Source organism: Olsenella uli, from assembly GCF_901212655.1.
Lineage (GTDB): Bacteria > Actinomycetota > Coriobacteriia > Coriobacteriales > Atopobiaceae > Parolsenella > Parolsenella uli_A.
Genome location: NZ_CAAKON010000002.1, coordinates 22 through 103740, shown reverse-complemented (window position 1 = coordinate 103740; position 103719 = coordinate 22). Strand labels below are relative to the sequence as shown.

General features: G+C 63.9%; 95 protein-coding genes, 2 tRNA genes and 1 riboswitch. Of the genes, 79 read left to right on the top strand and 18 right to left on the bottom strand.

What is annotated here, in order from left to right:
• Positions 1 to 69 precede the first annotated feature (69 nt).
• The 4 genes from EFAMC2_RS00595 to EFAMC2_RS00580 form a co-directional block, all read right to left on the bottom strand.
• On the bottom strand, positions 70 to 324 hold the full coding sequence (locus EFAMC2_RS00595) for a hypothetical protein (RefSeq protein WP_154025956.1): 255 nt from the start codon (positions 322 to 324) through the stop codon (positions 70 to 72).
• A gap of 84 nt (positions 325 to 408) precedes the next feature.
• Positions 409 to 1617 (bottom strand): ABC transporter permease, encoded by a 1209-nt coding sequence (locus tag EFAMC2_RS00590; RefSeq protein ID WP_154025954.1) that lies wholly within the window; start codon positions 1615 to 1617, stop codon positions 409 to 411.
• A complete protein-coding gene (locus EFAMC2_RS00585; protein WP_154025952.1) occupies positions 1614 to 2420 on the bottom strand; it encodes an ABC transporter ATP-binding protein in 807 nt (268 codons plus the stop codon). Before EFAMC2_RS00585 ends, EFAMC2_RS00590 begins: the two co-directional genes overlap by 4 nt.
• 1 nt (position 2421) lies before the next feature.
• Positions 2422 to 3561 carry an efflux RND transporter periplasmic adaptor subunit gene (locus tag EFAMC2_RS00580; RefSeq protein ID WP_154025949.1) on the bottom strand — a complete coding sequence of 380 codons (1140 nt, stop codon included), beginning with the start codon at positions 3559 to 3561 and terminating at the stop codon, positions 2422 to 2424.
• Positions 3562 to 3710: 149 nt separating this feature from the next.
• Here EFAMC2_RS00580 and EFAMC2_RS00575 point away from each other — a divergent pair, with 149 nt between their 5' ends.
• Complete coding sequence (locus EFAMC2_RS00575) at positions 3711 to 4406, top strand: response regulator transcription factor (protein WP_154025947.1); 696 nt, start codon at positions 3711 to 3713, stop codon at positions 4404 to 4406.
• 56 nt (positions 4407 to 4462) lie between these two features.
• Positions 4463 to 5692 carry a sensor histidine kinase gene (locus EFAMC2_RS00570; protein ID WP_261979951.1) on the top strand — a complete coding sequence of 410 codons (1230 nt, stop codon included), beginning with the start codon at positions 4463 to 4465 and terminating at the stop codon, positions 5690 to 5692.
• Positions 5693 to 6075: 383 nt separating this feature from the next.
• On the opposite strand, the gene EFAMC2_RS00565 is transcribed toward EFAMC2_RS00570, so the two are convergent.
• On the bottom strand, positions 6076 to 7215 hold the full coding sequence (locus tag EFAMC2_RS00565) for a sensor histidine kinase (RefSeq protein WP_154025943.1): 1140 nt from the start codon (positions 7213 to 7215) through the stop codon (positions 6076 to 6078).
• Positions 7212 to 7886: a response regulator transcription factor gene (locus EFAMC2_RS00560; protein ID WP_187325053.1), complete on the bottom strand. Its 675-nt coding sequence runs from the start codon at positions 7884 to 7886 to the stop codon at positions 7212 to 7214. Before EFAMC2_RS00560 ends, EFAMC2_RS00565 begins: the two co-directional genes overlap by 4 nt.
• Before the next feature lie 112 nt (positions 7887 to 7998).
• Here EFAMC2_RS00560 and EFAMC2_RS10480 point away from each other — a divergent pair, with 112 nt between their 5' ends.
• The 3 genes from EFAMC2_RS10480 to EFAMC2_RS00550 are packed head-to-tail and all read left to right on the top strand — an operon-like array spanning position 7999 to position 10021.
• A complete protein-coding gene (locus tag EFAMC2_RS10480) occupies positions 7999 to 8124 on the top strand; it encodes a CD1871A family CXXC motif-containing protein (protein ID WP_154025972.1) in 126 nt (41 codons plus the stop codon).
• A complete protein-coding gene (locus EFAMC2_RS00555; protein WP_410054794.1) occupies positions 8117 to 9019 on the top strand; it encodes a 4Fe-4S binding protein in 903 nt (300 codons plus the stop codon). The genes EFAMC2_RS10480 and EFAMC2_RS00555 overlap by 8 nt, the downstream gene beginning before the upstream one ends.
• Before the next feature lie 30 nt (positions 9020 to 9049).
• Positions 9050 to 10021 carry a TlpA family protein disulfide reductase gene (locus EFAMC2_RS00550; protein WP_154025937.1) on the top strand — a complete coding sequence of 324 codons (972 nt, stop codon included), beginning with the start codon at positions 9050 to 9052 and terminating at the stop codon, positions 10019 to 10021.
• Between the two features lie 426 nt (positions 10022 to 10447).
• Here the strand turns inward: EFAMC2_RS00550 and EFAMC2_RS00545 are convergent, their stop codons facing one another.
• Together EFAMC2_RS00545 and EFAMC2_RS00540 are read right to left on the bottom strand one after the other, a co-directional pair.
• Positions 10448 to 11101 (bottom strand): TetR family transcriptional regulator, encoded by a 654-nt coding sequence (locus tag EFAMC2_RS00545; protein WP_154025935.1) that lies wholly within the window; start codon positions 11099 to 11101, stop codon positions 10448 to 10450.
• 110 nt (positions 11102 to 11211) lie between these two features.
• The gene (locus EFAMC2_RS00540) at positions 11212 to 11691 is read right to left on the bottom strand and encodes a 23S rRNA (pseudouridine(1915)-N(3))-methyltransferase RlmH (RefSeq protein WP_154025933.1); all 480 of its coding nucleotides are present in this window, start codon (positions 11689 to 11691) and stop codon (positions 11212 to 11214) included.
• 361 nt (positions 11692 to 12052) lie between these two features.
• Between EFAMC2_RS00540 and EFAMC2_RS00535 the strand changes: the two genes are divergently transcribed.
• The 14 genes from EFAMC2_RS00535 to rpoD all read left to right on the top strand — a co-directional run bounded on the left by EFAMC2_RS00535 (position 12053) and on the right by rpoD (position 31014).
• Entirely contained in the window at positions 12053 to 13105 is a 1053-nt protein-coding gene (locus tag EFAMC2_RS00535) for an RluA family pseudouridine synthase (RefSeq protein WP_154025931.1), read from the top strand.
• Positions 13106 to 13159: 54 nt separating this feature from the next.
• Positions 13160 to 14467, top strand: a complete 1308-nt coding sequence (locus EFAMC2_RS00530) for a glycosyltransferase family 2 protein (protein WP_154025929.1) — start codon at positions 13160 to 13162, stop codon at positions 14465 to 14467.
• A gap of 74 nt (positions 14468 to 14541) precedes the next feature.
• Positions 14542 to 16053 (top strand): IMP dehydrogenase, encoded by a 1512-nt coding sequence (locus EFAMC2_RS00525; RefSeq protein ID WP_154025927.1) that lies wholly within the window; start codon positions 14542 to 14544, stop codon positions 16051 to 16053.
• Positions 16054 to 16121: 68 nt separating this feature from the next.
• Positions 16122 to 18689 carry a leucine--tRNA ligase gene (gene leuS, locus EFAMC2_RS00520; protein ID WP_154025925.1) on the top strand — a complete coding sequence of 856 codons (2568 nt, stop codon included), beginning with the start codon at positions 16122 to 16124 and terminating at the stop codon, positions 18687 to 18689.
• 14 nt (positions 18690 to 18703) lie between these two features.
• Positions 18704 to 19213 carry a PASTA domain-containing protein gene (locus EFAMC2_RS00515; RefSeq protein ID WP_154025923.1) on the top strand — a complete coding sequence of 170 codons (510 nt, stop codon included), beginning with the start codon at positions 18704 to 18706 and terminating at the stop codon, positions 19211 to 19213.
• A 184-nt stretch (positions 19214 to 19397) separates the two neighbouring features.
• A complete protein-coding gene (gene rimP, locus EFAMC2_RS00510; protein ID WP_154025921.1) occupies positions 19398 to 19892 on the top strand; it encodes a ribosome maturation factor RimP in 495 nt (164 codons plus the stop codon).
• Positions 19893 to 19926: 34 nt separating this feature from the next.
• Complete coding sequence (gene nusA, locus EFAMC2_RS00505; protein WP_154025919.1) at positions 19927 to 21189, top strand: transcription termination factor NusA; 1263 nt, start codon at positions 19927 to 19929, stop codon at positions 21187 to 21189.
• A 54-nt stretch (positions 21190 to 21243) separates the two neighbouring features.
• Positions 21244 to 23898 (top strand): translation initiation factor IF-2, encoded by a 2655-nt coding sequence (gene infB, locus EFAMC2_RS00500; RefSeq protein WP_154025917.1) that lies wholly within the window; start codon positions 21244 to 21246, stop codon positions 23896 to 23898.
• 75 nt (positions 23899 to 23973) lie between these two features.
• Positions 23974 to 24423, top strand: coding sequence for a 30S ribosome-binding factor RbfA (rbfA, locus tag EFAMC2_RS00495; protein ID WP_154025915.1), 450 nt, complete (start codon positions 23974 to 23976; stop codon positions 24421 to 24423).
• A gap of 2 nt (positions 24424 to 24425) precedes the next feature.
• Entirely contained in the window at positions 24426 to 25469 is a 1044-nt protein-coding gene (locus EFAMC2_RS00490; RefSeq protein WP_154025913.1) for a DHH family phosphoesterase, read from the top strand.
• A complete protein-coding gene (gene truB / locus EFAMC2_RS00485; protein ID WP_154025911.1) occupies positions 25470 to 26411 on the top strand; it encodes a tRNA pseudouridine(55) synthase TruB in 942 nt (313 codons plus the stop codon).
• Positions 26408 to 27529 (top strand): riboflavin biosynthesis protein RibF, encoded by a 1122-nt coding sequence (gene ribF / locus EFAMC2_RS00480; RefSeq protein WP_154025909.1) that lies wholly within the window; start codon positions 26408 to 26410, stop codon positions 27527 to 27529. The genes truB and ribF overlap by 4 nt, the downstream gene beginning before the upstream one ends.
• Complete coding sequence (gene dnaG, locus EFAMC2_RS00475; protein WP_154025907.1) at positions 27526 to 29586, top strand: DNA primase; 2061 nt, start codon at positions 27526 to 27528, stop codon at positions 29584 to 29586. Before ribF ends, dnaG begins: the two co-directional genes overlap by 4 nt.
• 90 nt (positions 29587 to 29676) lie before the next feature.
• Positions 29677 to 31014, top strand: a complete 1338-nt coding sequence (rpoD, locus tag EFAMC2_RS00470; RefSeq protein WP_261979949.1) for an RNA polymerase sigma factor RpoD — start codon at positions 29677 to 29679, stop codon at positions 31012 to 31014.
• Positions 31015 to 31370: 356 nt separating this feature from the next.
• Here the strand turns inward: rpoD and EFAMC2_RS00465 are convergent, their stop codons facing one another.
• The 4 genes from EFAMC2_RS00465 to EFAMC2_RS00450 all read right to left on the bottom strand — a co-directional run bounded on the left by EFAMC2_RS00465 (position 31371) and on the right by EFAMC2_RS00450 (position 33667).
• Positions 31371 to 32387 (bottom strand): hypothetical protein, encoded by a 1017-nt coding sequence (locus tag EFAMC2_RS00465; RefSeq protein ID WP_154025903.1) that lies wholly within the window; start codon positions 32385 to 32387, stop codon positions 31371 to 31373.
• Between the two features lie 208 nt (positions 32388 to 32595).
• The gene (locus EFAMC2_RS00460) at positions 32596 to 32973 is read right to left on the bottom strand and encodes a hypothetical protein (protein WP_154025901.1); all 378 of its coding nucleotides are present in this window, start codon (positions 32971 to 32973) and stop codon (positions 32596 to 32598) included.
• 512 nt (positions 32974 to 33485) lie between these two features.
• Positions 33486 to 33560, bottom strand: a tRNA-Asn gene (locus EFAMC2_RS00455).
• A 32-nt stretch (positions 33561 to 33592) separates the two neighbouring features.
• Positions 33593 to 33667: transfer RNA gene (locus tag EFAMC2_RS00450), tRNA-Asn, on the bottom strand.
• Between the two features lie 145 nt (positions 33668 to 33812).
• Between EFAMC2_RS00450 and EFAMC2_RS00445 the strand changes: the two genes are divergently transcribed.
• The 21 genes from EFAMC2_RS00445 (at position 33813) to holA (ending at position 52274) form a co-directional block, all read left to right on the top strand.
• Positions 33813 to 34619: an ABC transporter permease gene (locus tag EFAMC2_RS00445; protein WP_154025899.1), complete on the top strand. Its 807-nt coding sequence runs from the start codon at positions 33813 to 33815 to the stop codon at positions 34617 to 34619.
• Positions 34620 to 35083: 464 nt separating this feature from the next.
• Positions 35084 to 35206: a hypothetical protein gene (locus EFAMC2_RS10210; RefSeq protein ID WP_261979948.1), complete on the top strand. Its 123-nt coding sequence runs from the start codon at positions 35084 to 35086 to the stop codon at positions 35204 to 35206.
• Positions 35196 to 35588, top strand: coding sequence for a hypothetical protein (locus tag EFAMC2_RS00440; RefSeq protein WP_154025897.1), 393 nt, complete (start codon positions 35196 to 35198; stop codon positions 35586 to 35588). Before EFAMC2_RS10210 ends, EFAMC2_RS00440 begins: the two co-directional genes overlap by 11 nt.
• 38 nt (positions 35589 to 35626) lie before the next feature.
• Positions 35627 to 36007 (top strand): hypothetical protein, encoded by a 381-nt coding sequence (locus tag EFAMC2_RS00435; protein WP_222838488.1) that lies wholly within the window; start codon positions 35627 to 35629, stop codon positions 36005 to 36007.
• A gap of 192 nt (positions 36008 to 36199) precedes the next feature.
• Positions 36200 to 36541 carry a P27 family phage terminase small subunit gene (locus EFAMC2_RS00430; RefSeq protein WP_154025892.1) on the top strand — a complete coding sequence of 114 codons (342 nt, stop codon included), beginning with the start codon at positions 36200 to 36202 and terminating at the stop codon, positions 36539 to 36541.
• A gap of 321 nt (positions 36542 to 36862) precedes the next feature.
• On the top strand, positions 36863 to 37048 hold the full coding sequence (locus EFAMC2_RS00425; protein WP_154025890.1) for a hypothetical protein: 186 nt from the start codon (positions 36863 to 36865) through the stop codon (positions 37046 to 37048).
• Positions 37049 to 37297: 249 nt separating this feature from the next.
• Positions 37298 to 38209 carry an ABC transporter ATP-binding protein gene (locus EFAMC2_RS00420; protein WP_366936382.1) on the top strand — a complete coding sequence of 304 codons (912 nt, stop codon included), beginning with the start codon at positions 37298 to 37300 and terminating at the stop codon, positions 38207 to 38209.
• Between the two features lie 16 nt (positions 38210 to 38225).
• The gene (locus EFAMC2_RS00415; RefSeq protein ID WP_154025888.1) at positions 38226 to 39410 is read left to right on the top strand and encodes a glycosyltransferase family 2 protein; all 1185 of its coding nucleotides are present in this window, start codon (positions 38226 to 38228) and stop codon (positions 39408 to 39410) included.
• Positions 39411 to 39781: 371 nt separating this feature from the next.
• The gene (gene pyrR, locus EFAMC2_RS00410) at positions 39782 to 40366 is read left to right on the top strand and encodes a bifunctional pyr operon transcriptional regulator/uracil phosphoribosyltransferase PyrR (protein ID WP_154025886.1); all 585 of its coding nucleotides are present in this window, start codon (positions 39782 to 39784) and stop codon (positions 40364 to 40366) included.
• Entirely contained in the window at positions 40367 to 41299 is a 933-nt protein-coding gene (locus EFAMC2_RS00405) for an aspartate carbamoyltransferase catalytic subunit (RefSeq protein WP_154025884.1), read from the top strand.
• Positions 41286 to 42575, top strand: a complete 1290-nt coding sequence (locus EFAMC2_RS00400; RefSeq protein WP_154025882.1) for a dihydroorotase — start codon at positions 41286 to 41288, stop codon at positions 42573 to 42575. The genes EFAMC2_RS00405 and EFAMC2_RS00400 overlap by 14 nt, the downstream gene beginning before the upstream one ends.
• A gap of 75 nt (positions 42576 to 42650) precedes the next feature.
• The gene (locus EFAMC2_RS00395; protein WP_261979947.1) at positions 42651 to 43448 is read left to right on the top strand and encodes a dihydroorotate dehydrogenase electron transfer subunit; all 798 of its coding nucleotides are present in this window, start codon (positions 42651 to 42653) and stop codon (positions 43446 to 43448) included.
• On the top strand, positions 43445 to 44368 hold the full coding sequence (locus EFAMC2_RS00390) for a dihydroorotate dehydrogenase (protein ID WP_154025880.1): 924 nt from the start codon (positions 43445 to 43447) through the stop codon (positions 44366 to 44368). The genes EFAMC2_RS00395 and EFAMC2_RS00390 overlap by 4 nt, the downstream gene beginning before the upstream one ends.
• Positions 44369 to 44374: 6 nt before the next feature.
• Positions 44375 to 45106 (top strand): orotidine-5'-phosphate decarboxylase, encoded by a 732-nt coding sequence (pyrF, locus tag EFAMC2_RS00385; RefSeq protein ID WP_154025878.1) that lies wholly within the window; start codon positions 44375 to 44377, stop codon positions 45104 to 45106.
• A 216-nt stretch (positions 45107 to 45322) separates the two neighbouring features.
• Positions 45323 to 45631 carry an integration host factor, actinobacterial type gene (gene mihF, locus EFAMC2_RS00380; RefSeq protein ID WP_154025876.1) on the top strand — a complete coding sequence of 103 codons (309 nt, stop codon included), beginning with the start codon at positions 45323 to 45325 and terminating at the stop codon, positions 45629 to 45631.
• Complete coding sequence (gmk, locus tag EFAMC2_RS00375) at positions 45631 to 46197, top strand: guanylate kinase (RefSeq protein ID WP_154025874.1); 567 nt, start codon at positions 45631 to 45633, stop codon at positions 46195 to 46197. Before mihF ends, gmk begins: the two co-directional genes overlap by 1 nt.
• A 12-nt stretch (positions 46198 to 46209) precedes the next feature.
• Positions 46210 to 46497 carry a DNA-directed RNA polymerase subunit omega gene (locus EFAMC2_RS00370; protein ID WP_154025872.1) on the top strand — a complete coding sequence of 96 codons (288 nt, stop codon included), beginning with the start codon at positions 46210 to 46212 and terminating at the stop codon, positions 46495 to 46497.
• Between the two features lie 4 nt (positions 46498 to 46501).
• Positions 46502 to 47752, top strand: coding sequence for a tRNA uracil 4-sulfurtransferase ThiI (thiI, locus tag EFAMC2_RS00365; RefSeq protein ID WP_154025966.1), 1251 nt, complete (start codon positions 46502 to 46504; stop codon positions 47750 to 47752).
• A 367-nt stretch (positions 47753 to 48119) separates the two neighbouring features.
• Positions 48120 to 48812: a ComEA family DNA-binding protein gene (locus EFAMC2_RS00360; RefSeq protein WP_261979946.1), complete on the top strand. Its 693-nt coding sequence runs from the start codon at positions 48120 to 48122 to the stop codon at positions 48810 to 48812.
• Positions 48805 to 51153, top strand: a complete 2349-nt coding sequence (locus EFAMC2_RS00355; protein WP_154025868.1) for a ComEC/Rec2 family competence protein — start codon at positions 48805 to 48807, stop codon at positions 51151 to 51153. The genes EFAMC2_RS00360 and EFAMC2_RS00355 overlap by 8 nt, the downstream gene beginning before the upstream one ends.
• A gap of 128 nt (positions 51154 to 51281) precedes the next feature.
• On the top strand, positions 51282 to 52274 hold the full coding sequence (holA, locus tag EFAMC2_RS00350; protein ID WP_154025866.1) for a DNA polymerase III subunit delta: 993 nt from the start codon (positions 51282 to 51284) through the stop codon (positions 52272 to 52274).
• A 157-nt stretch (positions 52275 to 52431) separates the two neighbouring features.
• On the opposite strand, the gene rpsT is transcribed toward holA, so the two are convergent.
• Positions 52432 to 52695, bottom strand: coding sequence for a 30S ribosomal protein S20 (gene rpsT, locus EFAMC2_RS00345; protein WP_154025864.1), 264 nt, complete (start codon positions 52693 to 52695; stop codon positions 52432 to 52434).
• A 220-nt stretch (positions 52696 to 52915) separates the two neighbouring features.
• Between rpsT and lepA the strand changes: the two genes are divergently transcribed.
• From lepA to thiD, 5 genes are all read left to right on the top strand, one after another.
• Complete coding sequence (gene lepA / locus EFAMC2_RS00340) at positions 52916 to 54724, top strand: translation elongation factor 4 (RefSeq protein ID WP_154025862.1); 1809 nt, start codon at positions 52916 to 52918, stop codon at positions 54722 to 54724.
• A 47-nt stretch (positions 54725 to 54771) separates the two neighbouring features.
• Positions 54772 to 55890, top strand: coding sequence for a tRNA dihydrouridine synthase (locus tag EFAMC2_RS00335; RefSeq protein ID WP_261979945.1), 1119 nt, complete (start codon positions 54772 to 54774; stop codon positions 55888 to 55890).
• Positions 55887 to 57086, top strand: a complete 1200-nt coding sequence (hemW, locus tag EFAMC2_RS00330; RefSeq protein ID WP_154025858.1) for a radical SAM family heme chaperone HemW — start codon at positions 55887 to 55889, stop codon at positions 57084 to 57086. Before EFAMC2_RS00335 ends, hemW begins: the two co-directional genes overlap by 4 nt.
• Before the next feature lie 74 nt (positions 57087 to 57160).
• A riboswitch (TPP riboswitch) is annotated at positions 57161 to 57285 on the top strand.
• The gene (gene thiC / locus EFAMC2_RS00325; RefSeq protein WP_154025856.1) at positions 57276 to 58649 is read left to right on the top strand and encodes a phosphomethylpyrimidine synthase ThiC; all 1374 of its coding nucleotides are present in this window, start codon (positions 57276 to 57278) and stop codon (positions 58647 to 58649) included. (Overlaps the previous riboswitch by 10 nt.)
• Complete coding sequence (thiD, locus tag EFAMC2_RS00320) at positions 58646 to 59515, top strand: bifunctional hydroxymethylpyrimidine kinase/phosphomethylpyrimidine kinase (protein ID WP_261979944.1); 870 nt, start codon at positions 58646 to 58648, stop codon at positions 59513 to 59515. The genes thiC and thiD overlap by 4 nt, the downstream gene beginning before the upstream one ends.
• Before the next feature lie 214 nt (positions 59516 to 59729).
• Here the strand turns inward: thiD and ettA are convergent, their stop codons facing one another.
• On the bottom strand, positions 59730 to 61454 hold the full coding sequence (gene ettA, locus EFAMC2_RS00315; RefSeq protein ID WP_154025854.1) for an energy-dependent translational throttle protein EttA: 1725 nt from the start codon (positions 61452 to 61454) through the stop codon (positions 59730 to 59732).
• 214 nt (positions 61455 to 61668) lie between these two features.
• Between ettA and EFAMC2_RS00310 the strand changes: the two genes are divergently transcribed.
• The 9 genes from EFAMC2_RS00310 to EFAMC2_RS00270 all read left to right on the top strand — a co-directional run bounded on the left by EFAMC2_RS00310 (position 61669) and on the right by EFAMC2_RS00270 (position 70495).
• Complete coding sequence (locus tag EFAMC2_RS00310; RefSeq protein WP_154025852.1) at positions 61669 to 62808, top strand: DnaJ domain-containing protein; 1140 nt, start codon at positions 61669 to 61671, stop codon at positions 62806 to 62808.
• Between the two features lie 48 nt (positions 62809 to 62856).
• The gene (gene dnaJ / locus EFAMC2_RS00305; protein ID WP_154025850.1) at positions 62857 to 64080 is read left to right on the top strand and encodes a molecular chaperone DnaJ; all 1224 of its coding nucleotides are present in this window, start codon (positions 62857 to 62859) and stop codon (positions 64078 to 64080) included.
• A complete protein-coding gene (locus tag EFAMC2_RS00300; RefSeq protein ID WP_154025848.1) occupies positions 64077 to 65354 on the top strand; it encodes a MiaB/RimO family radical SAM methylthiotransferase in 1278 nt (425 codons plus the stop codon). The genes dnaJ and EFAMC2_RS00300 overlap by 4 nt, the downstream gene beginning before the upstream one ends.
• A gap of 111 nt (positions 65355 to 65465) precedes the next feature.
• Complete coding sequence (locus tag EFAMC2_RS00295; RefSeq protein WP_154025846.1) at positions 65466 to 66434, top strand: PhoH family protein; 969 nt, start codon at positions 65466 to 65468, stop codon at positions 66432 to 66434.
• Entirely contained in the window at positions 66431 to 66970 is a 540-nt protein-coding gene (gene ybeY / locus EFAMC2_RS00290) for an rRNA maturation RNase YbeY (protein WP_154025844.1), read from the top strand. Before EFAMC2_RS00295 ends, ybeY begins: the two co-directional genes overlap by 4 nt.
• The gene (locus EFAMC2_RS00285; protein ID WP_154025842.1) at positions 66967 to 67350 is read left to right on the top strand and encodes a diacylglycerol kinase family protein; all 384 of its coding nucleotides are present in this window, start codon (positions 66967 to 66969) and stop codon (positions 67348 to 67350) included. The genes ybeY and EFAMC2_RS00285 overlap by 4 nt, the downstream gene beginning before the upstream one ends.
• A gap of 54 nt (positions 67351 to 67404) precedes the next feature.
• Positions 67405 to 68325 (top strand): GTPase Era, encoded by a 921-nt coding sequence (gene era / locus EFAMC2_RS00280; protein WP_154025840.1) that lies wholly within the window; start codon positions 67405 to 67407, stop codon positions 68323 to 68325.
• 105 nt (positions 68326 to 68430) lie between these two features.
• Positions 68431 to 69180, top strand: a complete 750-nt coding sequence (recO, locus tag EFAMC2_RS00275) for a DNA repair protein RecO (RefSeq protein WP_154025838.1) — start codon at positions 68431 to 68433, stop codon at positions 69178 to 69180.
• Positions 69181 to 69337: 157 nt separating this feature from the next.
• Positions 69338 to 70495: a putative manganese transporter gene (locus tag EFAMC2_RS00270; RefSeq protein WP_154025835.1), complete on the top strand. Its 1158-nt coding sequence runs from the start codon at positions 69338 to 69340 to the stop codon at positions 70493 to 70495.
• 113 nt (positions 70496 to 70608) lie between these two features.
• Here the strand turns inward: EFAMC2_RS00270 and citC are convergent, their stop codons facing one another.
• Positions 70609 to 71679, bottom strand: coding sequence for a [citrate (pro-3S)-lyase] ligase (gene citC / locus EFAMC2_RS00265; protein WP_154025833.1), 1071 nt, complete (start codon positions 71677 to 71679; stop codon positions 70609 to 70611).
• Between the two features lie 236 nt (positions 71680 to 71915).
• Here citC and citD point away from each other — a divergent pair, with 236 nt between their 5' ends.
• From citD to citF, 3 genes are read left to right on the top strand one after another with little or no spacing between them, the layout of a single operon-like run.
• Positions 71916 to 72224: a citrate lyase acyl carrier protein gene (gene citD / locus EFAMC2_RS00260; protein WP_154025831.1), complete on the top strand. Its 309-nt coding sequence runs from the start codon at positions 71916 to 71918 to the stop codon at positions 72222 to 72224.
• Positions 72224 to 73138: an aldolase/citrate lyase family protein gene (locus EFAMC2_RS00255; RefSeq protein WP_154025829.1), complete on the top strand. Its 915-nt coding sequence runs from the start codon at positions 72224 to 72226 to the stop codon at positions 73136 to 73138. Before citD ends, EFAMC2_RS00255 begins: the two co-directional genes overlap by 1 nt.
• Positions 73135 to 74691 carry a citrate lyase subunit alpha gene (citF, locus tag EFAMC2_RS00250; RefSeq protein ID WP_154025827.1) on the top strand — a complete coding sequence of 519 codons (1557 nt, stop codon included), beginning with the start codon at positions 73135 to 73137 and terminating at the stop codon, positions 74689 to 74691. Before EFAMC2_RS00255 ends, citF begins: the two co-directional genes overlap by 4 nt.
• 261 nt (positions 74692 to 74952) lie before the next feature.
• Here citF and EFAMC2_RS00245 read toward each other — a convergent pair whose 3' ends face one another.
• Positions 74953 to 75738, bottom strand: a complete 786-nt coding sequence (locus tag EFAMC2_RS00245; RefSeq protein ID WP_154025824.1) for an SDR family NAD(P)-dependent oxidoreductase — start codon at positions 75736 to 75738, stop codon at positions 74953 to 74955.
• A 351-nt stretch (positions 75739 to 76089) separates the two neighbouring features.
• On the opposite strand from EFAMC2_RS00245, the gene rpsO reads away from it, so the two are divergent.
• From rpsO to hflX, 16 genes are all read left to right on the top strand, one after another.
• On the top strand, positions 76090 to 76368 hold the full coding sequence (gene rpsO, locus EFAMC2_RS00240) for a 30S ribosomal protein S15 (protein ID WP_154025822.1): 279 nt from the start codon (positions 76090 to 76092) through the stop codon (positions 76366 to 76368).
• A 188-nt stretch (positions 76369 to 76556) separates the two neighbouring features.
• Positions 76557 to 78830, top strand: coding sequence for a polyribonucleotide nucleotidyltransferase (locus tag EFAMC2_RS00235; RefSeq protein WP_154025820.1), 2274 nt, complete (start codon positions 76557 to 76559; stop codon positions 78828 to 78830).
• A gap of 148 nt (positions 78831 to 78978) precedes the next feature.
• Positions 78979 to 80637, top strand: coding sequence for a ribonuclease J (locus EFAMC2_RS00230; protein ID WP_154025818.1), 1659 nt, complete (start codon positions 78979 to 78981; stop codon positions 80635 to 80637).
• Between the two features lie 6 nt (positions 80638 to 80643).
• Positions 80644 to 83394, top strand: coding sequence for an FtsK/SpoIIIE family DNA translocase (locus EFAMC2_RS00225; protein WP_261979940.1), 2751 nt, complete (start codon positions 80644 to 80646; stop codon positions 83392 to 83394).
• 6 nt (positions 83395 to 83400) lie between these two features.
• Positions 83401 to 85059 carry a RodZ domain-containing protein gene (locus tag EFAMC2_RS00220; protein ID WP_154025816.1) on the top strand — a complete coding sequence of 553 codons (1659 nt, stop codon included), beginning with the start codon at positions 83401 to 83403 and terminating at the stop codon, positions 85057 to 85059.
• Positions 85060 to 85146: 87 nt separating this feature from the next.
• Complete coding sequence (locus EFAMC2_RS00215; protein WP_154025814.1) at positions 85147 to 85644, top strand: YajQ family cyclic di-GMP-binding protein; 498 nt, start codon at positions 85147 to 85149, stop codon at positions 85642 to 85644.
• Positions 85645 to 85732: 88 nt separating this feature from the next.
• On the top strand, positions 85733 to 87121 hold the full coding sequence (gene rimO, locus EFAMC2_RS00210; RefSeq protein WP_154025811.1) for a 30S ribosomal protein S12 methylthiotransferase RimO: 1389 nt from the start codon (positions 85733 to 85735) through the stop codon (positions 87119 to 87121).
• Positions 87121 to 88254, top strand: coding sequence for a CDP-diacylglycerol--glycerol-3-phosphate 3-phosphatidyltransferase (gene pgsA / locus EFAMC2_RS10425; RefSeq protein WP_154025809.1), 1134 nt, complete (start codon positions 87121 to 87123; stop codon positions 88252 to 88254). The genes rimO and pgsA overlap by 1 nt, the downstream gene beginning before the upstream one ends.
• Positions 88255 to 88587: 333 nt before the next feature.
• On the top strand, positions 88588 to 89676 hold the full coding sequence (gene recA / locus EFAMC2_RS00200) for a recombinase RecA (RefSeq protein ID WP_154025807.1): 1089 nt from the start codon (positions 88588 to 88590) through the stop codon (positions 89674 to 89676).
• Between the two features lie 109 nt (positions 89677 to 89785).
• Positions 89786 to 90367 carry a regulatory protein RecX gene (locus EFAMC2_RS00195; protein ID WP_261979939.1) on the top strand — a complete coding sequence of 194 codons (582 nt, stop codon included), beginning with the start codon at positions 89786 to 89788 and terminating at the stop codon, positions 90365 to 90367.
• Positions 90368 to 90634: 267 nt separating this feature from the next.
• On the top strand, positions 90635 to 92230 hold the full coding sequence (gene rny / locus EFAMC2_RS00190) for a ribonuclease Y (RefSeq protein ID WP_154025803.1): 1596 nt from the start codon (positions 90635 to 90637) through the stop codon (positions 92228 to 92230).
• A gap of 4 nt (positions 92231 to 92234) precedes the next feature.
• Positions 92235 to 93344 carry an ATP-binding protein gene (locus tag EFAMC2_RS00185; protein WP_261979937.1) on the top strand — a complete coding sequence of 370 codons (1110 nt, stop codon included), beginning with the start codon at positions 92235 to 92237 and terminating at the stop codon, positions 93342 to 93344.
• Positions 93345 to 93434: 90 nt separating this feature from the next.
• Positions 93435 to 93752 (top strand): stage V sporulation protein S, encoded by a 318-nt coding sequence (locus tag EFAMC2_RS00180; RefSeq protein ID WP_154025801.1) that lies wholly within the window; start codon positions 93435 to 93437, stop codon positions 93750 to 93752.
• Complete coding sequence (miaB, locus tag EFAMC2_RS00175) at positions 93752 to 95116, top strand: tRNA (N6-isopentenyl adenosine(37)-C2)-methylthiotransferase MiaB (RefSeq protein WP_154025799.1); 1365 nt, start codon at positions 93752 to 93754, stop codon at positions 95114 to 95116. The genes EFAMC2_RS00180 and miaB overlap by 1 nt, the downstream gene beginning before the upstream one ends.
• A gap of 47 nt (positions 95117 to 95163) precedes the next feature.
• Complete coding sequence (gene miaA / locus EFAMC2_RS00170) at positions 95164 to 96105, top strand: tRNA (adenosine(37)-N6)-dimethylallyltransferase MiaA (protein WP_154025797.1); 942 nt, start codon at positions 95164 to 95166, stop codon at positions 96103 to 96105.
• 47 nt (positions 96106 to 96152) lie between these two features.
• Entirely contained in the window at positions 96153 to 97445 is a 1293-nt protein-coding gene (gene hflX / locus EFAMC2_RS00165) for a GTPase HflX (RefSeq protein WP_154025795.1), read from the top strand.
• Between the two features lie 189 nt (positions 97446 to 97634).
• On the opposite strand, the gene EFAMC2_RS00160 is transcribed toward hflX, so the two are convergent.
• Together EFAMC2_RS00160 and lexA are read right to left on the bottom strand one after the other, a co-directional pair.
• Complete coding sequence (locus tag EFAMC2_RS00160) at positions 97635 to 98453, bottom strand: heparan-alpha-glucosaminide N-acetyltransferase (protein ID WP_154025793.1); 819 nt, start codon at positions 98451 to 98453, stop codon at positions 97635 to 97637.
• Between the two features lie 5 nt (positions 98454 to 98458).
• The gene (gene lexA / locus EFAMC2_RS00155) at positions 98459 to 99109 is read right to left on the bottom strand and encodes a transcriptional repressor LexA (protein ID WP_154025791.1); all 651 of its coding nucleotides are present in this window, start codon (positions 99107 to 99109) and stop codon (positions 98459 to 98461) included.
• A 188-nt stretch (positions 99110 to 99297) separates the two neighbouring features.
• Here lexA and EFAMC2_RS00150 point away from each other — a divergent pair, with 188 nt between their 5' ends.
• The 6 genes from EFAMC2_RS00150 to EFAMC2_RS00125 all read left to right on the top strand — a co-directional run bounded on the left by EFAMC2_RS00150 (position 99298) and on the right by EFAMC2_RS00125 (position 103594).
• Positions 99298 to 99741, top strand: coding sequence for a LysM peptidoglycan-binding domain-containing protein (locus tag EFAMC2_RS00150; protein ID WP_187325051.1), 444 nt, complete (start codon positions 99298 to 99300; stop codon positions 99739 to 99741).
• Positions 99742 to 99851: 110 nt separating this feature from the next.
• The gene (nrdR, locus tag EFAMC2_RS00145) at positions 99852 to 100304 is read left to right on the top strand and encodes a transcriptional regulator NrdR (protein ID WP_154025787.1); all 453 of its coding nucleotides are present in this window, start codon (positions 99852 to 99854) and stop codon (positions 100302 to 100304) included.
• A complete protein-coding gene (gene dut, locus EFAMC2_RS00140) occupies positions 100297 to 100746 on the top strand; it encodes a dUTP diphosphatase (protein WP_154025785.1) in 450 nt (149 codons plus the stop codon). Before nrdR ends, dut begins: the two co-directional genes overlap by 8 nt.
• 348 nt (positions 100747 to 101094) lie before the next feature.
• The gene (locus EFAMC2_RS00135) at positions 101095 to 102036 is read left to right on the top strand and encodes an NAD(P)/FAD-dependent oxidoreductase (RefSeq protein WP_154025781.1); all 942 of its coding nucleotides are present in this window, start codon (positions 101095 to 101097) and stop codon (positions 102034 to 102036) included.
• 524 nt (positions 102037 to 102560) lie between these two features.
• Positions 102561 to 102845 (top strand): type II toxin-antitoxin system RelE family toxin, encoded by a 285-nt coding sequence (locus tag EFAMC2_RS00130; RefSeq protein ID WP_154025779.1) that lies wholly within the window; start codon positions 102561 to 102563, stop codon positions 102843 to 102845.
• Positions 102846 to 103015: 170 nt separating this feature from the next.
• Positions 103016 to 103594: a hypothetical protein gene (locus tag EFAMC2_RS00125; protein ID WP_187325050.1), complete on the top strand. Its 579-nt coding sequence runs from the start codon at positions 103016 to 103018 to the stop codon at positions 103592 to 103594.
• The last annotated feature ends 125 nt before the right edge of the window (positions 103595 to 103719 follow it).

The following is a 103719-nucleotide window of genomic DNA, read 5'->3' as shown; positions in this document are numbered from 1 at the left end:
CCCGCGGCAATCGCCGCGGGCACCCCTCGTCATGGACAGTCTCTTTTCAGCGGTCCCGTGCCGTCACCCCTAGCTCGAGAACGTCACCTCCCCGCCGCCCTGGAGCTGGTCCTCGGGCACCTGCTTGGCGTCGGGCGGGATTTGCCCGGAGTCTGGGCCGCCGCCGACGGACTGGGTGTCGGTCACCTGGTCGCCGCCCGATCCCGCAGCGCCCCGGCTGGTGATGAGCCATCCCGCGGCGACACCCCCGGCGACGAGCGCCAGGGCGAGCAGCGCCGCGACCGCGATTCTCTTTGCGTTGAACTTTCTCGTCTTCTCTTCCATTGCCTTTCCTCTCTCGTGAGTTCTTGTCCGAACTGTCCCGTCTATGTCATCCGGCCCCGCGGCCGGCTCGTCTTCCCGGCCGCGCTACCCGTGCCTGAGCGCCTCCACCGGCGAGAGCCTGGCGGCCCGCCAGGCCGGGTAGAGCCCGAAGACCACCCCGACCGCGGCCGACACCGCCACGGTGCTGCCGGCCACCGCCGCGGGCACCTGCGGCGTGATCGCCCCGGAGCCCGCCATCTGGGCCGCCATGCCGGCGAACCCCCAGGCGGCGGCGTAGCCCGCGGCCATGCCCGCCGCCCCGCCGGCGAGGCACACGAGCACCGCCTCGAGCAGGAACTGCGCCACAATGTCCGACCTCCTCGCGCCGAGAGCGCGGCGCAGGCCTATCTCGCGGGTGCGCTCCGTCACGCTCGTGAGCATCATGTTCATGATCCCGATGCCGCCCACGAGCAGCGACACCCCCGCGACGCAGGTGAGCAGCAGCTGGAAGGAGCCCATGACGGCGTCGGACTGCTCCATGGCCGCCTTCATCGGCCACACCGAGGCCCTGCCCGACCCTCCCTTGCGCGCCTCGATGGCGGACGCGGCCTCGCGGGCGAGCCCGTCGACGTCCTCGCCCTCCCGCGCGAAGGCGAGGACGGAGGTGTAGAGGTCGGCGCCGTCGGGCGATCCCACGCGCTGGCGCAGGGTGCGCAGCGGCATGATCGCCGACGAGAGCCCCGAGGCCGCGCCGGCGTCGGCGAGGACGCCCACCACCTCGAAGGGCGTGCCCGCGATGGTGACGCGGCGTCCCACGGCCGCCGCCGGGTCGGCAGACTCGCCCTCCAGCTGTCTGAGCATGCCGTCGGTGAGCACCACGACGCGCGACGCGGACTCGCCGTCCGCCGCGTCGAGGAGCCTGCCCGCGGCGAGCCTGGCCGAGGCGGCCTCGAACCAGTCGGGGGAGACGCCGAGCACGCCCATGTCCTTCACGGCCTCGGTGCCCCACGTCGCAGAGGCCGTCGTGGAGACCGAGCCCGAGAGGATTTCGAAGCCCGGCACCGCCGCCCTGAGGGCAGCCACGTCGGCCTCGGTGAGCCCCAGGGCGTCGGCGCCCGCGTAGGTGATCGATGCCGCGCGCGCCTGCGCGAGGCCGAGCCGCTCGGCCATCGCGGAGCGCACGCCCGTGACGAGCGCCGTCATGGCGATGACCGCGGCGATGCCGATCACCACGCCGAGGGCCGTGAGCGCGGTGCGGCCCCGGTTGTGGGCGAGCGCGCGCACCGACTCGCGGCAGACGTCCGCAGGCCTCATCGCGGGCCCCCTTCCGTCGGCGAGGGCAGCGCCCGAAGCGGCTCCCTGCCATCCGCGCGGCTGTCCGCGCCCCTGAGCCCCTCGGAGAGCAGGCCGTCGCGCAGGGTGAGGGCCCGCCCGGCCCGCGCCGCCACGCCCGCGTCGTGCGTGATGAGCACGACGGTGCGGCCGGCGGCGGAGAGCGCCTGGAACGTGCGCATGACGGCGTCTCCCGTGGCCGAGTCGAGGTTGCCCGTCGGCTCGTCGGCGAGCACGATCGCCGGGTCGGCCACGAGGGCCCGCGCGATGGCGACGCGCTGCATCTGGCCGCCCGAGAGCTCGCGGGCGAGATGCCCGGCGTAGCCCTCAGGCAGGCCCGCCGCCGCAATCGCGGCCATCGCCCGCTCCCGCCGCTCCCGCCGGGGCGCCCCGGCGTAGGCGAGCGGCAGGCAGACGTTGTCGAGGACGGTCTCGCGCGGCAGGAGGTTGAAGCTCTGGAACACGAAGCCGATGCGCCCGGCGCGCACCCAGGCGAGTTCCGCGTCCGTGAGCGACGACACGTCCGCACCCTCCAGCAGGTAGGTCCCCGCGTCCGTGCGGTCGAGCAGACCGAGCACGTTCATGAGGGTGGACTTGCCCGAGCCCGAGGGCCCCATGATCGCCACGAACTCACCGGGCATGACCCTGAGGTCCACGCCGCGCAGCGCCCGGACGGGGCCGGCGGCGCTCGCGTAGGAGCGCGTCAGGCCGCGTGCCTCGATGGCCGGGACGGCCCCCGGTGCGGGGAGGTGCGCCGCGGCGGGCGCGTCGCTCGGGCGCGCCACCTCACTCGCCTCCCTTCGCTGCCGACGTGACCACCTGGTCGCCCTCCGTCAGGTCGCCCTCGACGGCCGCGCCGTCGTCGGTCTTCAGGAGCACCTTGACCCTGCGGGTCTCGGTCCTGCCCTCGGCGCCGTCCTTGCCCGGCACCCACACTTCGACGGTCGAGTTCCCGTCCGCGTCGGTCCCGACCGCGCCGGCGGGGACGACGAGCGCGTCCTCAAGCGTCTGGACGGCGATGTCGGCGCTCGCGCTCATGCCGGGCTTGAGGCGCGGGTCGGGAGCGTCGACGAGCAGCCCCACGTCGTAGGTGACGACCGAGCCCGAGTCCTTGCCCGCCGTCGCCTGCGTCGCCACGTCCGTCACCGTGCCCTCGAGCTTGAGCCCGTCGACGGCGGGGAACGTCACCTCCGCCTTCTGGCCCACGGCCACCTTCGGCACGTCCACCTCGTTGACGGCGAGGGCGACCCTGAGCTTGGTGAGGTCGCCGATCTCGGCGAGGGCCGTGCCGGACTGCGCCTGCACGGAGGTCCCGGGGGAGGCGGCGAGCGACATCACGGTGCCGGCGGCCGGCGCGCGCACCGTGCGGGCGTCGGCCTTGGCCCGCGCCGCCTCGAGCGCCTGCTCTGCGGCCGTCGTCTGGGCGTCCGCCTTCTCGCTGGCGGCGCGCGCCTGGTTGAGCGCGGCGGCGGACTCGTCGGTCCCGTCCTTGGCCGCGGCCTTGGCGCGCTTGAGGTCGCCCGCCGCGGCGCGCTGGTCGGCCTGGGCCGAGGCGAGCGCCGCCTGCGCGGCGTCGACGTCCTGGTCCAGCTGCGGGTTCGCGATGGTGAGCAGGACGTCGCCGGTGGAGACCTGCTGGCCCTCGGTCACCTTCACCTCGGCGACCGTCCCGTCCACGGGCGCCGTCACCGCCGCCGAGGACGCGGCGGCGAGCTTGCCGGCGCCCGTGACCGTCTCGGTGAGCGAGCCCCTCCTCGCCGCCTTCGTGTCGGGCGCCGCGCTGGCATCGCTTGCTGGGAACAGCAGCGTGGCGGACAGCCACGCCGAGGCGCCGACGACGGCCGCGGCCAGCGCGAGCGACGCCGCGACGCGCGCGGCCCGATGCCCGCGCGCCGCCGCCCCTCCCTTCCGAATCGTGTGCTCCATGTGCCGCGCCTTCCTTTCCTCTCGGCCTCGGTTGACGGCGGCCACTATGGGCGGGCAAGCTGAGACGAACCTTTGAGGGGCGTCTCAGCCCCGTCTCAGCGAGCCCGCGTAGCATCGCGGGCGCGCGGTTCCAAGCGGAAGGGGGAGGCATGAGGTTTCTCGTGGTCGAGGACGCGTGGCGGCTCGCCGAGGCGGTCGCCGAGATACTCAGGGGCGAGGGTTGGTCGGCCGACGTGGCCACGGACGGCGGGCGCGGCGCTGAGCTCGCCGCCGCGGGCGCCTACGACTGCGTGCTGCTCGACCTCATGCTGCCCGTCATGGGCGGCCTTGACGTGCTGCGCGGCATGCGGGAGGCCGGCGTCGCGACCCCGGTGATTCTTGTCACCGCCCGCGACGCGGTGCCCGACCGGGTGGCCGGGCTCGACGCCGGAGCCGACGACTACCTCGTGAAGCCCTTCCACGCCGAGGAGCTGCTCGCCCGCGTCCGGGCCGTCTGCCGCCGGCCCCGGGCCATCGAGGAGGCGGGGCCGCTGCGCGCCCTCGGCCTCGAGCTCGACGAGGGTTCGCTCGAGCTGCGCGCGGCGGGGGGCACCGCCGTCGCGCTCAGGGCGCGCGAGTGCCAGCTGCTCGCCGAGCTCATGGCGAGGCCCGGGCGCGTCGTCGCCAAGCGCGACCTCATCGACCGCGTCTGGGGGCCGGGGACGGCCGGCGGAGGCAACCGCCTCGAGGTGCTCGTGCACGACCTGCGCCTGCGCCTCGCCGAGGCGGGGGCCGCAGCGGAGGTCGCCACCGTGCGCGGCGCTGGCTACGCCCTGCGGGAGGCTCCGGCCGGGGGCGCGCGGTGAGGGCGCGGGAGGGACGGCGCGCCCTTCCTCCCGAGCTCGCGCGCCTGCGCCGCCGGATGGCCCTCGCGTCCTCGGCCCTCATGGCCCTCGTGCTCGCCGCGTCGTTGGCCGGCGCGTGGCTCTGGTCGGCGCGCGGGTATGCCTCGGAGGCCGACGTGGCGCTCCAGCAGGCCGCGGGCGAGTCCCCGCTCGCCGGGGACGGGGCGGCCGCCGTGGCGGTGGCGTGCCCCTACCCGGTCGTGCGCCTCTCGCTGGCGGGCGGCTCGGCTGCCGACGCGACGGGGGCCCTTTCCGGCGCGGACGCCGCCGCCCTGGCCGCCGCCGTGCCGGAAGGGGCCGGCTCGGGCTCCGTCTCCGCCCTGGGGCGGGAGTGGCGCTTCGAGCGCCTGGACACCGGCTCCGTCGCGGGCGGGTCCGGCGCCGAGTCCTTCTCCGCCGGGGACGGCGCGGGCGGCACCGTCCTGCTCGTCGACGTGACCCAGGCCTCCTCCGCGCTGCGTTCGCTCGGCCTCGCGCTCGCCGCGGCATGGCTCGCGGGGTCCGCGCTCGCCGCCGCCGCGTGCCGTGTGCTCGCCTCGCGGGCCCTCGTCCCGGCGGCCGAGGCCTGGGAGCGCCAGGAGCGCTTCGTGGCCGACGCCTCCCACGAGCTCAAGACGCCGCTCGCCTCTATGTCGGCCACGCTCGACGCCCTCGTCGCGAGCCCCGGCCGCACCGTGGGCGAGCAGGCGCGCTGGACGGGCTACCTGAGGCAGGACATCGACGAGATGGACGCGCTCGTGCGCGGCCTGGTCGAGGTCGCCCGGGGGCCGGCGGCCTCCGGGGGTGCGGGGCCGTGCGACGTGGCGGGGGTCGCGGAGGGCCTCGTCGGTCGCCTCTCCGCCCGTGCGGCTGTCCGAGGCGTCTCTCTCGCCTCCGCGGTGGCGCCCGGCACCATGGCCGCCTGCGGGGAGGGCGACCTGTCCGCCGTCCTGGGCGAGCTCGTGGCGAACGCGGTCAAGTACGCCGACGAGGGCAGCTCGGTCGCCGTCTCCGCCGCCCGCCGCGGGCGGCGCGTCGCGGTCTCGGTGTCCAACACCGGCCCCGGGATCGCTCCGGCCGACGTGCCCCGCGTCTTCGACCGCCTCTGGCGCGGCGACGCCGCCCGCACGCGCGGCTCGGGCGCGGAGGGCTACGGCCTCGGCCTCTCCATCGTCCGACGCCGCGCCGAGGCCCTCGGCGGCTCCGTCTCCTGCAAGAGCGACCCCGGCCGCCTCACCACCTTCACGCTGGAGCTCCCCGCGGGATAGGGGTGTGCGGGCCCTTCTTTGTCTGAGGCATCACTGACTATCTGGTCATTACAAATAGCTATTTCTAAGTCAATATACTGCTAGCTACTACTCAGTACCGACGTTGGGGGGGGGTTAATGGCACCAAGGGTGACAAACAACAGTGAGAAGCTTGCACGAGTAATCAAGGAGCGTCGAACCGCCATGTGGCTAACCCTTGAGGAAGCTGCAAGTCGTGCTGGAATCGGCGTTAAGACAACGCGCGGGAGTATCGCCATCTCCGCCGCTGACCACGGTGGTTCCCTTCATGAAGATGGTCGGCGAGGAAACCGTGGTCAGGGGCTGGAAGTACTACTGAGACGAGAGCTGGCAGGGCGCATCCGCCGTCCCGCGGTGCGGCGTTTTTAGCTGAGTGTGTGTGCGGGAAGGGTCACGAGCATCGTCGTTCCTCTCTCCGAGCTTTCTTCGACCCCTGCAGTGCCACCGTGAAGCGCGGCGATCTCCCAGACAAGTGCTAGCCCGAGTCCTGCGCCGCCGTATGCCCTGCTTCGGGATTTGTCGAGACGAAAAAACGGCTGAAAGATGCTCTCTCGGTGGTGCTTGGGTATTCCCGGGCCCTGATCCTTGATTCGCAGGAACACGTGGCTATCGGTAGCGCAGATACAGACGTTGACAGTCGAGCCGGGGTGACTGTAGCGGATGGCGTTTTCGACCAGGTTAAACACCAGCCGATAGAGGAGTGTGTCGTTTCCGATCGCCAAAGCGTCTCCGGCGCAATCGAGGGTTACGCCCTTATTCTCGGCAAGCGGCGCAAGATCAGCGAGGACTTCTTCGGACAAGGGGCCAAGTTCAACGGCATCCTCGCAAGGAACGCCGCGGAGCTCACTCATCTCGAGCAAGACTTTGGTCATTCGTGACATGCGCTCGGTTTGTTCTTGTAGCAGGCCGAGCAGCTCTGCCGTATCGGGTTGCGATGCGGGGTGCTCGGAGACGAACAGTTCAATCTGCGCTTGCATAAGGGCAAGCGGGGTTCGCAGCTCGTGTGCGGCGTTGCCGGTAAACTGTTGCTGTGCAGAGAACCCCTCGCCAAGGCGGGTGATCATGTCGTTGAAAGAGACGCTGCATCGTTGAAGTTCGGCGGGAACATCTTCGTTGAGTTTGATTTCTCTTAGGTTGTCAGGCTGTACGCGCTCTACCTGAGCGGCAAAAGCCCGTAGAGGTTTGAGCGCACGACCGCTCACAAAGTATGCTAGCACGCCACCAAGCAGCGTGACTCCAGCCGTGATACACCAGGCTGTCGCGCCAAAAGATTCTTGTGCGTTGTTTACGACGACCGTGACCTCGTCATCGAGAGCCACTTTTGTTGGGTCAAACGCCTGGGGCGTATCTTCGTCGGCTGTGCTTAGAGCCGAGATGCCACTGGCAATGGCGTCCATGTAGCGCATGCCCGTATAGCCGACCAGGAAGTTCGTCAGAGCGCATGCCATACACGTTAGCAGTGCCGTCATGATTGTTATGCGCCATTGCAGCGAAAGCTGTTTCATTCGCCGTCCTCCATGACGTAGCCCTCTCCAATCCGATTGCGAATCGGGTCGTATCCCAAAGTGCTGCGCAGCTTTTTTCGGAGTGACGAGATATGAACCCGGGTTGCGTTGCTAAAGCTGTTTACAGTGCTATCCCAAACGTGCTCGATAAGCTCCTCTTGGCTTACCGGGCGCCCTTGGTTAAGCATCAGATATTCCAGGATTCCCGTTTCTTTGCGTGTCAAAGACAGGGCACCGCTTTCTACGGAAGCGATGCGGGCTTTGGTGTCAAAGCTGAGTTTTCCACAGGTTAATACTATGTCGTTTTGCGCAAAGCGCCTGAGAGTAAGGCTGCGAATCCTCGCCGCAAGCTCATCCAGATGAAACGGCTTGGTAAGGTAATCGTTGGCACCGGCATCGAGCCCGGCGACTTTGTCGGATACCTCGCCGTATGCGGACAGGATCAGCACCTTGGTCTCACGGTCGGTTTTCCGAAGCTCCTTGAGTATGGTCATACCGTCGATACGGGGAAGGTCGAGGTCGAGCACCACGAGGTCAAAGACTTCAACGCCTAGTAGGTCGAGCGCCTCCCGTCCATCGTGACAGCAGTCGACGCTGTATGCCAGGTTTCGCAAACTGCGCGCGATTGTGTCACACAGCGCCTGCTCGTCCTCGACGATCAAAATACGCATAACAGTCTCCTTGTACATTTCAGATCGCGCTTAACACGGATTTTATAGTCGATATGGTCCAATGGGTCGCGCAACGAAAGGAGTGGTCAGGTTGTTCAAATCGGTAAAACCCATGGTGCAGGTCGCTTTGTTGATCGCAGGAATTGCCATGGTGTGCTTTGGCGTTGTGCGTGGCGAGGCGGATGCCGTGTTTGCCAAGGCGATTAGGCTGTGCTTGGAGTGTGTCGGAATTGGCTAAAAGAATAAACACTGTGTCGCAAGCTTTGGTTCGATTTCGCGGATTCATTCAAGCGGCATCGACGCTTATCGCCAACATTCACCTGCCTAACTTCGCCAAGGGCGCAATTTATCAGGGCGCAGGAAAAACGGTCTGTGTACCCGGACTTAACTGCTATTCGTGCCCTGCGGCAACGGGCGCGTGTCCCATCGGATCGTTCCAGTCGGTGGTGGGCTCATCTAGGTTCAACTTCTCCTACTACGTTACCGGTACACTCATTTTGCTTGGCGTGCTGGTGGGACGATTTGTATGCGGGTTTTTGTGCCCGTTTGGCTGGCTGCAGGAGCTACTTCACAAGATCCCCGGCAAAAAGATTTCGACGAGAAGGCTCAAGGCGCTTACGTATGTCAAATACATTGTGCTTATGTTTGCCGTGGTATTGCTGCCTGTGCTGGTGGTCAACGATCTGGGGATGGGCGATCCGTTCTTTTGCAAGTACATCTGTCCACAGGGTGTGCTCGAGGGCGCCATTCCGCTTGCCATTTCCAATGCCGGCATTCGATCTGCGCTGGGACAGCTCTTTACCTGGAAACTTTTTGTTCTCATTCTTGTGGTGGTGCTGAGCATTTTGTTCTATCGCCCCTTCTGCAAATGGATTTGCCCGCTCGGCGCATTCTACGCACTCATGAATAAGGTGTCCTTACTGGGAATACGGATCGACGCATGTAAATGTGTCTCGTGTGGCAAGTGCTCAAAGGTTTGCCAGATGGACGTTGATGTGACCCGTACACCCAATAGTGCCGAATGTATCCGATGCGGAAAGTGCATTGGGGCTTGTCCCGTTGATGCCATCAGCTATCGCTATGGCTTGGATGCGTCGGCAGATAAGCTCCCCCCGACCGCTGATGAAAAGTAAAACAGGCTTCGACAAAACGGAGGAATGACCATGAAGCTTTCTAAGATTGCGGCCCTGTTTATGGTGCCGGTGTTGGCCTTGTGCCTCGTGGCATGTTCGGCACCCGGCAGCAACGCCGGCGAATCGACCGGCTCCGATTCTGAGATTGCGGAGCTCATTGCGCAAGAGCCGGCCAATGCCGACGAGGCCGCCGAACTATATACGAAACTTATGCAGAAGGAGAACGACATCCTTTCGGGCGACAACACGCTGTGGGATAAGGTATTCAATGCAGCAAATAAGGACTCGACAATGATCGAGGACGGCAGCAATTACGGTGATTTCCTGCTCAAGACCATCGATGGCGCCAAGGACGAGTTTACGGCAGATGAGCTCAAGACGCTCAAGGCCGGTGCGCAGCAAATCAAAGAGATCGAAGAGAAGCTGGAAAGCCTGGAAAAGAAGTTTCCCGGCTGCGGCACCACGCCCGGTGCGGGCGAGAGCGTTGATGCTTCGGCCGCGGGCATGACGACTGATGGCGATACCTCTAGCGAGGCGGCGAAATTTCCCAGCTTTACGGGTAAGGACCTTGACGGCAACGAGGTGAACAGTGACGAGTTGTTCTCCAAGAACAAGGTTACCGTCATGAACTTCTGGTTCACCACTTGTAAACCGTGCGTGGGCGAGCTGGGCGATCTTGAGGATCTAAATAAGGAGCTTGCCGAGAAGGGCGGCCAGGTCGTAGGGGTCAATTCCTTTACGCTCGATGGAAACAAGGACGAGGTTGCAGATGCTAAAGACGTGCTGAGCAAAAAGGGGGTGACGTATAAGAACATCTGGTTCAAGCCGGACAGCGAGGCTGGCAAGTTTACGTCAAATCTGTTCTCGTTCCCGACAACCTACGTTATCGATCAGAACGGCAACATCGTGGGAGATCCGATCGTGGGCGGCATCAGCTCTGCCGAGCAGCGCGAGGCGCTCAACAAGCAAATCGAGCAGGCGCTCGCGAAGAGCGGACAGTAAGTCCGAATGTAACAAAGGGACTGTCCCTTTGCCTCATTGGGGAAGGGGACAGTCCCTCTCTTGCGCCTAGCTCGTTTTGCCCATCATCGTGATACGGGTGCTTGGATGGGTATAGTCGTCAAACTCGTCCTTGGAATCCGTGTCAAACGAGCAATACGCTTAGATGGGGTCGTCGCTTGTTCAGACCCGCTGCAGGATTAATGGATGCGTGCTGGGTATAAGCAAGCCCAATGAGGACGCAAGAGTAGGGGCTTTGCCGTGTGCACGTCAATTCGATTCAACGGCGCGCATGGTGCCCGGCGCCCTGCGCCCCACCTTGCTTCGCGACGAGGATGCGCTTGTGCTCGGGCTTGGTTCGTGACAAAGTGTCCGAGTCGATTTGTCTCGGGCCGTCTTGTCATTCTCGAAGGGATTGCACGCGATGACCTAAGTATTCAACCTATCAAGTTCATGTTGCAGGCACATCTCGGTAAACTCGCGCATCTCGGCGGGGAAGTCAGGGGTCTTGTAGGGGACGCCCAGCTCGGCTAGGGCCTCGCGCACCTGCGAGAGGGTGCAGCAGTTTGCAAGCAGGCCTATGGCGTGGTAGTGCAGCGTGTTCATGAGGTACTCGACGCGCTCGGCGGGGATACCCGTGGCTGCTGAGAGTCGCGGCCTCAAGACATCCATCTGCTCGAAGTAGCTGCGCTTAAATGCAACGAGGCGCTCAAGGGATACGTTCGTCTCGATGATTGTGAACAGGAGGTCGTGAACGCGGAACCACTCCCTGTTGGGATCCATCACGCCTGCCCATGTGACGGCTGCCTCGTGCGGCTCGAAGCTCAGGCCTTCGGGGAAGGCAACGAGCAGGTCGTGGTAGTACGCGTCACGTTCGTCCTCGGCTAAGGCGAGGAAGATCTCCTCCTTGGTTGTAACGTACTTGTAGAGGTTGGCACGCGACCAACTGAGTTGTTCGGCGATGGTGGTGAGCGTGATTTCGTGGTAGGGGCGGGTGGCGAAGAGGTCGGCGGCGGCGCGCTTGATCTCGCGCATGCGCTCTTGCTTTTGCTCGGCGCTGCGGGCGCGCTTGAATGCGGGCATGGACGCCTTCCCTCCGGCTGCTGCGAACGGTGTTGCAGAGAGTATACGCCAGAGCGCTTTTCCGAAAATAAGTGACGCCGCGAAATTAGTCCTTTACAGGAAGGCCATGCCTACTTGTGGTACGGTTCCCCGCGCGAGATCTTCTGCGCGCGGTACAGCTGCTCGAGCAGCACGACGCGCGCAAGGTTGTGGGGCAGGGTGATGGGGCCAAACGAGAGCGTCTCGCTCGCGCGCCGGCGTACTGTCTCGCTCACGCCGTCGGACCCGCCAATAACGAAGGCAAAGCTGTTCGTGCCTCCCAACGTCAGCGTGTCGAGACGACGGGACAGCCCCTCGCTCGAACGCTCGCGTCCTCCGATGTCAAGCAGCACCACGTGCACGGAGCTGCCCAGGGAGTCGAGCGCGGCGCAGATGGCCGCCCCTTCCTTGTCGCGAGCTGCCTCTATTCCACCAGCCTTGCCCGGGTCAATGTCGGCGATTTCGCGCACGGTCGTCTTTGCGTAGGGCTGCAGTCGCTTGAGATACTCTTCGCAGGCTTCCTTCCAGAATCGCTCTTTGAGCTTGCCCACGGCTATGACGGCGAACTTCATCTGCGCCCTCCCTGTCATGCTTTCCTGCGTCCAGGCTATTCGGAGCTTTCTTGCGCGCGCGGGTCATATCGGCAATTGCCCGCCCCGCTTGAGCGCCTCACGTAGCATCCACTCTATCCGACCGATGGCGATGAGCGCCTCGTCACCAGCCCATTGCCGGCTGGCGAGCGCGGGCACGTCGCTGGGATGGACGAGAGCCCTGCGGCACCCGCATGACTCAAGGCTACAGCTTACGGTTCTGGCGCGGTGGCCTTCAGGGCGTATGGCTCTGATGATTCTTTGGCGCCGGTCTGTCACATGTACTATGGGGGGCGTGTAATTATCGTCCGCCTATCCCGGCGCCTCGAGGTCTGGAGTCTTCTTGCCGCAGCGCATCGTCAATCTTCTCGTTGGCCCAGAGTCAGATGGGCTCCGCCTCGACGCCTTCCTCGCCTCAGGTGAGGATATGCCCTCACGCTCCGCCTGTGCCAAGCTCGTGGAGGCTGGCGAGGTCACCATCAACGAGACGCCTGCGACCTCCAAGTCTGAGAAGGTGCTGCTTGGCGACCGTGTCCGCGCTGCGGTCGAGGACCCAGACCCGGCTGCGGCGGACCCCACGCTCGCGCCCAATCCCTACATTCCGCTCGACATCCGCTACGAGGATGACCACCTGATCGTCCTTTCCAAGCAGGAGGGGCTTGTCTGCCACCCGAGTCCTGGCCATGTGGATGACACGCTGGCCAACGCCCTCGTTGCTCATTGCGGCCCCAAGCACCTTGGCCGCCTGCAGGGCGACGACCGCCCCGGCATCGTGCATCGCCTTGACATGGACACCTCGGGGCTCATGCTTGCCGCTAAGGACGACGAGACGCAGAAGGCGCTCCAGGACCTCATTCGTCTGCGCACGCTCGACCGCCGTTACGTCACGCTCGTATGGGGCTACGTGGCGGCCGACTCCGGCACCATCGACACGGGCATCGCGCGCTCCACGCGCGACCGTATCCGCATGGCCGTCTCGGATCACCCCGGCGCCCGCGAGGCCATCACGACCTTCCGCGTGCTCGAGCGCTTCGAGGCTGGCAGGCGCGACGAGGGCTACACGCTGCTCGAGTGTCACCTCTACACCGGGCGCACGCACCAGATTCGCGTGCACATGCGCCACATCAACCACCAGTGCATAGGAGATGCGCTCTATGGCAGGGGAGACCTTGCCCAAAACCTCGGTCTCGCCAGGCAGTTCCTCCATTCGTGGCACGTTCGCTTCGACCACCCCTTCACTGGAGAGACCATAGAGCTTGCAGACACCCTTCCGGACGACCTTCGCCATGTACTAGAATCGCTGAAAAGCCGGTCGATGGGGCGCACGCAGGCGGGTGAGGTCATCGTCCCGCAGCTCCTTGGTGAGCGGGATGCGGGGCATGTGCCGAACGGCTGACCGGAACCGCGCTCCTCCCGCAATGTTTTCCAACCGTCGAAGGGTTGCCAACTCGTGGAACTGAACCGCCTGGGCCTTACGCCCATCGTGATCTTCAACCTTGTTGTGTGGGCGTTCTTCACCTTTGCCTACTTCTACCAGATCGTCTACATCTTCGTGACCTGGCGCAGGGGAGACGTGAAGCTCCCCAAGGCTCGCAAGAACCACCGCTATGCCTTCTTCATTGCCGCCCATAACGAGGAGAGCGTCATCGCGAACCTCGTGCAGTCCATCAGGGAGCAGGACTACCCCTCCGAACTCATCGACACCTTCGTGGTGGCCGACGCCTGCACCGACAAGACTGCCGAGCGGGCGCGCGAGGCGGGCGCCATCGTCTACGAGCGCAATGACCTCGCCCGCAAGGGCAAGAGTTGGGTCATGGACTACGGGTTCGACCGCATCCTCAACGAGTATCCCGGAAAGTACGAGGCCTTCTTCGTCTTCGACGCCGACAACCTGTTGAGCCCGGGCTATGTCAAGGAGATGAACAAGGTCTTCGACGCCGGATACCTTGTCTCCACGAGCTACCGCAACTCAAAGAATTTCGACTCGAGCTGGATCAGCTCCGCCTACGCCCTCTGGTTCCTGCGCGAGGCGAAGTTCCTCAACAACTCACGCATGAGCCTCGGTACCGGCTGCGCCATCTCCGGCTCTGGCTGGATGGTCTCTGCGAAGATTGTCCAGGGCATGCATGGCTGGGACTTCCATACTCTCACGGAAGACATTCAGTTCTCGACCTTCTGCGCCGCCAACGGCATCCAGATTGCCTATGCGCCCGCGGAGTTCTATGACGAGCAGCCGCTCACGTTCTCTGCCTCCTGGACGCAGCGCATGCGCTGGACCAAGGGCTTTTACCAGGTCTTCTTCTCCTATGTGGGCGACCTCTTCCATGGCATCCGCAAGAAGCGCTTCGGCTCCTACGACATGCTCATGACCATCGCGCCCGGCATGATCTTGACGCTGCTCTCGGCCTTCGTGAACTGCACGTACCTCATCCTCGGCGGCCTCTCTGGTGGTTACTTTGCCACGAGCAACGAGCTCTCCATGTGCGTGGGCTCGCTGGTGATGACCTTTGGGTCTATGTACGTCGTGTTCTTCCTTCTTGCCATCATCACCACGCTCTCCGAGCGCAGCCACATCCACTGCCGTCCCGATCGCAGGTGGCGCATCATCTCGAATCTCTTCACGTTTCCGCTGTTCATGATGACCTACATCCCCATCACGGTTGCGGCGCTGTTCAAGAAGGTCGAGTGGGTGCCCACCAAGCACACCGTCTCGATCTCGATGTCCGACATGGGCAAGGAGCCTGTGGGGGGCAAGTAGGCTACAATCGTTCGGATTACGTTCGTGTTCGTCAGCTATTGCCGTTGCGGGCTTAAAGCAGAAAGGGCTATCACATGGCAACATTCTTCGAGGGCGAGTCGCACACCTTTTCCGAGTACCTGCTAGTTCCCGGCTACTCGTCTCACGAGAACATCCCCGCCAACGTGTCGCTCAAGACTCCCCTCTGCCGCTACAAGAAGGGCGAGGAGCCCCGTATCACCCTCAACATCCCCATGGTGTCCTCCATCATGCAGTCCGTCTCCGGCCCGCGCATGGGCGTGGCGCTTGCCACCGAGGGGGGCATGAGCTTCATCTACGGTTCTCAGACCGCTCAGTCCGAGGCCAACATGGTGCGTTGGGTCAAGGACTACAAGGCGGGCGTCGTCGAGTCCGACTCCACGCTCACGCCCGACATGACAATGGAGGAGGTCATGCTCCTCAAGGAGAAGACCGGTCACTCCACCATGCCCGTCACCGAGGACGGCAGCCCCCACGGCAAGCTGATCGGCATCGTCACGAGCCGCGACTATCGTCCCTCCCGCGACGACCACCAGGCCAAGGTCTCCACGTTCATGACGCCTCGCGAGAAGCTCATCGTTGCCTCCGAGGACACCTCGCTCAAGGTTGCCAATGACATCATCTGGGAGCATAAGCTCAACGCGCTGCCGATGGTGAAGGACGATGACACCCTGGTGGGCATCGTCTTCCGCAAGGACTATGACTCCCACAAGTCTAACCCGGACGAGCTGCTTGATGCCAACAAGCGTTACATGGTCGGGGCCGGCATCAACACGCGTGACTACGCCGAGCGCGTGCCCCTGCTCGTGGAGGCCGGTGCGGACGCGCTGTGCATCGACTCCTCCGAGGGCTACTCCGAGTGGCAGAAGCTCACGATCGACTGGATTCGTGAGCGTTACGGCAACGATGTCATCGTGGGCGCCGGCAACGTGGTCGACGCCGAGGGCTTCCGTTACCTCGCCGACTGCGGCGCGGACTTCATAAAGGTCGGCATCGGCGGCGGCTCCATCTGCATCACGCGCGAGACCAAGGGCATCGGTCGCGGCCAGGCCACGGCCCTCATCGACGTCTGCCGCGCGCGTGACGAGTATTTCGAGGAGACCGGCGTCTATGTGCCCGTCTGCTCAGATGGTGGCATCGTGTACGACTACCACATGACGCTTGCGCTTGCCATGGGTGCCGACTTCATGATGCTTGGTCGCTACTTCGCCCGCTTTGACGAGTCGCCCACCAACCGCGTGAACGTCAACGGCCAGTACATGAAGGAGTACTGGGGCGAGGGTTCCGCGCGTGCCCGCAACTGGCAGCGCTACGACCTCGGCGGTGCCGCTAAGCTCAGCTTCGAGGAGGGCGTCGACTCCTACGTGCCGTATGCCGGCTCGCTCAAGGAGGGCGTGGAGGCCACGCTCTACAAGGTGAAGTCCACGATGTGCAACTGCGGCGCCAAGACTATCAAGGAGCTACAGGACAAGGCCCGACTAACCCTTGTGAGCTCCACCTCCATCGTTGAGGGCGGTGCCCACGACGTTGTGCTCAAGGACCACAACCAGTCCGTGAGCTATCGCTAATTAGAAACCCATCGCACTGCTGCGTCGCACCCGCCTCGTGGCGGGTGCGACGTCCATGAAGGAGCAACATGTCCGACCAGACCAAGGAGTTCCCGCTCTACGACGCGCAGGCCATTGAGACCAAGTGGCAGCGCACGTGGGCCGAGAAGGGGACCTACAAGACCGACGAGGACCCCAACAAGCCCAAGAAGTACGTGCTCGAGATGTTCCCGTACCCCTCGGGTGACCTGCACATGGGTCACGCCCGCAACTACACCATCGGTGACGCCATGGCGCGCCAGGCCCGCATGCGTGGCTACGACGTGCTGCACCCCATGGGGTTTGACGCCTTTGGCCTGCCGGCAGAGAACGCGGCCATCAAGCATCACACGCAGGCTGGAGCCTGGACCTATCAGAACATGGACAACGCGCTTGCGACTATGCGCCGCATGGGCTTCTCCTACGACTACGACCGTCTGGTGCGCACGTGCGACCCCGAGTACTACAAGTGGGGCCAGTGGATCTTCGAGAAGATGTATGAGCGCGGCCTCGTCTATCGCAAGAAGAATCCGGTCAACTGGTGCCCCAAGTGCAACACGGTGCTCGCCAACGAGCAGGTGACTGAGGGCCGCTGCTGGCGCTGCGACTCGCTCGTCGAGAAGCGCGACCTCGACCAGTGGTACCTCAAGATCACCGACTACGCGCAGGAGCTGCTCGACGACCTGGACAAGCTTCCCGGCTGGCCCGAGCGCGTCAAGCAGATGCAGGCCAACTGGATCGGCCGTTCCGAGGGTGCCGAGGTCGACTTCACCCTGTGCGACCGCGACGGCAACCCCATCGAGGGTGACGAGGGCAAGATTACCGTCTTCACCACGCGTGCAGATACTCTCTTTGGCTGCTCGTTCTTCCTGCTTGCGCCCGAGTACAAGGGTCTCATGGACCTGGTTGCCGGCACCGAGTACGAGGCGGCGGTTCGTGAGGTCGTGGACCAGGCCGGGAACGTGAGCGCCGTCGAGCGCGCTCAGGGCGTCCTTGAGAAGCACGGCGCCTTCACCGGCCGCTACGTGGTCAACCCCATCAATGGCGATAAGGTGCCTGTGTGGGTGGCCGACTATGTGATTTCCGACTACGGCACCGGCGCCGTCATGGCCGTGCCCTGCGGCGACCAGCGCGACTTCGAGTTTGCCAAGAAGTACGACCTGCCCATCGTGCCCATCATCCTCACCGGCGACGACCCGCTGTATCCCAAGCTCAAGGACGAGCAGGGCAAGGTCGTCACCTCCGTTGATTGGGATGCGGCGATGGCTGCGGAGGGAAAGCTCGTTCAGTCCGGCAAGTACACGGGCCTCGCGGGTGGCAAGCACTCCGAGGGCGAGCGTGCCGTCGTGGCCGACCTCGAGGCTGCGGGGACCGGTCGTCGCAAGGTGAACTTCCGCCTGCGCGACTGGCTGATCAGCCGCCAGCGCTATTGGGGCAACCCCATCCCGATGGTGCACTGCGACCATTGTGGTTACGTGCCGGTTCCCGAGGACCAGCTGCCCGTGACGCTGCCTGAGAACCTCGACCTCGGCGCTGGCGAGACGCTTGCCGGCTGCAAGGACTTCTACGAGACCACGTGCCCGGTCTGCGGCCGCCCGGCCAAGCGCGAGACCGACACCATGGACACGTTCACCTGCTCCAGCTGGTACTACATCCGCTATTGCGACCCGCACAACGACAAGCTTCCCTTCTCCAAGGAGGCCGTGGGGCGTTGGATGCCGGTCGACAACTACATCGGTGGCATCGAGCACGCCATCCTGCACCTGCTCTACAGCCGTTTTTGGACCAAGGTGCTGCGCGACATGGGCATGATCGATGTGGACGAGCCGTTCACCAACCTGCTCTGCCAGGGCATGGTGAAGGACGAGCACGGTGACGTAATGAGCAAGTCCAAGGGCAACGTGGTGCCCCCGAGCTCGGTCATCGAGCCGTACGGCGCCGACACGATGCGCCTCACGATTCTTTTTATTGCCCCGCCCGAGAAGGACTTCGACTGGGATCCCAACGCGGTTGCCGGCTGCAATCGCTTCCTCAAGCGCGCCTGGCGCCTCGTCTGGGAGCTGGCGAGCACGCCGGGTGCCGCTCAGGCCGGCGCGCCTGACGCCGAGGCGCTTGACGAGCGTGCCGCGAGTCTGTTCCGAGACCTGCACCGCCTTGGCAGCCGCTGCACGGCCGACTTCGACCGCCAGCAGTTCAACACGGCCATCTCTGCCGTGATGGAGCTCGCCAACTCGGCGAGCGCTTGGGTGAACGACGTGGCCGCCGAGGACCGCGACGCCGCTCTTGCCGGTCGCGTCGCACATGACATGGTCGCCATGCTCGCACCCATCTGCCCACACTGGGCGGAGGAGCTCTTCCACGCCGCGCTGGGCCGCGAGGGCTCCGTGTACGACGAGGCCTGGCCTGAGTTCGACGCAAGCCTCGCCGTTGCCAACACGGTCGAGATCGCGGTCCAGGTCATGGGCAAGGTCCGCGGCCACGCCACGGTTGCGGCCGATGCCAGCAAGGACGATATGCAGGCCGCCGCGCTCGATGCCGTGAGCGAGCACATTGCCGGCAAGACGGTGCGCAAGGTCATCGTGGTGCCCGGCAAGCTCGTGAACATCGTTGCCAACTAGCGGGGGTTAGCTGGATGAAGTGTCCCAACTGTGGCGCAGACCTCGGCGAGGGCGTCCTGCCCGTGCGTTGCCCCTCTTGTGGGGGCAGTCTCGCGGGATCGGGTTCCAACACCTCGATCAGGCGGCAGCGCGCCTCGGCAGACCGCGCCGCGGCCTCGCGGCGCGTCGTCGAGGGTCTTTCCGGCATGGGTCGCGGACGCGTGCGAGCGGGAAGCTCCACGAAGCGCGCCGTCAGGCTCATCTGTGGGCTGGCACTCGTTGCGGCGTTCTGCGCCATCGTTTACGTCGTGGCGTATCAGGCCGAGCTCGTGGGTGGCAGGTCTGTGCCGGACGTCGTTGGCTGGCGCTTCGAACGCGCCGTCTCGGCCCTTGAGAGCGATGGGTTTGCCACCACCACGGTGGAGGTGGCAAGTCCCGACCAGCCCGAGGGCATGGTGGTGTCCACGAATCCGGGTGCCGGGTCGAGGGCAGACGAGGGGAGCACCGTCACCGTGGAGGTGTCCTCCGGCGCGTCCTCGAAATAGGGGTCTTGGGCCTGCGGGTTATAAGTTATGGAGTCTTGACGAGTTACCAGTGCGTTTTCTATACTCGTGAGGATTAGATGGGTTGACTGAAGGGAAGTGGGGTGGAGTTTTCGCCCCGCTTCTCTTTGTCTGTAAGGGCACTGAGTGCGGAATCGCACTTGGATTGACGCGGAAGGGAAGGCGCATGGCACAGGACAAGGCCGGCGACATCCTCGCCAGGCTCGAGGGCATTGCCCCGGGGCACGGCGTCGACATCGTCGACGTGGAGGTTGTGGGCGCTACGAAGGCCCCCACGGTGCGCGTGCGCATCGACTGGGCCGACGAGGGGCGCGGCCCCATTGGGCTCGATGACGTTGCCGCCCAGACCTCGTGGGTGTCTGACGCCCTTGACGAGCTCGATCCCTTCACCGGGTCATTCACGCTCGAGGTGAGCTCCCCCGGTCTCTCGAGGCCGATTCGTCGCGAGCGCGACTTCGAGCGCTTTGCGGGCGAGAACGTTGCCCTTGCCACGACGGCCACCGAGGGGCGCCGCAAGTTCTCCGGCAAGCTCCTCGGCATGCGCGAGGGTAGCGTGGCCATCGCGACCGACGAGGGCGAGGTTGCCATCCCGCTCGCCGAGGTGAAGCGCTGCACCATCAAGCCCATTTTCGACTTCTCGGAGAAGAAGTCTTCCAAGTAACGACGACACCCTCTCAGGAAAGGGGTACCACCTTATGGCATCCGAGATGATCGAAGCCCTGATGCAGCTGTGCCAGGACAAGCACATCGACGAGCTCTACCTCCTCGACAGGCTCGAGCAGTCCCTGGCCGACGCATATACGAAGGTCCTCAAGCTGGATTGGGGCGCGAAGGTCACCATCGACCGCGCCAGCGGCAAGATCTACGTCTACAAGCTCGACCCGGTGGACGACTCCATGGACGAGGAGGGAAACTACACCGAGTTCAACGAGATTGACGTGACCCCGAAGGACACGAGCCGCCTCGCCGCCCGCGCCGCCAAGGACGAGATCAACGCCATTGTCCGCAATGCCGCCCGCCAGCAGATCTACGAGGAGTTCTCCCAGCGCATCGGCGACATCATCACCGGCACGGTGCTGCAGTCCACGCCCGACTTCACGATTGTGAAGATTCGCGAGGGCGTCGAGGCGGAGCTCCCGCACTTCGACAAGAAGCGTCACCCGGAGGAGCGCAACGAGCGCCCCAACGGTGAGCGCTACAGCCACAATCAGCGCATCAAGGCCATCATCATCGACGTACGCGACCCCAACTCCACGGTCCAGCCGGTCCGCGGCGAGCACTCGCGTCCCTCCATTGTCATCAGCCGCACGCACCCGGACCTCATCCGCAGGCTGTTCGAGCTCGAGGTTCCCGAGATCTATGACGGCGTCGTCGAGATTCGCTCCGTCGCCCGCGAGGCTGGCGCCCGCTCCAAGGTCGCCGTCTCCTCGCTGGATGACCGCTTGGATCCGGTGGGCGCCTGCGTCGGTCCCAAGGGCAGCCGCGTCCGCACCGTTGTGGGCGAGCTCCGTGGCGAGCGCGTCGACGTGGTGCTTTGGAGTGACGACCCGGCCCGCTGCGTCGCCAACGCCCTGTCTCCGGCCAAGGTTTCCCGCGTGCTCGTTGACGATGAGAACAACTACGCCACGGTCATCGTGCCCGACGACCAGCTCTCCCTCGCCATCGGCAAGGAGGGCCAGAACGCCCGCCTCGCCGCTCGCCTGACCGGCATGCACATCGACATCAAGAACGAGACGCTCGCCGCCGGCATCATCTCCCAGATGAAGCAGAAGCACGAGGAGGCCCAGGAGCCCGAGGACCTCGTGGGCGAGGAGGGTCAGCGCTGCGAGTTCGTGAGCCCCTCTGGCCAGCGCTGCCGCAACATGGCCCGTTCGGACTCGCGCTTCTGCGGCGTCCACGAGAAGATGGCCCTTGTTGACGATGCCGAGGTCTCCGACGACCCCGATTCCCTCGTCTAGTTTTGCGGGCATCACCCGCTCACCCGACCGCCCGCACACTGGAAGGTAGACCATATGGCAAAGACCCGCGTACATGACCTTGCCAAGGAGTTCGGCATGACGAGCAAGGAAATGCTCGCCCACCTCGCCGACATGAAGATTCCGGCTAAGACGTCCTCGAGCGCCCTCGAGGACGTCTACGTGAACCTTGTCCGCAAGAAGATGGCTCCCATCCTCGAGGCTCGTGCCGCAGAGATCGAGGCCGCCAAGAAGGCCGAGGAGGAGGCCAAGGCAAAGGCCGAAGCCGAGGCTAAGGCCAAGGCCGAGGAGGAACGCATCGCCGCCGAGAAGCGCCGCGAGGCCGAGCGCGCCAAGGAGGCCGCCGAGCGCGCCGCCCAGGAGGCCGCGCGCAAGAAGGCCGAGGAGGAGCGCGCCGAGGCCGAGCGCAAGCGCAAGGAGGAAGAGGAGCGTAACCGTGTCCGCGACAACGCTCCGAAGTCCATCCCGTCCATGACGAGTCTGCTGGACCAGATCGCCCAGCAGGAGGTCATCCTCAAGAAGCAGCGCGAGGAGGCCGCGAAGAAGGCCGCCGAGAAGCCGGAGAAGTCCGAGCGCGGCTCCGGCCGCGGCGAGCGCTCCGGCCGCGGCCGTCGCTCCGGCGCCCCCGCTCCGCAGCAGCAGGACCGTGCCGCCGCCAACGCGCCGGCGAGCCCCGAGAAGGCCGCCAAGGCCGGTCGCGGCAAGCAGCACAAGGGCCACCGCGAGGAGGAGGGCGAGGACCGCTACTCCCGCATGGCGAAGGCCGCCGAGGAGTACAACCGCGAGCGCGTGCTCGAGGAGGCCCGCGCGAGCGTCGAGGAGGCCAATCGCGAGTCCACCGGCCGCCGCAAGAAGCGCAAGGAGCGCCGCCAGAAGCAGGCCGAGCAGGCCGCCAAGGAGCAGGCGATCGAGGAGGCCATCGCCAACGACCAGAACGTCGCCGAGATCGGCATGGTGAAGGTCCCCACGGGTTCCACCGTCGCCGAGCTCGCCGAGCTGCTGGGCGTCCCCGCCTCCGATATCGTCAAGCGCCTCTTCCTGCTGGGTAGCCCGCTCACCCTCACCCAGAGCATGTCCGACGAACTTATCGAGCTTGTGGCCGATGACCTGGGCCGTGAGGTTAAGGTCATGAGCAAGGAGGAGGAGAACTCCTTCACGTTCTACGACGACCCGAAGGACCTCCTTCCGCGCCCGCCCGTGGTCACCGTCATGGGCCACGTCGACCACGGCAAGACCTCCCTGCTCGACGCCATTCGCCACACGGGCGTTGCCGAGGGCGAGGCCGGCGGCATCACGCAGGCCATCGGCGCCTCTCAGGTCAAGATCAACGGTCGCACCATCACCTTCATCGACACCCCTGGCCACGAGACCTTCACGGCCATGCGTGCCCGCGGTGCCAAGGTGACCGACATCGTCATCCTAATCGTGGCGGCCGATGACGGCGTCATGCCGCAGACGATCGAGTCCATCAACCACGCGAACGCCGCCGGCGTGCCCATCATCGTGGCCGTGAACAAGATCGACAAGCCGGGTGCCAACCCGGACAAGGTGCGCCAGGAGCTCACCGAGTACGGCATCGTCCCAGAGGAGTGGGGCGGACAGAACATGTTCGTCAACATCTCCGCAAAGAAGAAGATCGGCATCGACGACCTGCTCGAGACCGTTCTCCTCCAGGCCGACGTCCTCGAGCTGAAGGCCAATCCCAACACCTTCGCATCCGGCAACGTCCTCGAGGCCAAGCTCGACCGCGGCCGTGGCTCCGTGGCCACGGTGCTCGTCACGCGCGGCACCCTGCGCATCGGCGACACCCTCGTGGCCGGTCTCGCCTATGGCCGCGTGCGCGCCATGCTCGACCCGAAGGGTCACCCCGTGAAGGAGGCCAAGCCCTCCGACCCGGTCGAGATTCTGGGCCTGCAGAGCGTGCCTGCCGCCGGCGACGAGTTCCGCGTCTTCACCGACGAGCGCGAGGCTCGCTCCCTCGCCGAGCAGCGCTCCCTCAAGGCGCGCATCGAGGAGCAGAACCGCGTCAAGCACGTCACCCTCGAGACCCTCTTCTCCACGATGGAGGATGCTGAGGTCAAGGAGCTCAACCTCGTCATCAAGGCCGACGTCCAGGGATCGATCGAGGCCCTTCAGGACTCGCTGGACAAGATGGACCAGTCCGAGGTGCGCATCAACACGATTCACTCCGCGGTTGGCGCCATCACCGAGACCGACGTCACCCTGGCCGACGCCTCTAATGCCATCATCATCGGCTTTGGTGTGCGTCCGGATGCCAAGGCCAAGAACGCCGCCGAGCGCGAGGGCGTGGAGATTCGCTGCTACAGCGTCATCTACAAGGCCATCGAGGACATCGACGCCGCCCGCATCGGTATGCTCAAGCCCACGGAGAAGGAGGTTGCCACCGGCAACGCCGAGGTCCGCGACACCTTCAAGGTGCCCAAGGTCGGCATCGCCGCAGGCTGCATGGTCACCGAGGGCGAGATTGGCCGCGACGACTCCGTGCGCCTCGTTCGTGACGGCATCGTGGTGTTCGAGGGCAAGATCGCGTCCCTGCGTCGCTACAAGGACGATGTCAAGAGCATCAAGGCCGGCTTCGAGTGCGGCATTGGCCTCGAGAACTTCCAGGACGTCAAGCCTGGCGACGTCATCGAGGGGTACAAGATCGTCGAGGTCGCCCGCACCGAGTAGCGTGTGAGGCGCTCCCTCCACGTGTAACGCATCCAATGGCGGCCCTTCGGGGCCGCCTGTCTTAGGTAGGAAGCCATGAAGCAGACATCTGCGTCCCGTCGATCTGGAGAGATTGCCCGCGAAAAGCTCGCCAGCATCCTGCTGTTCGAGATTTCCGATCCCGACCTTGACCTCGTGACCCTGACGGCGTGTGAGGTCTCCGTCGACCGCTCCTTCGTTCGCGCCTATGTCACCTGCGAGCCTGAGCGCTACGAGTCCGTCATGGCCGCGCTGGGCCGTGCCAAGGGCCGCATTCGTTCTCTGCTCGGTCATGCGCTCGGCTGGCGCGTGACACCTGAGCTCGCCTTCGTCATCGACACCTCAACGGACGAGGCCGAGCGCATCGCCCGAGCCCTCGAGGTCGTGCCGCCCACGATGGGCGTCGAGAAGGACGAGTTCGGCTATCCCATCGCCGATGGGGCCGACGCCTCCTCGTCAGGTGAGGGCGAGGCTGCCGATGAGGCCGAGAGCGAGGCTGAGAAATAGCGATGAACGCCGGAGACGAGAAGGTCTTTGCCGAGCAGCGCGAGGCTTTTGGGCGCATCAGCGCCCTCATTGACGAGGCCCGCACGATTGCCATCTGTGCCCATACGGACCCTGATGGCGATGCCCTTGGCAGCGGCCTTGCCCTTGCGCAGGTCATCAGGCAGCGGTGGCCGCAGAAGCAGGTCACCAATCTCCTGGCCGACGACGACCCGGTGCCCCGCCTGTATCGCTTCATGCCGGGGGCCAACGAGTTCGTGCGCTCGTCGGAGTATGAGGGCAGCCCCGACCTGTTCATCAGCGTCGACCTTCCCATCATTCAGCGGCTCAACAACGGCAAGGACGTGCTCGAGCGCGCTGCCAAGGTCGTCGTCATCGACCATCACCCCTCGAGCGCTCCCTTCGGTGACGTCTCGCTCGTGCGCCCGGACGCTGCCGCCACGGGCGTCATCATTGCCGAGCTGGCGCTCTATCTCGGCGTTGAGATTACGCCCGACATCGCCAACTGCCTCTTCTGTGCCATCGTCACCGATACCGGCAGGTTCCAGTATCAGAACGCGGACTCCGAGGCCTTTGAGTGCGCGAGCATGCTGGTGGATGCCGGTGCGTCTCCCTCGCTCATCTCCCTCAACGTGTACCAGAGCTTCAGGCTCGCGTACCTGCACCTCGAGAGCGTAGTCATGGGCCGCATCGTGACCTTCGACAGGGGCCGCATTTCGTATTCGTATGCCACGCGGGCCGACCTCGAGCGGACGGGAGCCTTGCCCGACGAGTGCGACGGCCTCATCGACGTCGTTCGCAGTGTCGAGGGGTCCGAGGTGGCGCTGTTCCTAAAGGAGCTTCCGGATGGCCGCGTGCGCGGCAACCTTCGTTCCAAGGGCGCGTGGGACATCTCGAGCGTTGCGCGTGCGATGGGTGGCGGCGGCCACAAGGCTGCGGCTGGGTTCACCGTCGAGGTTGGCATCGACGCCGCGCTCGCTAAGGCGCTCCCGCAGCTTCAGGCGGTGCTCGATGCCCCGGAGGACCCGAGCTCCGAGGCGGTGGGCTAGATGAAGCGCGGACAGAGCGGTATCGACGCCCTGCTCGCCATCGACAAGCCGGTTGGCATGACCTCCCATGACGTCGTCTCCCGCGTGCGCCGTGCGCTGGGGGAGCGCAGGGTTGGTCATGCGGGCACGCTTGATCCGGCCGCCTCTGGCGTCCTCGTGGTTGGCGTGGGCCAGGGAACGCGCCTCATGGGACTGCTCACGGCCGAGCGCAAGGGCTATGTGGGGCTCGTCGCCTTTGGGTCCGAGACCGATACGGACGACGCCGAGGGCCGCGTGACGAAGGAGGCCCAGGCGCCGGAGTTTGCCCGCGAGCATTCCCGCGCGGCCGAGGCCGTCGGCGCCCTTGTGGGCTCCTATGACCAGGTTCCACCCTCGTACTCCGCCATCTCCGTGGGTGGCGTGCGGTCCTATGCGCGCGCTCGCGCGGGCGAGGAATTCGAGCTTCCGGCGCGCCCTGTGACGGTGCACGGCGCCACGCTCCTGGCCATCCAGGACATTGAGGGGGCGCCTGCGTGGGTGTGCTCGTTTGACGTCTCGAAGGGTTGCTATATCAGGGCCATCGCGCGTGACCTTGGGCGCTCTCTTGGCAGCGCCGCCCACTTGGCGGACCTGAGGCGCACCTCGTCGGGCAACGTATCGCTTGGCGACTGCGTGAGCTTGGACGAGCTCGAGCGCGAGGGACGGGCGCTTGCCCTTGGGCGCTGCCTTGACCCGGTGAGGGCGCTGGGCCTTGGCGTGCGGAGGCTCGACGCCAAGGAGCTCACCGACGTTTCTTGCGGCAAGCGCATCGCCCTCGGCGCGGTCGAGGGTGGCGAGCCTGGGGACGGCGAGCGCGTCTGCATCGTCTCTGGCGAAAGGCTGTACGGGGTGTGGGAGCGACGAGGCCAGCAGCTTGTGTGCTCGACGAATTTTCCAGGTGGCGTAATGGGGGTGCGTGCATGACGGACATGGCGGCTGGTTGCGCCCCGTTGGGGCCGGCTCGCGATGGCGCCATAGATGCTGACGAGCTTCGTGGGCTTCTCGCGAGTGAGCCCGCGCTGCTGCATGCCCTCCCTGCACCCGAGACCCTTGCCCACGGGTGCAGGCTGTATCGTCTTTGCAATGCGGCCGCACCGGCTGGGTCGGTATGCGCACTCGGTGCGTTCGATGGCGTGCACTTGGGGCACCGCGCCCTCGTCTCCTCCTGCATAGCCGAGGCGCGCGAACTTGGGGCCGCTGCCGTTGCCGTGACGTTCGACCCGGATCCCGCTGACGTCCTCGTGGGTCCCGAGCACGGCTCCGCCCTTCTGCCGGTCTCTGACCGAATCCGCCTGCTTGCCTCGCTTGGCCTTGACGCGGTCCTTGTCGTGCCCTTTACGCGGCAGACGGCCGCAACCACCCATGATGCGTTTCTTCGCGAGTGGCTCGTGCCGCTCGTTGGGGCGATCTCCCTCCATGTTGGCGAGGATTTTCGCATGGGCGCCGGTGGCGCCGGCACCGTCTTCGCGCTTCGCGAGGTTGCCTCCGGGCTTGGCGTGCGGATTCATGGTCACGAGCTCGTCCGCCTCGGCGGAGAGCCCGTGAGCGCCACCCGCATTCGCGCCCTCGTGCGCGCGGGTAATGTTGCCGATACCGCACGGCTGCTCGGCCGCTATCACTGCGTGAGCGGCGTCGTTGTGCATGGCAGGGGAGAGGGAACCTCCTTTGGCTTCCCCACGGCGAATGTCTCCTGCTCCAAGCTCTCGTGCCTTCCGGCCGAGGGCGTCTATGCGGGTATCGCCTGCGTGGAGGGGCGCCTATGGCCCACGGCCGTAAACGTTGGCTCCCCCAGAACCTTTGGCGGCGAGGAGGGTCAGGCCTTCCTCGAGCCTACCCTGCTCGGCTTTTCCGGAGACATTTACGGGCGCGAGCTCACGGTCTGCTTCGTTGAGTGGCTCCGTGAGCCCCGGCGCTTCGCCTCGCTCGAAGAGCTTGAGCGCACGGTGCTCGGCAACGTCGAGTGGGTGCGTCGCTACGTGGGAGGCTCCGAGATAGGTTACTCGCGCCTACCGGGTGAGGCGGGGGAGCGTGGCGCTCTGTGATTACCGACGAGGACAAGGAGCGGGTCCGTCAGGCCACCGACATCGTGCAGCTCGTCTCGGAGACCGTGGTCCTTCGGCCTCGCGGCGGCAACGATTTCTGGGGCTGTTGTCCATTCCATCAGGAAAAGAGCCCGTCGTTTCACGTGACCCCCTCGACGGGGCTTTGGCACTGCTTTGGCTGTGGCGCCGGAGGTGACGTCTTCGACTACGTCATGAAGCGCGAGGGCCTCGACTTCCTCGATGCCGTGAGGTATCTCGCGGACCGCGCCCACATCGACATCGACGACGCACCCGCCGCCCCCGGGCAGAGGCGCGGCCCCAAGCGCACGCGCCTGTTGGATGCACTGGCCGCCGCCCAAGACGCCTATGCGCTCCGGCTCATGCGCGGGCGCGGCGAGGGGCCCGATGCCGCTCGTCACTACCTCGCCGGTCGAGGCCTCAATTCCAAGGTTTGCGCAAAGTGGCACCTCGGCTATGCCGATGGCAACGCGCCGGTGGCCTGCTCCCTCGAGCAGGCGGGGTTCTCGCGCGACGAGCTCATTTCGGCCGACCTGGCGAATGCTCGCAACGGCAGGCTTCGCGACCAGTTCTTCAATCGCGTCATGTTTCCCATTCATGACGAGCAGGGGCGCTGCATCGGCTTTGGCGGTCGCGTCATGGGGGATGCGAAGCCAAAGTACCTCAACACGCGCGAGACAAGCGTGTTCCACAAGTCGAAGCATATGTTTGCTTTCGATTACGCCAAGGACTCGATTGCCGCCAAGGGTGTGGCCATCGTCAATGAGGGCTACATGGACGTCATCGCCATGCACGAGGCCGGCTTCACCAATACGGTTGCCGCTCTTGGAACGGCCCTCTCGCTTGACCACGTGAAGACGCTGTCGCGCTTTGCCAAGCGCATCATCTGCATGTTCGACGGCGATGCCGCTGGCCAGCATGCGGCGGAGGCCGCCGTTCGCTACATCGAGAGCACGAAGGCCTCGCTCGAGTGCGTCGTGCTGCCCGACAACCAAGACCCCGATGAGTTCCTCAAGGCCCACGGGGCTGAGGCCATGCAGGCCCAGCTCGATGGCGCGCGCCCCCTTCTTGACTTCGTGCTCGACAAGAAGCTCTCGACGCTTGACCTCTCGAGCCCAGGCCTCAGGCTTGCGGCGCTCGACGAGCTCGCCAAGCTGCTCGCTCCCTTTAAGGACTCGTACCTGCTCGACGGTTATGCGCAGCGTCTGTGCGTGCCATTGGGCATGTCGCTCGAAGCCGTGCGCGAGAAGATTCGGGCTACGCCCATCGAGGACCTGGAGCGCGCGGCGACAGGTTCCAGATTCACGGGTAACCGCGTCTCTTCCGGGGGTCCTTCGCATGCCGGTGGATTTGTGCGGGGCGGCTTTGGGAGAGCGGGTGACAGCGGCCGTGGTTTTGCGGGCTCGGGCAGCTCCGGCACCGCTCGGCCCATGGACGCCGGGGACGACGAGCCGCCCTACTATGGGGATGAGGGCATCGACGAGGTTCCCTATGACTACGATGATGTGCCGATAGACGTCCCCGGGCAGGACTTCTCGCCTGCGGCTTCTGCATCCTCTACCGGGGCCGATGTGCCGCTCTCTGCCCTCTCGAGCGAGGAACGCACCCAGCTCACTGCAGAGCGCAACCTGCTCACCATGCTCTCCGAGAAGCCCGACCTCTTTCGGCCTTATGCCGAGCGAATCGGGAGCTTCGTGTGGGCAGATGCCCGACACGAGGCCATCGCGTGGGCGATTCTCGCCACGCCCCAAGGTACGACGCCGGCAGAGGCTGTCCAGGCCGCCACGAGAGCCTGCCCGGATGCGCCTCGAATCCTCTCGTCGGGCGGCTTTGCCTTTACGAGTGCCTGGAGCGACGAGAAGAACGTCGAGTTCGTCGTGAACGAGGCCGAGATCCGCTCGCTTGACCGCCGTGTGAGCCTCCTAGCGGCGAAGATCTCTGCTGTCGGGTCTGGTGCGGACTCCCTCGAGTCCCTCAAGGAGCTGAGCGAGCTGAGGCATCGCCGTTCTGAGCTGCGTGCGGCCCAGCCGCTTGAATAGCTGGATTTCTGCTGCATTCCGTTAGATATTATGGGAAAAGCGGGTAATATAGCAACATCTGTGCATCGGCGCTACGTCGAGAGGAACTACGTGGCAAGCAAGAATACTGCAAAGAACGATTCGAAGCTGTCCCCTGAGCTCGAGGGCGCGCTTGGCCAGCTGGTCGAGTCTGCCAAGTCCATGGGAAGCGTCAGCGAGGACGACATCCAGGTTGCCCTGCGCGAGATTGATGTTGACGACGATGAGCTCGAGGATCTCTACGGTGCTCTCCGTGACAAGGGCGTAGACGTCGTGTCCTCGGAAGACGGGGCCGGTGGCGACGACACCGACGATGACGATTCCGATAACGGGGATGCCTCGAGCGAGATTTCCTCCCTTGCCGACGACGATGATCCCGACTCCATGCCCGTGGAGAAGATTCCCGCTATTCCCGCGGCCCCGAAGCGCTCCAAGAAGGGTTCGAGCCTGAAGGCTCGCCGTCGTCAGGATGCCGCGACTGTCATGCTCACGGGTGACCCCGTTCGCATGTATCTCAAGGAGATCGGCAAGGTTGACCTTCTGACTGCCGCTGAGGAGGTCCACCTCGCCATGAAGATCGAGGCGGGCACCGAGGCAGCCGAGAAGCTCGAGGCCCACGAGAATGGCGAGCTCGAGCTCTCACGCGTGCAGCTTCGTCGTCTCACGCGTGTTGAGCAGGTGGGCCTCGAGGCCAAGCAAGCGCTGATTAGCGCTAACCTCCGCCTCGTCGTCTCCATCGCCAAGCGCTATGTGGGTCGCGGCATGCTCTTCCTGGACCTTATTCAGGAGGGCAACCTCGGTCTCATTCGTGCCGTCGAGAAGTTTGATTACACCAAGGGCTTCAAGTTCTCCACCTATGCCACCTGGTGGATTCGTCAGGCCATCACGCGCGCCATCGCCGACCAGGCCCGCACCATCCGCATCCCTGTGCACATGGTGGAGACCATCAACAAGCTCGTGCGCGTTCAGCGTCAGCTGCTCCAGGACCTCGGTCGCGACCCGACCCCGGAGGAGATTGGCGAGGAGATGGGCATGAGTGCGGAGCGCGTGCGCGAGATTCAGAAGATCTCGCAGGAGCCCGTGTCTCTCGAGACGCCGATTGGCGAGGAGGAGGACTCCCAGCTGGGCGACTTTATCGAGGACGCCCAGGCCGTAGCGCCTCCCGAGGCGGCGAGCGACTCCATGCTCCGCGAGCAACTTGATCAGGTGCTCGACGGTCTTGCCGATCGCGAGCGTAAGGTTATCAAGCTGCGCTTTGGCCTCGAGGACGGTCATCCGCGCACGCTCGAGGAAGTTGGCCGGGAGTTTGGCGTCACACGCGAGCGCATTCGCCAGATTGAGTCCAAGACGTTGGCAAAGCTCCGTCATCCGAGCCGCTCCGGCAAGCTCAAGGACTACATGGACGACTAGCGTTTTTCATAAAGGCGCAGGTAGATGGCTTTTACTACACTGAATTCGTGTAAGTACTGCTTACGATAAGCTCTTGATTGTCACTTGTGCAAGCTTGTCTCATGAACCGTCGCAGAATCTCTCTGCGGCGGTTTTTATTTGGCTCGATTCTCTGTTTCACTGCTGAGGGCAACGAAGCGCCATCTGTCGAGTCCCATTGTTTCTCTGTAATCGTGGCGGAAATAGGTGGCTCGCGCGTACGCCATTGCTGGCGCATCCGTACCATTCGCGTCCCATGTGCGATCGAAGATGTCGTCGCTGCCTCCTTGGATGTGGATGCGTGAGCCGTCCGAGGTCACGCGCGTCCACGGCCTTGATCATTCACCATCGTTGATGATCTCGGGGGCGGAGGGGTCCGCGCTGGCGGTGAATCCCCCCGTATACCAGGAGTCCCACACGGGCGTCTCTGTCGAATGGCGCATAGCGTCCCGTGCGGCCCCGATGGTGAATTCGTCGCCGTTGATGCGTGTGATCTGCGCGATCTCGTAGTGGACGTCCAGCCCGTCTTTCCGCATGGCGGTGATGAACGCTGATGCGAATGTGGCGAATCGCTCACGGTCCGTCACGGTTTCCGGGGAGATGTAGAGCTCTATGCTGCCAACAAAATACGAGGCGAGATCATCGACGGCGGCGGACGGCGTCAACCGCCATTGGGTCTCGTTCTTCGGACCGGTGGGGTCGCTGATCCGGTAGACGCAGTCGAGATCGGGATGCGCCGCAAGGAACCGGTCGATCCGTTCCGTAAGATGACCGTTGTAGTCGTCCCGGCGCAGCGCCGTGAAATACGTGTCCGCGACATATGGACAGAGATCGTTCCCGTCGGCACCATTGCCTTCCACATAATCCACTTCGAACACGTCGCCTTGCAACGGCCCCGATGCGGGCGTCACATTGATCCACCATGTCGGGTCAAGTAGTTCCGGACGGTGAAATCCTCCTGATGCGCGGAATTCCACGCCATACCGTTCCGACATCTGGTCAAGCAGCGTCTCCGCCAGCGTGACCAGACGGAAGAGTTGCGAATCGGGCCAACCGTCCTTCATACCGGCGACGTTCGCGTCCCGCTCCTGTCGATCGTTCAGCAGCGCCTTTGCTATCGAGATCTGCCTCGCTGTGGGTGTGACATCTATGTCGTATCTTTTCTTCGCGTATGGTGGCCAGTCCGAAAACGTCTCATTTCCGGTACCGCTGGCGCTCGCCTCGTTCGCATCCGCATCGGCGTGATGCGTGAGCCATACGGGAGGAGGGCATCCGGTGAGCCCCGCAGCGATGGCGACGAGTGCCGCCAATGCCGCGGCGCATGCCGCCAGCCGTCGTCTACCCGCCCAACTCATCGATCTTCCCCGCCCCCTCGGCATCCGACCGTTGGAACCGTTGCGACGATTCTACAGCGATAGGCATCGAACGATTCGGCAGGTCGGCGGGCGCTATCATGTTTTTCTCAGCAAGTAATCGCCATGGATATCGCTTATATGCGCTCCCGCTACGTATATGCACCGTAGCGCGGATCGGACGGCAACGGGAACCGCGGATCGCATTGATTCAGCCACGAGACGGGCCCGCATACGGATTCGGCAGCTCAAACCGCAACTGCTCGTAATACACGCGATACGCCTTGAACAGTTCAAGCTCCAACGTCGCAGGCACGCCGCCAATGGCGTAACAGAAATCATCGTTCGCATCCGGCAGTTGTTTCCAATACGGGGAGTTCACCCACACATGCAGATACCCGTTCCATACGATCCAACCCGGCTTCAAGCGGAACGAGTTCATCAACCGCATCATCGCCTGTGACGGATTGCCATTGTAGGGCGGCATGAACGGTGGGTCGTCGGTATGGCCAAGCGAGCATGTGGAAAGCGATGTGAGGCCGGTGTCTTCGGTGATGGAGAACGGGGAGCGAAGAACGCTGACGTCCATACGCCTGCTGCTGTTCCCCTTGTCGCCGATCTGTCTGGGGAATGGCCGCACCGGAGCGCAATACCAACAAGACACGGTGCTTGCCGAATGATTGTTGAACGCATAACTGGACGCGCATGCCACGATCCAATAGTCACGTCATGCATAGGTCGTCGGACGCGATGCCTTTTCGAACTATCCGATGGGATTCGTCAACGTACTGCCATCGTCCGGAAGCGTCGGATGATCACGCCCCGACGCGCACGTGAACAGCAATGCAATCGGTAGGTCGAATGCCTCGTGTTTGGCATCGAAATGATCGATGCTTGCATCCCAGCCGCGGTTCCTCCAATGCATCCTACTCCAGCCCGGACGGTTCGCCCGCATATATGCCAGATAGCCCATCGCACGACCTCCGGTTCCATAGACTAAACTCTGTGTAGCTACAGGATTGGACATGCGTCCTCGTCATGCCAAAGCTGGCATGACAGGGCCAAAAGATAACCCCGCCATCGCTGACGGGGTGAAAAAACTGGCTCCTCGGGTAGGGCTCGAACCTACAACAGCTCGGTTAACAGCCGAGTGCTCTACCATTGAGCTACCGAGGAATGAAAACCCCGTCTAAGACAGGGGGAAAATCTGGCTCCTCGGGTAGGGCTCGAACCTACAACAGCTCGGTTAACAGCCGAGTGCTCTACCATTGAGCTACCGAGGAATTTGTCAAAACTGCGTTCCTTCGCTCGCAGCGCGAAAGCTAGTATACAGAAGCTGTGTGAGCGTGCAAGTAGAAATTTGAAAATAATTGCTGTGATAGACTGATTCTCCGTGACCGTACTGCAGACAACAACTTGGAGTCGCCCGTGTCCACCACAGAGTCAGCGTTTGCGCCAACTCAGCGCGCCAAGGATTTTTTCATTCTCAAGCAGCTCGTGACGAAGGACTTTAAGCTCAAGTACCGTCGCAGCGTGCTTGGCGTTGTGTGGAGCGTCCTCAATCCGCTTCTCATGATGATCGTCATGTCGTTCGTCTTCTCGTTCTTCCTGCGCTACGACAGCATCCAGCACTACCCGCTGTACCTCATCGTGGGCAACGTCACGTGGGGCGTCTTCAGCGAGTCCACGAGCGCGGGTCTTACGGCCATTCTGGGTGCGGCGCCCCTGCTCAAGAAGGTCAAGGTCAACAAGTTCGTTTTCCCGGCGGAGCGCGTGCTGTTCGCTCTCGTGAACTTCGCGTTCTCGCTTATTGCCGTCGTGATCGTCATGTTGTGGGAAGGCGTCATGCCCACGCCGTACCTGTTGCTTCTTCCAGTGTGCCTGCTGCTTCTCACGGTGTTCTGCTTTGGCGTGAGCCTGCTGCTCTCGTCTCTCACGGTCTTCTTCCGTGACGTCATTCACCTGTGGAGCGTGCTTCTGCTTGCGTGGAACTACGCGACGCCCATCTTCTGGCCCATCTCTATGATCCAGCAGGTGCCGTACCACTTCGTTCGCATGCTCATGTGGGCGAACCCCCTTTTCAACTACGTGCAGTTCATGCGTTCGATCTTCATCGATGCTGCCCTGCCGAGCACGCTTGTGCTTGAGCTCTGTGTGTTTTGGGCCGTCATCGCCCTTGTCATCGGCGTCTTCGCGTTCCGCAAGACCGAGCACAATTTCATTCTGTATATCTAGGCTATCGACTACGCGTGCGCGGCGCCGTTCGGCATGGACGGAGCGACGTGCGGAGCGGACATATACGACGCGATAGACATGGCGGCCGATTGTCTCCGCATCCACGTTCTTGATTGTCTGGCCAAGGGCAAGGAGTCCCCAGGGGCGCACTTGGTAACAGCCGTCTCATGGCAAGCTTCGTCCGAGGATCATTTAGGCCCCGCAGCATTTGAGCTGTGGGGCTTTTCCTGTTTGCGCCCCCATCAAAAACCGTGGCACTCCTGGGCTCTGACAGGAACCGGGTTTTGCTGCTAAACGTAGTCCGTGCACACGCACGACGATGACCCGCCCACCCATGGCACCACGGCCACGGGATGGCGGATATCTTGCTAATCGCCGCATAGACCGGCCGGGGACTACGAGCCACAGAACTGCTGTTGGGTATCGCTGGCGGGGCAGCAGCGCAACAAGCCCAAGGAGACGGCATGCGCGAGGCAATGAGGCGCCTGGAACCGTCCCGCGTGCTCCTTTACGGCAAGAAGATAGGCTTCGACTTCGGCGGCTGCGAGGTCGTGGAGTACAAGGCGGGTGGATTCCATGGGCGGTAGGGAAGCAAGCAGCGAGATGGGCCGGGTGGCATTGTCCGTGTTGCGTGGCCGGTCGATAGAGCTTGAGAACGAGCGGCACACGTCGAGCTGCAACATGTGGAAGTTCAACATCCTCGAGGCGCGGGCCGACGGCACCAAGGTCGTGCTGTCCTACGCCACGCCTACGGCCTACGAGCACCCGAACCGCAACACCACCGTGGCGAAGTACAAACTCAAGTCCGGCATATACACCGGCCAGAACGGGAACCGCACGGCAAAGACGCACAATCTCGACCTCTCGAAGGCAACCGAGTTGACCGGCCAGACCTACAGCGCGGGACCATTGCTGAAGGAAGCCGGACTCAAGTGGGACTCCGCCGGGAAGAAGCGGGTGAGGCGCTAATGGGCGGTCGCGGCGCGTCGAGCGGGACCAGCCATTATGTGAACCGAAAGACCGGAACAGTCACCAAGCGTCTCTATGGTTCGCAGTACCGCACGCTCTTGCAGTCGGGAAACATTATTTTCGTCAGGAAGAGCGATGGAGCGGTGGAGCCATTGATAGAGACCATAACCAGAGGGCGCGTCTATGTGAGGGTGGACGGAAACGGCTCACTCCGGGGGGTCGTCTATTTCGATAGTAATAACAAGCGGACGAAGCAGATTGACCTCGTCCACCAACATAAGGGTGTCTCGCCTCACACTCATCACGGCTACGAGCACAACGAGAACGACTCGGCGAAGTGGTTTGCGAGACCCACTTCCGCAGAGACGAAGATGGTTGAAAGGGTGCGCTCCATCTGGGAGAATCGGTATAAGCGATAGTGGTGCAGTTAGTGAGCACGCCTTAGATGAGGAAGCCCCCGTTGAAATCGGGGCTACCGCTTAATCACGATGGCAGATGATGGTGTCAGCCTGGGAGCACGCCTTGTCTGAGGAGGAGCCGGTTCAAATCCGGCGATTCTGCCTTATCAGGCCCCGTTAGGGGCCTTTTTCATGCCGCGAGGAGGTGGGCGCATGCCCCTGACTAAGCCACCCGGGATAGCCCGCGACGCCTTCAAGTCGGCCAAGTGGGATGAGCTGACGCAGGGCCGTAACTTCACCACGTCCGACATGCCAGTGCTGGCGCTCCTCGTGCAGTGGTACGCGGTGGTGCAGCGTTGCATAGATGACATGGGCGACGCGGGCGGGCAGGTCGCGTACCAGAACGACATGGGTGACCTCAAGGCGCTGCCGCAGATAGGCATCATGAAGCAGGCGAGCGCCGAGATTCGGCAGCTCAACAAGCAGCTCGGCATCAACGACGAGGCAGGCCGAGGGCCGCCGCTGGCGGCAAGGCCGAGCTCCTCACCTTCGTGACGGGCGAATTCGTGGAGGAACTAGGTCCCCTCCCGACTTTGATTAGCTCGTCGAACGCGAGAATTATGCCCGCGGCATAGAGAACCGCGAAGCCGCCTGATGAAGCGAAGCACTTGCGTCTCACTTGCCGCGTCACTCGTCAAGGCGCGGCTGGGCATCTAACCCGGCACAAGCAGGCGCGAACCATCCAAGCCGCCCCCGAGCGGCTTTTTTCATGTCGAAACTGGCCCCGCATGGGGCCTCTTTCATATCTGTACAACGTCCCGCGAGGACGAACGGCGGACCGGGCGGATCGCACGGCCAGAGGAAGGAGAAGCCGCCGTGGCGGAGGAGAACGGCAGGGCCGAGACCAGCGAGCAGGAGGGCATCGACACCCAGCGGGCGACCGAGCCCGACTACAAGGCCCTCTACGAGCAAGCCAAGTCCCACTCTCGCGAGCGGGAGCGCAAGGCCAAGGCCTTCAAGGCCGCCACCACAGACGCGCCCTGGATTGAGGTCAAGGAGTAACGACACGGCACAATGTGAGCTAGCCTACTATCGGCGGCACGCCCAATGACGAACTCCCTGCCTCGCGCGGGGAGGGGAAATTTGCATTTATGCATAAGGCGTGCGACGTGACCCAAGCGTGACCCTAATTCAGTAAAATAGAGATTCCTAATACCGTTGCATTCCGAATAGGTGCAGGAAAATGACGTTGGTTCCGCTTCGCTCCGCTTCCCGCTCCTTTCTGTATAACTAGGCCAAAGGACGCATACCATGACCGACACCCAAATGAAGGCTGCCGATAAGGCCGAGGCGACTATGGCAGATGACACGAGCTCGAAGACATCCGTCTCTGCCGAGGGCAAGCAGGGTAAGAAGGACTCAAAGAAGTCCAAGAAAGACGAAGCCAAGCACATCCTCGGGCGCATTGACGCCCCCGACGCGGACGCTCCCGTCGTCATTGACGTCGATGACGTCTCGATGATCTTTAACATCGCCTCTGAGCAGCTCAACTCGCTCAAGGAGTACTTTATCCACATTGCGCGCCACGACCTGTTCTTCAAGGAGTTCCGCGCGCTCGACCACGTGAGCTTCCAGGTTCGTCGCGGTGAGGCGTTTGGCCTTGTGGGCACCAATGGCTCCGGCAAGTCCACGATGCTCAAGATCATCGCCGGCGTGCTCGAGGCCTCTGAGGGAACGTGCACCGTGAGGGGCACCATCGCGCCGCTCATTGAGCTGGGCGCTGGCTTTGACATGGAGCTCACCGCCATCGAGAACATCTACCTCAACGGTGCGCTGCTCGGCTACACCAAGGAGTTCATTGACGAGAACTTCGACCGCATCATCGACTTCGCCGAGATTCGCGATTTCATGGAGATGCCGCTCAAGAACTACTCCAGCGGCATGGTGGCCCGCATCGCCTTTGCCATTGCCACTATCACTGAGCCCGACATCCTCATCGTTGACGAGACGCTCTCCGTGGGCGACTTCCTCTTCCAGCAGAAGTGCGAGCGCCGCATCAAGGAGCTCGTGGATTCCAACAACGTCACGGTGCTTCTCGTGAGCCACGAGATCAGCCTCGTTGAGCGCATCTGCAACCGCGTTTGCTGGATCGAGAAGGGCAAGGAGAAGATGGTTGGCCCCACCGACGAAGTGTGCGAGGCCTATAAGCACTATCACAGGTAGGACGGGTAGGGGCGAGATGACGGTTTTTGACGAGACGGGGGAGAGTCGCGGCGTGGTTTCCAATATCGATGTGACGGTCGTGGTTCCGTGCTACAACACCGAGAAGTTCCTCGACCAGGCCCTGTCCTCCATCGAGCAAAACGACCGCTGCTCGCTTGAGGTCATCGTCGTGAACGACGGCTCCACCGACGACTCGCTTGCCATCATGCGGTCGCACGAGGCCACCGACGATCGCATTCGCGTGATCGACAAGCCCAACGGGGGTTACGGCTCTGCCGTGAACAGGGGCTTTTCCGAGGCGCGCGGCACCTACCTCGCCATCCTCGAGCCGGACGACTGGGCCGAGCCCCATATGTATGACGATCTCATCGACTACGCGCGAACCTTCTCGCTGACCCTCGGTGATGATGCCCCCGATATCGTCAAGAGCCCGTACTGGCGCATCTGGATGCCGACGACTCCCCAGGAGCGGCGCTATCAGTGCTCCTACAAGGGTCGTATTGCCGTTGGTGTGCCCCAGCCCTTCACGCTTTCGCAGGAGCCCAGGCTCGTCCAGCATCATCCCTCCATCTGGAGTGCCTTGTACCGTAGGGCATTCATCGAGGGTAGGGGCATCCGCATGAAGGAGGTTCCGGGCGCTGGCTGGGTCGACAACCCCTTCCTGTTCGAGACCATGTGCCAGGCCGAGCGCATCGTCTATCTCGATCGGCCGTACTACTGCTATCGCGAGGACCTTCCCGGGTCGAGTTCCGTCAAGCGCGTGGCGTCGCTCTCCTTTGAGCGTTGGGGCGACATGGCGGATGTCGTCGATCGCCTGGGCATTACGGACAAGGGAATCCTGCGGTCCCTCTACACGATTGGCTTTCGCTATATCGGCGGGTCTCTTGGCGAGAACGCCATGGAGGACCCCAAGCTCGTAGAGATGATTCGCGTGATGTGCAGGCGGATGGATCCAAGCATCGTGAGGGCGTGCGGCAACGTTTCGCCAAAGATGCGTGCCTTCGTGCTCGACATGGCGGGGCAACCCTCAGATCGCCTCTCGAAGGCCTCTTACTGCGATGCTCTGGTGCGTGAGTTCTTCTATAGCGTTCGCAACAATGGCCTTGGATTTGCACTCAGCCGTGTCGGCATCTTTTTGCGCCGTCATGCGGCCGAGCACGGCCTTGTTGACCCAACGTCTACGAGGTCGGCGTCCATCTAGGGACCCCTCGGTCTCGTTTTGCCGCGATCCCATGCCCTCGCCGGGGCGATGGGGCACTAGGGCACTGCATGCCGGGCGCTCCTTGTCGCTGTGTTCTAGGTGTCGGCCGCCTGGTGGCTTCGAGTGTTTCGGCCACCCAAGTCCCACTTTCCTCGCTCGTGGATTTTCGCGGCGCATGGTTGCCCGTGTCCGTGTACTATGTTTAAGGCCTTTAAATCGGCGCGGGACGCCGGCAAGGATCAAATACACCATCGGGCTTGTGCCCACAACGTAGAGGTCTCTTTCAGCGTCCCGCTGCCATCTGGCAGGGGGCGTTTTTTCATGGCGCCTCCGTCAGTTGTCCGTACGCACGCAGAGCCGAAGGGAGCCGTATGGAACAGCTTGGACCCAAGGCGGTCATTATGGACGAGGCGGCGATGGCACGAGCCCTCACCCGCATTGCCCACGAGGTCATCGAGAACAACGAGGGTGCCTCCAATCTTGCGCTCGTTGGCATCGTCCGTCGTGGCGTTGACGTAGCCGAGGAGCTTGCAGCCGAGATCGAGCACATTGAGGGAATCCGTCCTCCCGTGGGAAAGCTCGACATCAGCTTCTACCGCGATGACGTGACGCGCCGCGTTGCCCCTGTGCTCCACAAGACCGAGATTCCGTTTGACGTGGACGGCAAGGACATCGTCCTCGTTGATGATGTGCTCTTCTCTGGCCGCACGGTGCGCTCCGCACTCGATGCCCTCATGGACTTTGGACGTCCGGCCACGATCCAGCTTGCGGTCATGGTCGACCGCGGCCATCGCGAGCTTCCCATTCGTGCCGACTACGTTGGCAAGAACGTGCCGAGCTCCCACGAGGAGGATGTCCGCGTCTTCGTGAAGTCACTTGACGGTCGTGACTCCGTGGAGATCTGGGACATCGAGGCCGAGAAGCGCGCCATCGCCAACAAGGAGGTCAGTGCCTAAATGCTATCCGTTCGCCATCTCATCAACACCACCGACCTCACGGCCGATGACATCACTCAGATCCTCGATACGGCTCGCACCTTCGAGGAGGTCAATCAGCGCACCATCAAGAAGGTTCCGGCGCTCCGCGGTCGCACCATCGTGAACCTATTCCTCGAGGCCTCCACGCGCACGCGCTCGAGCTTCGAGATTGCCGAGAAGCGCCTTTCCGCCGACTCTCTGAATGTCCAGGGCTCCAGTTCCAGCGTTTCCAAGGGCGAATGCCTCGAGGACACCATCAAGACGCTTTCCTCCTACGGCATTGACATGTTCGTTTGCCGTGCCCGCAACGCCGGCACGCCGCACCTCATCACGCAATACACGGATGCCCACGTCATCAACGCCGGCGATGGCAAGCACGCGCACCCCACGCAGGCCCTGCTCGACCTCTACACGATGCGCGAGAAGTTTGGCCACCTCGACGGCCTCAAGGTTGCCATCGTGGGTGACCTGCTGCACAGCCGTGTCGTGGGCTCGCTGGCACCCGCTCTGCGCACTATGGGCGCCAAGGTCACGCTCGTAGGGCCTCCCACCTTCCAGCTGCCCGACCCTGAGGTCTTTGGCTGCGAGGAGACCTATGACTTCGACTCCGTCATCGAGGACGCGGACGTCGTCTACATGCTTCGTGTGCAGCTCGAGCGCATGGAGGGTGCCACGATTCCGTCTCGTCGCGAGTACAACCGCCTGTGGGGCCTCAGCGCCGGGCGCCATGCCCGCATGAAGGATGGCTCCATCGTCATGCACCCGGGCCCGATGAACCGCGGCATGGAGATCGACGCCATTCCGGCCGATGCCGACAACTCGTTCGTTACGACGCAGGTGGCCTCGGGCCTCTATGTCCGCATGGCTGCCATGTACCTGCTGCTTGGAGGAGAAGAGAATGCTGCTCATTAAGGGAGCTCACGTCGTCGACCCGCAGGTGGGCCTCGACGAGGTCACAGACGTTGCCATTAACGGGCCGCTCGTTGCTCAGGTTGCCGACTCCATCGAGCCGATGGAGGGCTGCGAGGTCATCGACGGCTCCGGCAAGTACCTCATCCCCGGCCTCGTTGATATCCACGTGCACTTCCGCGACCCGGGCTACGAGTACAAGGAGACCATCGCCACCGGCTCTCGCGCCGCTGCGGTGGGCGGCTTCACCGATGTCGCCCCCATGCCCAACACCGACCCCGTGGTCGACACGGGCGAGGGCGTGCGCTATCAGCTCGCCAAGGGCGAGGAGGCCGGTCTCGTCCACATTCGCCCAATCGGTGCGTGCACCAAGGGCGAGAAGGGCGAGCAGCTTGCCGAGATCGGCGACATGGTCCACGAGGGCGCCTGCCTCTTCTCCGACGACGGACACGGCGTCCAGAGCGCCGGCATGCTTCGCACCGTCATGGACTACGTGCGCCAGTTCGACAAGGTGGTTGCCTGCCACTGCGAGGTCTCTTCGCTCTCCAACCACGGGCAGGTCAATGAGGGCACGTGCTCCACGCGCCTGGGCCTCGCTGGCTGGCCGGCCGCGGGCGAGGAGGTCGAGATCGCTCGTGACATCGAGCTCTGCCGTCTGACGGGTTGCGCGCTGCACATCTGCCACATTTCCACGGCCCACGGTGCCGAGCTCGTGCGCCAGGCCAAGGCCGAGGGCCTGCCGGTGACGGCCGAGGTGTGCCCGCACCACCTGTTCCTCTGCGAGGACGACATTGATGACACCTACAACACCAACCTCAAGATGAACCCGCCCCTGCGCACGGCCGAGGACGCGGCGGCTCTCCGCGAGGCGCTCCTCGACGGCACGATCGACTGCGTCGTGACCGACCACGCGCCCCACGCCCAGCACGAGAAGGAGTGCGAGTTCGAGATCGCTCCGTTTGGCGTCGTGGGCCTGGAGACGAGCCTTCCGCTCTTGCTCACCAAGATGGTCGCCACCGGCGAGATGAGCTGGCAGCGTCTCGTCGAGTCCATGTGCGTAAACCCGCGCAAGGTGGCTCGCCTGGAGCCCGTCCGCGTGGAGGCTGGCTCCGTCGCTGACCTCACGCTCGTCGATCCGGCCGTCAAGTTCACGGTGACGCCCGAGCTCTTTGCTGGCAAGCAGCACAACTCCGCCTTCCTGGGCGCCGAGCTCGAAGGTCGCGCCACGGACACCTTCGTGGCCGGCAAGCACGTCCTCGCGGACTGCAAGCTTTCCTAGGCCCGTGACCTGCCGGCCGGGGAGCCGGCAGGTCCTTTGGGGCCACGCGTCCCGTCGTATAGAGAGAGGAGCGACATGCCCATTCCCACGCCTCCAGCGGCTCGCGTGCACGACTTCACGGTCGTTGCCAACGAGCCCGTTGCGGATGGGGTCTATCGCCTCACGATTGAGGCCCCCCGCCTGGCCGCCGCCATCAGGCCGGGACAGTTCATGAGCTTTGCCGTGCCCGGTGATGCCACGCAGCTCATTCGCATTCCGGTGTCCTATTCCGCGGCTGATGCCGTTTCAGGCACGATTGACACCTATTACGCCGTCGTTGGCGACGGCACCCGCCGCCTCTCGCAGATGGCACCCGGCTCTGGCTCGACCGTTCTCGGTCCTGGCGGAAACGGCTGGCACATTCCCGAGGGCACGAATCGCACGCTCGTGGTTGCCGGTGGCATCGGAATCACGCCCATCGTGGCCGCGGCTGCCATGCTTGACGAGGCCGGCGTCGCCCACGACGCCGTCGTGGGCGCCCTCACCGAGGGAAAGATCTGCGCCGTCGGCGAGCTCGAGGCCAACGGCTGCGGCGAGGTCCGCGTCACCACCGATGACGGCTCCGCCGGCACCAAGGGCTTTGTGACCACCGAGGTCGAGCCCATGCTCGCAACTGGCTCCTATGACCTGGTTCTCACCTGTGGCCCTGAGCCCATGATGCGCGCTGTGGCCAAGCTCGCGGAGGCCGCGGGCGTTGCCTGCCAGGTTTCCGTCGAGCGCATGATGACGTGCGGCTTCGGGGCGTGCAACACCTGCAACGTCGAGACGACGTCTGGCATGGTGGGCGCCTGCACGTCTGGCCCCGTCTTCGACTCTGGAAGGATGGTCTGGTGAACGGCGTGAACATGGCCGTCGATCTTGGCGGCATCAAGATGAAGAACCCCATCAACACTGCGAGCGGCACGTATGGCTTTGGCTGGCAGTACGAGGGTTTCTATGACGTGAGCCAGCTCGGCGCCATCACCACGAAGGGCTGCGCCGCCGAGCCATGGCCCGGCAACCCCGCCCCTCGCATGACCGAGATCACGAGCGGCATGATGAACTCCGTGGGCCTTCAGAACCCTGGCGTTCGCGGGCTCGTCGAGAGCTCGGGCGAGTATCTGCAGCAGCTCCGCGACAAGGGCTGCCAGGTCATCTGCCAGGTTGCGGGCCACTCCGTGGAGGAGTACGTTGCCGCCGTCGAGCTCTTCGAGGAAATCGCGCCGTTTGCCTCCGGCCTCGAGATCAACATCAGCTGTCCCAATATCGCCGCCGGGGGCTGCGCCATGGGCTCCACGCCCGAAGGCGCGGCCGGTGTCATTCGCGCGGTTCGCCCGCGCACCAACAAGCCTCTGCTTGTGAAGATGGCACCAGCCCGCGTGGTAGAGGTTGCCCAGGCGCTCGAGGCCGAGGGCGCCGATGCCCTCTCGGTCATCAACTCGATTCCCGCCATGGCTATCAACGTGCACACGCGCAGGAGTCGACTCTCCCGTCCCACGGGCGGCATGAGTGGCCCCGCACTTCACCACATCGCCGTACGCATGGTGTGGGAGGTCCATAATGCCGTCAAGCTGCCAATCAACGGTGTTGGCGGCGTCATGACCGGCGAGGACGCTGCCGAGTTCATCCTGGCCGGCGCCACGAGCGTTGCTGTCGGCATGGCCAACCTCGTTGAGCCCGCCGCCGCCCCTCGCATTCTGGGCGAGCTCGAGGCCTGGGCCGAGGAACAGGGTGTCAAGGACATCAACGAGCTCGTTGGCGCGTTTGAAGGGTAGGGGACTATGGGTCGATTCGATACGCTCTCCGCGCGCGACCGCGTGATGGTGGCTCTCGACTGCTCACCCGAGGAGGCCCGCGAACTTGCGGACAAGCTCGAGGGGCATGCCACGTGGCTCAAGGTTGGCATCACGCTCATCTACGACGGCGGCCTTCCGCTCGTGGAGGAACTCAAGTCCCGCGGCTTCAAGGTCTTCGTCGACGCGAAGTTCCATGACATTCCCCACCAGGTGCGAGGTGCCGTGAAGAGCGCGGCGCACACGGGCGCCGACCTCGTGACCGCTCACGGTTGCGGCGGTGCCGCCATGCTCGCCGCGTGCCACGAGGGCGCGCAGGAGACCCGCGAGGTCTATGGCCACGCACCGTACGTCATCGCCATCACGGTGCTCACGAGCATGGACTCCGACGAGCTTAGGCTCATAGGCGTCGAGCGTCCGATTCCAGAGCAGGCGGCTGCCCTCGCGAAGCTTGCCGTTGACAACGGGCTCGATGGTATCGTGTGCTCGCCGCAGGAGGCTCATGAGATGCGCGAGCTTCTGGGCCCGGACGCCCTCATCGTGACACCGGGCGTTCGTCCTGCCGGGGCCGCGCTGGGAGACCAGAGCCGCGTGGCCACCCCGGCTGCCGCCATCAAGGCTGGCGCGAGCCACATCGTGGTCGGTAGGCCCATCACCCAGGCCCCAGACCCAGTCGCGGCGCTTGAGTCGATAGTTGACGAAATCGAGACGGGCTGCTAGTCGAAAAAGCTCTCAGGTCGTGTACCTGCACTTTATTGAAGGCCCCCGACAATGGTTTGTTGGGGGCCTTCCTATGCCCTGACGTGGCAAACGCCGGGAAAATCAACCAAAAGGGTTGCAAACCCGCCGGTAAATCGCCATAGTCTCTTACAGCCAATTGCGCGGGTAGATGATTTGCGCGATTTATTTCGAAAGCACCTTACGTTTGGAGGAAACATGGCTCTCCCTCAGCTTTCCGAGGAGCAGCGTGCTGCCAACCTGAAGAAGGCCGCAGAGGCCCGTCACGCTCGTGCCGAGCTTCGCGAGAAGATCAAGACGGGGAAGGTCTCCCTCGAGTCCGTTCTGAACTCTGACGACCCGGCTGCCACGCGTATGCCCGTTCGCGCCCTCATCGAGTCCCTACCTGGCTACGGCAAGGCCAAGGCCGCCAAGATCATGGACGAGCTCGAGATTTCGCCGAAGCGTCGCGTCCAGGGCCTTGGTGCCCGTCAGCGTGAGGCTCTCATCGAGATTCTCTCCAAGTAGTGGCGCGCGCACCTAGGCTGTTCGTTGTTTCCGGGCCGTCAGGAGTGGGGAAGGGCACGCTGGTCTCTCGCGTACGCGAGATCAGGTCCGACCTCGGCCTGACGGTCTCGGCCACTACAAGGCAGCCGCGTCCGGGCGAGGTCGACGGGGTTTCGTATCACTTCCTCACCGACGAGGACTTCGACCGCAAGGTTGAGGCGGGGGAGTTCCTCGAGTGGGCAAATGTCCATGGCCACAAGTATGGAACGCTTCGCTCCGAGGCGGAGCGCAATCTTGCTGCCGGGCATTCCGTAATCCTCGAAATTGACGTTCAGGGCGCCCTCAATGTTCGCACGGTCTTTCCCGACGCAGTGCTCATCTTCATCGAGCCCCCTTCGATGGAGGTGCTCGAGGCCCGGCTTCGCGGCCGCGCCACTGAGGATGAGGCGAGCCTGAAGCTGCGGCTCGCGGATGCTGCCGGCGAGATGGCCTTGGCGGAGAAGTACGACGAGCACGTGGTCAACGATGACCTTGAGGCGTCTGCGCGAAGGCTTTGCGCGGTCCTTGACGCTCATGAGATGAATTGAGGTTCCTAAGCTATGTCTGTAATCAAGCCCGAGATTGACGAGCTGCTTGCCGAGACCGAGCACAATCCCTTCCTGCTCTGCTCCGTGGCCTCCAAGCGCGCCTGCGACATCAACAACATGCTTCGCGGCCAGCACCTGCGCGTCATGAGCATCCAGGATGTCGACGACATCACGACGGTCGTCTCCGGTCAGGATGCCACCTCCATCGCCATGGACGAGATTGCCAACGGCACGCTCAGCTATGTCCAGGAGGACTTCGACGAGGCCATCAAGGACACGAATGTCCCCGTCGGCGAGTAGGGCCATGACCCCGCGCGTCTGCCTCGTTCACTATCACGAGATTGGCCTCAAGGGCAAGAATCGCTCCACCTTCGAGCGTCAGCTCATCATCAACCTCAAGCGCGCCCTCAAAGGGCGGGCTGCTCAGGTTGAGCGCATGAGTGGGTATGTTCGCGTCTCTTTCGAGGACGGTCAGGTTCCCGAGGACGTTCCCTCACTCGTTGCCAAGGTGCCCGGCGTGGCTCGCGTGTCGCTTGCCTGGCGCTGCGGGTTTGACGCTGAGGATTATGAGGCGGCTGCTGTGGAGAGCCTGCGCTCCTGCGGCGATTTCCAGACCTTCAAGGTTCACGGCCGTCGTTCCTGCACCGATTTCCCCATTCATAGCATCGACCTCAACCGCCAGGTAGGCTCGGTGCTGTGCGAGGCGTTTCCGGGCAAGCGCGTGCAGATGCACCATCCCGACGTGCAGGTTAACGTGCATGTGGTGCAGGGTGACGTCTATGTCTATGCCGACGCTGCCTCCATGCGCGGCGCGGGTGGTCTTCCTGTGGGCACGGCCGGTAAGGTCGTGACGCTGCTTTCCAGTGGATTTGACTCTCCCGTTGCCACGTGGATGGTGGGTCGTCGAGGCGCCACCTGCGTTCCGGTCCACTTCTCCGGTCGTCCCATGACGAGCGACCAAAGCGAGTGGCTCACGCAGGATATTGTTCGCGCTCTCGAGCCCGCTGGCATCGTCGGACGTCTGTACGTGGTGCCCTTTGGCGAATGCCAGCGTGAGATCTCCCTCAAGGCCCCACAGGCCCTGCGCGTCATCATGTACCGAAGGCTCATGTTTAGCGTGGCCGAGCGCGTGGCCGAGCTTGAAGGCGCGAAGGCGCTCGTCACGGGCGAGTCCTTGGGTCAGGTTGCCTCGCAGACGCTCGAGAACATCAACGCGACCAACGAGGTTGTGAAGATGCCGGTCTTTCGTCCGCTCATCGGTAGCGATAAGACCGAGATCATCGAGCGCTCTCGGCAGATTGGCACGTATGAGATCAGTTGTCAGGACTCGCCTGACTGCTGCACCCTCTTCATGCCAAGGCGTCCAGAGACCCACGCGCGCATGCCGCAGGTTCACGAGGCGTGGGACACATTCGACCACGACGCCATGGTCGAGGAGCTCATGAGGAACGTCGAGTACATCGACTTTGACTCGTGTCCTTCGTATAGGCCACCCCGCGAGCTTCGCAAATGGCACCATGAGCTGGCTCCCGCTGAATGGGAGGTAGTGGAATAACGTTCCATTATTTGGAACTGTTGGGGCGGGTGACGGTTGTCGCCCGCCCTTTTTTGGTCAATTCGCAGGTTTTCGGTCGTTGCTTGTTTGGTGTCAGTTTGATTTGCGTTTGCGCCAGGCGGAGTTTCCAGGATTTCTCGTCTGCCGGCATTGCCTCCTTTGCAGGATGGGGTGAGGGGACTTCGGCCAACGGTTGTTGGTCGCCCTGTGCCCACTGCGTCTGGGAGGAGATGGCATGGCTCAAGTTGGCAAGGCACGGCGGTCTGAGAGCGGACTTGGCGGCTTGCTGCGCAAGTTTTGCGGCGCGTCACGGTCGAATGGCCTGTCTCGCGCGCCTTCTCGTGCGCCTGGGCGCGTGCTTTCTCGATTGCCATTGCTCGTGCTGGGCATGCTCGCGGCAGTCGCGCTCGTCGTCGGTGCGATCGCTTCGCGCGGGTGCACCAGACCGGGTGGCGTCGTGCTTGTGCGTGCGGCTACGACGGAGGCCGTCTCGTCGTTGTCTCCCGAGGCTTCGGACGAGCCTGAGGCTTCGACTGGCGAGGCCTCTGGGGGAGGCTCGGGGGATCAACGCGTCGAGGCCATGGCGAGCCGCATAGTCGTGCACGTGGACGGAGCCATCATGGACCCCGGGGTCTATGAGCTCGACGTTTCTGAGCCTCGCGTGAACGATGCCGTCTTGGCTGCCGGCGGCCTTGCCGCTGACGCCGACACCTCCTCCGTGAACCTTGCCGGGTCTGTCGCCGACGGTGACAAGGTCCATATTCCTCGTGCCGGGGAGGCCGTCGCTCAAGACCCCGCCGCGCTGGCGAATGGGTCTGGGGGCGAAGGTTCCGGTTTGTCGCCCGAAGGTGGGGCCTCGCTCACCACTCGCCTCGTCAACATAAATACGGCTACGGCCGAGGAGCTCGATTGCCTGCCTGGCGTGGGTCCCTCAACGGCGCAGGCCATCCTCGAAGACCGAAAAAGCAACGGGCCCTTCACATCGGTCGAAGACCTCATGCGCGTGAGCGGCATCGGAGAAAAGAAGTTCGCCAAGCTGCGAGGGAGCATCTGTGTCTGAGGCGCGGCCGTATCCCCCAAGGCCGTTCGTTCCGCCTGTGCTCGCGGGGCTCGCCGCCCTCATGGTGACGGGAAATCTAGTCTTGAGGGGCTTCGCATCACCCTTGGCGACGGGCCTGGCGTGCGCGCTCCCCATGGTGGCGGCGCTCGCGTGCGCCCTGAAGGTCAAGGAGCGCCGCGCGTTCCTGTATTGCTCGTTTGTGGCCGCCGGCATGCTCGTCGCATCCGTCCAGGGGAGTCTTGTGCTGTCTAACCTTGAGGCGGCGGCTGATAGCCTCTCGTCTGCCCCCGTCTCTTCGCTAAGCCTGTATGTGGAAGGGGACGCCGCGCAAACGGCGTCTGGTTGGTTTGTGCGCGCTTCCGTACGAGGAGGGGAGACTCAGGCATCTGTTTGGCTTACGTTGCCCGAGCGACCAAACTACGGTGACACGCTCAAGGTCATCGGTAGGTTTGAGGGCAATGCCGATGACGACTGGGGCCGTTCGAGTCGCGCTCGTGGTGTCTGCGGCCGCATTCGTGCTGTCCGCGTCGTCTCGGCAGACGCCGCCGGTGGGCCCGTTGGTCTGTTGATGAGTCTCCGCCGGGCCGTCATAGCGCTCATAAAGCCCGAGAGGAGCGCGGGGCGGGCGCTCATGGCCGGAGTGCTCGTTTCTGACAGGACCGAGCTCAAGTCCCAAGACCTCGAGGACCCCTTCGCTCGCGCGGGCCTTTCACATTTGATCGCCGTCTCCGGAAGCCATCTGGTGGTTGTTGGGTCCGTCCTCGAGGCGATGCTGTCTGGCCTTGGCACAAGGCCGCGCACCCGCATGGTTGGGACGAGCGTCATCACGGGAGGCTACGTGGTGCTCTGCGCCTGCCCGCCCTCTGCCGTGAGGTCGTGGGTGATGCTCGTTGCGGGAATGCTTGGCAGGGAGCTTGGCAGGCGCGCCCACGCCCCGTCTGGCGTTGCCCTCGCAGGGCTTGGTATGTGCCTTCTCGACCCAACCTGTGCATGTGACCTCGGCTTTGTTCTCTCTGTCCTTTCGGTCTGCGCCCTTGCGCTCTTTTCCGGGCATGTCGAGGTGCTGTTCGAGAGGCTCTTGCCGCCATTTCAGATGTGGGTGCGGGCGAGGAAGGCACTCTTTCGCAGGGCCCCGGCTCTGGCCGGCAAGTTGGATGGGGCACTCCGTGGCCTTCGGTCTGCCTTTGCTGCCACGCTGGTCTGTCAGGCGGCAACCCTGCCGGCATGCGCGGCAACGTTCGGAACCGCGTCGCTCGTCGCCCCTCTTGCCAACGTGCTCGTTGGCCCGCTCTTTGGACCCATCGTCTCGTTTGGCATGGTTGCCTGCTTCTTTGGTGGGCTCCCTTTTGCGGGTCCCATGCTCATAGGGTGCTGTGGCTTGTTGTGTGAGCTTGCGGTATGCCTTGCCAAGGCCATGGCCACGCTGCCATTTGCGGCGGTTCCGGTTAGCCTGGGAGCCGCATGGGAGCTTGCTCCGCTCATTGCTGCCGTCATGTACCTAGTCGTTTGGCCGCGTCCAACCAGAAGGTGCCTGCTTTTGGCGCTGTCTGCCCTCATTTCTGCCGTAGCGGCGGCATGTATCTCTATGTATGTCCTGGTGAGCCCTCGCCTTGTGGTGCTCGACGTGGGGCAGGGTGATGCCATACTCATCCGGAGGGGCACCCAGGCAATACTTGTTGACACGGGACCAGGTGACGCAGTCCTCGAGGCGCTTGCTCGCCAGCATGTGCTCTCGATTGACGCCGTCATCATTACGCATTGGCACGAAGACCATTATGGCGGGCTGGAGGAGCTCGTACGCACCTATGACGTTGGCGCCGTGCATGTTGCCGAGGGAGCCTCAATCTCGTCGCCTCTTGACGAGGAGATCAATTCGATTGCGGGGAACCTGACGGAGGTCAGACGGGGAGACGTCTTTGAGTTTTCTGGGTTTCGACTCGAGTGCCTTTGGCCGCAGGAGAGCGTCAGCGGTACCGAGAACGAGGACTCCCTGTGTCTCAAGGTGTCGTTCGCGGAGGGCGATGCTTGCCTTGACGCTTTGTTGACCGGGGATGCTGAGTCCTCGGTGCTTGCGGAGATCCTTCCCGATGTTGGGGACATCGATCTTCTGAAGGTCGGTCATCATGGCTCGGCCGCCTCTATAACCGAGGACGAGGCCGCGATGCTCTCGGCGGAGGTGGCTGTCGCGAGCGCCGGCGAGGGTAACAGGTACGGACATCCCACGGATGAGTGTGTCGAGAGCCTCGAGCGTGCCGGTACGCAGTTCCTTTGCACGAAGGACGTTGGGGACGTGACGATTGAGCCAGGACAGATGGGCCCTGTGGTCTCAACGCAGAGGTAAGCAATCGGCTCGCTCCGCCTTCTCCGACCCAAGGAGGCCTCATACGTGCTTGGTCACTTCCCGCTTTTATGGCGGGCGAGGACGTATGACAGGTAAAATCGTTCGACAGACAAAGGGGGAGATGTTACATGGCGCACGATTCCGCAGCGGGGCTGCTTCCAGCCTATCTTGTTGTAGGGGCTGACGAACTCAAACGCCATCGCGTGATCGAGCGGCTCAAGGGGCACGTCACCGGCGACCTCGCCGAGTTCAACCTCGATGAGGTCGAGGGCTCCTCTATTGAGGATCCAGCCCAGCTTGTTACGTCGCTGCAGACCATGCCCTTTGGCGCGGATGTCCGCGTTGTCGTGTTACACGGTGCTGGCTCTCTCGCCAAGGCCATCTCCGAGGCGCTTGTTTCCTATCTTAAGGATCCCAATCCCTCTTGCGTGCTTTGCCTTGACGCCGAGAAGCTCGCTAAGAACACGAGGCTCTATAAGGCGGTTGCGAAGATTGGCTCCAAGGCGGTCATTGACTGTGCGCCTCAGAAGCGCTGGGAGCTGCCGCCCTACGTCCAGAAGCTGGCAGCTGCTCGCGGCGCTCGAATCTCTGCCGACGCGGCGGACGAGCTCGTCAACAGATGCGGCGAGTCTACCGTCATGCTGGACAACCAAGTGGCCACGCTCGTTGACCTTGTGGCTCCCCGCACGGATATCTCCCTTGTGGACGTCGAGGCCAATGTGGCGCAGGTGGCCGAGGTCAGCCCCTGGGCCTTTGCCGACTCCGTGTGCGAGCGAAGGGCCGCAAAGGCCATGCGGCTTCTCAGGCTCATGGATAATCCCTCGCTCGTATTCCTTCACACCGTTCTTGTGGGTAGGCTTCGGGAACTCATCTGCGCTCAGTCGCTTGCCGCGCGCGGCGCTTCCCGCAGTCTTGCCTCCGAACTTGGGCGCGCTCCATGGCAGGTCAAGAATCACATGCGCTGGGCTCAGCGCTTTGGTGTGCAGGAGCTCGTTGAGCTCTTGCGCGAAGCCGCTGCTTGCGAGCGTGCCCTTAAGGGTTCCAACGATTCAAGCGTGGCCTTTGAACGCTTTGTTCTTGCAATCTGCTGTGGCCCCGTAGCGTCACGTGAGCACGCGTGACCTGTCCTTTTCGTTCCGGCACTACCTCGGAATCATGGTGAAGAGGCCCATGGATCTTTGGTCACTGGGCCCACTCGGCCTCAAAGAGTCGTCTTTACAAAAAAGCCCGCTACGACCAGCACGTCGTAGCGGGCTCAAACAAGCTATAAGGCAGAAGCTACTTGATGGTGTTGACGAGCTTCTGAACGCCGCTCTTACGCTGAGCGGCCTGGTTCTTGTGAATGATGCCCTTGGAGGCAGCCTTGTCGAGGAGCTTGCCGGCCTTGTTGGCGGCAGCCTGAGCGGTCTCGACGTCCTTGGCCTCAACGGCGGCGCGAACATGCTTCACGGCCGTCTTGAGCTCGGAGCGGACGGCCTTGTTGCGCTGGCGGGCCTTCTCAGCGGTGATGATGCGCTTCTTCTGAGACTTGATGTTAGCCACGTGCGGTTTTCCTTTCAAAACTTCTCTGTAGTGAGGCCTCTTGACCGAGACACGGGGAGGTCAACGCCGCGAGTATAGCAGAAGGTTTGGGACATGCACCAGCAAATGTGGCACTATTGCCTGCGTGCCCCCACTATTTGTGCATGAGGTGTGGACACGGGCAGATTACAAGAGGCCTTGCGGCTGTGCCTTCCTGTCAGCCTACGCTAGAATCTGATCCATGACTACTACAGACACCTCCCACATCAGGAACTTCTCGATAGTCGCCCACATCGACCACGGGAAGTCCACCATCTCAGACCGCATCCTCGAGCTCACGCGCACCGTTCAGGAGCGCGACATGGAGGCCCAGCTGCTGGACACCATGGACATCGAGCGCGAGCGCGGCATCACCATCAAGTCCAACGCGGTCCGTGTCATGTACGACGCGGACGACGGCGAGGTCTACCAGTTCAACCTCATTGACACGCCGGGCCACGTCGACTTCACCTATGAGGTCTCGCGTTCGCTTGCCGCGTGCGAGGGCGCCGTGCTCGTCGTGGACGCCACCCAGGGCGTCGAGGCACAGACGGTCTCCAACGCCAACCTTGCCATGAACGCGAACCTCGACATCGTTCCGGCCATCAACAAGATTGACCTGCCGAGCGCGCATCCCGAGGAGGTCAAGCAGGAGATCGAGGATGACCTTGCCATCTCGGCCGAGGACGCCGTCTGCGTCTCCGGCAAGACGGGCGAGGGCATCCACGACCTGCTCGAGGCCATCGTCTTTCTCGTCTCGCCTCCCAAGGGCGATGCCACCGCGCCGCTCAAGGCCCTCATCCTCGACTCGTACTTTGACGAGTACCGCGGTGTCGTGGCCACCGTCCGTGTGCTCGACGGCCACATCCGCAAGGGCGAGCAGCTCCGCATGATGCAGAAGGGCGAGGACTTCCTTGCCGACGGCGTCGGTGTGAAGCGCCCGGCCGAGACGCTTGTTGACGAGCTTTCGGTTGGCGAGGTTGGCTTCGTGGTGACGGGCCTCAAGGACCCGGAGAGCGTGCGCGTGGGCGACACCATCACCTGGGCCGAGCGCCCCTGCACGGAGCCCCTCTCGGGCTACCGCGAGGCCAAGCCCATGGTCTACACCGGACTTTTCCCGGTGGACAACAAGGAGTACGAGAACCTTCGCGACGCCCTCAACAAACTCCACGTGAACGACCCGTCGCTTACGTGGACTCCCGAGACGTCCGTGGCCCTCGGGTTCGGCTTCCGTGTGGGCTTCTTGGGCCTGCTGCACATGGAGGTCGTGAAGGAGCGCCTCGAGCGAGAGTTCAACCTCGACCTTATTGCCACGAGCCCGAGTGTTGACTACCACGTCTACAAGACCGACGGCGAGATGGTTGACGTCCGCAGTCCGCAGGACCTGCCGGACGTCACCTGCATCGACCACATCGAGGAACCCTACCTCAAGGCCAAGATCATCTGCCCGCCCGAATACACGGGCGCGGTCATGCAGCTTGCCATCGAGCACCGCGGCATCACCACGGACATGATCCACCTCACGCAGAAGTCCGTGGAGATGCACTTCGACATGCCGCTCGCCGAGCTCATCCTGGACTTCTTCGATCAGCTCAAGAGCCGTACCAAGGGTTACGCCTCCCTCGACTACGAGTTCAGCGACTATCGTGCGAGCGACCTCGTGAAGCTCGACATCCTGCTGTCTGGCGACGAGGTGGACGCGCTCTCCTTCATCGTGCACAAGGACAAGGCGTACGACCTGGCGCGAGGCCTCTGTGACAAGCTCAAGACGATCATTCCCCAGCAGCTGTTCGAGGTGCCCATCCAGGGCGCCATCGGCAACAAGATCATCGCTCGCTCCACGGTGCGCGCCCGCCGCAAGGACGTGCTGGCCAAGTGCTACGGCGGTGACATCTCGCGCAAGCGCAAGCTGCTGGAGAAGCAGAAGGAGGGCAAGAGGCGCATGAAGGCCATCGGCTCGGTCGAGGTTCCGCAGGAGGCCTTCATGGCCATCCTTAAGGTGGACGAGTAGCGAAGCTCGGGGCTTTTGTTTGCGGCAAGGATTTGGAGCGGAGACGCATGCGAGGACCAAGGCGCACGGAGGAGATGCATGAGGCGCAACGGAGGGCGGCCGTAAGCGACGCGGCAGGTCTCGTGCTGGCCGAGGGCGCCTCTGCGGCGGGGCTCTCGTGGCCGCTGTCTGCCTGGCCGCATGAGGGTTCGCTTGGAGAGAGGCTTATGCGGGCGCCCTTCCTTATGGCCCCGATGGCGGGCGTCACGGATGCGGCCTATCGGCTCATGGCGCGTGCGGGTGGGGCCGCACTCGCCTACAGCGAGATGGTCTCCGTGGCCGGCATTCACTACAAGAGCGAGAAGACTTGGGAGCTCGTGGACCCCAACCCCGCGGAGCCGGAGCTTGCGGTTCAGCTCTTTGGCTCGGACGTCGAGCATTTTCGCGAGGCCGTGCCCCTCGTGGTGGGGCGTCTTGGCAAGAAGCTTGCGCTCATTGACGTGAACATGGCGTGCCCCGTGCCCAAGGTCACGAAGTCCGGCGCCGGCTCGGCGCTGTTGGATGATCCCGAGCTTGCCGGGGACATCATTCGCGTCGTACGCGAAGAGCTGGATGCGTGCGGCAGAACAAGCCTGCCGGTTACAGCCAAGATTCGCATCGGCCGCAGGACGGGCGAGGTCGTGGGCCCCGAGTTTGCCCGGCGCATGGAGGCTGCCGGTGCCTCTGCCGTTGCGGTGCACGGTCGCTTTGCCTCCCAGATGTATCGCGGTGAGAGCAATGCGCTCGAGGTACGCCGCGTCGTGGAGTCCGTCAAGGTGCCGGTCATTGCGTCCGGTGACGCCCTTTCTCCCGAGCGTGCGGCCGCCCTTATGGCCGAGACCGGCGCCAGCGGCAGCTTTGTGGCTCCCGGGAGCTACGGGAACCCGTGGATCTTCGGGAATGCCGAGCTGTGCCTCAGCGGGAAGGCGCCGAGGCCCGTGGAGGCAGGCATGCGGCTTGCCGCCTTCCGCCTGCACGTACGCCTGCTCGAGGCAACGGGAGCCCATATCGCCAGGGCACGCAGCCTTGCCGGCTGGTATCTGCGCGGCGTGCCCGAGGCTGCCGCATGGCGCGAGCGCGCGATGCACTGCGTCACGCCGGGAGACTACCTCGCCCTCGCCGACGAGCTTGAGGCGACGCTGGCGTGATTGGGTCGCTTTATCTGCATGTCCCATTTTGCCTTCGCCGCTGTCGGTACTGCGACTTTTCCTCGGCGGCCACGGGCCACGGAGATGCGCTTATGGCCTCCTATGGGGAGGCGCTTGAGCGACTGGTCGCCGGGGCGTATGGGGCCGGCCTTCTGGACCTAAAGACCGCCTATCTTGGCGGGGGCACGCCCACGATGCTGGGCCCCCAGGAGCTTGCGAACCTCATTGCATGCGTTCATGGTTGTGGCCAGCCAGGTGAGCTGACGTTCGAGGCCAATCCCGAGTCTCTGTATGATGAGACTATTGCCGCTGCAGTGGACGCAGGTGCGACGCGCGTCTCGATTGGCGTCCAGAGCTTCAACGACCGAGAGCTGAGGGCTCTTGGGCGCGTCCACGACTCGGTGCTTGCCCGAGACCGAGTCTCGGCTGCGGTCGTCTCCGGACTTCGCGTCTCGCTCGACCTCATGTGCGGCATCCCTTATCAGACAGAAGAGACGTGGAGGCCATCCCTTGAGACGGCCGTCTCGCTTGGCGTCGGACACGTGAGCTGCTATCCGCTCATGATCGAGCCCGGAACCGCCATGGAGCGCATGTGCGAGGCGGGCGAGCTGCCTTGGCCCTCGGATGACACCGAGGCGGACGACATGGAGACGGCCGCTCTCGTACTGGGCGCGGCTGGGCTCTCGCGCTATGAGGTCGCGAGCTATGCGCAGCCTGGCGAGCGTTGTCGTCACAACATCGCGTACTGGACGGGCGTGGAGTATCTGGGGCTTGGCACGTCGGCGGCAAGCATGCTGGGCCGCGGGTCCTACGTCCGTCTCCACGAGCTTGTGCCCTCGTTGCCAGACCTTGCCGATGATACGGAACGCGCCCGCCTCACGATTACTTCGTCGACGCGCGAGATAGTGGAAGCCACCTCGCTTGCTCGCCTGCGCTTCGAAGTCGAGGAGCTGAACGCGCGCGAGGCCGTGGCGGAGGATCTCATGCTTGCCGCTCGCATGGCGGATGGCATTGGGGAGAGGCTTCTCGCACGTGCTCGACGTGTCCTTGGAGCCGTTGCGGTTGACGAGAGAATAGCCAAGCTCGTGAAGCTCGGCTTTCTTGAGAGGGCTGAGTCTGCCTATGCTCCCACGAAGCAGGGTTGGCTCCTTGGAAACGAGCTCTACGGTCCGCTCTGGGATCTCGCGTCTGAATAGCACCGTCCGTTCTTCGTATTTGGAAACCTGAGTCTCCCATGCTCTCGCCAGGTGTACCATGAACGCGCTCTACAACCGCATAACAGGGGAGCCAGCGAGGCGCTGTGGCGCCGCGGCGGCTGAGAGGGGGCACGCCATTGTCCCGACCCTTGAACCTGATGTGGGTAATGCCAACGAAGGGAGTCTTCCATGACGCAGATGGACGCCGCGCGCGCGGGAATCATCACAGTTCAGATTCGCCAGGTTGCCGAGGACGAGGGGCGGAGCCCCGAGTTTGTCCTCGACGGAGTGGCGCAGGGACGCATCGCCATTCCGGCGAACGTTCGTCACGTCGACCTTGGCCTTCACGCCTGCGGCGTGGGTGCGGGCCTTAAGACAAAGGTGAACGTCAACCTCGGGATCTCTGGCGACATCCAGAACGCTCCCCAGGAGTGGGAGAAGGTCGCCGTTGCCGAGAAGTACGGCGCTGACGCCATCATGGACCTCTCCAACTCCGGTAAGACGCGGCCGTTTCGGCAGCAGCTCATTGCCAAGACGCCTCTCATGGTGGGTACGGTGCCCATGTACGACGCCATCGGCTACCTCGATAAGCCACTCGTGAAGCTGACGGGTGACGACATCCTGCGCGTCATCAAGGCCCATGCCGAGGACGGCGTCGACTTCATGACCATCCACGCCGGCTTCAATCGTCGCGTGCTCGACACCTTCCTCGAGACCAAGCGCCTCACCAATATCGTGAGCCGCGGAGGCAGCCTCATCTTTGGCCTCATGATGACGACGGGCTGCGAGAACCCCTTCTACGAGCGCTTCGATGACATCCTTGAGATTCTGCACGAGTACGACGTGACCATCTCGCTGGGCGATGCCATGCGCGGTGGTTGCACGTATGACGCAACGGATGCGAGCGAGGTTGCCGAGCTCGTGGAACTTGGCAAGCTCACGAAGCGCGCCTGGGACGCCGGCGTCCAGGTGGTTGTCGAGGGGCCGGGGCACATGGCCCTTGATGAGGTTGCCGCGAACATGAAGCTCGAGAAGCGCCTTTGCCACGATGCGCCATTCTACGTGCTGGGTCCGCTCGTGACGGACATCGGCGTTGGGTACGACCATATCACCGCTGCTATCGGCGGTGCCACGGCTGCCATGAGCGGAGCCGATTGGCTCTGTTACGTGACGCCAGCCGAACACCTGAAGCTTCCTGATGTCAACGACGTGCGTGAGGGCCTCATTGCCACCAAGATCGCGGCACACGCCGGCGACATCGCGAAGGGGATTCCCGGCGCGCGCGACATCGACAACAGGATGAGCGACGCGCGCAGGCGCGTGAACTGGGATGACATGTTTGCCTGTGCCCTCGACCCAGAGCGTGCGAAGGAAATCTTGGCACTCGCGCCGCCCGAGGAGGACGGCACCTGCACCATGTGCGGCAAGATGTGCGCCGCCCGTACGGTCAACCGCATCATGGAGGGCCTCACGGTGGACCTTGGCGATGACCTTCCCGGGGCTGACCTTGCCGAGGATGACGAGGCCCCCAGCGGCGCGGTCGTCACCGAGGCCGAAGAGTGAGCGAGCCGGGCGCTCTGCCTTCTACGCTCACGCTCGACGACGGCAAGCTTCCCGTGGTGCTGACCATTGCCGGGAGCGACTCCTCGGGTGGCGCCGGCATCCAGGCGGACCTTAAGACCATCGAGGCCCTCGGACTCTATGGGGCGAGTGCCATCACGGCCGTCACCGCTCAGAACACGATGGGCGTGAGCGTTGTTCACGCGATACCCGCGGAGGTGATCGAGGCTCAGGTTGACGCCGTCTTTGATGACATGAGCCCCGTAGCTGTGAAGATTGGGATGGTTGGGTCGGCGGAGGCCGTCCATGCCATTACCCGCGCGTTGCGGCGGCATGGCGCCGGCGAGCCTCTCGGCTGCGCCGTCGTTCTGGACCCGGTGATGGTTGCCTCGAGCGGGGCCTCGCTCACAGGTAGTCCTGCGATCGAGGCCCTCGTGGGCGAGCTCTTTCCACTGGCGACGCTCCTCACTCCCAACATTCCCGAGGCGGAGGCCCTCTCTGGGATACGGATTCTTGGCGAGTTGGATGAGCGTGCGGCGATGGCTTGTGCCGCGGATGCGCTGGCGGCCCTCGTGCCCCAGGGCGCGGTGCTCGTGAAGGGTGGCCATGCCCATGGCGCGCCCGCTGACCTGCTGAGGTCTGCGGAGGGCTCGAGCCTGTGGCTCGAGGCGCCGCGAGTCGAGGCGAGCAACTCGCACGGCACGGGCTGCACGCTCTCGAGCGCCGCCGCCTGCGGGCTTGCGCGTGGGCTCTCGCTCGAGGACGCGGTGCGCGAGGCCAAGTCGTATCTGACCGGAGCCCTCAGGGCGGGCCTCGACCTTGGTCGCGGCTCGGGGCCCCTCGACCATATGTGGGCCCTTCGCGGCTGAGGGGCATGGGTGGTCGGCTCAGCCGGCATCGTGGCCCGCACTGTCGCGGAAACTGGTCCGTCCGCTGGGAGCCCTGCAACAAGGTGGGAGCCTCGCCCCCAGTAAGGGATGGCGAGGCTCCCACTTTGTAGGGTTGAAGCAATTTACTTACGTGATGCGTCGTCGGCGATCTGGCTTCGCATCGCGGGCCAAGGGCGCTGCGACTAAGGATTGCCTAGTCGCGCGTGAGCTTGCGGTGGATGCGGTGGGGCTTTGAGGCCTCCTCGCCCAGGCGCGCCACGCGGTCCCTCTGGTAGTCATCGAAGTTGCCCTCGAACCAGTGCCAGGTTCCGGGGGCGTCATCGGTGCCCTCCCAGGCCAGAATGTGCGTGGCCACGCGGTCGAGGAACCAGCGGTCGTGCGAGGTGATGACCGAGCAGCCGGGGAAGGCCAGCAGCGCCTCCTCGAGGCTCTCGAGGGTCTCGGTGTCGAGGTCGTTGGTGGGCTCGTCCAGAAGCAGGAGGTTTCCGCCCTGCTTGAGCGTGAGCGCAAGGTTCAGGCGGTTGCGCTCGCCGCCGGAGAGCACGCCTGCCGGCTTCTGCTGGTCGGAGCCCTTGAACCCGAAGGCCGCCACGTAGGCGCGGCTGTTGATTTCCTGCTTGCCTACGACGATGAAGTCATTGCCACCGGAGACCACCTCCCAGACGTTCTTGTTCGCGTCGAGGCCGGCGCGCATCTGGTCAACATAGGAGAGCTGCACCGTCTCTCCGAGGATGATCGAGCCGCTCGTGGGCTCCTCGGTGACGGCGTTGGCCAGCGCCGGGGAGTTGCCGGCAGCCTTCGCTGCGCCCACGATCATCTTGAACAGGGTGGACTTGCCCACGCCGTTGGGGCCGATGACGCCCACGATGCCGTTGCGGGGCAGCTCAAAGGACAGGTCGTCGATGAGTACGCGGTCGCCGAAGCTTTTCGAGAGGTGCTCGGCCACGAGGACCTTCGAACCCAGACGCGGGCCCACCGGAATCTTGATGTCGGTGACGTCGACGCCGCGTCCGGCCTGGGCCTCGGACTCCATCTGCTCGTAGCGCTCGAGGCGCGCCTTGTTCTTGGCCTGGCGGGCCTTGGGGCTGGAGCGCACCCACTCAAGCTCGTTGCGCAGGCGCTTGGCGAGCCTGGCCTCCTTCTGGCCCTGGGCCTCGAGGCGGGCGGCCTTGGTGTCGAGGTAGGTGGAGTAGTTGCCCTTGTAGGGGTAGAGGTGGCCGCGGTCGACCTCGCAGATCCACTCGGCTACGTTGTCGAGGAAGTAACGGTCGTGCGTGACGGCGAGCACGGCGCCCTCGTAGTTGTGGAGGAACTGCTCCAACCACAGGACGCTCTCGGCATCCAGGTGGTTCGTGGGCTCGTCGAGCAGCAGCAGGTCGGGCGCCTCGAGAAGCAGGCGGCAGAGGGCCACGCGCCTGCGCTCGCCACCCGAGAGCACGTTCACGGGCGTGTCAGGGTCGGGGCACTGGAGGGCGTCCATGGCCTGGGAGAGCTGGGAGTCCAGGTCCCATCCGCCTACCGCGTCAATCTCGTCCTGGAGCTTGCCCATCTCGGCCATGAGGGCGTCGAAGTCCGCGTCGGGGTCGGCCATCTCAGCGGAGATGGCATTGAAGCGGTCCACCTTGGCAAGCACGTCGCCAAAGGCCATGCGAACGTTCTCGATGACGGTCTTGTCGTCGTCCAGCGGGGGCTCCTGCTCGAGCAGGCCCACGGTGTAGCCCGGCGTGAGGCGCGCGTCGCCGTTGGTGACCTCCTCCTTGCCGGCCATGATCTTGAGCAACGTGGACTTGCCCATGCCGTTGGGGCCAACCACGCCGATCTTTGCGCCGGGGAAGAAGCTCAGGGTGACGTCATCGAGGATGACCTTGTCACCATGGCTCTTGCGCGCCTGGAACATCTGGTAGATGAACTCCGCCATTCACATCTCCTTGGGATTGGGCGAGAAATCGCCTGCCTCGGTTGTCAATCTTCAACAGCCTATCAGAGGCCGCGGCGCATCCCCCGGCCACCTCCGCCTGCGCATGCATTTCTCATGGGAGGGCCGATGACGAGCTGCGCCTTTGGGTAGAATGACGGACGTTTATGCGCACCCGGGCTTCGCCCAAGGCCAACAGACAGGAGTTCCCACACCCATGGCCTCGATGAACGATAAGGATTACTACGCCATCCTCGAGGTGGAGCACGATGCCACCACAGAGGAGATTCGCAAGGCCTTCCAGAAAAAGGCCCGCAAGCTTCACCCGGACGTCAACAAGGCCCCGGACGCCGAGGAGCGCTTCAAGGAGGTCTCCGAGGCCTATGCGGTGCTCTCCGATGACGACAAGCGCCGCCGCTATGACGCCATGCGCTCGGGCAACCCCTTTGCCGGCGCCTCGTACGGCTCTCCGAGCCAGCCTCAGGGAGACCCCTTTGCCGGCATGGGCGCAGATCCCTTTGGGTGGGGCTTCCCGTTTGGCGGTGTGGGCGCCTACGGCACCCAGCGCAGCGCGCGCAGGAGCCGCTCGTACAACCCCCAGGCCGGAGGCGACGTGGTCTACCAGCTCGAGCTTGACGCCGAGCAGGCCAAGAAGGGCTGCCGCAGGGGCGTCACCTACCAGCGCTACGTCTCGTGCGACGTTTGCCACGGCGCCGGCTCCGTGCATGCGGACCACGCAAAGACCTGTCCCACGTGCGGCGGCTCCGGTCACATCTCCGTTGACCTCGCGAGCCTCTTCGGCATCGGCGTCATGAACATGGTCTGCCCCGAGTGCGAGGGCACGGGCAAGGTCGTGGCAGACCCCTGCGACTCCTGCGGGGGCACCGGTCGCGTGCTGAGTGCGAGCGAGATCGTGGTGGACGTACCCGCCGGAAGTCACGATGGCGACACGGTGCGCGTAAAGGGCATGGGCAACGCCGGCACGAACGGCTCCTCGTCCGGGGACTTCGTCTGCCGAGTGGGCGTGTCCACCGAGCGGCTAGGGCCACGCCAGGCACAGGGCTTCCAGATGATTGGCTTTGCCCTGCCGTTTCTGATTCTTGGCCTTATTCTGAATGTCCTGGCGCAGCTAGCCGTCATCATCCTGGCGCCGCTCGCCCTGGGCGTGTGGCTCGTCGTCTCCGACGGAGGCGTGCTTGGGCGCGGCGCCGTGTGGTGGAAGAACGCGGCGCGCTACCTTGGCAACGGCGTCATGAACGGCGCCACGGTGGCCGTGTTCGTAGCCCTCATGGTCTCCTGCATGTCTGGGTTCGGCTCCTCCGGCTATGGGACGGGATCGGGCGACGTGCGCGCCTAGCAGGTACTTGCCTGCCATGGGCATCTGGTTCGTTGTGAGCGCGACCGCATGGGCGGCCGAAAGAAGGAAGCGAGTACTACGAGCGTGGAAGCGAAGATCGACTATTACGAGGTTCTCGGCGTTGAGCGCGACGCCGATGCGAAGACCATCAAGCGTGCATTCCTGAAGAAGGCGCGCAAGCTCCACCCGGACGTCTCCGACGCCCCGGATGCCGAGGAGCGCTTCAAGGAGGTCAACGAGGCCTACTCAGTGCTCTCCGACGAGCGCAAGCGTGCCAACTATGACCGCTACGGCGATCCCGACGGCCCCCAGGGGTTTGGCGGCGCCGGAGTCGACGTGTCCGACATCTTTGGCGGCGGCTTTGGCATGGACGACATCTTCTCCACGTTCTTTGGCGGGGGAGCTGGCGGCGCCCAGGCGCGCGCGGCCCGCACGAGCGGCCGCGACATGGGCATCTCGCTTCGCGTGACCCTCGCCGAGGCCGCTGCGGGCTGCACCAAGACAATCGCCTACGACCGCCTGGCTCCCTGCGATGACTGCCACGGCACCGGCGCGGCCGAGGGCGGGCATGTGGTGAGCTGCTCTCGCTGTCACGGCACCGGTCGCATCGTGACCGTGCAGCGGACCATCCTTGGCCAGATGCAGTCCCAGAGCGTCTGTCCAGACTGCCACGGACAGGGCAAGGTCATCGACAAGCCCTGCCACACCTGCGAGGGTCAGGGCCGCACGCCCAGCCACGAGACGGTGAAGGTCACCGTGCCCGGAGGCGTCCACTCCGGCCAGACCATCAAGCTCGACGGCTACGGCGAGGCGGGCGTGCGCGGGAACCGCTCGGGCGACCTCATCGTGCGCATCGACATCGCCGACGATGAGCGGTTCCAGCGCCAGGGCGACGACCTGTTCTGCGTTGAGGACGTGAGCACGCTCGAAGCGATGCTCGGCTGCGAGCTCGAGGTCGAGGGCATCCTCGACGGCGAGCACGTGACGGTTGAGGTTCCTGCCGGCTGTCAGCATGGGCAGCAGGTTGAAGTTGAGGGCCACGGCATGCCACGCATGAATTCCAAGGCGCGCGGCAAGCTCGTCGTGGTTGTGAACATCACGGTGCCCGACAACCTGACGCCCAGCCAGGAGGAGCGTCTGCGCGAGGTTGCCGTTGAGCGCGGCGAGCGCGTGGCCGCAGAGCCGCACAAGAAGCACGAGGGCTTCTTTGGCAAGCGTGCGGGCAGGGCCGCATCCGCTAAGCCCGCCGGTAACGGAAGGCATGGCAAGTGACGAGGTCTGGGCACCCGAGGGTGGCGCTCGCCAACCTCGGGTGCCGCGTAAACCGCGTCGAGCTCGACGTAATCGCCCGCAAGCTCGAGCTTGCGGGCTGCGAGGTGGTCGACGAGCGAGACGCGGACCTCGTTGTGGTGAATACGTGCGCCGTTACGGGCGAGGCCGAAGCAAAGGCCAGAAAGGCCGTGCGGCACGCGGCGTCTCTTCCTCAGGGCCCACTCGTCCTCGCAACTGGATGCGTGGCAAGTCTATTTGCGTCTGAGCTCGAGGCCCTCCATTCCCGTGTAGCCGTTGAGCCAAACAAGGGCCATGTGCCCAAGCGTGCCCTCGAACTGCTGGGTATCGACGCATCCGTCCTCGCCCTGCCTTCTCCGGGCGCCTCCATCGCGGTGCCCGACCACGCCGTGACACCCACGGGGCGCATGCGGCCCGGACTCAAGATTCAGGACGGCTGCGACCATCGTTGCACCTACTGCATCGTGTGGAAGGCTCGCGGCAAGGCCACGTCCGTCTCGGCCGAGGAGGTCCTCGACGGCGTTCGCTCGCTCGTGGCTTATGGCGCCCGTGAGGTGGTGCTCACCGGCATCGACCTTGGGCGCTACGAGAGCGCGGGCCTCGACCTTGCTGGCATGCTTGGCCGCATCCTCGAGGAGACCAAGGTGGGGCGCGTCAGGCTTTCTTCGGTGGAGCCAGCCGGCGTCACCGGCGAGCTTCTCGAGCTCATGGCGGCATCCGAGGGGCGAATTGCCCCCTTCCTTCACATTCCTTTGCAAAGCGGCTGCGACGAGACGCTCAGGCGCATGGGTAGGCCCTACGATTCCGCCTCCTACCTTGAAGTTGTTCAAAGGGCGAAGCGTGACGTTGCGGGCCTTGCCGTTGCCTGCGACCTCATCGTCGGGTTCCCAGGCGAGACCGACGCGGAATTTGCCAAGTCATACGAGACCTGCCAGGCAGCCGCCTTCTCGAAGATGCACGTCTTTCGCTATTCGAGGAGACCGGGCACGCCGGCGGCCGAGATGCCGAACCAGGTTCCCCCCGAGGTGAGCGCCGAGCGGAGCCGTCTCATGCGCGAGCTCTCCTCTGCGTCGAGGCGCACCTATGTGCGGTCGCTCGTGGGTACCGAGCAGCTCGTCCTCGTCGAGCGCGGGGACCGCGGCGTCTCGGGCGGCCTCGCGGACGTCCTCGTCGACCCGGGCGAGCGCGGGAGGCTTGTGCGCTGCGTGCCGCATGCGATGACCGAAGCCGGCGCGCTCGACGCTCGGTCGATATGACGGCATGCCGGCCCCGCAATAACCAACACCGGCATGTGACCCCATGGGCCCTCGTGTCGTATCATCGTTGGAAGCAGGGGAGCGCGACTCTCGACGCACGCTTGGAGGAACATGGAGCCAGCACAGGTACGTCTCACCATTCCTGATTCCGTGGACATGACGGCACTGATGGGTCCCGCAGACGCCCTTCTGAGGCGCGTCGAGGCGGCAACCGACGCGGCCATCACGGTCCGCGGCAACCAGGTGGCTGTCACGGGAGAGCCAATCGAGGCCAACCGGATTGTCACCGTCTTCTCGCGGCTCATCCAGATGGTCTCGAGGGGGGACTCTCCAACCTCTGACGATGTCGATTTGCTCCTCGAGCAGTCCAAGCGAGGGGGCGTCCCGGAGGCGTCGCTCTCTGACGACATCCTGCTTACCTATCGCGGGCGGGCTCTTCGCCCCAAGACCTCTGGCCAGTGCCGCTACATCGAGGCCGTTCGCAACAACACCGTCACCTTCGCGCTCGGCCCTGCCGGCACAGGCAAGACCTACCTCGCCATGGCGATGGCCGTGGCCGCGCTCAAGCGGCGCGAGGTGGGGCGCATCGTGCTTTGTCGCCCGGTGGTTGAGGCAGGCGAGTCGCTCGGTTACCTGCCGGGCACGCTTCAGGAGAAGCTCGACCCGTACGTGCGGCCGCTCTACGACGCCCTCTTCGACATGACGGACATGGAGAAGGGTAACGCCCTCATCGAGCAGGGCGTCATCGAGATTGCGCCATTGGCCTACATGCGCGGCCGCACGCTGAACGACGCGTTCGTGATACTCGACGAGGCCCAGAACACCACACCCGAGCAGATGAAGATGTTTCTGACGCGCCTGGGCTTCAGGAGCAAGTTCATCATCACGGGCGATGGGTCCCAGCGCGACCTCACCGGCCCCTCGGGCCTCAAGGACGCCCGCCGCGCGCTCGAGGGCGTCGATGACATCGCGTTCGTTGACCTCGGTCGGGCCGACATCGTGCGCCACGCGCTCGTTGCTCGCATCGTCGAGGCCTACGACGCCGAGCGCGCCCACGGCATGGCGGAGGAGATGTCATGAGCGCAGAGATGTCCCTCGAATGCGAGGGCGCCGCAAAGCTCGCTCTCTCCGATGTCGAGCTCTCGCGCGTCTTTGACCTCGTTCTTGCCGAGGAGGGCGTCGAGCGCATCTGTTGCGTCTCGGTGAGCGTCGTGAGCCCCAAGAGCATGCAGGAGCTCAATCGCGAGTGGCGCGGCGTGGATGCCCCCACGGACGTTATCTCGCTCGAGTGCGAGCGTCCGGATGACCCCGACCTCGCGCCCGGCGAGCCCTGCGAGCTTGGTGACATTGCCATGGCGCCCGAGGTTCTCGCCGCGCAGGCTGAGCGTTTTGGAACCACGGCCGAGGACGAGACCCGCCTCATGGCAATTCACTCCCTGCTGCACCTCCTCGGCTACGACCACATCAAGGAGGACGAGGCCCGCGTCATGGAGGCGCGCGAGGACGAGCTGCTCGCCCTTGCCTGCGGCGGAGACCTCGGGCACGTCGAGCTGACGCGCCATCGCGATGACGCGCCACTTCCGGGCGCATGTGCACCCTCCGAGGTGGCGTCATGATTCCCGGGTCCAACAGCAACCACCCCACCTTCTGGCGGAGCTTCGGCTTTGCGGTCCAGGGGTTCCGCTTCGTGCTGAGGACCGAGCGCAACATCAAGGTCATGCTCGGCGGCTTTGCCTTTGCGGTGGCCGTGGGGCTCTTCTTGGGACTCAGCCCGACGCAGTGGGGACTCATACTTCTGTGCTGCGGCGCGGTTCTCTGCGCTGAGCTTCTGAACACTGCCGTCGAGACCGTCGTGGACCTCGTCTCTCCCGAGTACCACCCGCTTGCGGGCCGTGCCAAGGACATTGCCGCCGCGGCGGTCTGGGTGCTCTGCGTGTTCGTGGGTGTCGTTGGCCTCGTCGTTTTTGGGTCTGTCATTCTCGACAAGTTCTTCTAGCGCCTGGCCTCATGAACCGGGGCTCCAGCTACGTACCTCACCGAAGGGATTAACGTGTCGGATTCTTCCAAGATTTCAGGCGGTCCATTCCGCAGCGGCTTCGTTGCGCTCGTGGGAAGGCCCAATGCCGGCAAGTCGACTCTGCTCAACGCGTGCTGCGGTCAGCGGCTCGCCATCACGAGCCCGGTTGCCCAGACCACGCGCAAGCGCTTGCGCGCCGTCGTAAACGGTCCAAATAGCCAGCTCGTCATCGTCGACACGCCAGGCCTCCATAAGCCAAAGGACGCCCTGGGCAAGGAGCTCAACCGAGCCGCCCTCGGCGAGCTCGCAAACGTGGACGTCGTTGCCATGCTCGTTGATGCCACGAAGCCCGTGGGCACCGGCGACGAGTGGGTGGGCGCCCACGTGGACAAGGCACACGCGCCCAAGATCCTCGTGCTCACGAAGCTCGACCTCGCCAAGCCGGACGGGGTTTCCGCCCAGGTCGAGGGTGCCCAGGCGCTCGCGCACTTCGACGACGTGATCGTCACGAGTGCCACGGAGGGCTTCAACGTAGACTCCTTCGTATCCCTCGTGAGCAAGTACCTGCCCGAGGGTCCGAAGTGGTTCCCCGACGACATGAGCTCCGACGCCACGGAGGAGGAGCTCATCTCCGAGTTCGTTCGCGAGAAGGTGCTGCTCAACTGCCGCGACGAGGTTCCGCACTCGGTGGCGGTCACCTGCGACGAGGTGCGTTGGGCAAAGGATGGCCACGCGAGCGTCTCGTGCACGATCCTTGTGGAGCGCGAGGGCCAGAAGGGCATCATCGTTGGCCGCGGTGGTTCGATGGTGAAGAAGATCGGCTCCGCGGCACGCAAGGACGTCGAGCGCCTGCTGGGGGCCAGGGTGTTCCTCGAGCTGCGCGTGCAAGTGCGTCCGCAGTGGCGGCGAGATCAGAACGAGATTCGCCGCCTTGGCTTCGAGGCGGGGGAGTAGCGAGGCTATGGGCTGCACTCACGAGTAACGTAAGAGCACGCTTCATGGTGCCCGCCCGTCTTTAGAACGCGGGCGGGCATCGTCTCAAGGGGGGGGCTTGAGCCTATGGCGCGCGGGCGAACGAGACATACGAAGGCCGTTGTGGTCGACCGGACGAAGCTGGGGGAGAGCGACCTCATCCTTACGCTTCTCGAGGCCGACGGCACCCAGGGGCGCGCCGTTGCCAAGGGGGCGCGCAAGCCAGGAGGCAAGCTCGCGGCCCGCGTCCAGCTCTTCTGCGAGCTGGACCTACTGCTTGCCGTTGGCCGTTCGCTCGATGTGGTTGCCGAGGCCCAGCTGCTGGAACCCCATGCGGGACTTCGCGGAGACCTGGAGCGCGTGAGCGCGGCAAGCGTGGTGTGCGAGGTGGCGCGCCTCACGTGCTTTGAGGGGGCATCGGACCCGTTCCTCTTCCCGATCTGCCTTCGAGCCTTGCTTGCCTGCGAACAGGCGGGCGACCAGGCTCACCTGGACGTTGTTGTTGCCGCCTATGTGCTCAAGGTTCTCTCCCACCAGGGCTGGCGGCCCGTCATCGACTCGTGCGTTGCCTGCGGCGAGTCGTCCGTGACGCGCTTTTCCGCGCTGGCCGGCGGCGGCCTCTGCGAGAGCTGCGCGCGCGAGGTTGCGGGGGCCGAGCCCATCGACCCCGTCACGCTTGGGTGGCTCGAGGCCCTAGTGTGCCTCACCTTCGACGAGTTGCTTGCCGCCCCTGTCGACACCCACACGGCAGCCTTGCTTCTTGCGCTTGTCCACACGTGGGCGGCCACGCACCTTGACGCCCGTCTGCGGGCGTTCGAGTTCGCCCTAAGCGTCTAGTCGCCTTCCAAACTCGCCGAGGCGCACGTCAAGATCCGCGTCGTGCGCTGAGTACGGTTCGCGCATCGCATTGAGCGTGTGAGCAGTCATTCATTTGTCATGGTCGCTATAGTGGTTGAGCTGTCAAAGCCTAGTCATCTATAGGAGTTACCAGACCATGGAGTTGCTTCTCGACATCCTTGCCGACGCGGTGAAGGATACGCTCGTTCTCGTTCCGTTCCTGTTCGTGACCTATGTTGTGCTCGAGACCCTCGAGCACACCGCCGGCGCGCGCGTGAACGCGCTCGTCCGCAAGGCTGGCCCTGCCGGCCCCGTCGTGGGCGCCATCCTCGGCATCGTGCCGCAGTGTGGCTTCTCTGCCATGGGGGCCACCCTCTACGCCGGCAGGGTCGTGACGCTTGGCACGCTCGTGGCCGTGTTTCTGTCTACCTCCGATGAGATGCTGCCGATCCTGCTCGCCGAGCACCCTGACCCTGTGGTCATTGCGAGCATCCTCGCGTCCAAGGCGCTCATCGGCCTCATGACGGGCGTGCTCATCGATTGCGCGCTCCGCGTGATTCGCACGCGCCCCAAGGCCCATGCGGCCCTGCGCCGTGGCATCCTCGGCTCCGCCACCCCCGTCGTGGACGACCTGGCGTCTGCGGGTTCCGACGCCACCCACATCCGCGAGCTCTGCGAACGCGCCCACTGCGGCTGCGAGGAGGAGGTCGACGGCCGCGACTGCCACTCATGCTCCGAAGAGGCGCCGACGTGCGACTGCTGCGGCCACGAGTTTACGGCCGAAGAAATTGCGGCCCACCAAGCCGCTTCCCTCGCCTGCCACGAGCATGAAGGGCGCCACGACGCCGATGCCTCGCATGGGCACGCTGGTTGTGGCTGCGGCCACGACCATGGTGGCCATGCCCACGCGCATGGAAAGGGGCTCCTCGGGCACGTTGTGCGCGGTGCCGTCTCTCACACGGTCCAGGTGACGGTCTTCATCTTCCTTGTGTCGCTTGTGCTCTCGGGCGTCCTGGATACGGTGGGGGAGGAGGCCCTTGCCGCCGTGCTTTCGAGCAACGAGGTTGGGGCAACGTTCCTCTCGGCGCTCATCGGGCTCATCCCCAACTGTGCCGCGAGCATCGTTATCACGCAGCTGTACCTCGAGGGCGCGCTCTCCCTTGGTCCCATGATGGCCGGTTCTCTCGTTGCCGCCGGCGCGGGCTTCCTCGTGCTGTTCCGCACCAATAACAACGTGCGCGAGAACCTTGCCATCCTCGCGGTGCTGTACGTCATAGCCGTCTTCTTTGGCCTGGTTATCGGCCTTGCAATGTAGTCAAATCCCCTTGCTGTCGTATTTTTTGCCTAACGCACAAAGGACTTGCCCCACGGCATATCGTGGGGCAAGTCCTTCGCGTCTAGCGGCGCACCACGGCAAGTCCTTCGCGCCTAGTGGTGCACCACGTCGGCGGTGGCCTTGATGCGGGCAATCACCGGCTCGGCCTCAGGCGAGTTCAGGTAGGCGAATGTGGTTGGCGGCACGAGGCCCCGAACCCCCTCGAGGTCGCCGGCCTTGATGAACTCGCGGACGGTGCTCGCGCTCACGGGAGCCTCGCCCTCCTCGTCGGCGTTGCCGCCGTCTGCCGCGATGCGCGGCACCACGGTGAGCTCGATGCCGGCCTTTGGCAGCTCGCGGGCGAGTGCCTCGTTGTAGGCCGCCGTGACCTTGCTCGAGCGCTCCTCTCCCACGAAGCGCCGCGTCACGCCCAGGGCTGCCGCAATCTTGCAGAACACGGCGGCATCGAGCTCGGCATGGCCGGTGGCCACGTTGAGGTCGTCTCCGAGGAAGTAACTCGGGAAGGTTGCGCTGCTGATGATATAGGGGCCGGAGTCGTGGATGACCACGTTGCCAAGGCCTGCCACGCCCTCCTCGATAAGGCGCTTTCGCACCTTGAACGGGAAGAGGCTCGCGTCCTCGCTGACCACGAAGAGGTGTACCACGTCGGAGGCCTCCGAGGCCGTCTTGACCAGGTGCAGGTGGCCGTTCGTAAAGGGATTTGCGTTCATCACGATGGCTGAGCTCGCGGCATCTTCGCGTCTCGTCTTCGCAAGCGCAGAAAGATAGCTCGAGAACCCGTTCTTCCGGTTCTCCATGAGAACTGCCGTGCCATCCGCTCGCGCCACCTCGTAGAACCCGAGGCTGCCGAAGAACTTCGTCGTGGAGCACTTCGTGTAGAGGAAGAGCCTGAAGCAGCCACGTTCGGCCTCCACCTCCATGAGGTGCGTCACGATCTCGTTCATGAGCATCTCGCCCTGGTGGGCCGAGGACACCGCCATGCAGCGCAGGGTGTTACCAAAGCAGCTGCCCGTGGCAATGGCACGCCCCTCGTCATCGAACATCGCGCAGGTGTAGTCCAGGTGTCCGTCGCGCCTGATTCCCTCGGCTTCGAGCAGGGCCTCGACAGCCGCGATGCGACGGGTGTCGGAATCGTAGACGCGTGTGATCGGATACGTGGACATGCAGACTCCTCCAAGAATTATCGAACTTGAACATAGCAGATGAGCAGCGGTTCATTGCCGGCGAACCGTTTACCTGGCCGTGGATGCCAGAAACACCGAACGAACACGGGGCGCCATGGGGCCGAGATTACCATGTGCAGCGAAATGGGGGTCAGGCTGCGCCTGCGGGCGCGGGTGTCTCTTTGGCATCTTGCCAGGCCCACCTGTCTGCAAGCGGTTGGGAAAGGAGTGGTGTGATGCAATCCAGCATCCAGACCACGGCGATGGCCGGGACGCTCGAGTCGAGCGATGCCCAGGTCACCGTCGAGCCGGGCTCGGGCACCGTGGAGCTCTCCATTGAGAGCAGCGTCATGAACCAGTACGGTCGCCAGATTGAGGCCTGCGCCACCGAGACGCTCGAGCGCCTCGGCATCACCGACGGTAAGGTCACTATCGTGGACCACGGTGCGCTCGACTGCACGCTCAAGGCCCGCATCGAGGCCGCGGTGCTTCGCAGCGCCGGAGAGTCTGACAAGAACGTCGACTGGGGAGGAGTGATCCGCTAATGATTCCGCGCCCCAAGCCCGAGAGGTTCCGCCTGCGCCGCACCATGATGTTCATGAACGCGCAGAAGCCCGGTCTCATCAAGGACGCCTACATCTATGGCGTCGACTCCATCATGCTCGATCTCGAGGACGCCGTCGCCGAGAACCAGAAGGACGCCGCCCGCTTCTCGCTGTATCACACGCTCAAGACCATCGACTACGGTGACACCGAGGTCATCGTGCGCATCAACGGCCTCGACACGCCGCACTGGCAGGAGGACATCCGCGTCTGCGTCGCCGGTGGCGCCGATGGCATCCGCATCGCCAAGTGCGAGAGCGCCCAGGACGTCCACACCGTCGAGGCCGCCGTCGAGGCTGCCGAGAGGGAGTTTGGGGTCGAGGTTGGCCGCACCCTGCTGATGGCCGCGCTCGAGAGCCCCAAGGGCATCCTCAACGCCTACGAGATCTGCGCTGCCTCCGACCGCATGTTTGGCGTCGCCATCTCCGGCGGCGACTTCCGCAAGTGCATGCAGACCAAGTTCACGCCGAGCGGCATCGACATGCTCGCCGCCCGCGGCCAAATGCTCGTTGCCGCACGCGCGGCCGGCATCCAGTGCTTCGACACCGTCTTCACCGACCTGGATGACGAGGAAGGCTTCAGGGCCGAGGTCATGCAGAACAAGGAGATGGGCTTCGACGGCAAGAGCCTCATCAACCCGAAGCAGATTCGCCTCGTCCACGAGGTCTTCGCGCCCACGGAGAAGGAGGTTCTCCAGGCCGAGGCCATGGTGAGGGCCTTCCGCGAGGCTGCCGCCGCCGGCATTGGCGTGTTCACCGTGAACGGCAAGATGGTTGACGTGGCCTTCATCCCCGGTGCGGAGCGTACGCTTCGTCTGGCCAAGGCCTGCGGTATGTATGAGGGGGATCTTGTATGATTAACGCTGTAGGCCGCGACATTCCCGACGAGCTCCTCGTCAATGGCAAGGAGGTCTACCAGGGCAAGAACTACATGGACGGCAAGTACCTCCAGAAGGCTGCCCCGTGCACCCGCCGTTACGAGAAGCCGCAGGAGAGCAAGGTCGTCGAGACCATCGCAGACGCCCTCAGGCAGTGCGGCGCCAAAGACGGCATGACGTTCTCCTTCCACCATCACCTCCGCAACGGCGACTACGTGGCCAACATGGTCATGAAGGCCGCCATCGAGGAGCTTGGCCTCAAGGACCTCACACTCGCCGCCACGTCCCTCGGCTCCGCCCATGATCCCATCGCCGACTACATCGAGCAGGGCAAGGTCATCGGCATCCAGACCTCTGGCATCCGTGGCCGCATGGGCGAGGTCGTCTCGGCTGGCAAGCTCAAGACCCCGGCCATCATCCGCTCCCACGGTGGCCGCCCCCGTGCCATCGAAGCCGGCGAGGTCCACATCGACATTGCCTTCGTGGCCGCCCCGACCTCCGATAACTGCGGCAACTGCCGTGGCATCGGCGGCAAGAGCAACTGCGGCTCCATGGGTTATGCCATGACTGACGCCCAGTACGCCGACCATGTGGTCGTCGTCACTGACACGCTCGTCGACTTCCCGAACTATCCGGCCTCCGTCGAGGCCATCGACGTTGACGCCGTCGTTGTCGTCGACTCCATCGGCGACCCGAAGAAGATCGCCTCCGCCGCCGCGCGCATCAGCCAGAACCCGCGCGACCTCATGATGGCCGAGAACGTGGCCAAGGTCATTGCCTCTACGCCGTACTTCAAAGATGGCTTCTCCTTCCAGACCGGCGTTGGCGGCCCGTCGCTCGCCGCGAACCTCTTCCTCGAGCAGTACATGGACGAGCGTGACATCAAGATGGGCTGGGCCATCGGCGGCATCTGCGGCCCCATGGTCGAGCTGCTCAAGAAGGGCAAGGTCGGCAAGGTCATCGACGTCCAGGACTTCGACCTCGACGCGGTGAACTCGATCAACCAGACCCCGGGTCACTACGAGATGAGCGCCTCCCAGTACGCCAACCCCGCCAACAAGGGCGCGTTCGTGAACAAGCTCGACTTCGTGGTGCTCGCCGCCCTCGAGATTGACACGGGCTTCAACGTGAACGTCCTCACGGGCTCTGACGGCGTGCTCCGCGGCGCCCCCGGCGGACACCCCGACACGGCCGCCGGCTCCAAGTGCTGCATCATCGTCACGCCGCTCACCCGTGGTCGCATGGCCACCGTCTGCGAGCACGTCGTGACGGTCACGACGCCGGGCGACTGCGTCGACGTCCTCGTCACGGATTACGGCATCGCCGTAAACCCGCTGCGCCAGGACCTCATCGAGTGCCTGGACAACGCCGGCATCCCGCACGTCACCATCGAGGAGCTCAAGGACAAGGCCTACTCCCTGGTTGGCCGTCCGGACGACCTCGAGTGGGAGGACAAGGTCGTTGCCGTCCTTGAGGCGCGCGACGGCACCATCCTCGACGTGGTTCGCAAGATCAAGCCGCTCGAGCTGTAACTAGCAAGACGACGGGGCTGGTGGCGATGGTTGCTGCCAGCCCCAATTTGTCCCGCCGGCCGAGGGCCCGGGCATGCCCGCTTGGGAGTCACCTTGCTACGCAAAGTCCCTTACCCCCTGCGCAGACATGCCCGGGCCCTCGGCCTTTGCTGGCGATGCCGGGGTGGCGGCAAACAGGGCGCCAGGCCGTTCTTTCGGGAGGGCTCGAGCGGCTTGACGGGTTGCCGGCTTGGGTTGGGGCTCAGGCTTTGTTGGGGTCTGCTAACCCTTCTTGTTAAAGAGACCGGCCACCTTGCGGCTGAGGATGCCGGGGGCGGTGCGGCCGAAGACGTAGCAGGCCTTCGAGATGAGGCCGGGGGCGCAGACGCCGCGGTTGCGCGAGAGGGCGACGAGGCCGATGCGGGCAACCTCCTCGGGCTTGAGCATGAAGGCGTCCTTGGCGGTTGTGTCCTGGCCCGCCGCGTCCCAAAAACCGGTTCGCACGGGGCCGGGGCAGAGGGCCGTCACGCGCACACCGTAGGGCGCAAGCTCCTCGTGCACGGCCTCGGTTAGCGAGAGCACGAAGGCCTTTGACGCAAAGTACGTGCTCATGCCTGGGCCGGGCATGACCGCCGCCACCGAGGCAACGTTGAGGATGGCGCCGCTCCCAAACGCTGCCATGCGCGCGCCAAAGGCATGGGTGAGCTCCATGAGCGAAACCGCGTTGACTTGGACGAGCGCTCGCTGCCGCTCGAGGTCGCTCGCGACGAGGTGCTCTGCGTAGCCAAAGCCTGCGTTGTTGACAAGCAGGTCGATGCGGACACCAAGTGCGTCGACCTTTTCGACGAGATCTAGGGCGCCATCGGCGGAGGCCAGGTCTGCCGCCACGATGCGCACGTTGGCGCCCTGCGTCCCGAGCCTGCCGGCAAGCGCCATCAACTTCGAGGCGTCGCGGCCGTGCACGACGAGGTTCCACCCCTGAAGCGCGAGTTGCGTGGCAATCTCCCTGCCAATGCCGCCCGTCGCCCCCGTTATCAGCGCCCAGCTACCATGCTCCCCATGTCCCATGCGTCATCCCTTCTTGGGGCTCTGTAGATACGGTTCGCTTATACCCCGAGGTGAGCGAGGGTCGACCGTCGTCCTGGCCCTGGGATGGGGTGCCCTGGCCGCCCTGGGGCTGGCCCATTTCTTCTTGGTCGCCGGCATGGGTCCCCAGCCCGCCCAAGACGTCGGATCCGGCGGCCACGAGCACGCCGCCCGTACATGTGTGCTCGATTGATGTACCCACGGCGCGCGCCGAGGGATGTGCTACCATACCGACCTGTTGGTACCTCGCACTTGGTTCGTCGAATCACCGACGACCTACCCAGTTCGAGGTGAATCTGAGCGCCAAACGGCGCCTATCGAAAGGTGGTCAGCATGACTGTCTCCAAGGAGCGCAAGGCCGAGCTCATCAAGACCTTCGGCAAGGACGAGAAGGACTCCGGCTCCGCCCGCGTCCAGGTCGCCCTCCTCACCGAGCGCATTCGTGAGCTCACCGAGCACATGAAGTCCCACAAGAAGGACTTCCACACCCGTCGTGGCCTGCTGATGCTCGTTGGTCAGCGTCGTCGTCTTCTCTCTTACATCAAGAAGAACGACATCAACGAGTATCGTGAGCTTATCGCTCAGCTCGGCATCCGCGACAACATCCAGTAACAACCTGGACCTACGGGGCGCTGCGGCGCCCCTTTTCATAACGTGTGCCCAACGGTCATGGGCACGGCGGGGTTGCGCGACGCGCACGAGAGCTGCGATAGCGCCAGACCAAGCGGGGAGCCAAGGGGCACCCGGACCTCGTAAGACGGCCCGCCTGCAAAGGGGCAGGCGGAGATAAGGGAAAAGATATGGCAAAGGTTACCCACGAGTTCGACCTCTTCGGCAAGCACTACGCGCTGGAGACCGGCGAGCTCGCCAAGCAGGCTACGGGCGCGGTCCTCGTCAAGCAGGGCGACTCCACGGTGCTCGTCACGGCCGTCGTCTCGAAGGAGCGCAAGGACTACGACTTCTTCCCGCTCACGGTCGACTTCATCGAGAAGATGTACGCCGTGGGTCGCATCCCCGGTGGCTACCTCAAGCGTGAGGCCCGTCCCTCGGAGAAGGCAACGCTCACGGCCCGCATGATTGACCGTCCGCTGCGCCCGAGCTTCCCGGCTGGCTTCCGCAACGAGGTCCAGGTTGTCGCCACGTCTCTCGTGGCCGACCAGGTCAACCCCGTCGATGTGATCTGCGTCATGGCCGCAAGCTCTGCCCTCACCGTCGGCGGCGTGCCCTTCGAGGGTCCGCTTGCCTGCGTGCGCATCGGCCGCAACCCCGAGAACGGCGAGTTCATCGTGAACCCCACCTACGAGGAGCGCGACCTCTCCGACCTCGACCTCGAGCTCGCCGGCACGCCCGACTTCATCTCCATGCTCGAGGCCTCCGCTGACGAGATCAGCGAGGAGGACATGCTCGCAGCCATGGCCTTTGGCCAGGAGGCCATCGCCGCCTTCTGCGAGGAGCAGAAGAAGTTCTTCGCCAAGGTGGAGGAGACCAACGGCCCCATTCAGCAGCGCGAGTACGTCTACGACGAGCCCATTCCCGCCGTCCACGACCGCGTCTTTGCCCACTACGACGAGATGAGCGCCGCCCTCAAGGACGCCGACAAGCTGTCTCGCATCGGCAAGGTGGAGCTGCTCAAGGCCGCCATCAAGGACGAGTTCACCCCGGAGGAGCAGGCCGAGTGGAGCCGCGAGATTCCCGTCGAGCTCAAGGCCCTCGAGAAGCACGCCATGCGCTGCATGGTCGTGGAGACGGGCGAGCGCGTTGACGGCCGTCGCGCCGACGAGATTCGCCCGCTTATGGTCAAGCCCGACTACCTGCCGCTCGTTCACGGCTCCGGCCTCTTCCAGCGCGGCCAGACCCAGGTGCTCTCCGTGTGCACCCTGGGCATGCTCAACGAGTGGCAGCGCCTCGACACCATCGAGCCGGTTGACGGCAAGCGCTACATCCACCACTACAACTTCCCGCCGTACTGCACCGGCGAGACGGGTCGCATGGGCTCGCCCAAGCGCCGCGAGATCGGCCACGGCAACCTGGCCGAGCGCGCCCTTCTGCCGGTGATTCCGAGCGAGGACGAGTTCCCCTACACCATCCGCGTGGTCTCCGAGGTCATGGAGTCCAACGGCTCCAGCTCGATGGCCTCCACCTGCGGCTCCACGCTGGCTCTCATGGACGCCGGCGTGCCCCTCAAGCGTCCCGTTTCCGGCATCGCCATGGGCCTCATCCAGGAGGAGGGCAAGACCGTCGTCCTGTCCGACATCCAGGGTCTCGAGGACTTCCTCGGCGACATGGACTTCAAGGTGACCGGCACCGAGCGCGGCATCACGGCCATGCAGATGGACAACAAGGCCACCGGCCTTACGCCCGAAATCCTCGCCCAGGCCCTGCACCAGGCGCACGAGGGCCGCACGTTCATCCTGAGCACGATGCTTGAGGCCATCCCGCACTACCGCGAGCAGCCGAAGGACACCGCGCCGCAGATCATCACCATCCAGATTCCCACCGACAAGATCCGCGACGTGATCGGCTCCGGCGGCAAGGTCATCCGCGGCATACAGGACGACACGGGCGCCACGATTGACATCCAGGAGGACGGCAACGTCTTCATCGCCGGTACCGCCGGCGCCGGCGAGGAGGCCGCCGCTCGCATCAAGGCCATCGTCAAGGTGCCCGAGGTGGGCGAGGAGTACACCGGCCGCGTCGTGGGCATCCAGCCCTTTGGCGCCTTCGTGGAGCTGCTGCCCGGCAAGGACGGCCTGCTGCACATCAGCCGCGTCGCCCAAGGCCGCGTCGATAAGGTTGAGGATGTCCTCAACGTTGGCGACGAGGTCAAGGTCAAGGTCCTCGAGGTCGACGAGAAGGGCAAGATCAGCCTCGACCGTCTCGACAAGCCTGAGGTTCCCGGCGGCTCCAAGCCGGCGCACCGCGAGGGCGAGCGCCGCGAGCGTGCTCCGCGTCGCGGCCGTGACGAGCGTCCGGGCCGCGCTGAGCGCGAGGCCGAAGGCGAGCGCAGGCCGCGCCGTCACCCCGGCGATAATGGCAACGTGGGTCGCGCGCCCCGTCGTCACCACGAGGGCTAGTGTCTGCTAGCATCTCCTTGACTCTTTGAGCCAACATCTTGGGGAGGACCCGCTCGTCGGGCCCTCCCCATAGCGCGTTACCCAGATAAGAAGGCGGCCTTGCCGCCACACATACCTATTGGCCACAACTAGGAGGTTTGCCGCTCACATGGCAAAGACACCCACGCTCAGGATCATCCCGCTGGGAGGCTTGGACGGCATCGGCAAGAACATGACGGCGTTTGAGTGCGACGGTGACATGGTGCTCATCGACGCCGGCCTCATGTTCCCCGACGACGACCAGCCCGGCATCGACCTGGTGCTGCCGGACTACACCTACGTTCTCGAGAACGAGGAGAAGCTCCGCGGCATCATCATCACCCATGGCCACGAGGACCACACGGGCGCACTTCCGTACCTGCTCATGGATCTCACGCACAAGGTGCCCATCTTCGCCAGCGACCTCACCCTCGGCTTCATCGAGGGCAAGCTCGCCGAGCACAACATCAAGCAGCCGAAGTTCCGTGAGGTGCATGACGGCTCCAACATCAACCTGGGCTGCTTCTCGGTGCACTTCATCAACATGACGCACTCCATCCCGGGGGCGTTCAGCATCTTCATGAAGACGCCCGCCGGCACCGTGTTCCACACCGGCGACTTCAAGCTCGACCAGACGCCCATCGACGGCGTGCGCCCCAACTACCAGTCCATCTGCAAGTTCGCACGCCAGGGCATCGACCTTCTGCTCATGGACTCCACCAACGCCACCAAGCCCGGCTACACGCCGAGCGAGGCCACGGTGGGACCGTCTTTGCGCCACATCATCAAGAACGCACCGGGCCGCGTCTTCGTCGCGAGCTTCTCGAGCCAGATTCACCGCCTGCAGCAGGTCTGCGACGCCGCCACGGCCGTAGGCCGCAAGGTGGTCGTGACCGGCCGCTCCATGGTCACCAATACCCGGATCGCACGCGAGCTCGGCTATCTCAAGATCGCCGAGGAGGACATCCTCGACGCCTACGAGCTCAAGGACATCCCCGACGAGAAGATTGTCGTGCTGTGCACCGGCTCCCAGGGCGAGCCGCTCTCGGCGCTCTCCCGCATGGCCAACGGCGAGCACCGCAGCCTCTCCATCCACGAGGGTGACACGGTGATCATCTCCGCCACGCCGGTCCCCGGCAACGAGAAGAGCGTCCAGGGCATCATCAACTCGCTCGCCAAGATAGGCTGCGAGATCTTCAGCAAGGACAACGCAACCGTGCATGTCTCCGGCCACGCCAGGCAGGAGGAGCTCAAGCTCATGCTCGGTCTGACCAACCCGCGCTACTTCATGCCGGTTCACGGCGAGGCCGTGCACCTGCGCGCCAACGCAAAGCTCGGCGAGGCCATGGGCATTCCCAGAAGCCATATCTTCATCGAGGACAACGGCGACTCCCTGCAGATGCGCGATGGCAAGGTCTCCCTGGGTCCGAGCTATGACTCCGGCATCATCTACGTCGACGGCCTGCGCATCGGCGACACCGACCCGGCCGTGCTTCGCGACCGCCAGAAGCTCTCCCAGGACGGCATCGTGACGTGCGTCGTCACCACGAGCAGCCGCTCGCACCGCGTGTCCGACGTCGATGTCTCGAGCTGCGGCGTCTCGTTCTCGAGCGACGACGAGCTGCTCGCCGGCATCGAGGACCTTGTGCGCACCACCATCGACAAGACCCGCCAGGGCAGTCCCTCGGTGGACGCGCAGCGCAAGGCCATCAGAAACGCGCTCTCCAACTTCCTGTGGAGCAAGACGCACACGCGCCCGATGATCATTCCGGTTGTCATGGAGGTCTAGCACCAGATGCCCGCAAAGCGCAGTTCAAACGCAAAAAGGGGAGGGTCGCGCGCAGCGACCGACACCCCGGGCATCGCCAACGACCTTCTCGGCATCGCCCTCGCCGTCATCGCCATCGCGATGGCGGCATCGCTGCTCATGCCGAGCAACGCCCCGCTTACCCATGCGATGGCCGAGGGCCTGAGGCTTGGGTTTGGCGAGGGCGCCCTGCTCGTGCCCATCGCTCTCGTCCTGTTTGCCGTGACGATGTTTCTCCCTACCGACAACGCGCTGGTGGGGCGCATCGCCTTGGGCATCGGGCTCGTGGTGCTCTCCGTGCTGTCAATGCTCTCGATCATGGTGCCCGGCGCCGAGGCCACCCCTGACCTCGTGCTCGAGCCCGGCGTGGTCGAGGCGTCCGGCGGCTACGTTGGCGCCGGCGTGGCATGGGTGCTGCTGTCCTACACCGGCCAGGTGGTTGGCGCCGTGGTGCTGGTGGGGCTTGCCCTCGCAGGCATCGTTGTGTGCGGCTTCTCGTTCTCCAACCTCGCCCTGCGCATCAAGGGCGGCATGGGCGCTGCGGCAGGTCGCATCGCCGCCGCGCGTGAGCTCAGCTCGGAGCGACGCAGCCAGCGCCGCCATGCAATCGAGAACGAGTGGGTAGGCGAAGAGCCCGAGACCACCGTCATGGACGAGCCCGCCACGACGCTCGTTGCCCCCGAGCCCGCCAAGACCAACTTCATCGGCACGCGCAAGTCGTCCGTCATCCGCAGGCGCTCGCAGGCGGCCTCCGGCGTCGACCACGAGACGGCGACGATGCCACTCGAGGGCCTGGGCTCCGCCGAGCCCCTGGCAACCCCCGGCTCCAAGCGCCACCCGAGGCTCAAGATCAAGGACGAGCGCCCCGCGGGCGACCTTCCAGAGGGCGCCGTCGGCGAACCCCATGCCAAGGGAGGGCTCGCCTCGCTCTTTGACCGTGTGGCCGAGGTGGCCGGGCCAAAGAAGAAGGATGCCGTCGTCGCGGACGAGCCGGAGGACGAGGTGCCGTTCGACGACTCCGTGCCGGTGGCAGGCCCCACGGCGCGTCGCGGCAACAGGGCCGTCACGGCCACCCCTGATGCGGCCGATGCGTCCGGCGCGTCGGCCGAGCCCGCCGTCCCCGAGTTCCTCCTGGCCTCCGCCCAGGCCTCAGGGTCTGGCAAGGGCCCTCGCTCCTCTGCGGGCGGCGAGAAGGCTCGTCCCGGCCGCGGATCGCGCGCCAAGCTTGCGCCTGCCCCCTCGGTGACGACGCGCCCGGGCGACGGCTCCGACGACTTCACGCTGCCACCCCTCTCGTTGCTCACGAGCAACCCGAACTCCGCGAGCTCTGCCTCCTCTGACTCCGAACTCGAGCGTACGGCCAGGAGGCTGCAGTCCACGCTCGAGGAGTTTGGCCTCACGAGCCGCGTCGCTGGCTGGACGGCCGGCCCGCTCGTCACCACCTTCAAGATCGAGATGGGCGAGGGCGAGCGCGTCAACAAGATCACGAACCTGCAGGATGACATCCAGCTGTCGCTCGCGTCCGAGTCGGTCCGCATTTTCGCGCCCATCCCGGGCACGTCGCTCGTGGGCATCGAGATTCCCAACAAGCAGCGCCAAAACGTCTGCCTCGGCGACGTTTTGCCTTATGCGAAGGGCGGACCGCTGGAGTTCGCCATCGGGCGAGACTCCGAGGGCGCCCCGGTCGTCGCCGACCTCGCGCGCATGCCCCACATGCTCGTTGCCGGCACGACAGGCTCGGGCAAGTCCGTACTCATCAACGCGATCATCATGTCGCTGATCATGAGGACGACGCCCGAGCAAGTCCGCCTCATCCTCGTGGACCCCAAGCGCGTCGAGTTCAGCTGCTATGCGGGGCTGCCTCACCTCTACGTGCCGGTGGTCACCGAGCCCAGGCAGGCGGCGAGCGCCCTGCAGTGGGCGGTCACGGAGATGGACCGGAGGCTCAAGGTCTTCGAGCGCGCGGGCGCCAGGGACGTCAAGGTCTACAACAAGATGGTGGAGGACGGAAAGTTCGACGACCAGGAGAACCCGCCCAAGCCCATGCCGTACCTCGTCATCGTCATCGACGAGCTATCCGACCTCATGATGGTTGCGGGCAAGGACGTCGAGGCCTCGATCGTGCGCATCGCCCAGCTGGCGCGCGCGGCCGGCATCCACCTCGTGCTTGCCACGCAGCGGCCCTCGGCAGACGTCGTCACGGGCCTCATCAAGTCCAACGTCGACACGCGTGTGGCGCTCAAGGTCTCGAGCTCCATCGACAGCCGCGTCATCCTCGACCAGACGGGCGCCGAGCGTCTCATGGGCAGGGGAGACATGCTCTTCCGCAAGGCGGGCGGCGTGCTCAGGCGCGTCCTGGGCGCCTACGCAAGCGACGCCGAGATCGAGTCCGTGGTGACCTTCATCAGAGATCAACGCGAGCCCGACTACCATGACGAGATTCTCTCCGCCGTGGTGCCGGGCCAGCCCGGCGCTGCCACCTCGAGCGATATGGCCGAGGACGACGACCCGCTCGTCTGGGAGGCAGCCCAGGTCGTTGTGGACTCTCAGCTAGGTTCCACCTCCGGCCTGCAGCGAAGGCTCAAGGTGGGGTACGCTAGGGCAGGAAGGATCATGGACATGCTCGAGCAGAAGGGCGTGGTTGGCCCTCCCGACGGGTCGAAGCCGCGCGAGGTACTGCTCGATTCCGACGGCCTTGAGGAGCTCAGGGCGGCAGACATGGCATACAGGGAGGTGTAGGCGCAGATGGCAAGGACGAGGTTCGCAAAGATTCTCTCGGATCGACGCAAGCAGCTGCGTCTTTCCATCCCGCAGGCAGCCAAGGTGCTGCGCATGCGCGAGACCGTGCTTGAGGCCTTCGAGGAGGGCGACTTCGACCACCTCCCCGCGCTTGGGTACGCCCAGGGCATGGTGGCGAGCTATGCGCGCTACCTCGGTCTCGACTCCCGCATGGTCACCGAGCTCTACGAGCGGGAGCACGAGGAGTACGTGAGCGAGGTCACCGGGCGCGACACCTTTGGTCTCGCGCGCCTCGCCGACGAACCCGCGAACAGGGGCCCTGCGTCGGCCGCCTCCGCCCCTCGTCCCTCCAGGGCACTCCCCGCCGCCCGCGGCGGCGGGGTGAACCTGCCCTCGGAAGGTTATGCCTCGCGCCCCAGCGGCGCGGCGGCTGCTATTCCCACATATGCCACGCCGTATCGCTCGGAGGGCCCCGTGCCCTACAGCGAGCAGGGTGGAAGCTATCGGCAGCGAGGTGAATCCGTGCGATCGAGCCGTGATGACGGGCGCCCCTATGGCGGGCGCCAGGGCGAGCGACGCTACACGACGCGCGTCCCAGAGAGCGACGAGGCCGCGCGCAGGCGCCAGGCCGCCTCTGCCAGGAGGGCGCGCTCCGCAGACGAGGGCTATGGCTCCCGTGGCCGCGTCGACCGCTACGGTCAGGGGCCCGACGACGTCACGACGAGGCGCGTAAGCTCCGGGCAGTACCGCGATGACATGCGCTATGACGATGGCGTGCGCCCCTACCGGCCCTCCTCGACGAGGGCGGGCCGCCAGGGTGGACGCGGGGCCCAGCCGCCCGAGCGCCCGAACGTGAGGCGCCGCCAGGCACCGCCTGCCGAGCGCGACCCGCGGGCACGCTCCCGACGCCGTGAGCCCCAGCGCTCAGGCATCGCAGGTGTGGCCCAGTCGCTGAGCTCCAATCCTCGCAACGTCATGATCTTGATTGGCGTGCTGCTTGCGGTCGTCCTCGTGCTGATTCTCGTGCTCTCGATTCGCTCCTGTGCCTCGAATGCCGGCGAGAAGAATGCCGTTCCAGTCGTCACGGCGAGCACGGCCACGACCCCTGCCGCCACGACCGCCTCGGCAGCAGAGCAACGGGCGCTTTCAGACGCGGCCGCCCGCGCCGCCGCTTCGAGCGCGGCGGCCGCGAGCCAGGAGACTGTCGTGAAGGTCTCCGTTGCAGACGGAGCGACCTCGTGGGTCGAGATCACCTCGGACGGGCAGCAGGAGGTTGCCGAGAGCGTGACCGGTGCATGGGAGCAGGAGTACACCGTAAAGAAGTCGATCAGCATCTCGGCGGCGGATGCGAGCGTCGTCACGGTTGAGAAGAACGGCCAGCGCGTGCAGCTCTCCAAGACCTCGGGCGGCCTCGCGAGCGTGACGATCGAGGGGACGGACCCCTCGGCCAGCACGGCCTCAACCGATGAGGCCACGGCCTCTGGCGACAGCGACTCGGCCAACAGCTCGAGCTCCAATTCGAAGGGCTCCTCCAGCTCCAAGAGTTCCTCCAGCTCCAAGAGCTCCGACTCGTCTGGCTCGTCTGGGAGTTCCTCCAAATCGAACTCCGGCTCCTCGAGCTCCTCGTCAGGTTCCAAGAGCTCGAGCTCCAAGAGCTCCAACTAGCCGCTCGAACGACACAGGGAATTCGGTCGCGCCGCCCAGACGATGCCGCCTGGGCGGCGCGACCGCTGACTAACGAAGGGAACGAGCATGGCCAAGGACTCAAGCTTCGACGTCGTGTCCACCGTGGACATGCAGGAGGTCGACAACGCCTACCAGCAGACCGCCCGCGAGCTCACGCAGCGCTACGACCTCAAGGGCTCCGGCGCCACGATCGAGCTCTCCAAGGGCGACGGCACCATCACCGTCAACGCACCCGCAGACTTTGTGGCCAAGCAAGTCATCGACGTGCTCAACGGCAGGCTCGTCAAGCGCAAGGTCGACCTCAAGAGCGTGAGCTGGGACGCGCCCCAGGCTGCCTCCGGCGGCTCGGTCCGCGTCATTGGTCACATCGTCCAAGGCATCGACAAGGAGTGCGCCAAGAAGATCTCCAAGGACATCCGGGACCTCAAACTAAAGGTCAAGGCGTCCGTCGACGATGACAAGCTGCGCGTCACCTCGGCCTCCAAGGACGCGCTCCAGCAGGTCATCTCATTCCTGCGCGACCAGGACTACGGCATTCCCCTGCAGTTCACGAACTATCGTTAGGCCGGCCTGCCACGCAGCCATAATCCGGACCTGCGACCACAGGTGCGCGAGCCCATCACCTCACCCCACAGAAAGGCACCACCAACCCATGTCCCAGGTTTCAGCAGACATGACCCCCTCGGTCCTCTTCGTCACCCTTGGCTGCGCCAAGAACGAGGTTGACACAGACCGCATGAGGAGCCTGCTCCTTCGAGCTGGCTATCAGGAGGCAACCGAGGTCGAGGACGCGAGTGCCGTCCTCGTCAACACCTGCTCGTTCCTCGCGAGCGCAACCTCGGAGAGCATCGAGCGCACCCTCGAGCTCGCCGAGGCCGCACGGGAGGGCGTGCGCGAGCTGCCGATCGTGATGTGCGGCTGCGTGCCCTCACGCTACGGCTTCGACCTTCCGGACGAGCTTCCCGAGGTCGCCTCCTTCGTCCGCACCGACGAGGAGGACGGCATCGTGGGCGTACTCGACGGCGTCCTCGGGCGCACGTCGGTCGTTCCCAGTGCGGACGGTGCGGCCGCTGGTCCGCTTGCCGCCCCGCTGCGCACGGTTCAGGGCGCCAGCGCCTACGTCAAGATCTCGGACGGCTGCGACCGATTCTGCTCGTTCTGCGCGATCCCCTACATTCGCGGCCGCTATGCGTCTCGCCCGTACCGTGAGATCGAGCGCGAGGTCAAGGCCCTGGCAGAGCAAGGTGTTCGCGAGTTCGTCCTCATCGGCCAGGACACGGGAATCTGGGGCGAGGACCTGGGCGCGCAAGACACCCTCGCGAGCCTCCTCGTGCGCCTTGCGGAGGTTGTGCGTCCCTATCGCGCCTGGCTCCGCGTGCTGTACCTTCAGCCCGAGGGCATGACCGACGAGCTCGTCTCCGCCATTCGCGACACGCCGGAGGTGCTGCCTTACATCGACATCCCCATCCAGCACTGCGACGCCAAGGTCCTGAGTGACATGAACCGCTCGGGGTCCGCCGAAGAGTTCTCCGAGCTCTTCGCACGGCTTCGTCGCGAGATTCCCGGCATGGTGCTGCGCACCACGGGTCTCGTGGGATTCCCGGGCGAGACGGATGAGCAGTTCGAGGACCTGCTGCAGTTCGTGGCCGGCGAAGGGTTTGACTACACGAGCGTTTTCACCTACTCGCCCGAGGAAGGCACCCGTGGCGCCGAGATGGGCAACCAGGTCCCAGACGACGTGAAGCTCGAGCGCACCCAGCGCCTCATGGACACGGCCGAGCAGCTTGGCTTCGACGCCACTGCAAGCCACGTGGGTGAGGTCGTTGACGTTATCATCGACGGCGTCGACACCGACGGCGATGCGCCCGAGCTCATCGGGCACACCTGGTTCCAGGCGCCCGACTGCGACGGCGCCGTGCACATTGCCGAGGGCGAGGCGTCCGTGGGCGACGTGGTCCGCGTTCGACTGACGGAGGCATTCTGCTACGAGCTCGAGGGCGAGCTCGTGGGCGGCAGCGCCGACTCGGGGGAGGCGGCCTAATGGCCGAGGGCAAACGAGCGGGTCATGGCATCTGGACGCCCGCGAATATCGTTACCTCTATTCGCGTCGTCTTCGTCCCGGCGTGGCTTCTCGCCGCGTGGGTGGCGGGCATCCCCTCGCACGAGGGCACGGGGGTGTCCTGGCCGCACCTGGTCGTCGCCCTCCTGTTCATCTTGTTGTCGCTGACCGACAAGCTGGATGGCTACCTTGCCCGTAGCAGGGGAGAGGTCACCACCTTTGGAAAGTTCCTCGACCCTATTGCCGACAAGCTCGTCGTCGTCTGTTCGATGCTCGTGCTCATGGACTGGGACTACCTCAACTTCTGGCCTCTCGTGATCGTCGTGTCCAGGGAGTTCCTCGTGAGCGGCCTGCGCCTCGTCGTTGCCGCCGAGGGAACGGTAGTGGCCGCGAGCAATCTCGGCAAGTGGAAGACTGCAACGACGATGACCTCCATCTCCGGCTACTTTCTGCACTCCTGCCTTGGCGGGGGTGCGCTCGCAGGCGGCCTCTACTGGCTCTCGTTCGCGCTTATGGCGGCAGCCATCGTTCTTACGGCCTGGTCTGGCTTTGACTACTTCTGGAAGTCCAGGGACGCGCTCTTTGCGGATGAGGAGTATGAGGGCGGCTCGTCTGCCAAAGGCGGCGCCGAGGCCGCCCCGTCATGGGGCGACTGCGTGGCCCTCGCGGCCGAGGTGCTGGACGAGGCTCGCTCACGCGGCCTGACGGTCGGCACGGCAGAAAGCTGCACGGGCGGCCTCGTCGAGGGGTCCCTCACTGCCGTCCCCGGCTCGTCCGACGTGGTAAAGGGGGCCATCGGGAGCTACGCGTGCTCCGTCAAGCACGCGGTGCTCGGCGTGAGCGACGAGATCCTCGACACCGTGGGGCCCGTCTCGCCGGAGTGCGCCGCGGCAATGGCCGAGGGTGCGCGCGCCGCACTTGGGTGCGACCTCTCCGTGAGCGTCACGGGCATCGCCGGCCCAGGAGGAGCCGAGCCTGGCAAGCCGGTTGGCCTCGTCTGGTTTGGGGTCTCAAGTGGCGCCGGGACGAGGACCGAAAGCGTCGTGTTCCCAGGCGACCGTTCCGAGGTTAGGCTGAGGGCCGTGCGTCACGCGCTTCAGCTCCTGAGGGACTAGTCGCCCGCATGGCTGCTCTTGGCTGCTCTTGGCTGCGGGGGCAACCTATACAACCACCGTACCCGCTGTCAATTTGGACGCCATGTGTTTGATGTCTGTCAGACGCGTGGCGTCCTTTCTTGTTGAAAACCCTCCTGCGGCGCTTCTTCTGCCGTCCGCCGATGCGTCCAATGTTCAAAACTGCCAACAACGCGCTATCTAGCTGCGGTGTCAAACCTGCGTCAGGTTTTTGTTTGAGACGCTTCCACGCCAAGGGGCTAACCTGTGCGTAAGGGTTTGACTGCGAACAGCCGTTCGCGTATGATGCTTGCGGAAACAAAGAAGGGAACACGAATGGCCAAGTCTTCTGGACCTGCGCGCGAGGTCCACGCGCCCACCACGGGCGCAGAGCGCGACGAGATGATCGAGACCACCACCAAGGAGATCATCAAGAAGTTCGGCAAGGGCTCAATCATGCGCTACGGTGAGGAAGGCCCTCAGATGCAGGTCGAGGCCATTCCAACCGGTTCCATCGCGCTCGACAACGCCCTTGGCATCGGGGGCGTGCCCAGGGGCCGCATTGTCGAGATCTACGGTCCCGAGTCTTCCGGCAAGACCACCCTGTCGCTTGAGATCCTCGCCGAGGCGCAGGCCATGGGTGGCGTCGTGGCATTCATCGACGCGGAGCACGCGCTCGACCCCGGGTATGCCGCCCGCATCGGCGTGGACATCGACGACGTGCTCATCTCTCAGCCCGATACGGGCGAACAGGCACTCGAGATCTGCGACATGCTCGTGCGCTCGGGCGCCATCGACGTCGTCGTCGTGGACTCCGTCGCCGCCCTTGTGCCACGCGCCGAGATCGAGGGCGAGATTGGCGACACCACCGTTGGACTGCAGGCGCGCCTGATGAGCCAGGCCCTTCGAAAGCTCGCCGGCTCGCTCTCGAAGTCGAACACCACGTGCATCTTCATCAACCAGCTTCGTGAGAAGATCGGCATCATGTTCGGCAATCCCGAGACGACGCCGGGTGGCCGCGCGCTCAAGTTCTTCTCGTCCGTGCGCATGGACATTCGCCGTATCGACTCAATCAAGCAAAGCAACGAGATCATCGGCAACCGCGTGCGCGTCAAGGTTGTCAAGAACAAGGTCGCGCCTCCCTTTAAGACCGCTGAGTTCGACATCATGTACGGCACGGGCATCTCGAAGGAGGGCTCGGTCCTCGACATGGCCGTCGAGCAGGACATCGTAAACAAGGCGGGGGCCTGGTACACCTACCAGGAGGAGCGCCTCGGCCAGGGCAGGGAGGCAGCCAAGGAGTTCCTGCGTCAAAACCCAGACCTTCTTGACGAGATTGACCACAAGGTTCGCCTTGCCGTTGGGCTCGTAAAGCCTGAGGACGAAGATGGCGAGGTTTCCCCGCTCGATGACGATGCTGAGTAGCACGAGAAGGCGGGCACCAAAGACGCTGTGGGAGCATGCCTGCGCAGGAGGCTTCTCATGGAGCGTCAAGCTACCTGAACGCGGCGCGGCACTCGGGGCGCGAAAGCCCATGGCGCAGGTTCTTGTGGGGGATGGCGAATCCATTGCCATCCCCGTCGCGGTCGCACGGGCGCTCAACGCCTCCGATTCCCCCGAGCCAGAGAGTCGTGCCGAGCTTTTCTATCGAATTCGAGAGGCAGCCGATGTGTGCGCATGGGCCAGGCTCGTCGACCTTGCCTCGAGACGCGAGCATTCCTGCGCAGAGGTTCTGGGCAGGCTCCGCGACGCAGGCTACACGCCTGAGTGCGCGGAGCGCGCAGTCGAGAGGGGCAGGGACAAGCGCATCCTTAATGACATGCGCTTCGCAGATAGCTTCGCGAGGTCCAAAGCGGCGTGTGGGTGGGGGCCGCTTCGCATCGAACGAGAGCTTCGCAACCGTGGCGTAGAGCCGAGTGAGATGCCAGGCTGGCCTGACGAGTACCTGGGCGAGGAGCCGGCCCAAGAGCGTGCCCTGGAGCTCCTGCGAAGGAAGCGAATGCCGGAGAAGAACGCCTACGCAAAATTCGTCAGGTTTCTGGCGTCGCGGGGCTATTCGCTCGCGGTGGCGAAAGACGCCGCCCGGGCCCGCATCGACGAGGGCCAAAGGGACTGACTCGCACGACCCGCATGCGCGCTCGCTGCCATATTCGCGCCGCTAGCGCCGGCGTGATTGACGGTTGCTTGCCTTCAACTTACTATGAATAGGCCGTTTGGGTATCTCTCGTCAGTCATGCGGGGCATGACCGACGTACTTTTTTGTCCGTTGCAGTCGCGATTGTATTGTTTTCGCATAGACGCCGGGAGCCACTCGGATGGTGGGTTCTGTCCACATGGGCAGTCTCCTTAACCAGTTGACCAGCCAGTGTTCCTAGGAGTCGTAATGGATGTCGTAATCGCTGTCATCGTGGCGGTCGCCGCCCTCGCCATCGGCGCGGGCATAGCGTCAGCGGTGACCAACAGCAAGAACTCTGCAAGGGTCCAGGAGGCAAACAGGCAGGTGACCGATGCCCAGGCTCGCGCCGAGCAGGTCACCACTGACGCGCACCGAAAGGCGTCTCAGCTTACCGAGAATGCCCAGCGCCAGGCAGAGAACACCAAGAAGGAGGCCGTGCTCGCCGCGAAGGAGGAGATCCTCAAGCTTCGCCAGGCCTCAGAGGCCGATGAGAAGCAGCGCAAGAGCGAGCTGAGGTCCCTCGAGTCTCGCATTATGCAGCGCGAGGAGTCGCTCGACCGCCGCAATGACGCGCTCGACCGCCGTGAGCACCAGCTCTCCAGCCAGGCCGGCCAGCTCGACCGTCGTGAGAGCGACCTCGAGCAGCTCTATCGCCAGCAGACGAGTGAGCTCGAGCGAATCAGTGCGCTCTCCACGGACGAGGCCCACAAGGAGCTGCTCGACCGCGTCCGCAAGGACACCATCCGCGAGGAGGCCCAGATCCTGCGCGAGAGCGAGCAGCGCACCCGCGCCCAGGCAGACAAGACGGCCCGTGAGATCGTGACCACGGCCATCCAGCGCTGCGCCGCAGACCAGGCCGGCGAGGTCACTGTGACCACCGTTCACATCCCCTCCGACGACCTCAAGGGCCGCATCATAGGCCGCGAGGGTCGCAACATACGTACCTTCGAACAGGTCTCGGGCGTCTCCCTCGTCATCGATGACACCCCCGAGACCGTCCTGCTCTCCAGCTTCGAGCCCGTTCGCCGCGAGACCGCGCGCGTGGCCCTCGAGAACCTCATTGCCGACGGCCGCATTCACCCCGCCCGCATCGAGGAGATGTACAAGAAGGCCGAGACGCTCGTGCAGCAGCGCGTGCAGGAGGCTGGCGAGCAGGCCGCCTTTGACACGGGCATCCACGACCTTCACCCCGAGATCATCAAGACGCTCGGCGCCCTGCGTTACCGCACCTCGTTTGGCCAGAACGTCCTGCAGCACTCCAAGCAGGTAGCCGAGCTCTGCGCGATCATGGCGTCCGAGCTTGGCATCGACCCCACGCCCGCTAAGCGCGCCGGCCTTCTCCACGACATTGGCAAGGCCATCGACCACGAGGTCGAGGGCCCGCATGCCGTCATCGGAGCCGACCTCGCCCGTCGCTATGGCGAGCGTCCCGAGATCGTCCACGCCATTGAGGCCCACCACGCAGACATCGAGCCCAACACCATCCTCGACCAGCTCGTGATGGCAGCAGACGCCATCTCTGCCGCTCGCCCGGGCGCTCGCCGCGAGAGCGCCGAGACCTACATCAAGCGCCTCCAGAAGCTCGAGGAGATCTCCAACGCCCACGAGGGCGTCGAGCGCACGTATGCCATGCAGGCCGGTCGCGAGCTTCACGTCATGGTCCAGCCTGAGAAGATCTCCGATGCTGAGGCCACGGTGCTTGCGCACGACATCGCCAAGCAGATCGAGGACGAGATGCAATACCCCGGTCAGGTTCGCGTCGTCGTGATCCGCGAGTCGCGCGCCGTTGGCGTGGCGAAGTAGCTCCATGGCGAAGCCTCGCAGCGCCGGATCGACGAGTGGGGGCGTCATGCCCTCGCTCGTCGACTTCGTGGCATCCGTATCGGGCGACACCGCGGTTCGCGTCGAGGAGAGCTACGGAGACGGGTTCGTACGGCTTCGAGTCGGTGAGGCCGAGCGGCGTCAGGCGAAGCACGATATCCGTTGTGCGGAGGACGTCGTCATCGAGATGCTGCGCAACTCGCGCGACGCCAACTCTCGAACGATCATCGTAGCCACGACGCGAGAGGGAGACGCCCGCTCCATAGTCATGGTTGACGACGGCTCGGGCGTGCCCGCCTCTATGCGCGACCGTATCTTTGACGCTCGCGTCACCTCAAAGCTCGACTCAGTGCACATGGACCGCTGGGGCGTGCACGGCAGGGGCATGGCCCTCTTCTCCATCAAGGAGAACGCGAAGTCCGCAAAAGTGATGGCGTCAAACCCAGGGCTCGGCTCCTCGATTCGCATCGACGTCGACGCCAAGGCCCTCGGCGAGCGAAAGGACCAGTCCACCTGGCCAACCGTCGGAAAGGGCGACGAGGGTGAGCAGGTACTCCGGGGGCCGCACAACATAGTGAGGACCTGCTGCGAGTTTGCGCTCGAGGAGCGGGCTGACTGCGCAGTCTACCTCGGGTCCCCCGCAGAGGCGCTGGCTACCATGAGGGCCCTCGCGCAGGTAGCGCCGGACGGGTCGAGCCTGCTTTTCGTGGACGACCCTGAAACTGTTCCTGTGATCAGGCGGCCCGCAATAGCCGGAGACGCCCAGGAGCTCGTCTCCATCGCGTCCTCGCTTGGCCTAGACATCTCCGAGCGAACGGCACATAGGATTTTGGCAAGGCAGATCAAGCCGCTCCGCCCCATCACCTCCAAGCTTCAGCACCACTCGGGCTTGCCCGGGCCCAAGGAGGTCGACCTCATGCGCGACCGGCGCGGCCTCAGGGTCTCAAGTGACGACGCAAGCGAGTTCTCACGGGTCATGGAGCGAGATTTCGAGTTCCTTGCCGAGCGCTATTACCTCGCACTTGCCTCGGAACCTCGCGTCCACGTCTCCAAAGATCGGATAACCGTCACGTTTGACCTCGAAAAAGGCGACTAAAGCTAGGAACGAGCACGCACAAACTGTAGAATCGAAAAAATAATTACCGCAGCATCAGATGCAGCCCAATACAGCAGGAGCTATTAGTACATGAATTACCTGAAGGTCTCGAGCAAGTCTTCGCCGGCATCCGTCGCCGGCGCCATTGCCGGCATGGTCAAGGACGGCGCCCCCGTGAACATGCAGGCCGTTGGCGCAGGCGCCGTCAACCAGGCCATCAAGGCCATTGCCATTGCGCGAGGCTTCCTCATTCCGGTCGGTCTCGACATCTCGTGTGCCCCGACGTTCTCCGACATCGCCATCGATGGGCAGAGCCGCACGGCCATTCGCATTGCCGTCTACGTCCACAGGCTCAACCCGTCCGACGCCTCGGCCCAGGTTGTCGTCCCGACGCCGGCGGTGTCCTAGTGCTGGCACATCCGGCCCTCGAGGGGCTGACATACCACGTAAAGACCTTTGGATGCCAGATGAACCTTCACGACTCCGAGCGCGTCTCTGGCGTGCTCGGTGCTTGCGGGTGCGTCGAGGTGGGCACTCCGGAGGAGGCAGACATCGTCGTTTACATGACGTGCTGCGTCCGCGAGAAGGCCGACACCCATCTGTATGGGCAGGTCTCTGCCATGGTGAGTGCCCCCAAGCCACCAAGCGGGCGGAGAATTGTGGCGGTTGGGGGCTGCATCGCCCAGCGAGACGGCGGTGACATCCGGGAGCACATGCCGAACGTGGATGTGGTCTTTGGCACTCGGGCCGTTGGCAGCCTCCCCGAGCTTATCGAAGACGCCCTGAGGGGCAATGGGACCCTTGCAACCGACACGAGCGAGGATGACCCTCGCTTCTCCACCGATTTGCCGAGCCGCCGTGAGGCAAGCTGGCACGCCTGGGTGCCCATCATGACGGGCTGCAACAACTTCTGCAGCTACTGCATCGTGCCCTATGTGCGTGGTCGCGAGCGCGACCGTCGCTTCGAGGACATCGTGTCTGAGGTCGAGCGCCTCAAGGCCGATGGTGTCCGTGAGGTCTGCCTGCTAGGCCAGAACGTTAATTCGTTCGGTCGCCAGCGCTACGGCGCGCCTCGATTCGCCGAGCTGCTCCGCGCCGTGGGGGAGACGGGCATCGAGCGCATCCGCTTCACGAGCTCGCATCCCAAGGACCTCTCCGACGAGACCATCGCCGCCATGGCCGAGACCGATGCGGTGATGCCGCAGCTGCACCTTGCCGTTCAGAGCGGGTCTACCAAGGTGCTCAAGGCTATGAACCGCCATTACACGCGCGAGGACTTCATCTCCCTTGCGGGGAGGATCAAGGACGCCAACCCGGGCATCGCCCTCTCCACGGACATCATCGTGGGCTTTCCGGGGGAGACTGAGGAGGACTTCGAGCAGACGCTCTCCCTCGTTCGCGAGGTGGGCTTCGCTTCCGCGTTCACGTTCATCTACTCCAAACGACCCGGCACTCCGGCGGCAAAGATTGACGACCCAACGCCGCGCGAGGTCATCCAGGGCCGCTTTGACCGCTTGGCAGAGCTCGTGGCAGACCTCGCGTACGAGGCCAACCAGAGCGAGCTTGGGGCTACGGTCGAGGCGCTCGTCGAGGGTCCGTCAAAGCGCAACCCGAACGTCCTCGTTGGCCACAGCCCCAAGAACAAGACCGTGCTCTTCGATGTGCCCGACGGCCGTGAGGCGTCCGAACTCGTGGGAAAGCTCGTGGATGTGCGTGCAGACGAGGCCAAGACCTGGTACCTGCGTGGGCCCATGGTCGGCGAGCCCCGATAATGAACGAATCTCGCAATGATGGTCGGGCCCCCGGCGCAGGCAATGCCGTGAGGGGGCCCGTCGTCTGCATCTGCGGGCCAACCGCCTCTGGCAAGAGCGCGCTCGCCGACGCCGTCGCCCTCGAGATTGGCTCGGACGTCATCTCCGTCGATGCTATGCAGGTCTATAGGGGCATGGACATCGGAACGGCCAAGACTCCGGAAAGCGAGCGAATCGTTCCCTTGAGAATGGTCGATGTCGCCGAGCCTTCCGAGGACTATTCGGTAGCCCTGTTCCAGCATGACGCCCGGGCTCTTGTGGACGAGCGCCTTGATGGGGGTATCACGCCCGTTCTCTGCGGCGGGACTGGGCTTTACCTGGACGCCGTCATTGACGAGATGGACTTCCCATCAGGCGAGACTGGGGGGACCGCTCGCTCCGCATACGAGTCCCTCGCAGCGGACAAGGGGGTCGAGGCGCTTTGGGAACTGCTGCGCACGCGAGACCCAGACAGCGCGGAGGAGATCCATCCGAACAACGTCCGCAGGGTTGTCAGGGCGCTCGAGCTGCTAGACGAGGGCACGAGCTACGCAGCACAGCACAAGGGGCTCAAGACGCGAAAGCCCCACTACCGAGCACTCATGTGGGCCATCAAGCGAGATCGCGCTCGGCTCTATGAGCGCATCGACCGGAGAGTCGACCTCATGGTTGATACAGGCCTCGTCGAAGAGGTGCAGGGCCTGCGGGAGCGAGGCCTCCTGGCGTCTCATACGGCCTCCCAGGCCATTGGCTACAAGGAGATTGTGGAGGCCTTGGATGGTCAGACCACCCTCGAGGAGGCAGTAGAGCTCATTAAGCGACGCTCCCGACGCTACGCGAAGCGTCAGCTTTCGTGGCTCCGGAGGGACGGCCGCGTTCGGTGGCTCGACATCGAGGCGCTCGGCCTGGACGGGGCCCGTGATATGGTCGTGGGCGAGATGCGCACCCAGGCCGAATTGACGGAATCCTAAATCGGCCGGGCGCATGCCTGGCTCTGTGTAGTGGGAAGCAGGGCGTTATGGCAAGGTTCAAGCACATCGAGACGGCACCGGTTCCCGAGCGAGCGCTCATTGTTGGCGTTGACACTGGTCGAAGCGACTGGCCCATGGACGAGTCTCTGGACGAGCTTGAGCGGCTCGTCGAGACGGCCGACGGTGTCGTGGTCGCCCGCGAGACCCAGAAGCTCGACGCACCAATCCCAAAGACATACGTGGGCTCCGGCAAGGCAGAGGAGCTTGCCGGCATCGTCCGACGCATGGATATCGACGTTGTGGTCTTCGACGAGGAGCTCAGTCCCTCGCAGCAGTCCAACCTCGAGCGCATTTTTGGCGAACCGGTCAAGGTCATCGACCGCACGGCCCTCATCCTCGACATTTTTGGCAGACACGCGAGCACCCGCGAAGGGCGTCTTCAGGTTCAGCTCGCTCAGCTCCAATACGTCTTGCCCAGGCTCAGGGGCATGTGGAGCCACCTTATGGGCGAGCAGACACGCGGAGGCATCGGCAGCAGGTTCGGACAGGGTGAGAGCCAGCTTGAGGTGGACCGTCGCCTCGTGCGCGACCGCATCGCCGCCCTCAGAAAGGAACTCGCTCGACTCGAGACCCGGCGAGCAACCCAGAGCAAGGCGCGATGGGACTCTGGCATCTACCGGGTGGCGCTTGCCGGATACACGAACGCGGGCAAATCGACCCTCTTAAACGCGCTTACTGATTCAGGGGTCTACGCAAAGGACGAGCTCTTTGCAACACTCGACCCCACCACGAGGTCAATCGACCTGGCCGAGGGACGAAAGATCACCCTTACCGATACCGTAGGCTTCATCCAGAAGCTACCTACCACCCTGGTCGAGAGCTTCAAGTCTACGCTCGCCGAGGTGCGCGTGGCAGACCTCGTCCTCGAAGTAGTTGATGCCAATGACGTGAATTGGGAGAAGAAGGCCCAGACCGTCGAGGACATCCTCACGCAAATCGAGGCCGGATCCATCCGACGAGTCATGGTGTTCAACAAGTGTGACCTCATGGCAGAGGAGGACATCCAGAGCCTTCGCTCGCAAAATCCAGACGCAGTCTTTGTTTCGGCACAAGAGGGAAAGGGCCTCACCGCGCTTCTTCACCGCATCGCGCGAGAGGCGAGTGCCGGCGACGTTACGCTTACGGCCCTTGTGCCCTACGAGAAGGGCCTCCTTATCAAGATGGTCCACGAGCGCTGCCAGGTCATTCGCGAGCAGTACGTAGAAGAAGGGCTGCTTGTCACCTGCAAGGCCGCAGAGCGCATGGCCAAGACGCTCGAGCCCTACCGACAGAACGACTAAGCATCTCTAAACCGAGCGTCACTTGCGTCTTCCCCTCGTTCTCGCCCTACCGACAGGGCGCCTAAGCATCCCTAAACCTGGTAGGAGCCCAGGGCGCCAAAATGCTTAGGACTATACGGCAGAGCATGCGTTAAGGCTCAAAGGGCGTGCGGGTTGATGGCCGGATGGTCACCAGCGAGCGTCAGAAGCTTATATCAGCAGGGTGATTGCGAGAAGGATGGGCTGGTGCAGGACATAGACGGGCAGGGCATGTCTGCCAACCCATTCAATTGGACGGCAGGAGAGCCTCCGCAACCATCTGGGAGTTCCGATTGACCTGAATAAGCGCCCCAGAGACACGCCGGAAAGATAGAGCAGCGAAAAGGGAAGGGGAGGGTAGTAGTCCCCCGAGCTGAAATGAGGCCCAGGAAATCCCAGCCAGCTCAAGAACCCAGAATCGTAGGGAACGCGAGTAAGCCTCAAAAAGGGGCCTCCGAACGGCGCAAATCCAATAGTCCCCGAGGGCACGCCCAAGCAGAGAACAAAGAGCATGGCGAACACGAGGGCACCGAGGGCCAGCCCTCGGGGTCCTCTCGGAAAGGCCCCGACGCTATCGAGTGCCCAGGCGCACAGTGTGCTCGCCCCCATGCAATAGATGATTCCAAAGCTAATGGGTGTGTCGACAGCAGCGATGGTGGTCACCGCGAAGATCACGAGAGCAAGGACAAGGTATCGGACGCCCCTTCGCAGATTGCTTCGCGAATAACTGCACATAACGCCAGCAACGATGAGGAACGTCCACGATATGCTTGCGCGCCAGACATCCTGAAAGGGTGGTCTGAACCAGGGAATCGAAGCGCCCTTGAGCGTGGCGAGGTCATAGCAGAAGTGAAAGCCAACCATCGAGATGACGGCAAGACCCCGAATGACGTCATAGCCATGGACTCGCGAGGACACTCGCAACGAAGCTTGGCTGCCGCTGGCCCCGGAATCCCGTACCCGCCCTGTCACCGCTCGATTCCGAATCATGCCGTCTAGAGGGACCGGAACAAACCGGTCACACGTCCCAGAATCGTCGGATTGTGGACATAGATGGGCGCCATGGAGTCATTCTCGGGCTGCAGACGAATCCTGTCCGCCTCACGATAGAACGTCTTGACCGTCGCGGAGTCCTCAATGAGCGCGACGACAATCTCGCCGTTATGCGCGTCATGCTGTTCCTTCACGACGATATAGTCGCCATCGAGGATGCCCGCATTGATCATTGACTCACCGCGAACCTTCAAGACGAAGGAGCTCGCATCCCCCACGATGCTGGTGGGCAGGGTCATGACCTCTTCGACATTTTGCTCGGCAAGGATTGGGCCCCCCGCCGCAACACGGCCCACCAACGGCAGGGTGATCGTGTTGCCGTCAAGATCTTGCTCCACCTTCGCAAGTTCACTCTGGGACGGCTGCTCCCACCCGGGACCACATATCTCGATGGTACGGGGCTTGTTTGGGTCCCTGCGTATATAGCCGGCGTCCTCAAGTTTATGCAGGTGCGAGTGCACCGTAGAGGGTGATGAGAGGCCAATCGCCCCACCAATCTCCCTTACCGAAGGGGGATAGCCATGCGCTTTCGTGAATGAGCAGATGAAGTCATACGCCTGCTGCTGACGCTTTGAGATTCCCGAACGTGCCATGGCTCCTCCTTAGTTTCTTGAAAGTATCATACACCCGTTCGTACTGTAGTTTCAAACAAATGTTCTCATTTCCCTTGACACGAACAACCGTACGTAGATACTACAAGTAGCACAAGTGTTCGTAACCTATTTATTGTCCGCAAGCGCCGTTATACCTTGGCTATCAGATGACGAGCAGAGGAAACACCATGACGTATCAAGTTTGCCCAGGGTATGATGTCGATGGCACGTCGGCGCTGAAGATTTCCGCGCGCGCTCACCTTCGCGTCATCGAGGGCGGAGCTCAGCATAGTAAGAAGATGTCGAACGCGAGAGTTTCTGAGCTGGCGCCTCGACAGGTCAGCAGACCAGAAGCGGCAACGGCTATCGTTTCCATTCTCTTCTGTCTTGTACTTGTCTTCGCAGCCTGGGGCTTCTCGCATGTCGAAGCGGCGCAGGCCTATGCCGCCGCAACGTCAGACGTTCAAGAGCAGCTCATGACAGTAGCCGCTGGCGACACCCTGCTCGGGATTTCCGGGAATCACCCCATAGACAACCTCGACGCGCGGCAGACCGCTCACTGGATTTCGGAGCGCAACGGCCTCGACACGTCTATGCTCACTCCGGGCCAGCAGCTCGTGGTTCCAAGATAGGTACGGCGAATTGCCACATTACGACCACCATATCCAAGACCTTGGGTACGAGAACTCAATACGCCCCTCATATGGTATCTTAATTACCATACGTGCGTAGAGGGGAGACCATGCGCTGTCCAAAGTGTGGCTGCGAAGAATCCAAGGTAGTCGACTCGCGTCCTGCAGAGAACAACGATTCAATTCGTCGACGTCGTGAATGCGTCTCTTGTGGCTTCCGATTCACAACCTACGAGCGTCGTGAGGAGCTGCCGCTCGTTGTTCGAAAGCACGACGGCTCCAAGGAGCCGTTTGATAGGCAAAAGCTCATGCGCGGCCTCGTCAGGGCCACGGTCAAGCGCGATGTCCCCATCGATGCCCTCAATGCGCTTATAGCCGACATTGAATCCGAACTCAGGGATCACGGGAAAACCGAGGTCACGTCGAGCGAGCTGGGCGAAATGGTTCTTCACAGGCTTCTTTCCATCGACAAGGTTGCCTATGTACGGTTTGCGTCCGTTTACCGTGACTTCAAAGACATAGACGAGTTCTCAGACGAGCTGAGGAGACTATCCAGTGAATAGCGACGCCATCTCACTGCCCATCAAACGCCTAGACCCAACCGTCGAGCTGCCCAGCTATGCTTACTCAGGTGACGCGGGCCTAGACCTGAGAGCCAATGAGGATGTTACGCTTCGGCCATTGGAGCGCCGGCTCGTATCCACGGGCCTTGCGATTGCCATTCCGGAGGGCTACGCGGGGTTCGTGCAGCCTCGAAGCGGCCTCGCTCTGCGCGAGGGCCTTTCCATGGCCAACACGCCAGGGCTTATTGATGCCCACTACCGTGGCGAGCTCAAGGTTTGCGCAATCAACCTCGATTCCAACAAGGAGATTCATATCGAGCGGGGCGAACGCATTGCGCAACTGGTCATTCAGAAGATTCCCGTCGTCAGGCTGGTGGAAGTAGACGAGCTTGAAGAGACAGACCGTGGAGCCGGTGGATTTGGATCCAGCGGCGTCCAGTAGCACCTGGCACAAAAGGGACCCATGGGTCCCTTTTGCTGTATTTGGCGGCGAATCGAATGGCATCGGATTCGGATTCATCTCCTACGTAGTCTTTGCCCTTGTGACGGGCAAGGCCGAGAAGCTTCGCCCGCTTATGTGGGTCGCAACGATAGCGCACCTCGTGTGCTTCCCGCTTGCCTATAGGCTTTGAGACCAGCGGTTATTGGGTAAGCTCAAAAGACGATGTTCAAGGGCGGGCTCAGGGCATCCTGGCCCGCCCTTCATACGCGACGAATATATGCGTTCGGCTGAAGGCATCGCATTCATCTCGACACGCTCGAGCGCGGAACACTCAGAAAGGATTCGACCATGAGCGAAACCACCCACGACCTGCTCATCATTGGCGGCGGCCCCGCAGGCCTCTCCGCCGCCATCTACGCAACAAGGGCCGGCCTTGACTCCTTGACCATAGAGCAGGGAGCTTTTGGCGGTCAGATCACGACGACCGACGAGGTGGACAACTACCCTGGCATCGAGGGCGTCAATGGCGGCGAACTCGGGACCAGGCTGCAGGAGCATGCCGAGCACCTTGGCGCTGCCTTTGCCTACGATACCATCGAGGACGTGACGCGAAACGAGGATGGGACCTTTACCGCATCGGGCTACGATGGCACCTATACCGCAAAGACCCTCATCTACGCTGCGGGAGCCACGCCACGTAAAGCCGGCTTTGCGGGGGAGGACGAGTTTCGCGGCAGGGGAGTCTCATACTGCGCGACCTGCGACGGCATGTTCTACACCGGCAAGCGCATCTTCGTCATTGGCGGAGGTAACTCAGCATGCGAGGAGGCCGTCTTCCTGTCGAGATTTGCCTCTGAGGTAACGCTCATCGTGCGCAAGGACCACCTGCGAGCCGTCAACTCGGTCGTGAAGCAGGTCGAGACGAACGAGAAGATTGAGGTTAGGTACCTAACTACACTTACAGGTGTTTCCGGGGAAACTCTGCCAACCACCCTGACATTCAGGGATAACGGAACCGGTGACACCCACGAGGAGACCTATGAGCCAGGCTCCTTCGGCATCTTTGTATCAGTTGGCCATGAGCCCCAGACCAAGCTTGTCGAAGGCCTTGTGGACCTCGCGAACGATAGGTCAATCGTCACGAAGGATGACATGAGCACCAAGACCCCAGGTCTCTTCGTGGCGGGAGACGTGCGGAAAAAGCCCTTGCGCCAGGTCATCACGGCAGCAGCCGACGGCGCCGTTGCCGCAACAAGCGCGGCCCTCTATCTAGGCGAGCTCGTTATCTAACTGAGCTGTCTCGTCAGCAAGGACAACACACGCACTCGTCAGGAATGTCGTTGACGCGCCCATCGGCCAATTCAAGGCAAATGCCGTAAGCGCTCGCGAATACACCACAGAGATCACGGAAGCCGGTCCCTCGTCATTGTATTCGCGAGCGCATCTCGTCTCTATTCGAGAATAGATATCGCGAGCACATCTCGTCTCGTTCCGAGAAGATCTCGAAATCAGATTCGCGCTCCATCCGAATAAGGCTCAAGCGCCTTATTTGATGAGGCAAACAAACCAACTTCGATTGGAAGGACCCTTAACCCAAGCCTCGTCTCAAATGCTCCTTCGCAAGCACCCCGCGCCCACAATCTCATCGAACATCTGGTCAAGTTTTCAAATGTTACGTTGTCTTCGACTCCCCTGCGGCATTTCATTCCATTTCGGATAATATATCTTATGTAAAGTAATGGTTTTTTAGGCAATCGCCTTGCCAATCAGCCTGCCATAGCACCCGCGCTTTTCCGATTCCGTTCGGAGTCGTCATGGGTCCTACCCTTTTCACTGGCGCTTCGGGCCAAGTAGACAAAGCCGCTAAAGAACAGCTCAAGAAGATGGGCCGGTTCGACGTGTTGCTTATCCTGAGCTGGATCGAGAGGAACAAAGAGGGCTGCGTCGACCCCCACGCGTTCGGCAAGGGTCTCACGGCGAGCCGCACTGGAGGATGGCGTTACCGAGTTGGGTCGTGCCGCGTGCTCGCCGTAATCGAGGATGATCGCCTCGTCATCGAGGTGTTCAAGGTGGGTCACACGAGCACGGTCTGCAACTAATCTAGAATTAAATAACAAGAAGAAGAGGCGGGCAATTGCCTGACTCTTCCCATATCGCCAGTTTGAACACGGCGCGGACCATCCAGACGAAAAAGTCCAACGTGACCTTCAGCGCCGCTATGAGTCAAGATCCACTATTTACCGTAGTCCAACCGAGAAAGGTTGAAAGAATGAACGACGAGGAGCTCGGCCTGCCAAGGCCGGAGAAATACGAGGGCGAGCAATTCACCGTCGAAGACTACAAGACGGAAGAATACGCAGAGGCGCGGACACTCGAGGAGGCCATCGCCATCCGGGGTGTCAAGGCTTTCCTCAGGGATGTGACCCCGGATGATTTTCTGGACGACGCCCCACTGGGCGTAGAGAAGATTGGAATTGCGGACCTTTGGTCTGACTCTACTTGGAAGGAAGGCGAAACCGAGCGCGACGTGGACCTCGAGAGGTCGGCAGCCTCCCTCAAGGAGGGCGACCTGCTCGAGGTGCGTCCGTGCTCGAAAGACATCAGCGAATGGGGCTACAGATACCACCTGGCCGATGGATCAACGGTGCCCTACACGCCCTACCACGATTACGATGACCAGCTTTTCCAGGGTGCTCTCGAGAACCTGCGCAGCGACGAATGGCTTGCTTGCCGTGTTAGAGAGCTATCCTGCTTCGGAGAAGATGGCATCGACGACGACCCTGGCATCTGCTGGCGAGTTTACTCATGCAAGGTCACGGTGTATCGCGGCGGTTCACCGAAGGCATAAGCCCCGGATCAGCGCCGCGACATCCCGAAGAGGTCATCGCTGTAGTTCCTCTCACGCTCGCGCAGGGCCTGGACATCGGCCGCTCCCCTATTCCCAGTGCCGCCGCGTGCCGTCGCGTTATAATC

Bases quoted from the DNA above. Each gene is read 5' to 3' on its own strand.
- EFAMC2_RS00595 (WP_154025956.1), bottom strand. From the start codon at position 324: ATGGAAGAGAAGACGAGAAAGTTCAACGCAAAGAGAATCGCGGTCGCG.
- EFAMC2_RS00590 (WP_154025954.1), bottom strand. From the start codon at position 1,617: ATGAGGCCTGCGGACGTCTGCCGCGAGTCGGTGCGCGCGCTCGCCCAC.
- EFAMC2_RS00580 (WP_154025949.1), bottom strand. From the start codon at position 3,561: ATGGAGCACACGATTCGGAAGGGAGGGGCGGCGGCGCGCGGGCATCGG.
- EFAMC2_RS00575 (WP_154025947.1), top strand. From the start codon at position 3,711: ATGAGGTTTCTCGTGGTCGAGGACGCGTGGCGGCTCGCCGAGGCGGTC.
- EFAMC2_RS00570 (WP_261979951.1), top strand. From the start codon at position 4,463: ATGGCCCTCGCGTCCTCGGCCCTCATGGCCCTCGTGCTCGCCGCGTCG.
- EFAMC2_RS00565 (WP_154025943.1), bottom strand. From the start codon at position 7,215: ATGAAACAGCTTTCGCTGCAATGGCGCATAACAATCATGACGGCACTG.
- EFAMC2_RS00560 (WP_187325053.1), bottom strand. From the start codon at position 7,886: ATGCGTATTTTGATCGTCGAGGACGAGCAGGCGCTGTGTGACACAATC.
- EFAMC2_RS10480 (WP_154025972.1), top strand. From the start codon at position 7,999: ATGGTGCAGGTCGCTTTGTTGATCGCAGGAATTGCCATGGTGTGCTTT.
- EFAMC2_RS00550 (WP_154025937.1), top strand. From the start codon at position 9,050: ATGAAGCTTTCTAAGATTGCGGCCCTGTTTATGGTGCCGGTGTTGGCC.
- EFAMC2_RS00545 (WP_154025935.1), bottom strand. From the start codon at position 11,101: ATGCCCGCATTCAAGCGCGCCCGCAGCGCCGAGCAAAAGCAAGAGCGC.
- EFAMC2_RS00540 (WP_154025933.1), bottom strand. From the start codon at position 11,691: ATGAAGTTCGCCGTCATAGCCGTGGGCAAGCTCAAAGAGCGATTCTGG.
- EFAMC2_RS00525 (WP_154025927.1), top strand. From the start codon at position 14,542: ATGGCAACATTCTTCGAGGGCGAGTCGCACACCTTTTCCGAGTACCTG.
- leuS (WP_154025925.1), top strand. From the start codon at position 16,122: ATGTCCGACCAGACCAAGGAGTTCCCGCTCTACGACGCGCAGGCCATT.
- EFAMC2_RS00515 (WP_154025923.1), top strand. From the start codon at position 18,704: ATGAAGTGTCCCAACTGTGGCGCAGACCTCGGCGAGGGCGTCCTGCCC.
- rimP (WP_154025921.1), top strand. From the start codon at position 19,398: ATGGCACAGGACAAGGCCGGCGACATCCTCGCCAGGCTCGAGGGCATT.
- nusA (WP_154025919.1), top strand. From the start codon at position 19,927: ATGGCATCCGAGATGATCGAAGCCCTGATGCAGCTGTGCCAGGACAAG.
- infB (WP_154025917.1), top strand. From the start codon at position 21,244: ATGGCAAAGACCCGCGTACATGACCTTGCCAAGGAGTTCGGCATGACG.
- rbfA (WP_154025915.1), top strand. From the start codon at position 23,974: ATGAAGCAGACATCTGCGTCCCGTCGATCTGGAGAGATTGCCCGCGAA.
- EFAMC2_RS00490 (WP_154025913.1), top strand. From the start codon at position 24,426: ATGAACGCCGGAGACGAGAAGGTCTTTGCCGAGCAGCGCGAGGCTTTT.
- truB (WP_154025911.1), top strand. From the start codon at position 25,470: ATGAAGCGCGGACAGAGCGGTATCGACGCCCTGCTCGCCATCGACAAG.
- ribF (WP_154025909.1), top strand. From the start codon at position 26,408: ATGACGGACATGGCGGCTGGTTGCGCCCCGTTGGGGCCGGCTCGCGAT.
- EFAMC2_RS00465 (WP_154025903.1), bottom strand. From the start codon at position 32,387: ATGAGTTGGGCGGGTAGACGACGGCTGGCGGCATGCGCCGCGGCATTG.
- EFAMC2_RS00460 (WP_154025901.1), bottom strand. From the start codon at position 32,973: ATGGACGTCAGCGTTCTTCGCTCCCCGTTCTCCATCACCGAAGACACC.
- EFAMC2_RS10210 (WP_261979948.1), top strand. From the start codon at position 35,084: ATGCGCGAGGCAATGAGGCGCCTGGAACCGTCCCGCGTGCTCCTTTAC.
- EFAMC2_RS00440 (WP_154025897.1), top strand. From the start codon at position 35,196: ATGGGCGGTAGGGAAGCAAGCAGCGAGATGGGCCGGGTGGCATTGTCC.
- EFAMC2_RS00430 (WP_154025892.1), top strand. From the start codon at position 36,200: ATGCCCCTGACTAAGCCACCCGGGATAGCCCGCGACGCCTTCAAGTCG.
- EFAMC2_RS00420 (WP_366936382.1), top strand. From the start codon at position 37,298: ATGACCGACACCCAAATGAAGGCTGCCGATAAGGCCGAGGCGACTATG.
- EFAMC2_RS00415 (WP_154025888.1), top strand. From the start codon at position 38,226: ATGACGGTTTTTGACGAGACGGGGGAGAGTCGCGGCGTGGTTTCCAAT.
- pyrR (WP_154025886.1), top strand. From the start codon at position 39,782: ATGGAACAGCTTGGACCCAAGGCGGTCATTATGGACGAGGCGGCGATG.
- EFAMC2_RS00405 (WP_154025884.1), top strand. From the start codon at position 40,367: ATGCTATCCGTTCGCCATCTCATCAACACCACCGACCTCACGGCCGAT.
- EFAMC2_RS00400 (WP_154025882.1), top strand. From the start codon at position 41,286: ATGCTGCTCATTAAGGGAGCTCACGTCGTCGACCCGCAGGTGGGCCTC.
- EFAMC2_RS00395 (WP_261979947.1), top strand. From the start codon at position 42,651: ATGCCCATTCCCACGCCTCCAGCGGCTCGCGTGCACGACTTCACGGTC.
- pyrF (WP_154025878.1), top strand. From the start codon at position 44,375: ATGGGTCGATTCGATACGCTCTCCGCGCGCGACCGCGTGATGGTGGCT.
- mihF (WP_154025876.1), top strand. From the start codon at position 45,323: ATGGCTCTCCCTCAGCTTTCCGAGGAGCAGCGTGCTGCCAACCTGAAG.
- EFAMC2_RS00370 (WP_154025872.1), top strand. From the start codon at position 46,210: ATGTCTGTAATCAAGCCCGAGATTGACGAGCTGCTTGCCGAGACCGAG.
- thiI (WP_154025966.1), top strand. From the start codon at position 46,502: ATGACCCCGCGCGTCTGCCTCGTTCACTATCACGAGATTGGCCTCAAG.
- holA (WP_154025866.1), top strand. From the start codon at position 51,282: ATGGCGCACGATTCCGCAGCGGGGCTGCTTCCAGCCTATCTTGTTGTA.
- lepA (WP_154025862.1), top strand. From the start codon at position 52,916: ATGACTACTACAGACACCTCCCACATCAGGAACTTCTCGATAGTCGCC.
- EFAMC2_RS00335 (WP_261979945.1), top strand. From the start codon at position 54,772: ATGCGAGGACCAAGGCGCACGGAGGAGATGCATGAGGCGCAACGGAGG.
- thiC (WP_154025856.1), top strand. From the start codon at position 57,276: ATGACGCAGATGGACGCCGCGCGCGCGGGAATCATCACAGTTCAGATT.
- ettA (WP_154025854.1), bottom strand. From the start codon at position 61,454: ATGGCGGAGTTCATCTACCAGATGTTCCAGGCGCGCAAGAGCCATGGT.
- EFAMC2_RS00310 (WP_154025852.1), top strand. From the start codon at position 61,669: ATGGCCTCGATGAACGATAAGGATTACTACGCCATCCTCGAGGTGGAG.
- dnaJ (WP_154025850.1), top strand. From the start codon at position 62,857: ATGGGCGGCCGAAAGAAGGAAGCGAGTACTACGAGCGTGGAAGCGAAG.
- EFAMC2_RS00295 (WP_154025846.1), top strand. From the start codon at position 65,466: ATGGAGCCAGCACAGGTACGTCTCACCATTCCTGATTCCGTGGACATG.
- ybeY (WP_154025844.1), top strand. From the start codon at position 66,431: ATGAGCGCAGAGATGTCCCTCGAATGCGAGGGCGCCGCAAAGCTCGCT.
- EFAMC2_RS00285 (WP_154025842.1), top strand. From the start codon at position 66,967: ATGATTCCCGGGTCCAACAGCAACCACCCCACCTTCTGGCGGAGCTTC.
- recO (WP_154025838.1), top strand. From the start codon at position 68,431: ATGGCGCGCGGGCGAACGAGACATACGAAGGCCGTTGTGGTCGACCGG.
- EFAMC2_RS00270 (WP_154025835.1), top strand. From the start codon at position 69,338: ATGGAGTTGCTTCTCGACATCCTTGCCGACGCGGTGAAGGATACGCTC.
- citC (WP_154025833.1), bottom strand. From the start codon at position 71,679: ATGTCCACGTATCCGATCACACGCGTCTACGATTCCGACACCCGTCGC.
- citD (WP_154025831.1), top strand. From the start codon at position 71,916: ATGCAATCCAGCATCCAGACCACGGCGATGGCCGGGACGCTCGAGTCG.
- EFAMC2_RS00255 (WP_154025829.1), top strand. From the start codon at position 72,224: ATGATTCCGCGCCCCAAGCCCGAGAGGTTCCGCCTGCGCCGCACCATG.
- citF (WP_154025827.1), top strand. From the start codon at position 73,135: ATGATTAACGCTGTAGGCCGCGACATTCCCGACGAGCTCCTCGTCAAT.
- EFAMC2_RS00245 (WP_154025824.1), bottom strand. From the start codon at position 75,738: ATGGGACATGGGGAGCATGGTAGCTGGGCGCTGATAACGGGGGCGACG.
- rpsO (WP_154025822.1), top strand. From the start codon at position 76,090: ATGACTGTCTCCAAGGAGCGCAAGGCCGAGCTCATCAAGACCTTCGGC.
- EFAMC2_RS00235 (WP_154025820.1), top strand. From the start codon at position 76,557: ATGGCAAAGGTTACCCACGAGTTCGACCTCTTCGGCAAGCACTACGCG.
- EFAMC2_RS00230 (WP_154025818.1), top strand. From the start codon at position 78,979: ATGGCAAAGACACCCACGCTCAGGATCATCCCGCTGGGAGGCTTGGAC.
- EFAMC2_RS00225 (WP_261979940.1), top strand. From the start codon at position 80,644: ATGCCCGCAAAGCGCAGTTCAAACGCAAAAAGGGGAGGGTCGCGCGCA.
- EFAMC2_RS00220 (WP_154025816.1), top strand. From the start codon at position 83,401: ATGGCAAGGACGAGGTTCGCAAAGATTCTCTCGGATCGACGCAAGCAG.
- EFAMC2_RS00215 (WP_154025814.1), top strand. From the start codon at position 85,147: ATGGCCAAGGACTCAAGCTTCGACGTCGTGTCCACCGTGGACATGCAG.
- rimO (WP_154025811.1), top strand. From the start codon at position 85,733: ATGTCCCAGGTTTCAGCAGACATGACCCCCTCGGTCCTCTTCGTCACC.
- pgsA (WP_154025809.1), top strand. From the start codon at position 87,121: ATGGCCGAGGGCAAACGAGCGGGTCATGGCATCTGGACGCCCGCGAAT.
- recA (WP_154025807.1), top strand. From the start codon at position 88,588: ATGGCCAAGTCTTCTGGACCTGCGCGCGAGGTCCACGCGCCCACCACG.
- EFAMC2_RS00195 (WP_261979939.1), top strand. From the start codon at position 89,786: ATGGCGCAGGTTCTTGTGGGGGATGGCGAATCCATTGCCATCCCCGTC.
- rny (WP_154025803.1), top strand. From the start codon at position 90,635: ATGGATGTCGTAATCGCTGTCATCGTGGCGGTCGCCGCCCTCGCCATC.
- EFAMC2_RS00185 (WP_261979937.1), top strand. From the start codon at position 92,235: ATGGCGAAGCCTCGCAGCGCCGGATCGACGAGTGGGGGCGTCATGCCC.
- EFAMC2_RS00180 (WP_154025801.1), top strand. From the start codon at position 93,435: ATGAATTACCTGAAGGTCTCGAGCAAGTCTTCGCCGGCATCCGTCGCC.
- hflX (WP_154025795.1), top strand. From the start codon at position 96,153: ATGGCAAGGTTCAAGCACATCGAGACGGCACCGGTTCCCGAGCGAGCG.
- EFAMC2_RS00160 (WP_154025793.1), bottom strand. From the start codon at position 98,453: ATGATTCGGAATCGAGCGGTGACAGGGCGGGTACGGGATTCCGGGGCC.
- lexA (WP_154025791.1), bottom strand. From the start codon at position 99,109: ATGGCACGTTCGGGAATCTCAAAGCGTCAGCAGCAGGCGTATGACTTC.
- EFAMC2_RS00150 (WP_187325051.1), top strand. From the start codon at position 99,298: ATGACGTATCAAGTTTGCCCAGGGTATGATGTCGATGGCACGTCGGCG.
- nrdR (WP_154025787.1), top strand. From the start codon at position 99,852: ATGCGCTGTCCAAAGTGTGGCTGCGAAGAATCCAAGGTAGTCGACTCG.
- EFAMC2_RS00135 (WP_154025781.1), top strand. From the start codon at position 101,095: ATGAGCGAAACCACCCACGACCTGCTCATCATTGGCGGCGGCCCCGCA.
- EFAMC2_RS00130 (WP_154025779.1), top strand. From the start codon at position 102,561: ATGGGTCCTACCCTTTTCACTGGCGCTTCGGGCCAAGTAGACAAAGCC.
- EFAMC2_RS00125 (WP_187325050.1), top strand. From the start codon at position 103,016: ATGAACGACGAGGAGCTCGGCCTGCCAAGGCCGGAGAAATACGAGGGC.